88 protein-coding genes and 1 other RNA gene are annotated in these 115,343 nt (G+C 72.6%); 34 read left to right on the plus strand and 55 right to left on the minus strand.

Annotation, left to right across the window (positions count from 1 at the left end; translation table 11 throughout):
- Positions 1–309 precede the first annotated feature (309 nt).
- Positions 310–1,548: a lysylphosphatidylglycerol synthase transmembrane domain-containing protein gene (locus tag WMF42_RS30240; RefSeq protein ID WP_437686291.1), complete on the plus strand. Its 1,239-nt coding sequence runs from the start codon at positions 310–312 to the stop codon at positions 1,546–1,548.
- A gap of 59 nt (positions 1,549–1,607) precedes the next feature.
- Here the strand turns inward: WMF42_RS30240 and WMF42_RS30245 are convergent, their stop codons facing one another.
- On the minus strand, positions 1,608–3,095 hold the full coding sequence (locus tag WMF42_RS30245; RefSeq protein ID WP_437686292.1) for a Do family serine endopeptidase: 1,488 nt from the start codon (positions 3,093–3,095) through the stop codon (positions 1,608–1,610).
- 222 nt (positions 3,096–3,317) lie between these two features.
- On the opposite strand from WMF42_RS30245, the gene proC reads away from it, so the two are divergent.
- Together proC and rnpB are read left to right on the plus strand one after the other, a co-directional pair.
- Complete coding sequence (gene proC / locus WMF42_RS30250) at positions 3,318–4,175, plus strand: pyrroline-5-carboxylate reductase (protein ID WP_061609349.1); 858 nt, start codon at positions 3,318–3,320, stop codon at positions 4,173–4,175.
- Positions 4,176–4,737: 562 nt separating this feature from the next.
- Positions 4,738–5,202: RNase P RNA component class A (rnpB, locus tag WMF42_RS30255), an RNA gene on the plus strand.
- A gap of 66 nt (positions 5,203–5,268) precedes the next feature.
- Here rnpB and WMF42_RS30260 read toward each other — a convergent pair.
- Positions 5,269–6,120, minus strand: a complete 852-nt coding sequence (locus WMF42_RS30260; protein ID WP_061609350.1) for a sigma-70 family RNA polymerase sigma factor — start codon at positions 6,118–6,120, stop codon at positions 5,269–5,271.
- Between the two features lie 424 nt (positions 6,121–6,544).
- Positions 6,545–6,868 (minus strand): iron-sulfur cluster insertion protein ErpA, encoded by a 324-nt coding sequence (gene erpA, locus WMF42_RS30265; protein ID WP_061609351.1) that lies wholly within the window; start codon positions 6,866–6,868, stop codon positions 6,545–6,547.
- A 494-nt stretch (positions 6,869–7,362) separates the two neighbouring features.
- Here erpA and metH point away from each other — a divergent pair, with 494 nt between their 5' ends.
- Both metH and WMF42_RS30275 read left to right on the plus strand, forming a co-directional pair.
- Positions 7,363–11,109, plus strand: a complete 3,747-nt coding sequence (gene metH, locus WMF42_RS30270; protein WP_437686293.1) for a methionine synthase — start codon at positions 7,363–7,365, stop codon at positions 11,107–11,109.
- Between the two features lie 123 nt (positions 11,110–11,232).
- Complete coding sequence (locus tag WMF42_RS30275) at positions 11,233–12,039, plus strand: class I SAM-dependent methyltransferase (RefSeq protein WP_437686294.1); 807 nt, start codon at positions 11,233–11,235, stop codon at positions 12,037–12,039.
- Between the two features lie 16 nt (positions 12,040–12,055).
- Here WMF42_RS30275 and WMF42_RS30280 read toward each other — a convergent pair whose 3' ends face one another.
- The 3 genes from WMF42_RS30280 to WMF42_RS30290 form a co-directional block, all read right to left on the minus strand.
- Complete coding sequence (locus WMF42_RS30280; RefSeq protein WP_437686295.1) at positions 12,056–12,775, minus strand: glutathione S-transferase family protein; 720 nt, start codon at positions 12,773–12,775, stop codon at positions 12,056–12,058.
- Complete coding sequence (locus WMF42_RS30285) at positions 12,772–13,749, minus strand: LysR family transcriptional regulator (RefSeq protein ID WP_437686296.1); 978 nt, start codon at positions 13,747–13,749, stop codon at positions 12,772–12,774. Before WMF42_RS30285 ends, WMF42_RS30280 begins: the two co-directional genes overlap by 4 nt.
- 152 nt (positions 13,750–13,901) lie before the next feature.
- Positions 13,902–14,720: a DUF3025 domain-containing protein gene (locus tag WMF42_RS30290; RefSeq protein WP_437686297.1), complete on the minus strand. Its 819-nt coding sequence runs from the start codon at positions 14,718–14,720 to the stop codon at positions 13,902–13,904.
- Between the two features lie 73 nt (positions 14,721–14,793).
- On the opposite strand from WMF42_RS30290, the gene allB reads away from it, so the two are divergent.
- Together allB and WMF42_RS30300 are read left to right on the plus strand one after the other, a co-directional pair.
- A complete protein-coding gene (allB, locus tag WMF42_RS30295) occupies positions 14,794–16,149 on the plus strand; it encodes an allantoinase AllB (protein ID WP_437686298.1) in 1,356 nt (451 codons plus the stop codon).
- Positions 16,128–17,681, plus strand: a complete 1,554-nt coding sequence (locus WMF42_RS30300) for an allantoicase (RefSeq protein ID WP_437686299.1) — start codon at positions 16,128–16,130, stop codon at positions 17,679–17,681. The genes allB and WMF42_RS30300 overlap by 22 nt, the downstream gene beginning before the upstream one ends.
- 151 nt (positions 17,682–17,832) lie before the next feature.
- Here WMF42_RS30300 and WMF42_RS30305 read toward each other — a convergent pair whose 3' ends face one another.
- Positions 17,833–18,258, minus strand: a complete 426-nt coding sequence (locus WMF42_RS30305; RefSeq protein WP_437686300.1) for a CHRD domain-containing protein — start codon at positions 18,256–18,258, stop codon at positions 17,833–17,835.
- Positions 18,259–18,510: 252 nt separating this feature from the next.
- Here WMF42_RS30305 and WMF42_RS30310 point away from each other — a divergent pair, with 252 nt between their 5' ends.
- On the plus strand, positions 18,511–19,197 hold the full coding sequence (locus WMF42_RS30310; RefSeq protein WP_061609360.1) for a TetR/AcrR family transcriptional regulator: 687 nt from the start codon (positions 18,511–18,513) through the stop codon (positions 19,195–19,197).
- A 312-nt stretch (positions 19,198–19,509) separates the two neighbouring features.
- Here WMF42_RS30310 and uraH read toward each other — a convergent pair whose 3' ends face one another.
- Positions 19,510–19,851: a hydroxyisourate hydrolase gene (gene uraH / locus WMF42_RS30315; RefSeq protein WP_061609362.1), complete on the minus strand. Its 342-nt coding sequence runs from the start codon at positions 19,849–19,851 to the stop codon at positions 19,510–19,512.
- Positions 19,852–19,908: 57 nt separating this feature from the next.
- The gene (locus WMF42_RS30320) at positions 19,909–21,360 is read right to left on the minus strand and encodes a DUF6986 family protein (protein ID WP_437686301.1); all 1,452 of its coding nucleotides are present in this window, start codon (positions 21,358–21,360) and stop codon (positions 19,909–19,911) included.
- A 214-nt stretch (positions 21,361–21,574) separates the two neighbouring features.
- Here WMF42_RS30320 and WMF42_RS30325 point away from each other — a divergent pair, with 214 nt between their 5' ends.
- Positions 21,575–23,797 carry an alkaline phosphatase D family protein gene (locus WMF42_RS30325; protein WP_437686302.1) on the plus strand — a complete coding sequence of 741 codons (2,223 nt, stop codon included), beginning with the start codon at positions 21,575–21,577 and terminating at the stop codon, positions 23,795–23,797.
- 72 nt (positions 23,798–23,869) lie between these two features.
- On the opposite strand, the gene WMF42_RS30330 is transcribed toward WMF42_RS30325, so the two are convergent.
- Together WMF42_RS30330 and WMF42_RS30335 are read right to left on the minus strand one after the other, a co-directional pair.
- Positions 23,870–25,135, minus strand: coding sequence for a hypothetical protein (locus WMF42_RS30330; RefSeq protein ID WP_437686303.1), 1,266 nt, complete (start codon positions 25,133–25,135; stop codon positions 23,870–23,872).
- A complete protein-coding gene (locus WMF42_RS30335; protein WP_437686304.1) occupies positions 25,132–27,081 on the minus strand; it encodes a zinc-ribbon domain-containing protein in 1,950 nt (649 codons plus the stop codon). The genes WMF42_RS30330 and WMF42_RS30335 overlap by 4 nt, the downstream gene beginning before the upstream one ends.
- A gap of 191 nt (positions 27,082–27,272) precedes the next feature.
- Between WMF42_RS30335 and hisF the strand changes: the two genes are divergently transcribed.
- From hisF to WMF42_RS30350, 3 genes are read left to right on the plus strand one after another with little or no spacing between them, the layout of a single operon-like run.
- Positions 27,273–28,085, plus strand: coding sequence for an imidazole glycerol phosphate synthase subunit HisF (gene hisF, locus WMF42_RS30340; protein WP_437686305.1), 813 nt, complete (start codon positions 27,273–27,275; stop codon positions 28,083–28,085).
- Positions 28,082–30,553, plus strand: a complete 2,472-nt coding sequence (locus tag WMF42_RS30345) for a hypothetical protein (protein ID WP_437686306.1) — start codon at positions 28,082–28,084, stop codon at positions 30,551–30,553. The genes hisF and WMF42_RS30345 overlap by 4 nt, the downstream gene beginning before the upstream one ends.
- A gap of 33 nt (positions 30,554–30,586) precedes the next feature.
- Complete coding sequence (locus tag WMF42_RS30350; RefSeq protein ID WP_437686307.1) at positions 30,587–30,970, plus strand: TerB family tellurite resistance protein; 384 nt, start codon at positions 30,587–30,589, stop codon at positions 30,968–30,970.
- 66 nt (positions 30,971–31,036) lie between these two features.
- Here the strand turns inward: WMF42_RS30350 and WMF42_RS30355 are convergent, their stop codons facing one another.
- Positions 31,037–31,201: a hypothetical protein gene (locus tag WMF42_RS30355; protein WP_155798510.1), complete on the minus strand. Its 165-nt coding sequence runs from the start codon at positions 31,199–31,201 to the stop codon at positions 31,037–31,039.
- A gap of 200 nt (positions 31,202–31,401) precedes the next feature.
- On the opposite strand from WMF42_RS30355, the gene WMF42_RS30360 reads away from it, so the two are divergent.
- The 3 genes from WMF42_RS30360 to WMF42_RS30370 are packed head-to-tail and all read left to right on the plus strand — an operon-like array spanning position 31,402 to position 35,977.
- Entirely contained in the window at positions 31,402–33,057 is a 1,656-nt protein-coding gene (locus WMF42_RS30360) for a delta-60 repeat domain-containing protein (RefSeq protein ID WP_437686308.1), read from the plus strand.
- 21 nt (positions 33,058–33,078) lie between these two features.
- Complete coding sequence (locus WMF42_RS30365) at positions 33,079–34,545, plus strand: imelysin family protein (RefSeq protein WP_437686309.1); 1,467 nt, start codon at positions 33,079–33,081, stop codon at positions 34,543–34,545.
- Positions 34,532–35,977, plus strand: a complete 1,446-nt coding sequence (locus WMF42_RS30370) for an HTTM domain-containing protein (protein ID WP_437686310.1) — start codon at positions 34,532–34,534, stop codon at positions 35,975–35,977. The genes WMF42_RS30365 and WMF42_RS30370 overlap by 14 nt, the downstream gene beginning before the upstream one ends.
- A gap of 28 nt (positions 35,978–36,005) precedes the next feature.
- Here the strand turns inward: WMF42_RS30370 and WMF42_RS30375 are convergent, their stop codons facing one another.
- Positions 36,006–38,414 (minus strand): TonB-dependent receptor family protein, encoded by a 2,409-nt coding sequence (locus tag WMF42_RS30375; RefSeq protein ID WP_233562560.1) that lies wholly within the window; start codon positions 38,412–38,414, stop codon positions 36,006–36,008.
- Between the two features lie 248 nt (positions 38,415–38,662).
- Here WMF42_RS30375 and WMF42_RS30380 point away from each other — a divergent pair, with 248 nt between their 5' ends.
- Positions 38,663–38,860 carry a hypothetical protein gene (locus tag WMF42_RS30380; protein ID WP_155799010.1) on the plus strand — a complete coding sequence of 66 codons (198 nt, stop codon included), beginning with the start codon at positions 38,663–38,665 and terminating at the stop codon, positions 38,858–38,860.
- Here WMF42_RS30380 and WMF42_RS30385 read toward each other — a convergent pair whose 3' ends face one another.
- The 5 genes from WMF42_RS30385 to WMF42_RS30405 form a co-directional block, all read right to left on the minus strand.
- Positions 38,861–39,784: an FAD binding domain-containing protein gene (locus tag WMF42_RS30385; RefSeq protein WP_437686311.1), complete on the minus strand. Its 924-nt coding sequence runs from the start codon at positions 39,782–39,784 to the stop codon at positions 38,861–38,863. It abuts the gene before it with no gap.
- On the minus strand, positions 39,781–40,263 hold the full coding sequence (locus WMF42_RS30390) for a (2Fe-2S)-binding protein (RefSeq protein WP_437686312.1): 483 nt from the start codon (positions 40,261–40,263) through the stop codon (positions 39,781–39,783). The genes WMF42_RS30385 and WMF42_RS30390 overlap by 4 nt, the downstream gene beginning before the upstream one ends.
- Positions 40,260–42,608 carry a xanthine dehydrogenase family protein molybdopterin-binding subunit gene (locus WMF42_RS30395; protein WP_437686313.1) on the minus strand — a complete coding sequence of 783 codons (2,349 nt, stop codon included), beginning with the start codon at positions 42,606–42,608 and terminating at the stop codon, positions 40,260–40,262. Before WMF42_RS30395 ends, WMF42_RS30390 begins: the two co-directional genes overlap by 4 nt.
- Positions 42,609–42,698: 90 nt before the next feature.
- Complete coding sequence (locus WMF42_RS30400; RefSeq protein ID WP_061612523.1) at positions 42,699–43,343, minus strand: nucleotidyltransferase family protein; 645 nt, start codon at positions 43,341–43,343, stop codon at positions 42,699–42,701.
- Complete coding sequence (locus tag WMF42_RS30405) at positions 43,340–44,284, minus strand: XdhC family protein (RefSeq protein ID WP_437686314.1); 945 nt, start codon at positions 44,282–44,284, stop codon at positions 43,340–43,342. Before WMF42_RS30405 ends, WMF42_RS30400 begins: the two co-directional genes overlap by 4 nt.
- A 185-nt stretch (positions 44,285–44,469) precedes the next feature.
- Here WMF42_RS30405 and WMF42_RS30410 point away from each other — a divergent pair, with 185 nt between their 5' ends.
- Positions 44,470–46,392: a TRM11 family SAM-dependent methyltransferase gene (locus WMF42_RS30410; RefSeq protein WP_437686315.1), complete on the plus strand. Its 1,923-nt coding sequence runs from the start codon at positions 44,470–44,472 to the stop codon at positions 46,390–46,392.
- 1,691 nt (positions 46,393–48,083) lie between these two features.
- Here WMF42_RS30410 and WMF42_RS30415 read toward each other — a convergent pair.
- From WMF42_RS30415 to WMF42_RS30465, 11 genes are all read right to left on the minus strand, one after another.
- On the minus strand, positions 48,084–49,397 hold the full coding sequence (locus tag WMF42_RS30415; protein WP_061609514.1) for a hemolysin family protein: 1,314 nt from the start codon (positions 49,395–49,397) through the stop codon (positions 48,084–48,086).
- 63 nt (positions 49,398–49,460) lie between these two features.
- Positions 49,461–50,792, minus strand: a complete 1,332-nt coding sequence (locus WMF42_RS30420; RefSeq protein WP_233561870.1) for a glutamate--cysteine ligase — start codon at positions 50,790–50,792, stop codon at positions 49,461–49,463.
- 72 nt (positions 50,793–50,864) lie between these two features.
- Complete coding sequence (locus tag WMF42_RS30425; protein WP_081426647.1) at positions 50,865–51,806, minus strand: homocysteine S-methyltransferase family protein; 942 nt, start codon at positions 51,804–51,806, stop codon at positions 50,865–50,867.
- Positions 51,807–52,060: 254 nt separating this feature from the next.
- A complete protein-coding gene (locus tag WMF42_RS30430) occupies positions 52,061–54,883 on the minus strand; it encodes a VWA domain-containing protein (RefSeq protein ID WP_437686316.1) in 2,823 nt (940 codons plus the stop codon).
- Positions 54,880–56,787: a vWA domain-containing protein gene (locus WMF42_RS30435; RefSeq protein WP_061609511.1), complete on the minus strand. Its 1,908-nt coding sequence runs from the start codon at positions 56,785–56,787 to the stop codon at positions 54,880–54,882. Before WMF42_RS30435 ends, WMF42_RS30430 begins: the two co-directional genes overlap by 4 nt.
- A gap of 2 nt (positions 56,788–56,789) precedes the next feature.
- Positions 56,790–57,752 carry a DUF58 domain-containing protein gene (locus WMF42_RS30440; protein ID WP_061609510.1) on the minus strand — a complete coding sequence of 321 codons (963 nt, stop codon included), beginning with the start codon at positions 57,750–57,752 and terminating at the stop codon, positions 56,790–56,792.
- An 18-nt stretch (positions 57,753–57,770) separates the two neighbouring features.
- Positions 57,771–58,775, minus strand: coding sequence for an AAA family ATPase (locus WMF42_RS30445; protein WP_061609509.1), 1,005 nt, complete (start codon positions 58,773–58,775; stop codon positions 57,771–57,773).
- Positions 58,776–58,847: 72 nt separating this feature from the next.
- Entirely contained in the window at positions 58,848–60,788 is a 1,941-nt protein-coding gene (locus tag WMF42_RS30450) for a hypothetical protein (RefSeq protein ID WP_437686317.1), read from the minus strand.
- A 339-nt stretch (positions 60,789–61,127) separates the two neighbouring features.
- Positions 61,128–61,988, minus strand: a complete 861-nt coding sequence (locus tag WMF42_RS30455) for a response regulator transcription factor (protein WP_437686318.1) — start codon at positions 61,986–61,988, stop codon at positions 61,128–61,130.
- Positions 61,989–62,131: 143 nt separating this feature from the next.
- Positions 62,132–62,797, minus strand: a complete 666-nt coding sequence (locus tag WMF42_RS30460; RefSeq protein WP_061609507.1) for a hypothetical protein — start codon at positions 62,795–62,797, stop codon at positions 62,132–62,134.
- Positions 62,797–63,402: a hypothetical protein gene (locus WMF42_RS30465; RefSeq protein WP_437686319.1), complete on the minus strand. Its 606-nt coding sequence runs from the start codon at positions 63,400–63,402 to the stop codon at positions 62,797–62,799. Before WMF42_RS30465 ends, WMF42_RS30460 begins: the two co-directional genes overlap by 1 nt.
- Before the next feature lie 445 nt (positions 63,403–63,847).
- On the opposite strand from WMF42_RS30465, the gene groES reads away from it, so the two are divergent.
- The 3 genes from groES (at position 63,848) to WMF42_RS30480 (ending at position 66,454) form a co-directional block, all read left to right on the plus strand.
- Positions 63,848–64,138: a co-chaperone GroES gene (gene groES, locus WMF42_RS30470; RefSeq protein WP_061609505.1), complete on the plus strand. Its 291-nt coding sequence runs from the start codon at positions 63,848–63,850 to the stop codon at positions 64,136–64,138.
- Positions 64,139–64,171: 33 nt separating this feature from the next.
- Positions 64,172–65,800 (plus strand): chaperonin GroEL, encoded by a 1,629-nt coding sequence (gene groL / locus WMF42_RS30475; protein ID WP_061609504.1) that lies wholly within the window; start codon positions 64,172–64,174, stop codon positions 65,798–65,800.
- Positions 65,801–65,920: 120 nt separating this feature from the next.
- The gene (locus WMF42_RS30480; RefSeq protein ID WP_061609503.1) at positions 65,921–66,454 is read left to right on the plus strand and encodes a GNAT family N-acetyltransferase; all 534 of its coding nucleotides are present in this window, start codon (positions 65,921–65,923) and stop codon (positions 66,452–66,454) included.
- A gap of 41 nt (positions 66,455–66,495) precedes the next feature.
- On the opposite strand, the gene WMF42_RS30485 is transcribed toward WMF42_RS30480, so the two are convergent.
- Positions 66,496–67,023 carry a TrmH family RNA methyltransferase gene (locus WMF42_RS30485; RefSeq protein WP_061609519.1) on the minus strand — a complete coding sequence of 176 codons (528 nt, stop codon included), beginning with the start codon at positions 67,021–67,023 and terminating at the stop codon, positions 66,496–66,498.
- A gap of 14 nt (positions 67,024–67,037) precedes the next feature.
- Positions 67,038–67,877 (minus strand): PDZ domain-containing protein, encoded by an 840-nt coding sequence (locus tag WMF42_RS30490; protein WP_437686320.1) that lies wholly within the window; start codon positions 67,875–67,877, stop codon positions 67,038–67,040.
- A 64-nt stretch (positions 67,878–67,941) separates the two neighbouring features.
- On the opposite strand from WMF42_RS30490, the gene asnS reads away from it, so the two are divergent.
- The 4 genes from asnS to WMF42_RS30510 all read left to right on the plus strand — a co-directional run bounded on the left by asnS (position 67,942) and on the right by WMF42_RS30510 (position 72,275).
- Positions 67,942–69,282 carry an asparagine--tRNA ligase gene (gene asnS / locus WMF42_RS30495; RefSeq protein WP_061609501.1) on the plus strand — a complete coding sequence of 447 codons (1,341 nt, stop codon included), beginning with the start codon at positions 67,942–67,944 and terminating at the stop codon, positions 69,280–69,282.
- 572 nt (positions 69,283–69,854) lie between these two features.
- Entirely contained in the window at positions 69,855–70,592 is a 738-nt protein-coding gene (locus WMF42_RS30500; protein WP_233561865.1) for a class II glutamine amidotransferase, read from the plus strand.
- A 199-nt stretch (positions 70,593–70,791) separates the two neighbouring features.
- Positions 70,792–71,319, plus strand: coding sequence for a hypothetical protein (locus WMF42_RS30505; RefSeq protein WP_437686321.1), 528 nt, complete (start codon positions 70,792–70,794; stop codon positions 71,317–71,319).
- A 41-nt stretch (positions 71,320–71,360) separates the two neighbouring features.
- Entirely contained in the window at positions 71,361–72,275 is a 915-nt protein-coding gene (locus tag WMF42_RS30510; RefSeq protein WP_437686322.1) for a patatin-like phospholipase family protein, read from the plus strand.
- Between the two features lie 15 nt (positions 72,276–72,290).
- On the opposite strand, the gene WMF42_RS30515 is transcribed toward WMF42_RS30510, so the two are convergent.
- The 5 genes from WMF42_RS30515 to WMF42_RS30535 form a co-directional block, all read right to left on the minus strand.
- The gene (locus tag WMF42_RS30515; RefSeq protein ID WP_437686323.1) at positions 72,291–72,620 is read right to left on the minus strand and encodes a hypothetical protein; all 330 of its coding nucleotides are present in this window, start codon (positions 72,618–72,620) and stop codon (positions 72,291–72,293) included.
- A gap of 281 nt (positions 72,621–72,901) precedes the next feature.
- Complete coding sequence (locus tag WMF42_RS30520; protein ID WP_061609496.1) at positions 72,902–74,815, minus strand: beta-ketoacyl synthase N-terminal-like domain-containing protein; 1,914 nt, start codon at positions 74,813–74,815, stop codon at positions 72,902–72,904.
- A complete protein-coding gene (locus tag WMF42_RS30525) occupies positions 74,812–75,675 on the minus strand; it encodes a hypothetical protein (protein ID WP_437686324.1) in 864 nt (287 codons plus the stop codon). Before WMF42_RS30525 ends, WMF42_RS30520 begins: the two co-directional genes overlap by 4 nt.
- Positions 75,676–75,716: 41 nt before the next feature.
- Complete coding sequence (locus WMF42_RS30530) at positions 75,717–78,035, minus strand: beta-ketoacyl synthase N-terminal-like domain-containing protein (protein ID WP_437686325.1); 2,319 nt, start codon at positions 78,033–78,035, stop codon at positions 75,717–75,719.
- 25 nt (positions 78,036–78,060) lie between these two features.
- Positions 78,061–78,327, minus strand: a complete 267-nt coding sequence (locus WMF42_RS30535) for a phosphopantetheine-binding protein (protein ID WP_061609494.1) — start codon at positions 78,325–78,327, stop codon at positions 78,061–78,063.
- 84 nt (positions 78,328–78,411) lie between these two features.
- Here WMF42_RS30535 and WMF42_RS30540 point away from each other — a divergent pair, with 84 nt between their 5' ends.
- Complete coding sequence (locus tag WMF42_RS30540; RefSeq protein WP_061609493.1) at positions 78,412–79,203, plus strand: enoyl-CoA hydratase/isomerase family protein; 792 nt, start codon at positions 78,412–78,414, stop codon at positions 79,201–79,203.
- A 166-nt stretch (positions 79,204–79,369) separates the two neighbouring features.
- On the opposite strand, the gene WMF42_RS30545 is transcribed toward WMF42_RS30540, so the two are convergent.
- Positions 79,370–79,888: a hypothetical protein gene (locus tag WMF42_RS30545; RefSeq protein WP_338111441.1), complete on the minus strand. Its 519-nt coding sequence runs from the start codon at positions 79,886–79,888 to the stop codon at positions 79,370–79,372.
- Here WMF42_RS30545 and WMF42_RS30550 point away from each other — a divergent pair.
- Positions 79,883–80,224: a sigma-70 region 4 domain-containing protein gene (locus WMF42_RS30550; protein ID WP_233561871.1), complete on the plus strand. Its 342-nt coding sequence runs from the start codon at positions 79,883–79,885 to the stop codon at positions 80,222–80,224. The genes WMF42_RS30545 and WMF42_RS30550 overlap by 6 nt on opposite strands.
- A 57-nt stretch (positions 80,225–80,281) precedes the next feature.
- Here the strand turns inward: WMF42_RS30550 and WMF42_RS30555 are convergent, their stop codons facing one another.
- Complete coding sequence (locus WMF42_RS30555; RefSeq protein ID WP_061609491.1) at positions 80,282–81,823, minus strand: flavohemoglobin expression-modulating QEGLA motif protein; 1,542 nt, start codon at positions 81,821–81,823, stop codon at positions 80,282–80,284.
- 131 nt (positions 81,824–81,954) lie between these two features.
- On the opposite strand from WMF42_RS30555, the gene WMF42_RS30560 reads away from it, so the two are divergent.
- On the plus strand, positions 81,955–82,989 hold the full coding sequence (locus WMF42_RS30560; RefSeq protein ID WP_061609490.1) for an AAA family ATPase: 1,035 nt from the start codon (positions 81,955–81,957) through the stop codon (positions 82,987–82,989).
- A gap of 26 nt (positions 82,990–83,015) precedes the next feature.
- Here WMF42_RS30560 and sixA read toward each other — a convergent pair whose 3' ends face one another.
- Complete coding sequence (sixA, locus tag WMF42_RS30565; protein WP_437686326.1) at positions 83,016–83,537, minus strand: phosphohistidine phosphatase SixA; 522 nt, start codon at positions 83,535–83,537, stop codon at positions 83,016–83,018.
- A 77-nt stretch (positions 83,538–83,614) separates the two neighbouring features.
- Complete coding sequence (locus WMF42_RS30570) at positions 83,615–85,486, minus strand: MopE-related protein (RefSeq protein WP_437686327.1); 1,872 nt, start codon at positions 85,484–85,486, stop codon at positions 83,615–83,617.
- Between the two features lie 742 nt (positions 85,487–86,228).
- On the opposite strand from WMF42_RS30570, the gene WMF42_RS30575 reads away from it, so the two are divergent.
- Together WMF42_RS30575 and WMF42_RS30580 are read left to right on the plus strand one after the other, a co-directional pair.
- Positions 86,229–86,789, plus strand: a complete 561-nt coding sequence (locus WMF42_RS30575) for an SMI1/KNR4 family protein (RefSeq protein ID WP_061609487.1) — start codon at positions 86,229–86,231, stop codon at positions 86,787–86,789.
- A 64-nt stretch (positions 86,790–86,853) separates the two neighbouring features.
- Positions 86,854–87,876 carry an RluA family pseudouridine synthase gene (locus WMF42_RS30580; RefSeq protein ID WP_061609517.1) on the plus strand — a complete coding sequence of 341 codons (1,023 nt, stop codon included), beginning with the start codon at positions 86,854–86,856 and terminating at the stop codon, positions 87,874–87,876.
- Here the strand turns inward: WMF42_RS30580 and WMF42_RS30585 are convergent.
- The 3 genes from WMF42_RS30585 to WMF42_RS30595 all read right to left on the minus strand — a co-directional run bounded on the left by WMF42_RS30585 (position 87,857) and on the right by WMF42_RS30595 (position 90,427).
- Complete coding sequence (locus WMF42_RS30585; RefSeq protein ID WP_012238561.1) at positions 87,857–88,120, minus strand: hypothetical protein; 264 nt, start codon at positions 88,118–88,120, stop codon at positions 87,857–87,859. The two genes, WMF42_RS30580 and WMF42_RS30585, sit on opposite strands and share 20 nt — an antisense overlap.
- Before the next feature lie 88 nt (positions 88,121–88,208).
- Positions 88,209–89,771, minus strand: a complete 1,563-nt coding sequence (locus WMF42_RS30590; protein ID WP_061609486.1) for a hypothetical protein — start codon at positions 89,769–89,771, stop codon at positions 88,209–88,211.
- On the minus strand, positions 89,768–90,427 hold the full coding sequence (locus WMF42_RS30595; protein ID WP_437694374.1) for a Maf family protein: 660 nt from the start codon (positions 90,425–90,427) through the stop codon (positions 89,768–89,770). Before WMF42_RS30595 ends, WMF42_RS30590 begins: the two co-directional genes overlap by 4 nt.
- Before the next feature lie 167 nt (positions 90,428–90,594).
- Here WMF42_RS30595 and WMF42_RS30600 point away from each other — a divergent pair, with 167 nt between their 5' ends.
- Together WMF42_RS30600 and WMF42_RS30605 are read left to right on the plus strand one after the other, a co-directional pair.
- Positions 90,595–92,616: an OmpA family protein gene (locus WMF42_RS30600; protein ID WP_437686328.1), complete on the plus strand. Its 2,022-nt coding sequence runs from the start codon at positions 90,595–90,597 to the stop codon at positions 92,614–92,616.
- Positions 92,613–93,518, plus strand: a complete 906-nt coding sequence (locus WMF42_RS30605; protein ID WP_437686329.1) for a PPC domain-containing DNA-binding protein — start codon at positions 92,613–92,615, stop codon at positions 93,516–93,518. The genes WMF42_RS30600 and WMF42_RS30605 overlap by 4 nt, the downstream gene beginning before the upstream one ends.
- Positions 93,519–93,566: 48 nt before the next feature.
- On the opposite strand, the gene WMF42_RS30610 is transcribed toward WMF42_RS30605, so the two are convergent.
- The 10 genes from WMF42_RS30610 to WMF42_RS30655 form a co-directional block, all read right to left on the minus strand.
- Complete coding sequence (locus WMF42_RS30610; protein ID WP_061605441.1) at positions 93,567–94,160, minus strand: polysaccharide biosynthesis/export family protein; 594 nt, start codon at positions 94,158–94,160, stop codon at positions 93,567–93,569.
- Complete coding sequence (locus WMF42_RS30615) at positions 94,160–95,506, minus strand: hypothetical protein (RefSeq protein WP_233560964.1); 1,347 nt, start codon at positions 95,504–95,506, stop codon at positions 94,160–94,162. The genes WMF42_RS30610 and WMF42_RS30615 overlap by 1 nt, the downstream gene beginning before the upstream one ends.
- Before the next feature lie 95 nt (positions 95,507–95,601).
- Complete coding sequence (locus WMF42_RS30620) at positions 95,602–96,177, minus strand: hypothetical protein (protein WP_061605443.1); 576 nt, start codon at positions 96,175–96,177, stop codon at positions 95,602–95,604.
- 208 nt (positions 96,178–96,385) lie between these two features.
- Positions 96,386–97,834 carry an AgmX/PglI C-terminal domain-containing protein gene (locus WMF42_RS30625; protein WP_061605444.1) on the minus strand — a complete coding sequence of 483 codons (1,449 nt, stop codon included), beginning with the start codon at positions 97,832–97,834 and terminating at the stop codon, positions 96,386–96,388.
- A 191-nt stretch (positions 97,835–98,025) separates the two neighbouring features.
- Positions 98,026–98,607, minus strand: coding sequence for a hypothetical protein (locus tag WMF42_RS30630; RefSeq protein ID WP_437686330.1), 582 nt, complete (start codon positions 98,605–98,607; stop codon positions 98,026–98,028).
- A 78-nt stretch (positions 98,608–98,685) separates the two neighbouring features.
- Entirely contained in the window at positions 98,686–98,940 is a 255-nt protein-coding gene (locus WMF42_RS30635; RefSeq protein ID WP_437686331.1) for a hypothetical protein, read from the minus strand.
- A gap of 8 nt (positions 98,941–98,948) precedes the next feature.
- A complete protein-coding gene (locus tag WMF42_RS30640; protein ID WP_437686332.1) occupies positions 98,949–100,307 on the minus strand; it encodes a tetratricopeptide repeat protein in 1,359 nt (452 codons plus the stop codon).
- Positions 100,304–104,659 carry a tetratricopeptide repeat protein gene (locus WMF42_RS30645; RefSeq protein ID WP_437686333.1) on the minus strand — a complete coding sequence of 1,452 codons (4,356 nt, stop codon included), beginning with the start codon at positions 104,657–104,659 and terminating at the stop codon, positions 100,304–100,306. The genes WMF42_RS30640 and WMF42_RS30645 overlap by 4 nt, the downstream gene beginning before the upstream one ends.
- A complete protein-coding gene (locus WMF42_RS30650) occupies positions 104,656–107,064 on the minus strand; it encodes a tetratricopeptide repeat protein (protein WP_061605400.1) in 2,409 nt (802 codons plus the stop codon). The genes WMF42_RS30645 and WMF42_RS30650 overlap by 4 nt, the downstream gene beginning before the upstream one ends.
- 26 nt (positions 107,065–107,090) lie before the next feature.
- Positions 107,091–107,948, minus strand: a complete 858-nt coding sequence (locus tag WMF42_RS30655) for a hypothetical protein (protein WP_437686334.1) — start codon at positions 107,946–107,948, stop codon at positions 107,091–107,093.
- Between the two features lie 505 nt (positions 107,949–108,453).
- Here WMF42_RS30655 and WMF42_RS30660 point away from each other — a divergent pair.
- Both WMF42_RS30660 and WMF42_RS30665 read left to right on the plus strand, forming a co-directional pair.
- On the plus strand, positions 108,454–109,074 hold the full coding sequence (locus WMF42_RS30660; RefSeq protein ID WP_061612403.1) for an RNA polymerase sigma factor: 621 nt from the start codon (positions 108,454–108,456) through the stop codon (positions 109,072–109,074).
- 19 nt (positions 109,075–109,093) lie between these two features.
- Positions 109,094–110,074, plus strand: coding sequence for a zf-HC2 domain-containing protein (locus WMF42_RS30665; RefSeq protein ID WP_437686335.1), 981 nt, complete (start codon positions 109,094–109,096; stop codon positions 110,072–110,074).
- A gap of 25 nt (positions 110,075–110,099) precedes the next feature.
- On the opposite strand, the gene WMF42_RS30670 is transcribed toward WMF42_RS30665, so the two are convergent.
- Together WMF42_RS30670 and WMF42_RS30675 are read right to left on the minus strand one after the other, a co-directional pair.
- The gene (locus WMF42_RS30670; RefSeq protein WP_437686336.1) at positions 110,100–110,600 is read right to left on the minus strand and encodes a TIGR02266 family protein; all 501 of its coding nucleotides are present in this window, start codon (positions 110,598–110,600) and stop codon (positions 110,100–110,102) included.
- Positions 110,601–110,739: 139 nt separating this feature from the next.
- Entirely contained in the window at positions 110,740–113,460 is a 2,721-nt protein-coding gene (locus WMF42_RS30675) for a glycosyltransferase family 39 protein (protein ID WP_437686337.1), read from the minus strand.
- 93 nt (positions 113,461–113,553) lie between these two features.
- Between WMF42_RS30675 and era the strand changes: the two genes are divergently transcribed.
- Entirely contained in the window at positions 113,554–115,065 is a 1,512-nt protein-coding gene (gene era / locus WMF42_RS30680) for a GTPase Era (RefSeq protein WP_437686338.1), read from the plus strand.
- The last annotated feature ends 278 nt before the right edge of the window (positions 115,066–115,343 follow it).

Genomic DNA, 115,343 nt, shown 5'->3' on the forward strand with positions numbered 1-115,343 from the left:
ATTGCGAGCCCTCCTCGGCGACGCAATAGACATCTCCTCGCCGCGGGCTCTAAAGGCGCGGAAGCGCGCGGCCCCGCGCTGCGCGTCGACGAACAGCGGCCCGCGCTGCGCGCCGGATCGGAGCGACGCATCGCGAGAGAGCGCCGCCGCGAAGCGACCTTCGCACTCGGCCGCAGGACGCGCGCGCGTCCTGCGGCCGGGGCCGCCCCGGGGGCGTCTCGCTCCGGAGGGCTGCCGGCGTTACGGTCACGCGCGCCGCCGCGGGGTATAGGGGCATGCGCTGCGGTCACCCCGTCCGCGCGCCCGTGTATGAACCGCGCCACCCTGATCCGAGGCATCCAGCTCATCGTCACGCTGACGCTCGCGTCGTTCGCGTACGTGCTCTACAGCGAGATCCACGACAAGCAGGCGAGCCTCGCCGCCGGGCTCGCGCACGTGCGGCCGGGCTGGCTGCTCGTCGGCGCCGCGCTGGCGCTGCAGGAGGGCGTGTTCGGGGGGCTCAGGATCTGGGTCCTCGGGCGCGTGCTCTGGCCCGGGCTCCGCGTCCGCACGGCGATCACCTCGGAGTTCGTGCTGATGTTCTGCGCCGGCGTGACCCCCGGGCAGGCCGGCGCGGCGCCCTCGCAGGCCGCGGTGCTCGTGCACGGCGGCATGCGGCTGGTCGACATGGCCACGGCCTCGCTGCTCGCCGCCTCGTGCACGGTCCTTTTCTTCCTGCTCTCCGCCGTGGCCATCTTCGCGCTGCGGCAGGGCGGGATGCTGGTCTTGCAGGGGGGCCAGCAGATCGAGTGGCTGCTCCTGTTCACTGTCGTCATGTTCGGCGCCGGGCTTGTCGCGCTGATCGCCGCGGCGGCGTACCCGCCGCTCCTCAAGGCGATCGTCCGCGCGCTCTCGGTGCCGCTCGGAAGGCTCCTGCGCGCCGTCCTGCTGGTCGCCCGGCGCGTGCCCCGGCTGCGCGCCCGCGCCGACGCCGCGCTCGCCGCGCCCGGCAGCACGACAGCGCGCCTGCTGCGGAGCGTGGACGAGTTCCACCGGGGCTTCCGCATCTACATGCGCCGGGGCAAGCGCGCCTACGCCGCCGCGCTGCTGCTCACGTTCGGCTTCTTCTACTCGCGGTTCGCCGTCGCCTACTTCATCCTGCTCGGGCTCGGCATCCCGACCTCACCCTCGACCTTCGTCTCGGTGGGCCCGCCGATCTTCCAGGTGATCCTGGTCCAGACGCTGCTCAATTTCGCGCTCTACATGACCCCGACGCCCGGCGCGAGCGGCGTCGCCGAGCTCGGCTCGAACGCGCTCATGTCGCCCTGGGTGCAGGGCGCGTTCGTGGTGCCGTACGTCGTGCTCTGGCGGGTGCTCGCCCTGTTCCTCTGCATGTTCGTCGGCGGCGTCTACGTCTTCCGCTACCTCGGCGCCGACGTGCTCGAGGAGCGCGTGAAGCAGACGGAGGCGGAGAAGCGCGCGCTCGAGGAGGCGGCGCGCGCGGCCGAGGCGGCGCGCGCGGCCGAGGGCGCGGAGGAGGCCGCCGGCGGGCGGCGGGGCGTGGGCTGAAGCGGGAGCGCCGGCGCGCGCCGGCCGCGCGGGACCGGCGGCGCAGCGCGGGGGCTGGATCAGCGGGCGGGGAGGGGCACGGCGGCGAACTGGACGACCTTGCCGCGCCGCACCTTGAGGAGCGCGACCGACCCGTCCTTGACCTTGGCGATGGCCGCGCGGAGGCCGGCCACGTCCTTGACCGGGGCGCCGTTGATCTCGAGGATCACGTCGCCCACCTGGATCTCCTGCACGTTGATGCCCGGCGCGAACCCGTCGACCCGCACCCCGCCGCCGGCCGCGTCGGAGACCTGGATGCCGAGCTTCTCGGCGCTCTGCTGTCGATCGGGCCGGGCGCCCTGCGTCGGCCGCGGGCGGCTCGCCGCGTCGCCCTCCTCGTCCTGGAGCGCGTCCAGCCTGGCCACGACCTCGTGCCGCTTCTCGGCGCGCACGACGGTCACCTTGATCTCGGAGCCGGGCGCGTTGCGCGCGACGTTGCGCCGCAGCTCCTCGGCGTGGACGATCGGGACGCCGTTGACCTCGACGATCACGTCGCCCGCCTTGATGCCGGCGCGCGCGGCGGCGCCGCCCGGCTCGAGCTCGGCGACGAGGGCGCCCCGCGGCGAGTCCAGCTTGAGCGCCGCGGCGAGGTCGCGCGTGACGGGCTGGAACAGCAGGCCGAGCTTGCCGCGCTCGACGAACCCCTTCTCGCGGAGCTGCGGGAGCACGTCCTTCAGCGCGTCGATCGGGATCGCGAACCCGATGCCGTTCGCGCCCGCGCGGATCGCTGTGTTGATGCCCACGACCTCGCCCCGCCAGTTGAACAGCGGCCCGCCGCTGTTGCCCGGGTTGATCGAGGCGTCGGTCTGGATGAAGTCGTCGTAGGGCCCCGCGCCGATCGCCCGCGCCTTCGCGCTCACGATGCCGAGCGTGACCGTGTGGCCGAGCCCGAACGGGTTGCCGACCGCGAGCACGTGCTCGCCGACCCGGAGCTGCTCGCTCGTCCCGAGCGGCGCCACGGGCAAGCCGCTCGCCCCCTTCAGGCGCAGGAGCGCGAGGTCGAGCTTGGGATCGCGGCCGACGACCTCGGCCTCGAACTCCCGCTCGTCGGCGAGCCGGACGCGGACGCCGGACGCCTCGTGAATGACGTGCTCGTTCGTCACCACGTAGCCGCTCGGGTCGATGATGAAGCCGGTTCCGAGCGCGGTCTGCGTGGGTCGCGGACCGCCGCGCGGGGCGCCGCGGCCGCCCTGGGGGCCGAAGAAGAACTCGAAGGGATCGAGCCCCTCGCGGCCCGAGGACTCATGGGTCGTCGTGATGTTGACGACCATGGGCCTGACCCGCTCGGAGAGCGCGGCGACGTCGAAGGTGGCCGGCACCGGCGCCGGCGCCGGCGGGAGCGTGACGGTCGACACGGGCGGCGCCGCGTCGGACGCCGCGACGGCCGCGGCCTGGGTGGAGGGAGGCGTGGCGTGAGCCTGTTGACCGCACCCGCCGAGCGAGAGCGCCGCCATCGAGAGCAGCGCGAGGACCGAAGCGCGGGAGCGAGAGGAAACCGCTTGAATCATGGAATCTCCGTCGGGCATTCGAAGGGGTCCCGTACTTGCGTCGGCGAACAGGGGACGCACGGCGTTCATTCCGCCGCAGAAATAACGTCAACCCGCCCGCTGACAAGGTCGGGTGGCGCCGCGCGCCGTCCCTGGCGGCGCGACCGCCGGCGACGGCGCCCGTCGAGATTTGAGCCGCGGGCTCGGCAGGGCTGCTAGGGTGCGCGCTCCTGGAGGCGAGCGATGCAGAGCGACGAGGGCCGATTGCGAGAGCGCAAGATCGGGTTTCTTGGCGGTGGGAACATGGCAGAGGCGCTCATCCGAGGCCTGCTCCAGGGGGGCGCCGTGGGCGCGGGGCAGATCCGGGCGAGCGATCTCAAGGGCCAGCGGCTCGCGTTTCTACACGAGCGCTACGGCATCGAGACAACCGAGGACAACGACGCGCTCTGCCGGTGGGCTGACGTCCTGGTCATCGCCGTCAAGCCGCAGATCGTCGATCGCATCCTCGCCCCCATCTCGGCGGGGCTCGGCGGCAACGACGTCGTCATCTCGATCGCGGCCGGCGTGCCGATCGACGCCCTCGAGGCGCGCCTGCCGCAAGGCGCGCGCGTCATCCGCAGCATGCCGAACACCGCCGCCATCGCGCTCGCCGGCGCCACGGCGATCGCGGCCGGGAGCCACGCGACGAGCGACGACGTCGAGATCGCGCGGATCCTGTTCCAGGCGGTCGGCCGCGTTGTCGTGCTCGACGAGTCGCTGCTCGACGCGGTGACCGGCCTCTCGGGCAGCGGCCCCGCCTACGTCATGCTGATGATCGAGGCGCTCGCCGACGGCGGCGTGAAGGTCGGCCTCGGCCGGGACGCCGCGCTGCTGCTCGCGGCGCAGACGGTGTACGGCGCCGCCAAGCTCCAGCTCGAGACAGGCGAGCACCCCGGCCGCCTGAAGGACATGGTGACGAGCCCCGGCGGTACGGCGATCGCCGGCCTCCACACGCTGGAGGCCGGCGGCCTCCGGCGCACGCTCATCGACGCTGTCGAGGCCGCGTCCAATCGCTCCGCCGAGCTGGGCGCCCAGATGGCGCAGAAGCTCCGCCGTACCTGACGCGAAGAGCGCACCACGCCAGAGGCGCGCCCTCGCCGGGCGTCGAGGACCGCGCCGTCGGATCCGGCGGGGCTGTCTGCGCCCCTACCAGGTGACATGAGCCGACCCGGCGTATGGCACGAAGTCGGTACGCCGGCCTGACGCGGAGGGAAGGAGTGCCCCTCCGCGGTGATGTCGAGTTCCCGGAGCAGCGCCGCCATCTTGCGCTCTGGTTCTGCTCGACTTCCCATCGAGCGCATCACGCGCAGCACCGACATCGAGGAGCGGAGCGCTGTCGCGCGGATCCGCCAGGACGGACAGGGGCGCCTCGCGACGCGCCCGGGGCGTGGCCGGGCGAATTGCCCCAGATGTCACAGAACGCCCCGAGAGAGAGCGACCGGTCCAGCGCAATGAGCCGGCGCGGCCGGCGGGATGTCTCCACCCGGCCGCCGTCTCCGCGGGCCCAGCGTCGCCCCCTGGCGCCGAGCACCGCCAGGCCCGCCCAGCGGCTCCAGCAGCGCCGGCCCCGGCGCCACGCGCAGGTGTTGGCGATCGGCCTGCGCTTCGCTATGTTCGCCGCGTCGCAGCGGGACAGGCGATCGCCGGCGGCCGGGGAAACCCGGGCGCGGGAGGAAAGTCCGAGCTCCGCAGGGCAGGGTGCCGGGTAACGCCCGGTGAGAGCGATCTCGAGGAAAGTGCCACAGAGAACAGACCGCCGCGCCGCGCGCCTCGCGAGGGCGAGGAGCCCCCTGCCCGCAAGGGCAGCGCTCCGAGCCGCCGCCGGCGCGCCGCGCGGCAAGGGTGAAACGGCGGGGTAAGAGCCCACCGCGCCCTTGGCAACAAGGGCGGCACGGCAAACCCCACCTGGAGCAAGGCCGCGTAGGGAGGCGTCCACGACGGCGACAGCCGTCGCGGCAAGGGCTGCCCGCCCCAGGCCTCCGGGTTGGCTGCTTGAGGCGCGCGGCGACGCGCGTCCTAGAGGAATGATCGCCGGCGCGAGGGGGGCGACCCCCCGCGCAACAGAACTCGGCTTACGTCCCCTGCGACCACGGAGCCCCGCCCCGGCGGGGCTCCGTGCTTTTGTGCTCGACGAGCGCTCACGTGTGGCAAGGCGCTACGCGGCCAGCGGCTGGAGCCGGTCGCGCAGCTTCTTCTTGGCGCGCGCCTCGAGCTGCCGAGCCCGCTCGCGCGATACGCCCAGGCGACGCCCGATCTCGGCGAGCGAGAGCTCTTCCTCCGGGTCCGCCATCATCCGGGTCTCGACGATGTACCGCTCGCGCGGGTCGAGGTTCTCCACCGCCTGCGTGAGCCGCTCGCGGAGCAGCGCCCCCTCCTCCGCGCGCGAGAAGCGCTCCTCCTGGTCCTGGTCGTCCGCCGGCAGGGTGTCGACAAGCGACCGGGCGCCGTCCTCGAACACCTTGGTGTCGAGCGAGACGTCCCGGGCTTCCAGCCGGTGGGCCATCTCCAGCACCTTCTCCGCGGGCGCGCCGAACTTCTCGGCCAGCAGGCGATCGCCCTCCTCCCCCTCGCCGACGAGGCCGGCGATACGTGCCCGCTCCCGGCGGAGCCGGAAGAACATCTTCGAGCGGAGCGGGCCCGAGCCCACGCCCACCAGGCTCCAGGAGTGGATGACGTGGTTCAGGATGTACGCCCGGATCCAGTAGGCCGCGTAGGTCACGAAGCGATTTCCGCGATCGGGGTCGTACTTGCGGATCGCATGGACGATCCCGAAGTTCCCCTCGGCGATGAGGTCGGAGAGAGGGATTCCGTAACGCCGGTAGCTGATCGCGATCGAGACAACATGCCTCAGGTTCGCGAGCGCGAGCGCGGCCGCGGCCTGCTCGTCGCCGTGGTCCCGCCACCGTCGAGCGAGCTCGACCTCTTCCTCGCGCGACAGCTCCGGGATCTGCCGAACATGCGTGATGTAGCGCGAAACCGCGCTGGCCTGATCTCGGGACGTTTGCACAGGGTTTCCTTCGAGGTCCGACGACCCCGGTTCGATTGATGAGGCCGGCCTGCGCCGGGCCTCGACTCCTGCTCTCGAGGCCGCCTTGCGGCGGACCTCGATCGCGTTGATCGCTCCGCCGGCACTTGCCGACGGCGCGGTTGGTTCGAGATTCAGAAGGGAGCAGCCCACCAAGGCTGCGATGCAGTTGGCATGCCGCCCCGGGCGGGCAGCTTGTGCACCATGGCGCGAACCCCTGGCGCACGACGGCTCCGGCTCGCCCGCGCGAGCACGGAAGCAAAGAGGATGCGCCAGAGAGTCGGGAAGGTCTGGATGCTCCGGGCGGAAGCGCTCAGGCTGCCCGTGTGCATCTCACGTCACCCGCTCCGGCGAGGGCCGGAGCGAGCCAGGACGGAAGCGAGGTTCCGGGGAGGAGCGAGCCGGATCAGACGGAGAACGACGAGCCGCAACCGCAGGTGCTCTTCACCGTCGGGTTGCTGAACTTGAAGCCCGAGCCGTGGAGGCCTTCCACGTAGTCAATCTCGGTCCCGTCGAGGTACTGGAAGCTCAACGGGTCGATGTAGAGCTTGATTCCACGGTCCTCGAACTCCTCATCGAACTCGGTGGGCTTGTCCTCGAAGTAGAGGTCGTACGAGAAGCCTGCGCATCCGCCTCCCACGACGCGCAAGCGCAACCCCTGCCCCAGCAGCTCCTCCGCTGTCGCGATCTCCATCACCTTCTCGGCTGCCTTCTCTGTGATCGTGATCATCCTGAATCTCCTCTGCGTGCTTTGTCCGGCGGGGGACGGCGGGTTCTTTCCCGAAGGGCGCTCGCCCCGCGGGTCGAAGGTCGACCCTGCGTGAGCCCGGCCGGCCGTGCCCTGGGGTGGGGTGCTCAGGGCTAGCCAAAGATACGCACCTCCAGCGATATCCGCCAGTGCCTCAGCCGCCACGGCGTCCGGCAAGGCCCGGATCAGCGGTCCGGCGTGGCGAAGGCCCGGGTCGGGCGCGGCCAGGCCACCGGCCCGGCGCGACGAGGCCGCCCGATCCGCTCGCCCCCGCGTGGAGCAGCCGCCCCTTGCCCGGCCGACGCCAGTGCTTGACGCGCGGGAGCGGGACCGCCAGTCTCCAATCCTACCATCCGGATTGAGAGATATATTTGCCGCTCGCCGGGGTGGACCCGGATCGCGCAGCCCGCCCCGCAGGACGGCGGCTCCGCGGCCGGAGCCCCCACGGGCAAGAGGCACAGGAGACGAGCAGAGCCATGAACGGAAGCGAACGCCCCGCGCGCATCGAAGAGATCCTCGACACCCGGATCCTGTGCCTCGACGGGGCGATGGGCACGATGATCCAGCGCTACCGCCTGGGCGAGGCCGACTACCGCGGCGAGCGCTTCCGCGACCACGCGATCGACCTCAAGGGCAACAGCGATCTGCTCGTGCTGACGAGGCCGGACGTCATCGCCGAGATCCACGGCGCGTACCTCGAGGCGGGCGCCGACATCATCGAGACGAACACCTTCACCGGCACCTCGATCGCCCAGGCCGACTACCGCCTGGAGTCGCTCGCCTACGAGATCAACCTGACCGCGGCGCAGATCGCGCGGAAGGCGGCCGACGCGTGGACGGCGCGCACGCACGACAAGCCGCGCTTCGTGGCGGGGTCGATCGGGCCGACGCCGAAGACGCTCTCGATCTCGCCGAGCGTGAACGACCCGTCGTTCCGCGCTGTCACGTTCGACGAGCTGGCGCGGGCGTTCGCCGAGCAGGTGCGCGGGCTCGTCGACGGGGGGGTCGACGTGCTCCTCGCCGAGACGTTCCTCGACACGCTCAACCTGAAGGCGTGCCTCGTCGCGATCGAGGAGGTCTTCGCGGAGAAGGGGCGGCGCCTGCCGATCATGCTCAGCGTGACGATCACCGACAGGAGCGGCAGGACGCTCGCAGGCCAGACGATCGACGCGTTCTGGACGAGCGTGGAGCACGCGAGCCCGCTCAGCGTGGGCCTCAACTGCGCCCTCGGCGCGAGCGACATGCGGCCCTACCTCGTGGACCTCGCGAAGCTCGCGCGGGCGCGGGTGAGCTGCTACCCGAACGCGGGCCTGCCCAACGCGTTCGGCGAGTACGACGAGCTCCCGGAGACAACGTCGCGGCTGCTCGCGGAGTTCGCGGAGGGCGGGCTCGTGAACATCGTCGGCGGCTGCTGCGGGACGACGCCGGACCACATCCGCGCGATCGCCCGGGCGACGGCGAGGCTCAGGCCGCGGCAGGTGCCCGCCGAGCGCGACGGCTTCGGGCGCTTCAGCGGCCTGGAGACGCTCGTCATCCGGCCCGACACGAACTTCCTGATGATCGGCGAGCGGACGAACGTGACGGGCTCGGCCCGGTTCATGGAGCTCATCAAGAGGGGCGACTTCACGACCGCGCTGGAGGTGGCGCTCGATCAGGTGCGCGGCGGGGCGAACATCCTCGACGTCAACATGGACGAGGGCATGCTCGACTCCGAGCAGGCGATGACGACGTTCCTGAACCTCATCGCCACCGAGCCCGAGATCGCCCGCATCCCGATCATGGTCGACAGCTCGAAGTGGTCGGTCATCGAGGCGGGGCTCAAGTGCATCCAGGGCAAGGGGATCGTCAACTCGATCAGCCTCAAGGAGGGGCCGGAGGACTTCCTCAAGAAGGCGCGCACCGTCCGGCGCTACGGGGCGGGCGTCGTTGTGATGGCGTTCGACGAGGTCGGCCAGGCCGAGACGGTGGAGCGGAAGGTCTCGATCTGCCAGCGCGCCTACGAGCTCCTCACCGAGGAGGTCGGCTTCGACGCGCAGGACATCATCTTCGACCCGAACATCCTCGCGATCGCGACAGGCATCGAGGAGCACAACGAGTTTGCCAGGAACTTCATCGAGGCGACGCGGATCATCAAGGCGACCTGCCCGGGGGCGCGCGTGAGCGGCGGCGTGTCGAACCTGTCGTTCTCGTTCCGCGGGAACAACGTCGTCCGCGAGGCGATGCACTCGGCCTTCCTCTACCACGCGATCCGCGCCGGCATGGACATGGGCATCGTGAACGCGGGGCAGCTCGCGGTCTACGAGGACATCCCGAAGGACCTGCTCGAGCGGGTCGAGGACGTCATCTTCAACCGGCGCCCGGACGCGACCGAGCGGCTCGTCGAGTTCGCCGAGCAGGTGAAGGGCAAGGGGAAGAAGAAGGAGCTCGACCTCGCCTGGCGCGAGGGCCCGGTCGAGGCGCGGCTGTCGCACGCGCTCGTGAAGGGGCTCGTCGACTTCATCGAGGCGGACGTGGAGGAGGCGCGGAAGAAGTACGACAAGCCGCTCTCCATCATCGAGGGGCCGCTGATGGACGGGATGAAGATCGTCGGCGAGCTGTTCGGCGCCGGGAAGATGTTCCTCCCGCAGGTGGTGAAGAGCGCCCGGGTGATGAAGCGGGCGGTCGCGTACCTCATGCCGTTCATGGAGGCCGAGAGGGCCGCGGGCGCCTCGTCGTCGCACGGGAAGGTCGTGATGGCGACCGTGAAGGGCGACGTCCACGACATCGGCAAGAACATCGTGGGCGTGGTGCTCGGGTGCAACAACTACGAGGTGATCGACCTCGGCGTGATGGTGCCCCAGGACAGGATCCTGGAGACCGCGCTGAGCGAGAAGGCCGACATGATCGGGCTGAGCGGCCTCATCACGCCGTCGCTCGACGAGATGGTCAGCGTGGCGCGCGAGATGGAGCGGCGTGGCGTCCGGCTGCCGCTGCTCATCGGCGGGGCGACGACGAGCCGGCAGCACACGGCCGTGAAGATCGCGCCGGAGTTCAGCGGCACGGTGGTGCACGTGCTCGACGCGTCGCGGGCCGTGGGCGTCGTGTCGAGCCTGCTCGACGAGGCGAACCGGGAGACCTTCGACGCGCAGAACCGGGCGGAGCAGGCCAAGCTGCGCGAGCTCTTCGCGAGGAAGCGGGCGAAGCCGCTGGTGACGCTCGCCGCGGCGGACGAGGGGCGGCTCAAGATCGCGTGGCGGCCCGAGGACATCGCGACGCCGGCGTTCACGGGGCGGCGCGTGGTGGACGACGTCCCGCTCTCGGAGATCGCGAGGTACATCGACTGGACGTTCTTCTTCACCGCCTGGGAGCTCCGGGGGCCGTTCCCGCAGATCCTGGAGCACCCGCAGTACGGCGAGGCGGCGCGCGAGCTGTTCGACAACGCGCAGAAGGTGCTGCAGCGGATCATCGATGGCGCCATGATCCAAGCGCGGGGCGTCTACGGCTTCTGGCCGGCGAGCGGGGAGCAGCGGGACATCGTGCTCTACGAGGACGAGGCGCGCGCGCGCGAGCTCGTCCGGTTCAACATGCTGCGCCAGCAGCAGGTGAAGGCAGCCGGCGCGGGCGCCGCCGAGGAGGACGGCGAGAAGGCCGTGGGCGGCGAGCGGCCGTACCTGTCGCTCGCCGACTTCGTGGCGCCGCGGGAGAGCGGGCTCGCCGATCACGTCGGGGCGTTCGCGGCGACGGCCGGGCTCGGGCTCGATGAGGTGGTGCGCGCGTACGAGAAGGACAGGGACGACTACAGCGCGATCATCGCGAAGGCGCTCGCGGACCGGCTCGCGGAGGCGTTCGCGGAGCTGCTCCACGCGCGGGCGCGCAGGGACTGGGGATACGGCGCGGGAGAGGCGCTGACCCACGAGGAGCTCATCGAGGAGAAGTACCGCGGGATCCGGCCGGCGTTCGGGTATCCGGCGTGCCCGGATCACACAGAGAAGCCCAAGCTGTTCTCGCTGCTCGACGCGCCCTCGGTCGGCATCGAGCTGACCGAGACCCACGCGATGATGCCGGCGGCGAGCGTCAGCGGCATCTACCTGGCGCACCCGCAGGCGCGGTATTTCATGGTGGGGCGCCTCGGCAGGGATCAGGTAGCGGAGTACGCCAAGCGCAAGGGGATGGCGGTCGAGGAGGTGGAACGGTGGCTGTCGCCGAACCTGGGATACGACCCGAAGGCGGCTGCCCCCCAGTGAGCGCCGCCGTGCTGAGTCGGCGATCGGGTGAATGAGGTGATGAGCCCGGGGGCGCGCGGCCCCCGGGCGCGGGCGGCGGCGCTGGCGCAGACAGCGCGGCGGGCGCCGTGATAGGGTGGCGGCATGGCCGAAGCCGACTGGTTCGCGCTGAACCGCGCCGCGTGGAACGAGCGCACCCGGGTACATCTGGCCTCGAAGTTCTATGATCTGGCCTCGTTCCGGGCCGGCGCGAGCTCGCTCAAGACCATCGAGCTCGATCAGGTCGGCGACGTGCGCGACAAGACGCTTTTGCACCTGCAATGCCACTTCGGGCAGGACACGCTCTCCTGGGCGCGCCTCGGCGCGCGCGTCACCGGGCTGGACCTCTCCGACGAGGCCATCAAGGCCGCGCGCGCGCTCGCCGAGGAGCTCTCGCTCGACGCGCGCTTCGTCGAGGCGAATACCTACGATGCCCCCGCGGCGCTCGGCGGGGAGACGTTCGATATCGTCTTCACCTCGTACGGCGTCCTCGGGTGGCTCCCGGACATGGCGCGCTGGGCGCGCGCGGCCGCCGCGTGCCTGAAGCCGGGGGGCGTCCTGCACCTCATCGAGTTCCACCCCGTCGTGTGGATCTTCGACGACACGTTCGAGCGCGTCGCCTATGCGTACGACGGGCAGGGCGAGCCGATCCACACCGAGCAGACGGGCACGTACGCCGACCGCGACGCGCCCGTGTCGCTCCAGGAGGTCGGCTTCAACCACGGGATCGGGACGGTGGTGACGGCGCTGCTCGACGCGGGCCTCACGCTGGAGCGGCTCCGCGAGCTCGACTGGTCGCCTTACGACATCTTCCCGGACATGGAGGAAGGTCCGCCGGGGCAGTTCCGCATGAAGAGGTTCGGGCGCCGCCTGCCGCTCGTCTACGCGCTCTCGGCGCGGCGGCCGCCCTGAGGGGAGCGCCGCTCGCTCAGGGCGCCGCGGCGCTCCCCGGCGCGCCGCCGGCCGCCTTCGTGTACGAGCTGCCGGCCGGCGCGGTGATGTGCGGGTTCCTGGCGACCTCCTCCGCGGCCGCCGCGGCCCAGCGCGCCATCGCGGGGAGCGAGGTGATCGTGGCCGCGTACGCCCGCGCGACCTCGTCGATCTCGACGTCGTACGAGAGCAGGCGCGTCACGACGGGCGCGAACATCGCATCCGCGATCGAGAAGGCGCCGAACAGGAACGGCCCGCCCTGACCGAACCGGGCGCGGCAGTCGCCGAAGATCCCGAGGACGCGGGCGATGTCGCGGGCAGCGCCGTCCGAGACGTCGCGCCGCGGGTGCCGCCGCGCGATGTCCATCGGCAGCTCGCGGCGCAGGTCGGAGAAGCCCGAGTGCATCTCGCTGCTGACCGCGCGCGCGACGGCGCGGGACTCCCGCCCTTCGGGCCACAGCCGCGCTCCGGGGAAGACCTCGGCCACGTACTCGCAGATGGCGAGCGACTCCCACACGACGAGCTCGCCGTGGCGCAGGACAGGCACCTTGCGCGTCGGCGAGCGCTGGGCCACCCGGTCGACCCAGTCGGGGAGCTCGTACGGGATCACGTGCTCCTCGAACGGCACGCCCGCGTGGGACATCGCGAGCCACGGCCGGAGCGACCAGGACGAGAGGTTCTTGCTGCCGATATACAGGTGAAGCGGGGCGGTGGTCATCGTTTCGTCTCCTTGGTTCGTCGGAGCTTGCGGGGCGTGACCCGGGCGCGCCCGTCCTCGATCGGGCCGCTCGGAGGCTGCGGGGGGCGGGCGTCGCCGCCGAGGAGCGCGCGCTCCTCGGCCAGCACGCGCGCGATCGCGTCCAGCACCGCGCGCACGCGGGGGGTGTGCTGGAGGTCGCGGTGCACGGTCAGCCAGACGGCGCGGCGGGGCTCGTCCGGCAGGGCGACGCGCGCGAGGTCCGGCTCGAGATCGCCGATGAAGCACGGCAGGAGCGCGACGCCGATCCCGGCGCGCGCGGCGCCGAGCATGCACGCGGTGCTGTTGCTGCGGAAGACGCAGGGGCCGCCGGCGGCCATGCGCTCGAACCAGACGTGCTCCGGCGGCATGGCGCCGGGCGCCTCGATGCCGATGCGCGCGTGCGCCGGGAGATCGGCCGCGGTGGGCGCGCCGCGCCGCTCGACGTACGCGCGCGCGGCGTAGACAGCCCAGCCGACGACGCCCACCTTGCGGACCACGAGGCCGCCCTCGGCCGAGCGGAAGAAGCGGACCGCGATGTCCGCCTCCCGCCGGGAGAGATCGAGCGCGCGGATCGCCGTCACCAGCTCGACCGAGATCCCCGGGTGCGCCGCGTGGAGCGCGCCCAGCCGGGGCGCGAGGAAGCGGCTGCCGAACGCCTCGGCGACCGTGACGCGCACGGCGCCCGTGAGGCGCTGATCGCGCCCGAGGCTGCCGCGCTCGATGCCGAGGATCGCCTCCTCGACCCGCGCGACGTCGGGGATCAGGCTCAGGCCCTCGCTGGTGAGCGCGTAGCCCGAGGGCGACCGCACGAACAGCCGGACGCCGAGCGACGCCTCGAGCGCCTCGACCCGGCGGCCCACCGTCGTGTGATCGACGCCGAGCGCGCGGCCAGCGCCGGCGAGGGAGCCCGCCCGGGAGAGGGCGAGGAGATACCGCAGGTCGTCCCAGCTCATCACGATGCGATTCTCCCGGCCACGCCGCGCGAGCATGCGCCGCCCGCAGCGTACCGGGGAGGCGGCAAATGCGCGCGCCGGCTGTGCGAAAATGCACAGCACCGCTGCGCACCGGCGCGCTGGCCGCCTCCCCTACCCCGCCGCGGCGCCGCTCACCTGCACAGGGCGCGCTCGTCGAGCGGGAGACGCGCGCTGCGCTCGGGGTGCGCGAAGGTGCCCGGCGACCGCAGCGCCTCGCAGAGGCGCGCGTCGGCCAGCGCGACGAGCGCGTCCGGCGCCTCGGGCAGCGGGGCCTCGCACGGGATCGGCTGCACCATGGCGTGGACCGGCGGGCCGCGCTGGAGGAGGCTCTCGTAGAGCGCGTGGCCGAAGACGAGCGCCGCGGCGTCGCCGCGCTGCACGGCGTCCCGCGCCTCGTCGGCGAAGCGGCGCAGGTCGGAGGCGTCGGCGAGCGGCGCGCGGCGCGCGTCGTAAAGCAGCAGGAGCCCGCCCTCGTCGAGCAGCGCGAGCCCGTCCAGCTCGCGCGTGCGCGCGGGAGGGAGCGCCTCCGCGCCGGGCTCGAGGCGCGCGGCGATCGCGCGGTGCTGGCGGGCGTGGAGCTCCGCTTTGGCGCGCGGGAACGCGGCCCACACGAGCATGTTGAGGAAGTCGTGCCAGTTGCTCGGCCGCGTGGGCACGCGCCCCTCGACGTGGATGCGCGCGTCGTACAGCGCCGCAGGGTCCACGGGCGCGCGTCGCCTGCGCCGCCGCGGACGCGGCGCCTGCTCGGCGAAGCGCACGGGGAAGCCGTCGCCGAGCGCCCGGTTGTAGTCCTCGACGGGCGGCCAGGCGGCGCACCCCGCGAACACCTCGGCCCGGGGACGGATGGGCCAGTAGAGCCGGCTCTTCTCGTAGAAGAGCGGGTCCCAGGGAACGGGGCTGCTCCCGGGCGCGCCGCCCTGGCGCGGCGCAGCTCGATCAGCGGCGCTCACGCGAGCACAGTAGGAGCTGGGCGGCGGGAGCTCAAGCCTGGCATCCCGGCGCCGTGGTACCTTCGAGGCCCTGATGACGCCGGACCTCATCGTTCGCGGGTTGCGGGTGGTCACCGGGGGCGCCGTGCGACCGGCCTCGGTGCACATCCAGGGCGGCACGATCGTCGACGTCGCCGGCCATGACGAGGTGCCGGAGGGCTGTCCCGTCGTGGACGCGCAGGGCGCTGTGGTGATGCCCGGGCTTGTCGACGCGCACGTGCACATCAACGAGCCTGGGCGGACCGAGTGGGAGGGGTTCGAGACGGCGACGCGCGCCGCGGCCGCGGGCGGCGTCACGTCGCTCGTCGACATGCCGCTCAACAGCATCCCGCCCACGACCACCGTCGCGAACCTCGAGGAAAAGGCGCGCGCGGCGGAGGGCCGGTGCCTCGTCGACGTGGGCTTCTGGGGCGGCGCCGTCCCGGGCAACGCGGGAGAGCTGATTCCGCTGCTCGAGGCCGGCGCGCTCGGGTTCAAGTGCTTCATGGTCGACTCGGGCGTGGCGGAGTTCGGCCACGTCGCCGAGGCGGACCTGCGGGCGGCGCTCGAGGTGCTCGCGGGCACGGGGGCGCCGCTGCTCGTGCACGCCGAGCTCCCCGGCCCGATCGACGCGGCGCGCGCGGCGCTCGCCGGCCTCGATCCGCGGACGTACGCCGCCTACCTGCGCTCGCGGCCGCGCGAGGCGGAGGACCAGGCGATCGCCCTGCTCGCGTCGCTCTGCCAGGCGACGGGCGCGGCGGCGCACGTGGTCCACCTCTCGTCGGCGACGGCCCTCGGCATCCTGCGGCGGGCGCGCGACGGCGGCGCCGCGCTGTCCGCCGAGACGACGCCGCACTACCTGCACTTCGCCGCGGAGGAGATCCCGGACGGCGCGACGCCGTTCAAGTGCGCCCCGCCGATCCGGGAGCGCGAGAACCGCGAGGAGCTCTGGGCCGCGCTGCAGGGCGGGCTCATCGATCTCGTTGTCTCCGATCACTCCCCGTGCACCCCCGAGCTCAAGCGGCTGGAGGCCGGCGACTTCGACGCGGCCTGGGGCGGGATCTCGAGCCTGCAGCTCGGCCTGTCGATCGTCTGGACCGACGCCCGGCGCCGGGGCATCCCGCTCGAGCGGCTCGGGGCGTGGCTGTGCCGGGGGCCGGCGCGGCTCGCCGGGCTGCGCCGCAAGGGGGAGATCCAGAGAGGGTTCGACGCGGATCTCGTGATCTGGGATCCCGAGGCGACCTTCCGGGTGGAGCCGCCGCTCATCCAGCACCGGCACAAGGTGACGCCGTACGCCGGGGAGGAGCTGCACGGCGTCGTTCAGGCCACGTACCTCCGCGGCGAGAAGGTCTACGAGCGCGGGGGCTTCGCCAGGGAGGCGAGAGGGAGATGGTTGAAGCGAGAGGCGTGACAGGGGCGGCGTTCGCGGGGGCGCTCGACCTGGCGTCGGAGCGCCTGGGCGGCGCTGTGCTCGCGGCCAACGACGAGTTCTTCGCGCCGAAGGAGAACCTGCTCAGGGCGTCGAAGCCGGTGTTCCTCGAGCACGAGTACACCGATCGCGGCAAATGGATGGACGGCTGGGAGACGCGCAGGCGACGGACTCCCGGGTTCGACTGGTGCCTCGTCCGGCTGGGGATCCCCGGGATCCTCCGCGGGGTCGTCGTCGATACGGCGTTCTTCCGGGGCAATTACCCGGAGCACTGCTCGATCGAGGCGTGCGCCGCGCGGCCCGACGCGCGGGTCGACGAGCTGCTCGATCCGGGGACGCACTGGGTCGAGGTCCTGCCGCGCTCGCCGCTCGCGGGCGACGCGCAGAACGCGTTCGCGGTGAGCTGCTCGTCGCGGTTCACGCACCTTCGCCTGAACATCTATCCGGACGGCGGGGTGGCGCGGCTCCGCGTGTACGGCGACGCCGTCCCCGACTGGCGGCGGCTCGATCGCCCTGGCGCGGAGATCGACCTTGCGGCCGCGGAGAACGGGGCGAGCGTGCTGTCGTGCAGCGACATGTTCTTCGGGGTTCGCCACAACCTGATCATGCCCGGCCGGGCGGCGAACATGGGAGACGGCTGGGAGACGCGCCGCCGGCGCGGGCCCGGGTACGACTGGGCGCTCGTGGCGCTCGCGGCGCAGGGGGAGATCAGCCGGATCGAGGTCGACACGAACCATTTCAAGGGCAATTACCCCGACACCTGCATGATCGAGGGGATCGACGCGGCGGGGCGCGCGGCGGAGGAGCTCGCCGGGGCGAGCGCGTGGCGGGAGATCGTGCCGCGGACGAAGCTGCAGGCGCACACGCGTCACCTCTTCGAAGAAGAGCTCCGCGCGGCGGGGCCGTTCACGCACGTCCGCCTGAACATCTATCCGGACGGCGGCGTGAGCCGGCTCCGCATCCTCGGGAGGGCGACCCGGAGCGGGGCGGCGGTGCAGCGGCTCCGCTGGCTCAACGCGCTCACGGAGCTGGAGGCGGCGGCGGAGCTCCGCGCGGCGTGCGGGTCGCCCGCGTGGTCGTCGCAGATGGCGGCGGCGCGGCCGTTCCGCGACGAGGAGCACCTGCTGGCGGCGGCGGCGCAGGGGTTCGCGCGGCTCGGACCGGAGGACTGGCTGGAGGCGTTCCGCGCGCACCCGCGCATCGGGGAGACCAGGGCGCAGGCGGATGCGGCGGAGACGAGCGCGGCGGCGAGGCGCTTCTCGAGCCAGGAGCAGGCGGGGATGAGCGCGGCGGCGCACGAGACGCGGGAGGAGATGGCGCTGTACAACCGCCTTTACGACGAGAAGTTCGGGTTCATCTACATCGTGTGCGCCACGGGCAAGAGCGCGGACGAGATGCTCACGATGCTGCGGGAGCGGATCGAGCACACGCCGGAGGAGGAGCTGGGCATCGCCGCGGAGGAGCAGCGGAAGATCACGGAGATCCGGCTGAAGAAGCTCCTCTGGGGGGGCTAGCCCCGCCCGCCAGGAGTCCGGCCAGAGATCAGGAGAGAGAGTTCAACGCCAAGGCGCAAAGACGCCAGGGCGCAAAAAAGACAATTACCATGCATCTTTGCGCCTTGGCGCCTTTGCGTCGAGCTCTCTCCTCATCGCCGAATAGTCTATCTCACCGGGAGAGCTGGCCTCGCAGCGCGCCTTCGGGGAAATCCGCGGTGCGGACGGCGACATAATACATCGCCGGATCGGCGAGCAACGCCCTGAGGTCGTCGCGAGGCGCGGGCACGCAGCCGCTGGAGCTGCCGCCCGTCGGGGGCATCAGCGTGATGAAGCCCCGGCCCGCGCGGCCGGCGGGGCCCTCGTGAACGCGCGCCGCGATCGCCGGGGAGATGCCGGTCACGACCAGGTCGAAGCAGACCTCGCCGCGGGCGAGATCGAGGGCGAGACGGGCCGCCCCGCTCCCGTTCGGATCGCCGGGACCGGGCACTTCGTCCCGCCCGCTCAGCGCCGCTGTGAGCGGGCGGACCGGGCGCTCGGGCAACGCCGCGCCTGCAAGCGTCGTCGCGAGGAGGACGGCGCCCAGAGCGGACATCATGAGATGCTGCATGTCTCCCTCCTGCACATCCCGGGGATGCACAACGCGAGAGCGCCACGAGAGCAAAGACGACGCCGACAGCCGCACCGCAAGAAACGCCCCGCGCGACAGGCGATGACGCGCGGCGGCGCACCGACGACGCGCACGGGACGAAGGCGCCAGGAACGCCGCCCGCGCGACGTATGGAGCAGAGTCGCCGCTTCTGCCGAGATTGAACCCGGATCGGCAGGAGCGTAAAGTACCCGCCCGCTCATGATCTCGACACGAAAGCCGTCCCGCGCCGCGACGTCCCGGCGCGGCGAGGGCAAGCCGCCCCGGCAGCGGCTCGACGTCGACGCTCGGCGCGCGCAGCTGCTCGCGCTGGGGCTCGAGCTCTTCAGCCAGCGAGCCTACGACGACGTCGCCATCGACGAGGTGGCGCAGGCCGCGGGCATCTCGAAAGGGCTCCTCTACCATTACTTTCCGACCAAGCGCGAGTTCTACATCGCCGTCCTGCGCGAAGCGGCGCGCGAGCTCGTCGAGCGGTCGCTGGACGTCGACGATGTGCCGGTGCCCGAGCGCCTGCGCACCGGGCTCGACGCCTACCTGGCCTATGTCGAGCGACAGGGGATCTCCTATGCGGCCGTCTTCCGGGGCGGCATCGGCTCGGACGCCGAGGTGCTGGCGATCATCGAGGAGACGCGCAGCCGCTTCCTCGACAAGCTGCTCGCCGAGACGCCGGTGGCCGAGCGACCTCCGGCGCTCCGGGTAGCCCTCCGCGGGTGGATCGGGTTCGTGGAGGCGACCAGCCTCGACTGGGTCGAGCGCCACGAGCTCGACCGGACGTCGCTGCGTGATCTGCTCGCCGATCTGCTGCCGGAGGTGGTGAGGCTCGCCATGATGCACGCGGGCGGACAGGGCGCTGTCGCGGCCGGCGCCACGGCAGAGACGCCGGCGTGAGCGCGCCCGGTCCGTCGCGGCCGGCTCAGGGTTGACGACGAGTCCGCCTTCTGCCAGGAGACGAGCGCGCGAGACGCGCAGAGAGCACCGCGGAGGCACCCGATGAGCACAGACAACCCGAAGACCGAAGACAACTTGACCGTACCCAAGCTCATCGCGATTGCAGCCACGACGCTCGTCGTGGCCTTCTCGGTCATCTACCTCATCTCCCCCTGAACGGCGCCCCCACGGCGCCGGCCGCAGGAAGCTCTCGCTGCGCGCCAACGACGAGCCGGTCACGCGGCCCGGAGACGCGTCCGCGCTGGCGCGCCCTCAACTGCCGCGGTACGTGGTGTAGCCGTAAGGGCTGAGCAGCAGTGGAATGTGGTGGTGCTGCGCCGGGTCCCGGATCTCGAAGAGGATCGACACGGTGGGATAGAAGCTCTCGGAGCCGAGCGCCGCGAAGTAGACGCCGGTGTGAAAGGTGAGCCGGTACGTGCCCTGGACAGGCCGCGCGCCCTGCGGGAGCAAGCCTCTCTGCCGGCCGTCGTCGTCGGTCGTGCCGCGGCCGATCTCCCGGTAACCGCCGCCGTCGCCGACCTCCAGCACCACCAGCACGCCGCTCGCCGGGCGGCCCCGCGACGTGTCCAGCACGTGCGTCGTGATCGCGCTCATCGGTCCTCCCCGCTGCTCGGGCATCCCCGCGATGCCTTCCTCTCCCGGTCGCTCATATCACGCGCTCCGGCGCGCCACGATGGCCTGGAAGGAGCGGGCCCTGAGCTCGTCCGGCGCGAGGCCGGTCCGCTCCGCCGCCTCGCCCTCCGTCATCGCGCCCGCGCTGACCGCGCGCAGGAAGAAGTTCAGGAGCCCCTGCCCCGTCGCGGCGTCGTCGAACACCGTCCCGACGACGGTCGCCCGGGCGGCCCGCTCGATGAAGCTCCGCAGCCGCTCGGCTGTCGCGTCGACGCCCTCGAGGAAGAAGGCATAGACAGCGGCGTAGCGCGCCGGGAGCTCCGCCGGGTGGAGGTCCCATCCCTGGTAGTAGCCGCTCTCGAGCGCGCGCCGGACATGCCCGTACTTGAGCCGCCATGCGCCCACCACCGCGCGGCGGTTGTCATCCATCTGCTGCTGTGTGAGCGGCCCGCCGCCGGGCCGCGCGCGGTGCGGGCCGACGGGCAGGATGTTGCTCGCGCCGTCGGACAGCCAGAGACCCGAGCCGGCCAGCGCGACCTGCATCACGTGTCTCGCGACGTCGCACGCCGGGTGGTCGAGGCGCTGGTGAGCCGCCGTGATGTCGCAGCTCGCCGTGTAATCGTAAGCACCGAAGTGCGCCGCGACGCACCGGCCGCGGGCCGCCTCGACAAGGCCGGGCAAGGCGATCTCGCCGCGGGGGCCGAAGAGCGAGGCGGTTGTCTCGACCATCAGCTCGATCCGGATCGTGCCGCCGGAGAGCCCGAGCGCGCGCTCGAGCGCGTCGAGGGCGTCGGCCAGCGCGGAGACCTGCTCGGGCGCGACGACCTTCGGCAGCGTCACGGCGAAGGCGGGCGGGAGCGCGCCGCCCGACGCGGCGACCAGCGTGGTGAGGAAGATGTCGAGCGTGCGGAGGCTCCGCTCGGCGCACGCCTCGCCCAGCGACTTGACCCGGATCCCGAGGAACGGCGGCAGGCCGCCCGCGGCCATGCCGAGCGCGACCTCGCGCGCCGCCGCCGCGGCGTGCGCGTCCTCCTCGTGGCCGGGGCGCACGCCATATCCATCCTCGAAATCGATGCGCAGGTCCTCCACGGGCTCGCGGCCGAGCTTGTCGAGCACGCGCGCGTGCACCGCGTGCGCGAGCCGCGCCGGCGCGGCGACGCGGCCCGCCGGGGCCTCGCCGGCGCCGAGCGCGGCCGCGAGGGCGGCGGCCTCGGCGCGCCCCTCCGGGAGCTCGTCCGCCCCCGGCAGGCCGAGCGCGCGCGCGAAGGCGGCGAAGTCGGGCGCGTGCTCCGCGAGGGCGGCGAGCGCCACCGCCCCGAGCTTCCGCGCGGTGTCGGCCTTGAACAGGTGGGCGCCGCCGTAGACTGTGTGGACCGGCTGGCGCGCGGCCGCCGCGCCGCGCGCGCCGGCGCGGTCGAACGCAGGATGCCCGGTGCGGAGGCGCGATAGCGCGCCGCGCAGCGCTTCAGGGGAGAGGCTTGTCTGGAACATGGTGTGCCTTCGGCAGGTCGGGCGCCCACGAGATGCCGCCTGACTCGGCACGTCAAGTAGCGCTCGCGCTGCCCGCGAGGCGGCGGCATGCTGCCACCCGCGCCACCCGAGCGAGCGCGACGAGCGCCCGGGCGGCGGCGCGGCAGGCGGCCCCGGCGCACGCCGTTGCGTGCGCAGCGCCCGGGGTGTATCCGTCATTGGAGGACTTCAATCGATGATGAGACGCCGAGACTTTCTTCGCGCCACCCTGGTGACCGCTGGCTCGGTGGTCGTGCCGACTGCCTGCTCCGAGGAAGACGGGTTGCCCGGCGCCTGCGACGTGAACGAGGACGACTCGTTCTTCCCCCAGTCGGTGGCCTCCGGAGACCCGAGGCCCGACAGCGTGGTGCTGTGGACCCGGGTCGTCGACGGCGGCCACAAGACGGATCTCGCCGTGGCGCTCGTCGTCGCGCTCGATGAGGCGTTCACCCAGCTCGTCGAGCTCAAGCTGGGCTCCAGCAACGTGGCCGTGGCGGGGTCGGGCAGCACGCGGGCGTCCGTGTCGGCCCGGGCGGAGCTCGATTACTGCGTCAAGGTCAAGGTGAGCGGCCTGAGCCCCGGGACCACCTATTACTACCGGTTCTACTACACGACGGGAGAGGGCTGCTTCAGCTCGCGGGTCGGGCGGACGCGGACGGCGCCGGCGCCCGACGCGGACGTGCCGGTGCGCTTCGCCTTCGTGTCGTGTCAGGACTACGTCGGTCGCTACTACAACGCCTATGCAGCCCTGGCGAATCAGCAGATCGATTTCGTCGTCCACCTCGGTGACTACATCTATGAGACGACGGGCGACCCGAGCTTCCAGACGCCCTCCGAGCAGCGCAAGGTCGCCCTCTCCGACGTGAACGGCGCCCTCACCCTGACGTCGGCGGAGGGCGTCGCGTACCACGCCGCCAGATCGCTGAACAACTACCGGGAGCTCTACAAGACGTACAGGAGCGACCGGGCGCTGCAGCGGTTGCACGAGCGCTTTCCCATGATCGTCGTCTGGGACGATCACGAGTTCTCCGACGACTGCCACGGCGCGACTGCCACCTATTCCAACGGCCGGGAGCCGGAGACCGACGTGGACCGGCGCAAGGCGGCGAATCAGGCCTGGTTCGAGTACATGCCGGTCGATTACCCGGCGGGCGACGACTTCCGCTACAGCAAGGCGGCCAAGTACCCGGAGGACATCACCATTTACCGGGACTTCACCTTCGGGAAGCACGTCCACCTCGTGATGACGGATCTCCGCTCGTACCGGGCGGATCACCTGATCCCGGAGGACGCCTTCCCGGGGAAGATCGCCGTGAACCAGGCGTGGCTCGTCGCTCAGTTCGGAACCACGCCCCCGTACGCGAGCCCGTACGACGACATCGACACCTTGGAGGAAGGCCGCCTAAGGGACCTGCTCGTGGAGAGCGCGCCCACGTTCGGCTTCGATCCGAGCTTCGGGTACGCGCAGAACGAGGGGCCCCGCCTCATCAGCGTCAACTTCATCAACGCTGTCGTGGCGAAGCTGAACGAGCAGCGGGAAGAGCCGTTGGAGCCCGTCGATGAGCGGCTGCTCCCCTACATGGATCGCGGCGTCTCCTACGCCGACGTCGGGAAGACCGACTATTTCAGCGCGTTCGGGTCGCGTTACCTCGTGATCAAGGACGCCTTCGACGCGCTGTCTCTGTCTACCGGGGACACCCCCGTCATGGGCGAAGCGCAGAAGGCGTGGTTCAAGAAGACAGTCATGGAGTCGAAGAGCACCTGGACTGTGTGGGGGAACGAGCACTGCCTCTCCCAGCTCGCCATCGACATCACGATGTCCACCACGGAGCCGCTCAATCGGCGCTTTTACCTGAGCTGCGACGGCTGGGACGGCTTTCGCGCGGAGCGGAACGAGATCATCGCGGCGCTCGCCGAGCGCGGTAACGCGGTGGCGATCACGGGCGATCTCCGCGCCTTCGTCGCAGGGACGCCGGCCGTGGACACCGCCCCCACGACGAAGATCGTGGAGTTCGTCGGCGCCGCGATCTCGTCGTCCACGCTCCGCTCGACGCTGCAGAAGCGGGTGGCGAGCCACCCGCTGCTGAAGGACGTCCCGAGCGCGGGGAACATCGCCAGCAACATCGAGAAGCACCTCGTCGGCGGCCCGACGAAGGTCAACCCGCACCTCGCCTTCTGCAAGGCCGACACCAACGGGTTCTGCATCGCCGAGGCGAACGCCGACGAGTTCGTGGTGACCATGTACCAGCTCCCCGAGAGCGCGCTCGCGGCGCCCCTGTACGAGGAGGCGGACATGGACGCGCTCGAAGAGCAGATCACGCTCGCGCGGTTCAAGACGATCAAGACGGCCGCGGGGGAGCCGTCAGAGCTGTACATGGAGGACGGGGACACCTGGACGAAGTGGAACCCGGGCGCGTGAGCTCGGACGAGTAGCCCGGCCCGCGCCGGTCAGACCCCCGGCCCCTGTCGGGGGGCGACCGGGGGCGCGGAGCTACCGGGCCAGCATCACAACGGTGCCGTCGCGGCAGGCGATCGCCATGCGCTCCTCGCCGGCCGGGACGACGGCGACGGGCGTCGAGCAGAGGCGCTCGGCGGCGATCGAGACGTTGCCGTCCGCCTCGACGACGCCGGCGCGGCCGCCCGCCCGCGCGAAGCCGACGCGTCCGGTGCGATCGATGACGACCGGCGGGCTCGGCTTCGCGTCCACCGGGCCGAGGAGGCCGGAGAGGCCGGCGTCGGCGGGCGAGGCGGCCGGCGCGCGATCGAGGGCGACGCGGAGCGCCTCGTCGCCCGCGGCGTTGACGCCGAGGAGCAGGCCGGCGGACGAGAGGACCACCGCGACGCCCCCGGCGCCGATCGCGGGCGGCCCGTCGAGCACGCCGAGGGCGCTGCCGGCACGGACCCCGGTCGTCCCGGTGGGCAGATCCAGGGCGACCAGGCGGCGGCCGTCGATGACCGCGAGCAGCGTGCGGGCGTCGGCCAGCGCGGCGCCGCGGCGAGGCAGGCCCCCGAAGGAGCCGAGCCGGCGCGGCGCGCCGGGAGGGCGCCAGGTCAGCACCGCGCCCGACTCGGTGGTCACGAGCGTGCCGTCCGGCCCCGCGAGCAGGGCGCCGGTCGCGCGCTCGGGGAGCTCGGCGCGGGCGCGCACGCTGCCGTCCGCGGTGAGCTCGACGAGGGAGCGCCCCGCGGCCGCCACGAGCCCGCCGTCGTCGAGCGCGAGCGGCGTCACGTCGGCGTCGCGCCCGCGGAGGCCGAGGGGGACCGCGAAGCGCACGCCGCCCGCGGGCGTGAGCCCGACGGCGAGGCCGGACGAGGTGATCAGCGCGAGGGTGCCGTCGCTCGTGATCACGGCGGGCGCGAGCGGCGCGCTGTCGCCGATGCGCACGCGCCATCGCTCCCGGCCGTCCGCGCCCAGCTTGACGACCTCGGGGACCGTCAGCGTGAAGAGGAGATCGCCTTCGGCGTCCGCGAGCGGCGCCGCGTCGATGCCGCCGCGGAGCTGCCTCCGCCAGGCCTCCCGCGCGGGGAAGGGCAGCCTCGCCGCGGAGCGGCCGGTGCGGCGCGCGTCGAGCCGCTCGCTCGGGGCGAAGCCGCGGGGCGCGCCGACAACGATGGTGTGCGGCCGGCTCGTGTCCACCGCGTCGGCGAAGGCGAGCGGCGCCGCGGCGGGGAGCAGGACCGCCGCGGCGGCGAGGCCCGCCCGCCACAGGCGGCGCGGCCGGCGCGGGCTGCGATCGTTCGCGCGGCCGGCGCTCACCGGGCGCCCTTCTGGGTGAACTCGACCCACACCTCGGGGATCGCGACGCCGTCCGGCGCCGCGAACGGGGGGGCGACGGTGCCGTAGGCGGTGAGGACGTCGCCGCGCTGGGCGGGGTTCTCGGCGCCGTGGACGAGCCGGACCTTGCACGCCCCCGGGGCGCGCAGCCCGGCGCCCGCGCTCGCGGCGGTCGCGCCGCCCTCCTTGCAGCCGGACGCGGGCGACACCGAGAGCAGGAGCAGCGTCGAGTACCCCTGCCGGCGCGTCTCGAGGACCTCGCCGCTCAGCGCGATCGGCTTGCCGATGAGGTCCGCGCCGCCCGCGGCGAGCGCGGCGTACCCGAGGGGGCTCCTGGCGGCGAACTCCTTCGCGGCGGTGTCGATCCGGTCGACGCGGCGGACCGCGATCTTCGCGATGCGCGGGGCCATGCCCTGCATCTTCGCGCGGACCTCGAACTGGGTCGCGCCCACGGACGAGACGTTCATCACGTGGGCGAAGGTGCCGTCGGGGCGAACCGCGATCGGGTGCGCGCCGGCGAAGAGCTGCGCCCCGCGCGCCGTGCGCCCGGCCAGCACGAAGCTCTCCTTGTCGATGACCACGCTCGGGCCGGGCGCCTCGACGACGAGCGGGGCGATGCCGACCGCCACGCTCACCATGCCCTGCTCGCGCGGGCCGTCGGGCGGCGTGACGGTGTACGGCACCTGCCGGCTCAGCGTCTTCGTCTCGTCCGACAGCCCCGTGACCGCCTCGGTGACGTCGATCGCCTCGATCGCCCGGCCGCTCGTGAGCGCGACCTCCTTGCCGTCGAGCACCACCTGCGTGCCCTTGCTCGCCTCGATCACGACCTGGATCGAGGGGCGCTCCCCTTGCAGCGTGCCGAGGTCGGGGCGGATGCGGTAGGCGACGTGGATCGAGACGCCGACCGTCTCGTCGCGCCCGCTGCCGGGGCGGTCGATGGCGACCTTCATCTGGTTTTCGCCGACGGAGAGAGGGCTCGCGAGCGGGATGTGCGCGACGCGGCCGGCGATCGTCGCGCGGCCCTCGCCGACGGCGACAGCGGTGCCGTCGGGGCAGGTCTCGCAGCGGAGCTCGATGACCTCGCGGCCGCCGGCGTCGGCGCGGGCGCGCGCGGTGACCGGGGGCGCGCTCGGCCAGAGCAGCGCGAACAGCACCGCGCCGAGCGCGAGCACGCCGCCCGCGGCGACGACGGCGACGGCCCGGCGCGAGGTGCGCGCGCGCTTCCTGGGAGGCGGGAGCGGCCCGAGCCGGTGCTTCAGGTTCAGGCGCTGCGGGTGCATGAGCGCCGGGTTCCGCAGCGCCGGGACGCGGGCGCGGATCGGCGCCATCGTGGCGCCGAGCTCGGCGGCCGGCTGGTAGCGCGCCTCGAGGTCGGGATCGGGGGCGCTGTCGAACACGGCCGGCGCGCCGGGCGCGAGCGGGGCGATGCCGGGCCGGGCGACGCCGACCAGGGTGCGGGAGGCGGCCGGCGGCGGCGCCGGGGCGCGCCCGGGGGCGATGCTCGGCGCGAGCGGGACGGTGTGGTCGAGGGGCGGCGCTCCCTGCGCCGCGGCCGCGTCGAGGCGCGCTCCCGGGCCGGTCATGGGCGGGGTCCCGACGACGAGCGTGCCCCCGGCGAGGCGCGGGTCCGGCGGCGCTGGCGCCGGACCGAAGACAGCGGCGGGCATGCCGACGATGGTGCGCGAGGCGGCGCCAGGCGCGCCGGCCATGGGCGGCAGCGCGGCCCCGCCGTGGACCGCGCCGCGCGGGTCGGCCGCGGTGGGCGGCGATTGCCGGAGCAGATCGGGGAGCGCGACGCCGACCATGGTGCGGGCCGCGGGCCTCGGGCCGTGAGGGCCCGATCCGGCCGGCGGCGCGAGCGCGGCGCCGCAGTGGGGGCACGCGACCGAGCCCTCGGGGATGGGTTTCCCGCAGTGCGGGCAGTGCATGGGCGCCATCGTAGCGAGGAACCGCGGCGCGGTCAGGCTCCGGGCGCCGCGTTCCACGCGGCGGGGCCGGCCCAGCCGCTGGAAAGCGCGGCAGGCGCGCGGGAGAGCGCGCCCCGCAGCCCTGGGGCCGGGGCCGCCGGGGCGCCGCGCAACAGTTGGCCCGGGCGCGGCAGGTACGGTAACGCGGACGTATGCTCGCGAAGCGCATCATCCCGTGCCTCGACGTCAAGGACGGCCGCGTCGTGAAGGGCGTCCGCTTCGTGGGGCTGCGGGACGCCGGCGATCCCGTGGAGGCCGCCCGGCGCTACGACGCCGAGGGCGCGGACGAGATCACGTTCCTCGACATCACCGCGTCGCACGAGAAGCGCGGCATCATCCTCGACGTCGTGGCGCGCACGGCGGACGTGCTGTTCACGCCGCTCACGGTCGGCGGCGGCGTCAAGTCCGAGCAGGACATCGAGGCGCTCCTCCACGCGGGGGCCGACAAGGTGGCGATCAACACGGCCGCGGTCAACGATCCCGACCTCGTGCGGCGCGCCGCGGACCGGTGGGGCACGCAGGCGATCGTGGTGGCGATCGACGCGCGCCGGATCGCGGATCCCTCGCGCGTGGCCTGGACGGTGGTGACCCACGGCGGCCGGCGCGACACCGGGCGCGACGCTGTCGCGTGGGCGGAGGAGATCGCGCGCGCAGGCGCCGGGGAGCTGCTCGTCACGAGCATGGACCGCGACGGCACGCGGGACGGGTACGACCTCCTGCTGACCTCGGCCATCGCGCGGGCGGTGCCGGTCCCTGTGATCGCGTCGGGCGGCGTCGGGACGCTGGATCACCTGCGCGCCGGCCTCGTGGAGGGCGGCGCCGACGCCGCGCTCGCCGCGTCGATCTTCCACGACGCCGAGTACACGATCGGCGAGGCGAAGGCGTACCTCGAGGCGGCGGGCGTGCCGGTCAGGCCGGCGCGCGCGGGCGGGTCGGGCGCGGCGGCGGCGCGGGGGCGCTCGTGAGCGCCTGCGTCACGCTGGATGAGGTCCTCGCGGCGGCGCACGCGCGGTGCGCCTCGCTGGTGCCGGAGACGTCGGGCTACCTCGCGCTGGCGGTGAGCGACGCGACGTCGCGGCTGCCGCTGCGGCTCGACGATCGCGCGGTGCTGCTCACGACGGAGGGCACGGTCACCGTGCGCACGCGCGGCGAGCCGGTGGCGCCCGCCGAGGCGGCGCGGCTCCTGCGCGACCTGCTCGCGCGGCTGCTCGCCGCGTCCGCCGGGAGCATGCCGAACCTCGCGACGACGGCGCGCCCGCGGCCCGCGTCGGAGCAGGACCCGGACGCTGTCGCGCGGGAGCTCGAGGCCGCGCTGATCCCGGTGAACCGCAACGCGGCCCGGCGCGCGCTGGCGCGGCTCGCGCGCGAGACGCTGCGCGCCAAGGAGGCCGGCCGGCTGAAGCGCGCGCGCTCGGCGGCGCAGGCGAGGCCGGCGGCGCTGGAGGCGAGCGAGGAGGCTACGTCGGCCGCGAGCGCGGCGCGCGCGCCGGCGCCCGGAGCTCATGACGAGGTCGCGGCGCGCGGCGCGGTGGTCGGCCCGCGGGCCGACGAGGCCGCGGGCGCGACGCGCGGTCAGGAGGCGAGCGCGGCGCGCGCCGCGGTCGCCGACGCGCCGCTCGCGCCCGCGGCCGTGGGGCTGACCCTCAGCCCTGGGCCAGTCGCGCCTGCCGTCGTGGAGCTGACCCTCAGCCCCGGGCTGGTCGCGATCGCGACCGCCGGGCAGGCGGCCCCTGCGCCGGCGATCGCGGGCGATGTCGCCGGTGCCGCAGCCGAGGCCAGCGGGCTGCCTTCCGAGATCGCGCCGGAGTCCGGGCACGCCACGCACATCGACGCGCAGGTCGAGGTGATGCCGGAGCCGACGCCCACCGTCGTGCAGGCGGTGGTCGAGATCGAGATGGCGGGGGTGCCCGCGGAGATCCCGGCGATCCCGGAGCTCATCGAGCCTGCGCGCTCGATCGCGCCCGTGGCCCCGATCGCCCTCGCGGCGACGCCCGCGCCGGCGGTGGCGACCGTCGCTCCTGCCGAGGAGCGCGCCGCGCCGGCGTCGTCGTCGCTCGCGCGCGACGCTGCGTCGTGCGGCCATGCGCTGACGAGCCCCGAGGGGATCGAGGTGTTCCTCGTCGAGCTCTCCCCGGAGCCCGCCCGCGTCGTGCCGCCTTCCCAGGAGCCTACGCCGACCCAGTCGATCCTCGTCGAGTTCTCCCCGGAGCCCGCCGGCGTCGCGCCGCTTTCGCAGGAGCCGACGCCGACCGTGGCCACCGCCGTCTGGGCCGAGATGATGGCGCCCGCGAACGCCGCGGTCGCCAGCGGCGCCGACGCTCCCGAGGCAGCCGCCGACGCTCCCGAGGCAGCCGCCGACGCCCCCACCGCCGTCACCGAGGCGGCCGCGGATGTTTTCGACGCAGCCGCCGGCGCTCCCGTCGACGTCGCCGATGTCGCCGCCGACGCTCCCGTCGTCGCCACCGATGTCCCAGCCGACGCTCCCGTCGTCGCCGCCGATGTCCCAGCCGACGCTCCCGTCGTCGCCACCGATGTCCCAGCCGACGCTCCCGTCGTCGCCGCCGATGTCCCAGCCGACGCCATCGAGACCGCGCGCGCCCCCGCCATCCATGTCCTGCTCGAGGCAGCGCCAGCGCTCCAGGTCACCCCGGCCTACGGCGGCTGGCCCCTCGTCCAGCGGAGCGACGTCGCCGCCGCGTCCGCCCATCCGCGAGCGAGCGTCGCGCCGGTCGAGGAGACGCCGGCCGCGCGGCACACGCTGCCCTGGCCCATCCCAGCGCACCGCGCCGACGACGCTCCGGACGCGCCCGCCCCCGCGGCCCTGACAGCGCCGCCGCAGCCCTCCGAGGCCCCGGTGTCCGCGCGCGCCGGCGCGCCGCCCACGGACGCGGCGCCGGTCGAGGAGCCGTGCCCCGCGGGCCTCGATCCCGTCGACGCGATCGTGTGGAGCGCCTCGCGCCGCTCCCGGAGCGCGCGCCCGCCGGCGGACGGCGCTGGCCCGTCCCGGGTCGACGAGCTCGTCGCGCGCTTCGTCGCGCAGTCGGAGCACAGCGCGCAGCGCCGCGCCGCGCGCAGCATGAAGGCGCTCGCCGGCCTCGACCCCACGCTCACGCCGCCTCCGGTCACCGCGATCTCCGCGCTGGCGGCCCTCAAGCAGCGCTCGCCGCTCACCGCGACGAGGCCTCCCGTTCCGTCCGAGAGCGCCGCGCTCGGCGCGCTCGACGAGAGCAGCAGGCCGCCTGCGCCCCTCGTGGCGCCGCGCCGGAGGGGTCTGTCCTTGTGGCTCGCGCTCGTCGCGCTCGCCCTGCTCTGCGCCGTGCTCGTCGGGACGCTGCGACCGGAGCTCTTCGCCTCGCTGGCGGAGCCGCTCGCGCGCGGAGCGCTCCACGCCGTGCCGCGCGCGGAGGCGAGGACGCCGCCCCCTCACGATTGACGTTTCCCTGTGGGAGCGACGAAACTCGTCGTCATGCAAGACATGAACATGGCGATCGTGAAGTCGCTCGTGAGCGTGGCGTGGGCGGACGGCGAGTTCCACGACGCCGAGCGCGAGATGGTGGAGGGGCTGATCGCGGCGTTCGAGGCGAGCGAGGAGCAGGCGAAGGAGATCCGCGCCTACGCCGCCGACAAGAAGACCCTGGAGGACGTGCCCCTCGCCGAGCTCGGCGGCGACGACCGCCGCGCGCTGCTCCAGCACGCCGTGCTGCTCAGCTTCGTCGACGGCGAGCAGCACGACGCGGAGAAGCAGTACATCACCGCGCTGTGCAAGAAGCTCGAGCTGCCCGAGCTCGAGTCCGAGCAGCTCATCCAGGCGGCCGAGGCGCGCGCCCGTCGCCTCCTCACCTTGCTCTGACCCGGCGGCATCGCGGCCCGCGCGCTGCCGGCCTCGCCGCCGCCGGCGCTCCTGCGGCGCGGCGGTTCAGAGATCGCGTAGCCCCCCGCCGAGCGACTTGCCGATGGCCGAGGGCCACCGGGCGTAGCTCTGGATGACCACCTCGATGCGCTCGCGAACGCGCGCGCCGATGCGCCGGAGCACAGCGCCGAGCCCGGGCGCGCAGAACCAGCCCCAGTAGAAGAAATTCACGCCGCGGGGCGCACGGGCGATCGCCGCTCAGCGCAGACAACACGAAGGCGACGCCGGGATCCGTTCCAGCAGGATCCCCGCGGGAACGGACCTCGACCGGGCGGGTGTAGCGGAATGTCTTGACAGGACGGTCACCTTGGCAGAAAACAGCCCCTCCGTAAACGACTTTCATTATCAACATCATGAGGGAGCCGTCGATCATGTCTGCGAAGAGAACCTGGCTGTCCACACCGCGGACGGCGCTCGCCACGTTCGGATTCTCCTGGTGCGTGCTGCTCGGCGGAGTGGCCGCATGCGGTGACGACACGAACGACACGACGGGCGCCGGGGGCGCCGGGGGCGCCGGGGGAGCAGCCGGCGCGACCTCGACGAGCAGCAGCGCGGGCACCGGCGGTGAGGGCGGCACCGGCGGTGAAGGCGGCGCTGGCGGTGGCGACGGCGGCGCAGGCGTCGGTACCGGCGGCGCAGGCGGCGCTGGCGGTGGCGACGGCGGTGCAGGCGTCGGTACCGGCGGCGCGGGCGGCGGCACCGGCGGCGCGGGCACCGGCGGTGACGGCGGCGCAGGCGGCGGCGGCACCGGTGAGGAGCCCTGGTCGAACGGCTTCGCCGGCGTCGTGGCGCTCGATGAGGCCGCGGACGACCGCTTCTGGGCCGTGGCGTTCGACGCCGAGTCCAGGGCCTACGCCGCAGGGCACGTGGCCGTCGAGGGCGACACCCACATGACGGTGGCGCGCTTCAAGACCGACGGCACGCTCGACACGACCTTCGGCACGAACGGGATCGCCAAGGTCAACGTCGTCGCTGGCAGGACCGCAGAGACAGCGCGCGGCGTCGTCGTGCAGTCCGACGGCAAGGTCGTGCTCGCGGGCAACGTCGAGCACGACCCGAGCGCCACGCCGTCCGACGCGGACATCGCTGTCGTCCGGTTCAACGCCGACGGCACGCTCGACACGACCTTCGGCACCGACGGCGTCGCCGTCGTCGACCTCGGCGCCGGCGAGGGCAACACGGGCGACCTGCTCTGGGGCGTCGACCGCGACGCCGACGACGGGCTGATCCTGTTCGCCAGCAAGAAGGCGGCGGACCGCGCCGACCGCGACCGCGCGATCGTGCGGCTCACAGCGGACGGCGATCTCGACACCACCTTCGCGACCGAGGGCGTCCACACGCTCGACGTCGATGGGCTGAACCTGGGCGACAACCCGCGCAACGGCTTCGTGCAGGCCGACGGCAAGATCCTCTCCTCCGGCTACACGAGCGTCGCGGGCAGGAATCAGATCGTGCTGCTGCGGCTGAACGCCGACGGGACCCCCGACACGACCTTCTCCTCCGACGGCGTCGTGAGGCTCTCGCCGTTCCCGGTCGGCATGGCCGAGGCCTACGGCGTGGCGCGCCAGTCCGACGGGAAGTACGTGACAACCGGCTACGGGCGCGCCGAGGAGAGCGGCGCCGTGGATCTCGTGTCCTTCCGCGTCACGGCCACGGGCGGGTTCGACGCCTCCTGGGGCGTGGGCGGCGGCATCGTGCTCGACGTGGCGGGCGACAACGACCGCGGGCGCAACCTCCTCGCCCTCCCCGACGATCGCGTCGTGATGGTCGGCAGCGCCACCCCCGCGACCGGGAACGTCGACGCGATGATCGCCGTGTTCGAGCGCAACGGCGCCCCGGACACGCGCTTCGATCCGAGCGGGCACCGGCTCTACAGCTTCGAGCGCTCCGACGACTCGCTCTTCGGCGTCGCTGTGTCGCCGGACGGCGCCTGGCTCGCGGCCGTCGGGTACCGGTCCGACGGCGACGGGCCCGAGGACGACGACGCGACGCTGGTCCTGCTGCCGATCCCGGCCTCGCGGGACTGACGCGGCCGATCCATGAGCACCGTGAGGCCGAGAATGAACCGCGCCTGGAACGAGCGGGCGGCCCGCCGCCTCCCGACGGCGCTCCTGCTGTCGCTCCTCGGCCTCACCACGGCCGTCGCGTGCCGCAAGCCGCCCCCGGACGAGCTTGTCTACACGGGCCGTGGCGCCGGCCCCGGCGGCGCGCAGCCGCCGGGCAGCGGCGGGCTGCCGCCGGACACCGGCGGGTCGCAGCCGTCGGGCAGCAGCGGCGGCGGCGGCGCGCCGCCCGCGACCTCGACCGGCAGCGGCGCCACGGGCGACGCGACGGTCGCCTCGACGACAGCGGCGACCACCGGCGCGGGGGGCGGCGAGCCTGTCGGCGGCGACGTGTGCGCCCCGGTCCCCGTCGACGGGGGCCCCTTCAGCAAGGCAAAGCTGCTCACGGCGGCCGCCGACTGCGCGCTGAACCGCGCCTGCGAGTTCGAGGCGCAGGCGCGCGCGCTGAACGACAGCGCGTCGGCCCTCGCCCGCGACAGGGGCGAGCCGAGCGCCGCCGCCGCGCGCGGCGCCTGGCTCGCGGCCATGCGCGTGTGGCAGGAGGCGGAGCTCTTCCGCTTCGGCCCTGCGGCGAGCTCCACGCAGCCCGGCGGGCAGGACCTCCGGGATCAGATCTACGCCTGGCCGCTCGTCAGCCGGTGCAAGATCGAGGAGCAGATCGTGAGCCGGGCCTACGCGCAGCCGAGCTTTTCCTCGTCGCTCATCAACGCCCGCGGCCTCGCGGCGTTCGAGTACCTGGTCTTCTACGGCGGCGCCGACAACGGGTGCTCGCAGTTCTCGCCCATCAACGCGAACGGCACCTGGGCGGCGCTCGGCGCCGGCGATCTCGCGCAGCGCAAGGCCGACTACGCCGCCGCGGCGGCCGCGGACGTGCTCGCCCGCGCTGGCGCGCTCGCGCGCGCCTGGGCGCCCGAGGCGGGGAGCTTCCGGGAGAAGCTCACCCAGGCCGGCCGCGGGAGCCCCGTCTACGCGACCGAGCAGGACGCGCTCAACGCGGTGAGCGACGCGATGTTCTACATCGAGAAGGAGCTCAAGGACTGGAAGCTCGGCCGGCCGCTCGGCTTCACCGAGGACTGCACAACGCCCACCTGCCCGGAAGCGCTGGAGTCCCGCTTCGCCCAGGCCTCGACCGCGCACCTCCGGGCCAACCTGAGCGGCTTCCGGCGCCTGTTCCAGGGCTGCGGCGAGGGCGGCCAGGGCGTCGGGTTCGACGACTGGCTGCGCGAGGTCGGCTCGGCCGATCTCGCCGATCGCATGCTGGCCGCGCTGTCGGGGGCCCAGGCGGCCGTCGACTCGCTCGACGTGCCGCTCGATCAGGCCCTCGCGACCGACCGGGCGAGGGTCGAGGCCGTCTACAGCGCCGTGAAGGCCCTGACGGACCTGCTCAAGACGGAGCTCGTCACCACGCTGAACCTCGAGCTGCCCCGGTCGTCGGAAGGTGACAACGACTGAGCCCCCCGGCGCCGCGCGCCCCCGCGGGCTCGCGGCCGCGCTGTCGCGCGCCGCCGCGGCGCTGTCTCGCCCTGTCGACATCGCCTGGCTCGCCGCGTTCCGCGCCCTGTTCGGGCTCGCGATGTGCGTGAGCATGGCGCGCTTCATCGCCTACGGCTGGATCGACGAGCTCTTCGTCAAGCCGAGCTTTCACTTCAAGTACTGGGGCCTCGCCTGGGTCGAGCCGCTCCCGCCGGCCGGGATGCACGCGCTGTTCTGGGCGCTCGCGGGGCTCGCCCTGGCGATCGCCCTCGGCCTCGCGTTCCGCGTCGCGGCGCCCCTGTTCGTCGTCGGCTTCACCTACCTCCAGGTCATCGACGTCACGACGTACCTCAACCACTACTACCTCGCGAGCCTGCTCGGCCTCCTGCTCGCGGCGTCGCCCGCGCACCGCGCGTGGTCGCTCGACGCGCTGCTCGCGCGGCGCCACGAGCGCTCCATCCAGGCCGCGTGGCTCTACCTGCTCCGCTTCCAGGTCGGCGTCGTCTACACGTTCGCGGGGCTCGCCAAGGCCCACGCCGACTGGCTCCTGCACGCGCAGCCGCTCCGGATCTGGCTCGGCTCGCGCACGGACATGCCCGTCCTCGGCCCGCTCTTCACGCACCCGTGGGCCGCGCCGCTCATGAGCTGGGCGGGGTTCCTTTTCGACACGAGCATCGTCTGGCTGCTCCTCGTCCCGCGGCTCCGCCCGTTCGCCTACGCCGCGGTGATCCTGTTCCACGCCGTCACGCGCGCGCTGTTTCCGATCGGCATGTTCCCGGTGATCATGGTCCTGTCCGCGCTCGTGTTCTTCCCCCCGTCGTGGCCCCGGGATCTCCTCGCCCGGGCGCGCGCGCTCCTCGGCCGCCGCGGCGCCGACGCGCCGCCCGCGCCCGCGCCGGCCCTCGCGCCGGCGGCGCCGCCCTCGCCGCGGCTGCGCGCTGTCGGCCTCGCGGTCGGCGCCGCGTACTGCGCTGTCCAGCTCGCGCTGCCGCTCCGCTTCCTCGCCTACGGCGGCGATGTGCGCTGGCACGAGCAGGGGATGCGCTTCTCCTGGCGCGTGATGGTCCGCGAGAAGAACGGCAGCATCACCTTCCTCGTCCGCAACCGGCAGACCGGCCGGACGTGGCACGTGAGCCCGCGCGAGTACCTGACGCGCCTCCAGGAGCGCGAGATGGCGGGCCAGCCCGATCTCATCCTGCAGCTCTCTCGCCACATCCGGGACGACTTCGAGCGCCGCGGCCGCGGGCCGGTCGAGGTGCGCGCCGACGCCCTCGTCTCGCTCAACGGCCGCCGCATCGCGCGCCTCATCGATCCCGGCGTCGATCTCGCCTCGGTGCGCGACGGCATCGGCCCCGCTTCCTACATCCTCCCGGGCCCGCAGGAGCCTCCCCCCCACATCCGGCCGCTCTGATCGGCGCAGCGCCGCGCCGGACGCCGCGTCAGAACGACGCCTTCATCCCGACCTGGATCCAGCGCGGCGCGTTCGGCCGGGCGCCGAACGGGCGGCGCGACACGATGAACTGCGAGCCGAGGACGTTGCGCGCGTTCGCGTAGAGCACGAGCGGCCCGACGACGCGCACCCTGGCGCTCGCGTCGATCAGGAGCTGCTCGTCGGTCGCGAGCGCCCTCGACATCGGCTCGCCGCCCGCCCTCTCGCGCATGGCCGACACGTAGCTGGCGCCCACGTTGAGGCCGGCGCGCTCGTGCTCGACCCCGACCGAGAGGCTCACCTGGTGCCGCGGGACGTAGGGCATCTCGTCCCCCTTCGCCACGCGGCCGAAGATGGGGTCGTCCGAGGTGAAGCTCGTGAGGAACTCGGTCCGGGTGAGCGTGTACGCCGCGTTGATCGGCAGCTTGAGCTGACCGACAGGGATCTCGTGCTCGGCGTAGGCCTCGAGGCCGTAGATCCGGGCCTCGCCCGCGTCGTACTGGCGGTCGAGGTCCGCGTCGAGGCAGCCGCTCGACAGCGTGCACACGTCCGTGATGTTCGCGTAATCGTTGTAGTAGCCGATGACCTCCGCGCGCAGCGGCCCGTCGGCGAAGCGGGCGCCGCCCTCGTAGTTGACGCTGAGCTCGGGCTTGACGTGCGCGTCGCTCCCCGGCGCCGGCGGGCTGAAGCCGCGGTAGACGCCGGCCAGGATCCCGAGCGCCTCGGTGAGCGCGTAGTAGGCGCCGACGCCGGGCAGGAGCGCCTGCGCGACCCGCGTCTGCTCGGTGCCGGCCGCGCGATCCACGAACGCGGAGCGCATCAGCTCGACCCGGACGCCGGGGGTCACCGTGAGCGCCCGCCACGTCACGGCGTCGCTCGCGTGGAGCGCGAGCGCCTCGGTCCACGCCTCGTTGAGCTGGGTCACGACGGTCGGCCCGCCGTCCGGCACGAGCGCGCCCCCGAGCACGAGGAACCCGTTCTCGCTGTGGCGGCGCTCGACGCGGTCGTAGTGCAGGCGCAGGCCGTACTCGACGCGGTGCGAGACGGGCCCCGTGGCGGTGTTCCAGCGGACGCGGGTCTCGACGCCGTGGGCGACGAACTCGCGCTCGTTGGGGCCGATGAGCAGCGTCTCCCCCGGCGTCGAGCTGTCGAGCTGCCCGGTCAGCACGGCGTTGTACACCGCGTTCTGCGGCGAGTCGGGGGCGGTGAGCACGTCGAACAGGTTGGCCCCGCGGAAGCCGTTCACCTTGCGCCACACGCGCGAGAAGTCGTTCCGGTACACGGTCGTCGTCACGGACATGTCGCGGGACGGCTCGATCACGTGGGTCAGGGCGACCGCGGTGCGGTGGTTGCGCATGCGGTCGAGCGCGCTCACGCCGTAGCGGCGGAGCGGGTTCTGCTCGAAGTCCGCGTCGGTGATGCCGAGGTACGTCTCGTTGGAGAGCTCCTCCGAGTACGTGAGCTTGAGGCGGAGCTCGTTCTTGATCCGGGCGGTCGGGTCGACGACGTAGCCGCCCTTGAGCATCACCTCGTTGCGGTAGAACCCTGTGTCGGCGCCGCTCGGGAGCTCCTTGAAGCCGTCGCTCCGGAGGTGCACGCCCTCGAGGAGGACGTCCATCTGGCCGTCGCTCGTCCCGACGTAGCCGTGCGCCTTGCCGTAGCCGTACTGGCCGAAGGCGAGGTCGAGCGCGCCCGAGGCGAGCGACGGGGCGGACCGGGTGAGGAGATCCACCGTGCCGCCCACGGTCTGCGGGCCGTAGGCGATGGCGCCCGGCCCCTTGATCACCCGCACGTTCGACATGCGCGTGATCAGGGGGAAGTAGTAGGCGGCCGGCGCGGAGTACGGCGCGGGCGAGATGGGGACGCCGTCCTCCATGAGCGTCACCTTCTTGCTGCGATCGGGGTTGACGCCGCGCACGCCGATGTTCGGCCGCAGGCCCAGCCCGTCCTCGCCCCGCACGTACACGCCCGGGACGCTGCCCAGCACGGCGTGCGGGTCGTCGTGCTCGAAGCGCTCGAGCTGGCGCCCCTTGATCACATGGGCAGAGCCCGCGGTCCTCGTCACGCGCGTGCCCGCGACAGTGACCTCCACCGGGGCGTCGGCGCGGGGCGCCGCCTGCTCCGGCGCGGCGGCGTCCTGGCCCGCGCCCGGCGCATCGCCGCCGGGGGCTGCCTGCTCCGGCGGGGCGGCGTCCTGGCCCGCGGCCGGCGCCTCGCCGCCGGGGGCCGCTTGCTCTGGCGCGGCAGGAGCGTCCCGGCCCTCCGGCGCGGATCCCGCGGCAGGAGGGGCCTCCGGAGCGGCTGGATCCGCAGCGGGCTCCGAGCGCGGCTCGGGAGACTGCGCACGGGCCTGGGCGAGGGTGAGCAGCAGCGCAGGCGCCGCCAGGCCGAGCCGGCACAGGGGGGTACGGAGCAGCATTGAAATGTATTGATTATTACAAACGATGGAAGATCACCGCGCCACGCGCTCGGCGGGGCTGCAGCATTTCAAGCGGCGACTATCACGTAGCTGCATGACATGAAAGTCAAAATCAATTAGGCGCCGGGCCGAGGGGACGCGTCCTCGCTTCCACGCGATGTTGCAGCGCCGTCGCCTTCGCGTCGCCCTTCCAGCGCATCCTCCCGCCGCTCGGGTCGTCCCGGAGCGTTCGTCGTCGAGGAGTGCTCATGAACCACGACATCGGCATGATCTGCCCAGCCTGCGGCTGCATCACCATCTTCCAGGCCGGGACCGACACCCCGCGCCAGTGCTCTCGTTGCCACGACGAGGATCCCCCACCCCCGCTGCCGCCGCGCGAGCGGCCGACGCGGCCGGGGGGGCGCGGACGCCGCCCCGAAGCCATGCAGCTCGACTGGATGGAGTGATCAGACCGGCGCGCCGAGCTGCCGGAGGAGCTCGCGCACGACGCCGCGCGCGCAGTGCTCCCGGTAGGCCCGCGTCGAGCGCACGTCGTCGATGGGCGAGATGTCCTGCGCCACAGCGGCGTCCACCTCGTCCGGGGTGAGCTCGGCGATCGGGCGCGACAGGCAGAGGGCGCGCACGCTCGGCAAGAGCGCCGTCGTGGGCGCGACCGACGCCATCCCCAGCCCGAGCCGCGCGAGCCGCCCGGACCGCACCTCGGCCACGCCCGCGAGCGCGACCTTCGAGATCGCCTGGGCCCGGCGCGCGCCGACCTTCCGCCAGTACCAGGGAGATCCGGGCGCCGGCAGCGCGATCTCCACGGCGACGATCACCTCGTCGGGCGCGCGCGACGTGCGCTTGTAGCCCGTCTGCAGCGCGCTCATCGGGATGCGCCGCTCCCCCCGGACGCTCTGCACCACGATCGTCGCGTCGTACGCGGCGAGCGCGGCGACGCCGTCCGCGGCCGGCGACGCCGTGGCCAGGTTGCCGCCGAGCGTGCCGCGCGCCTGGATCTGCACCGCGCCGACGTCGCGGCTCATCCGGGCGAGCAGCGGCGCCCGCTCGACGATCACGTCGCTCCGGCACATCTCGAGGTAGGTCGTCGCGGCGCCCACGCGGAGCGTGTCGCCGGAGAGCGAGACGCCGCGCAGGTCCGCGAGCCGCGACACGTCGACCACGAGCGGCGGCGCGGCCGGCGCGGCGCCCGCCGGGCCCGCGGTGGAAATTTTCATCGGAGGTCCGAGCTCCCGCTCGACGATCCAGTCGGTGCCGCCGGCCAGGAGCGCGACAGGCGCGCCGAGCGCCGCCTGCTCCGCCACGAGCTCGCACAGCGGGCCGAGCCCGGCGACGCGCCGCATCTCGAACAGGCGGAGATCGGTGATGCTCACGGCGCCGTCCCTCCCCCGCCCCGGCGCAGCGACGCCGCGGCGCGGACGCTCTCGACGATGCGCTGGTAGCCGGTGCAGCGGCACAGGTTGCCGGCGAGCGCCTCGCGCACGTCGCGCTCCGAGGGATCCGGGTTCCGCACGAGCAGCGCCTCGGCGGCGAGGAGCATGCCGGGCGTGCAGATGCCGCACTGCGCGCCGCCCTCCTCGACGAAGCAGCGCTGGAGCGGCGACAGGTGCCCGGCGCCGGCGAGGCCCTCGACCGTCGTCACGCGCCGCCCCTCGCACTGCCCGATCGCGACGAGGCACGCGTTCACGGGATCGCCGTCGATCAGCACCGTGCACGCGCCGCACTCGCCCTCCGCGCACCCCTCCTTCGTGCCCGTGAGCCCGAGCGGCCCCCGGAGCGCGTCGAGCAGCCGCGAGAGCGGCGGCATGTCGACCTCGCGCGGCGAGCCGTTGACGACGAGCGACACCTTCATGCGCGATCCCCCCTCCCCGCCGCCGGCCGCGGCGCTGCGGCGGCGCGCGCCGCCTCGAACAGGCGCTCCGGCGTGAGCGGCAGCGCGCGCGCGGCGATCCCCGTCGCGTGCTCCACCGCCGCGGCGATCGCGGGCGCGCCGCCGTCCATCGGCATCTCGCCGATGCCCTTGGCCCCGCCGCCCGGCCCGAACGGGAACGGCTCCTCGACCAGGACGACGTGGAACGGCGGCGCGTCGAGCGACGTCGGGATGATGTAGTTGGTCATCCGCGGGTTCCTGATCTTGCCGCCCTGCCAGACGATCTCCTCGGAGAGCGCCCAGCCGATCGCCTGGAGGCTGCCGCCCTCGATCTGGCCCTTGCACATGACCGGGTGGATCGCCTTGCCCACGTCGGTGGCCGACCAGAAGTCGACGACCGTCACCTCGAAGGTGTCGAGGTCGACCTCGACCTCGGCCACGTCGCACGCCCAGCCGAAGCACGGGTACGCGTCGCCCTTGTACGCGGCGTCGTCCCACTGCACGTAGCCCGGCGGCTCGTAGTGCTTCAGCGACGTCACCTGCCCCTCGCGCGCGAGCAGCCGGTCGGCCGCCTCCTCGAAGGAGAGCGCCGGCGGGGCCCCCGCCGCGCCGCCCTGCGCGGCGCTCGCCTGCCACGCCGCCCGCGCCGCCTCCTGCTCCGCGCGCACGCGGCCGGCCAGATCGCGCGCCGCGGCCTCGAGGATCGAGCCGACCACCATCACCGTGCGCGACGCCACGGTGGGCCCCGAGTCGGGCACCGTCGTCGTGCACGGCACCGCGAACTCGACGCGGTCGATCGGCAGCCCCGCGGCATCCGCGGCGATCTGCCGGAACACCGTCTCCGTCCCCTGGCCGATGTCCGTCGACGCGGTGCGGATGCGGAGGCGACCGCCGGGCGCGAGATCCAGGGCGACCTTGCCCTTGAGGAAGCGCTCGCCCGACCCGGTGAAGCCCGCGCCGTGCATGAACACGGACAGCCCGACCCCGCGCGCCACGCGCCCGCGCACGACCGGCCCCGCCGCGCGCTTCTGCCGGTAGCCGCTCGCCTCGATCGCCCTCGCGATGCACTCCTCGCCCGCGACGCTCGCGCGGAGCACCTGCCCGGTCGCTGTCGAGTCGCCGGGGCGCAGCACGTTCTTCGCCTTCAGGTCGAGCGGATCGCAGCCGAGCTCCCGCGCGACGCGGTCGAGGTGCCGCTCGATCGCCCAGATCGTCTGCGGCGCGCCGAAGCCCCGGAAGGCGCCGTTCGGCGGCGTGTTCGTCGCCACCGCGGTCGCCTCGATCCAGACGTCGTCCCAGCGGTAGGCGCCCGACGCGTGGAGGGCGCCGCGCGACAGGACGACCTGCGACAGCGTCGCGTACGCGCCGCCGTCCATGAGGATCCGGATCTTCAGCGCGCGGAGCGCCCCGTCGCGATCGCAGCCGCTCGTGATCTCGCAGGACGCCGGGTGGCGCTTCGTCGTCGCCTCGATGTCCTCGGTCCGGTCGTAGATCATCCGCACCGGGCGGCCGCTCTTCTTCGCGAGGAGCGCCGCGTGGAGCGCGATGATCGACGGGTACTCCTCCTTGCCCCCGAAGCCGCCCCCGGTCACCGACTGCGTGACGTGGATCCGGTCGGGCGGGAGCCCGAACGCCTTCAGGAACGCCTTCTGCACGTAGAACGGGCACTGGATCGAGCCGGTCGCGTGCGCGCCGGCCTCGTCCCACCACGCCACGACCCCCTGCGGCTCGATGTAGAGCTGCTCCTGGTGGTGCGTGGCGTACGTCCCGGAGACGACCACGTCGCAGCGCGCGAGCGCCGCGTCGATGGCGGCCTCGCCGCGCTCCCGCTCGACGTCGGCGCAGCCCTTCGCGATGAGGTACCGCTTGAGGACGTTGTCCGTGCCCCAGAGGATCTCCTCGCCCTCGAGCGCGGCGCGCGCGTCGAGCACCGGTGGCAGCGGATCGATGTCGAGCGCGACGGCCTGGACCGCCCGCGCGAGCTTGAGCCGGTCCGCGCAGCCGAGCAGGGCGATCGGCTCGTAGGCGTGGTTCACCTTGCCGGTGCCGAGGATCGGCTGATCGTCCAGGATCAGCGCGACAACGTTGACCGGGACGTCCTCGGCGAGCACCACCGTGACGTCGCTCCAGTCGAACGCAGGGTCGAGCCGCACCCCGCGGAGGATCCCGCGCGGCACGGGGCTCCGCACGGTGCGCCCGAAGATCTCTCCCGGCATCGCCGGGAGGTCGTCGACGTAGCGCGACGCCCCCGTGACCTTGGGGGGGCCATCGGTCCGGGGCACGCTGATCCCCACGGCGCTCGCTGAAGCAGGAGGGCTCGTCGACATTCGTGTGCTCCTCCTTGTTGACGATAGCCCTGTCCCCCGGGCCACGTCGACACCGGGCGCGCCGCGCGGCGCCGACGGACCCGGCCGCCTTCAGGCCAGGAAGCGCGGCGGGCCCCCGAGGACGCGGATCACGTCGACCGGGACATTCAGGTCGTGCAGCACCCCCGGATCGTCCACCTCCTCGTCCACGCACCGGTCGCCGAGCGCCCTCAGGTGATCCCGGAGCGGCGGCGGGTCGGCCTCGAGGTAACGCTGGAGCGCCTCGGCGCGCAGCACCACCGGATGTCCGCCGCGGCCGAGGTGCCGCGGCCGCACCGCGAGCGGCGGCGCCGGGCTCGCGGAGGTCGCGCCCGCCTCCAGCCGGGCGAGCAGCCGCGCCACCGTGGCGGCGCTCGCGGGGGGCACGTCGACCGGCGTGACGATGACGGCGTCGGCGTCGCCGATGCGCGGCGCGGCGACGGCCAGCGACCCCGCCGGGCCGAGGTCGTCCCGCGCGGTCCAGGCGACAAGGTCGACGCCCGGCCGCACGTGGGCCAGCAGCGCGTGGAAGACCGAGCTGCGCACCACAACGAGCACCCGCGCGCTCTCGGCCGCGAGGCGCGCCTCGGCGTGCGCGAGCGCCAGCGGCCGCTCGACGCCTCCCTTCGTCGCCGGGGGCCAGGCCAGGAGGGCCTTCGGCCCCCCGAGCCGCTTGCCCGCGCCTGCGGCGAGCACGATCGTGATCACGCTCTTCATCCGGCCTGCTCCTGCCCCGCCTGCGCCGCGACGACCGGCGACCATCGAGCGCGCTGCCGCCCCGCGCGCCAGGCGACCAGCTCCGCGGCGAGGGCGACGCTGATCTCCGCCGGCGTGCGCGCCCCGATGTCGACGCCGACCGGCATCCTGACCCGGGCGACGTCGCTCTCCGGCACCCCCTTCGCCTCGAGCCGCGCCCGCGTGCGCGCCGCCTTCGCCCGGCTCCCGACCCCGCCCACGTAGCCGAAGCCGCGCGCGAGTGCCCACTCGATCGCCGCCTGATCGAGGCCGTGGTCGTGCGTCATGACGAGCGCGGCCGCCTCGCCGAGGTCCCTCGGCATGCCCGCCATCACCTCGGGGTCGTCGTGATCGGCGAGCACGAGCCGCACCTGCCCCCCGGGCGCCGTCGCCGCCTCGCGCGGCGCGCCGTGGTGCGCGGGCAACGCGCCGGCGAGCGGCAGAGGCGGCGGCACGCGGGCCGGGTCGGCGGCGGCGGCGCGCGCGTCGCAGAGGGTGACCCGGAAGCCGAGCGACGCCAGCAGGGGCGCGGCGAACGCGCCCACGTGCCCGGCGCCGATCACCAGGGCGTGCACGGCGGGCATCATCGGCTCGATGAGGATCTCGACCGAGCCGCCGCAGCACATGCCCAGGCTCGGGCCCAGGCGGAACGTCTCGAGCCGGGGCGCGCTGGCGAGCTCGTCGAGCGCGCGCGCCATCATGCCGAGCGCCGCCCCCTCGACGGCGCCGCCGCCGATCGTGCCGATCGCGGTGAGGTCGTCGAAGAGGCAGAGCTTCTGCCCGGGCGTCGACGGCGCCGAGCCGTGCCGCGCCACCACGGAGGCGAGCACAACGCGCCGCCCCGCCTCGAGCGCGCCCAGCGCCGCGCGCAGCACGTCGTGCGGCAACGCCGTTCGCGGGATGACCTGGCTCGGATCCGGCATGGTGGAACTCTAGCGACCCGGGGACCGAAAACGAGAGCGCCGAGAGGCCCGGCGATGAAAGAGCTTGCCGGAGCGCTTCGCTTGTCGCGAAAGTCGCCCGCGCGCGGCGACCGGCGCAGGAGTCCTGGATCCCGGCCGGCTGGACCTGCCGGGATCCCCATGAGAACGCGGAGATCCCAGACCCGATGAGCCCCACCGCCACGCCCGATCCCGACCTCCAGCGCGCCCTCTCCGATCCGGGCTTCACGCCGGGCCGCCGCCACTTCGCCGCCCTGATGGATCTGCTCGAGACAGCCGGCGAGCCGTCCGAGCTGGCCGAGCGGGCGCTGCGCCGCGCCGGCGCGGCCGCGCTGCCCGCCGCGCTCGATCGCGCCGCCGGCGCGGCGCCGTCGCTTCGCGCGCCGCTCACCCGGCTCGTCGGCAAGCTGATGGCCGCCGCGCCGCTCGACGCCGAGCTCGCCGAGCGCGCGCGCGGCTACCTGCTCGCCTGCCTGCGCGACGACGATCGCCGCACGCGCCGCATGGCGGCGGTGGCGCTCGGCAAGCTGCCCGCGGCGGACGCCGGGCGGCCGCTCGTCGCCGAGGCGCTCGCCGAGGCCGCGCGCGGCGAGGGCTCGCCCGACGTCCGCCGCGCGCTGGTCGACGCGCTCGGCAAGGTCGGCGGCGGCGCCGCGATCGAGGCGCTGGCCGGGCTCGGCGGCGACGACGCGATCGCCGGCGTGCGCGCGCGCGCCGAGCTCCTGGCCCGGCGGACCCTGTCGCGCGGCGAGCGGTCGGAGATCGCCGGCGATCGCGCGCCGGAGCGCCCCGTGCGCGTGGCGGTGCGGTGCCGGCGCGGGCTCGAGGCGATCCTCGCCGAGGAGCTCGCGACGCTCGACAAGGGGTCTCCCGGCGGGGGGCTCGTGCCCGAGCTCCGGAGCGACCCGTGCGGCGGCGCGCGCGTCGAGGCGACGCTGAGCGGGCCGCTCGACGTCCTGTTCGGGGCGCGCACGATGCTGTCGTTCGCGTTCCCGCTGCCGCTGCGGAAGCTCGACGCGGGCGCCGACCTCGCCGCGGCCGTCGCCGAGCGGCTGCTCTCGCGGGAGTCGCGCGAGATCCTGCGCCGCTTCACCGTCGGCGCGATCCGCTACCGCATCGACTGGGCCGGCGGCGGCAAGCGCCGCGCCGCGGTGTTCCGCGTGGCCGCGGCGGTGGAGGCCGAGGCCCCGGAGCTCGTGAACGATCCGACCCAGAGCACGTGGGACGTGGTCGTCTACGAGGGCGCTGGCCGGGTCCGGGTCGAGCTCGCGCCGCGCCTGCCCGACCCGCGGTTCGCGTACCGCCGGGGCGACGTGCCCGCGGCGTCGCACCCGACCATCGCGGCGGCGCTCGCGCGCATCGCCGGGGTGCGCGGCGACGACGTGATCTGGGATCCGTTCGTCGGCTCGGGCCTGGAGCTCTGCGAGCGCGCCTTGCTCGGGCCGTACCGGCGGCTCGTGGGGTCGGATCGCGATCCCCGCGCCCTGGAGATCGCGCGCGAGAACCTCGACGCCGCGGGCGCGCGCGGCGCGGAGCTCCTCCAGCGCGACGCGTGCGGCGCGCCGCCCCCGGGCGACGCGCCCACGCTGATCCTGACGAACCCGCCCCTCGGGCGGCGCGTGGAGCGCACGGGGGATCTCGACGCGATGCTCGACCGCTTCGTCGAGGGCGCCGCGCGCGCCCTCGCGCCCGGCGGCAGGCTGGTGTGGATCTCGCCGTTCCCCGAGCGGACCGAGGCGATCGCGCGCCGCTCAGGCCTGCGGCCCGAGGCGGTGCAGCGCGTGGACATGGGCGGCTTCGACGCCCAGATCCAGAGCTTCCACAAGGAGGCGCTCCGACCGCAGGCCATCGACGATCGAGGCGACCGCCGGCGCGGGGACCGGATCGACCACCCCCCTGCCGGGCGCGCTGGGCGCGGCCCCCAGCAGGCCGAGCTGCGCGGCGAACAGCATCGCCCCCGCCGCCAGGAGGAGCGCCACGATCACCGCGATCACCATCCCGAGCCGCCCCGAGCGGTCGGGCGGCGCCTCGGTGTCAAAGCCCCCGTCGTCGGGCCGCCCGACGGGCGCGGGCGACGGCGCGGCGGATGAGACCTGCGCCGCCCGCTGCGCTGGCGCCGCGCTCGGCGGCGCGGCGAGGGCGCTCTGCGGGGGCGGCGAGGCTTGCTGCGGCGGGATGAGCGCGCCGGCGGCCGCGGAGCTCGGCCCGGGGACCCTGCCGCTCCCGTCGTCGGCGCTCCCGGACACGGCGGCCGCAGGCGCGCCCGCCGCGCGATCGGGCGGCGCTGCGGGGGCGCGGCCCCTCGACGTCCCCTCGGCGAGCGCCTGCGGCGCGCTGAACGGCGCCACCGCCGCGACCTGACGCGGCACGACGGGCGTCAACGGCGGCGCCTCCCGGCTCCGCGTGGGGACGTCGTCTTCGTCGTCCTCGTCGTCGACGACGGTGGGCGCATCCAGCGTCGGCTCGTCGTGGATGCCGTCATCGTCGGTATCGCCGAGGAACGGCATGGAGTCTTGCTGCGGGTGCAGCCCCGCCAGCGCGTCGCGCCCCGCGCCCAGGCGATCGCGCCCGGCGAACGGCGGCGCTGGCACCCCGAGGGCGGATTGCTCTCGATGGCCGCCGGCCGGCGGCGCCGCGCCCGATCCCGGCAGCACGGCGCCGCTCACCCGATGCGCGACCGACACCGTCTCTGCGGAGCGCGGCGCCGCCAGGGCCGACCCCTCCCGCATGACGGCCAAGGCCTCCTCGCCGCGATCGGCGCCGAACGACTGCGTCAGCGGGACCGCCCCCACGCCCGGGAGGCGCCCCCGCGGGACGGGCGCGCGGGCGCGCGCGGCGGGAGCGTCCACGGCTGCCCGCGGGCTCGGGGCAGCGCCCGGTCGCGGGGCTGACCCGCCGGCGAGCGCCGTCGGCGGCTGCGGGCGCTCGGGCAGGATGGGCGGCGGAGGCTGGCCTGCCGACGCGGCCGCCGCGCGCTGCGCGATGATCTCGTCGAGCTGCGCGGAGCTCAGCGGCGCGACCCGCATCAGCGTGCGCACCTCGTCGTCGTCCTCGTCGCTCGTCGAGTCCTCGTCGTCGAGCGGAAGCAGCGTGCGCGCCGCGGGATCGGGGTGCCACTCCTCGAGGGCGCGCCGGAAGGCGGCGGCGTTCGTCGTGCGGGCGGCGCGATCGCGCTGGAACGCGTCGTCGAGGACCCGCTGGAGATCGTCGTCGCCCACGTCGAAGACGGCGAGCGGCGCCGGCGACGAGCCCGCGATCCGCTGCCGCGTCTCCACGTCGCTCCCGCCCCCGAAGGCGCTCGTCCCGGTGAGGACCTCATAGAGCGTCGCCGCGATCGCCCACACGTCGTCGCCGGGCGACAGCGTCCCGCCCGCGACGCGCTCGGGCGACTGGTAGGCGACGCGGCTCGGCGTCTGGCGCAGATCGGCCAGGATCGCCTTCGATGTGCGATCGACAGCGGCCGTCAGCACGCATTCGGGCGAGATGGCGCCGTGCGCGACGCCGAGCGCGTGCAGCGCCTCGATCCGCTTCGCGAGACGGATGGCCCAGCCAACGGCGTCGAGCTCGTTTAGCGGGCCATCGCGCAAGATCCGAGTTGCAAGCGTTTCCACTTACGAAGCCAGGGTAGTACCGGTCCGCCAAACTTTGTACCGGGATCCGCGTGCAGCTCGCCGCCGGGACGACCGGTTGTGGGAGACGCGCCTCGCCGCGAACCTCCCGGGGCGGCGCCCCCGACGGACGGCACGGTTTCGTCGATCCGCGCCCCGGGGGGCGGCGCTGGTCACGACCGCTCGCCCCCGGCGACCTCGGTCGGGACGATGCGGACGCGCCGCACCCTCCGGCCAGCGACGTCCATGGCCACGAGCGTGTAGCCCTCGCACTCCACCCGCTCGCCCGCCTCGGGCGGGTGCTCGAGCCGGCCGAGCATGTAGCCGCCGACCGTCTCGACGGTCTTCACCTCGGGCAGCAGCACGATGTGCGCGTCGCGCTCCAGGTCCGCGAGCAGCACGCGGCCGTCGACGTCGACGATGCCGCCGCCGCGCCGGTGGATCGGCGGCACCTCCTCGTCGTTCTCGTCGCGGATCTCGCCGACGATCTCCTCGATGAGGTCCTCCATCGTGACGAGCCCGATGAACTCGCCCGAGGCGGAGGTGATGATCGCGACCGGCACCTGGCGCGCCTGCATCTCGAGGCGGAGGCGCTCGACCGACGTGTTCTCGCGCGCGAAGATCGGCTTGCGGAGCAGCTCGGCCACGCGCGTCGCGCGGCGGCGCTGGCTCAGGACGTCGAACAGGTCGCGCAGGTGCAGGTAGCCGAGCACGTTCTTGCCGTGCTCGTCGAGCACCGGATACCGGGAGTACCCGGCGTCGGCGACGGTCCGCACCGCCTCGTCGATCGTCATGTTCGCGCGCAGGGTCGCCGCGTCGGAGCGGAGCGACATCACGTGCCGCGCCGTGCGCCGGCGCAGGTCGAAGATGCGCACGAGCATGCTGCGCAGCGCCGGGTCGAGGCCCGCGGGGCTCCTTGTCAAGAGCAGCCGGAGCTCCTCCGAGGTGTGCGCGATCTCCTCCTCGCCGGCCGGCCGGAGCCCGAACAGCCGGATGAACCCGTTCGCCATCGAGTTCAGCGCCCAGATCACCGGCCACATCAGGACGAAGAACCCGTGCAGCGGCCGCGCCGCCCAGAGCGTGACCTTCTCGGTGCGCTGGATGGCGAGCGACTTCGGCGCGAGCTCGCCGATCACCGTGTGGAGCGACGTGATCACGATGAAGGCGATGCCGACCGCGATGGCGTGCGCGCTGATCCCCGCCCACGCGCCGAGCGGCGCGAGCGCCGGCTCGATGAGATGAGCGATCGCCGGCTCGCCGATCCAGCCGAGCCCGAGGGACGCGAGCGTGATGCCGAGCTGGTTGGCGGAGAGGTACGCGTCGAGCCGCTGCGACATCTGGAGCGCGAGCCGCGCGCGCGCGTCGCCCTCGCGCACGAGCTGCTCCAGGCGCGTCGGCCGCATCTTGACGATGGCGAACTCGGAAGCGACGAAGAACGCGTTCAGGAGCACCAGAAGCAAGGTGCCTAGGAGATAAACAACCGTCATGCAGGTCGACGTCCTCTGCCCGGTGCGCCAGGCCCCCCGCGCCCCCGCGGCGGCGAGCCGCGCTCAGATCCTCGCACGATCGAGGATCTTGCTCCGCAGATCCGGGTCGTCGTTGCTGAGCCCATCCACGAGGGCATCGGCCGGGGATTGCCCCCTGGCGATGAGCGCGCTGATCCGCTCGAGGTGGACGCGCTCGTCCTTGCCGTTCTTGTTCAGGCGCGCGCGCCGCTCGAGGCCGCCCGAGGCGATCGAGACGAGCTGCTCGGCCACCGCCGCGAGCGGCTTGCCGCGGAACGTGGCGCGGAGCGCGCGCTCGGCGATCATCGGGCGCACGGCCTCGAGCTCGTCGAAGCGGAAGCTCTCGGAGAGGGCGTCGGCCTCGTCGAGCGCGCGCGCGTCGTACAGGATGCCCGCCCACAGCGCCGGGAGCGCGCAGATCAAGTTGGCCGGCAGCGAGTCGGCGCCGCGGACCTCGATGGTGCGCTTCAGCCGGACCTCGGGGAACAGCGTGTTGAGGTGCATCTCCCAGTCGGCGCGGGTGGCCCGGTGCCCCTGGCAGCCGTGCTCGAGGAAGTCGCGGAACGTCTGTCCGGTGTTCTCGATCACCTCGCCGTCGCGCTTGATGAGGAACATCGGCGCCTCGACAGCCCACGCGACGTAGTCCGAGAAGCGGCGGCCGCGCTCGAGCACGCCGCGGACGAGCCCTTGCCGCGAGGGGTCGACGTCGAGCCAGACCCTGGCGCGGTAGCTCCGCCCGCCGAACATCGACCCCTCGTAGAACGGAGAGTTCGCGAAGATGGCCGTCACGAGCGGGGACAGCCGGAGCGCCACGCGGAGCGCGCGCATCGCGCCCTCCTCGCTCGCGTAGTCGAAGTTCGCCTGAACGGTGGCGGTGCGGCGCATCATGTCGAGGCCGTGCGCGCCGCGCGTCGGCAGGTAGCGCCGCATGATCGCATAGCGGGCCTTGGGCACCCACGAGAGCTCGGCCTGCGACGCGAACGGGTGGAACCCGATGCCGAGCCAGGCGAAGTTGAGCTCGCTGGAGATGTCGCGCAGCTCCGCGAGGTGCCCGGACATCTCCGAGCAGATCTGGTGGATTGTCTCGAGGGGCGCCCCGGACAGCTCGAGCTGCCCTCCCGGCTCCAGCGTCACCGAGGCGCCGGCCCGGACGAGCGCGATCAGCGGACCGTCGGGCGTCTCGTGCTCGGGCGTCCAGCCGTGCCGCTCGACGAGCGCCTGGAGCACGGAGAGGATGCTCCGCTCGCCCTCGTACGGGATGGCGGCGCCCGTCCTGGCGTCGACCCCGAACTTCTCCGCCTCGGCGCCGATCCGATGGTCGGACTCGGGCTTCACGGCCTCGTGGAAGGGAAACAGCAGGTCGTCGAACGTCTTCAACGGTTGAGACTTCGACTCACTCGCGTGGCTTGCGTCGGCCATCATCACGTTTCCGGTTTGTATCGTTCTCGCCTAGAGCGCACGCCTCAGCAGGGGCGCGCGCTGCGCCGTGCGGAGCATCTTCGCGAGCGCACCGAGGTGCGCCAGCGTTGTCCCCGTTCCTCCCCCGAGCATCCGCGCGCCCGCCTCGATGAGCCGCATCGCGGATGCGGCCCAGGCGTCGCATACCTCGGCGGGCGCGAGGCGGTCGGCCCCGCCCGCCTGAGCCGCGTCGGCGCTGAGCAGCACGCCGACCTGGGCTTCGTCGGCGACGCCCTCGAGGCGCCGCAGGATGTTGAGCCCGAGGTCGACCGACGCGATCTCGAAGAGCAGCGCGTCGGCGCCGCTGTCGAGCGCTACCCGGGCGACCTCCTCGAAGCCCTCGCCGTCGACGGTGCGCCCGGCGCCGTCGAGCTCCACGAGCGACCACGTCGCGAGCTGCGTCGAGCTGGCGCTGACAACCGCGGCGCGGCGCGCGAGCCGCGCGACCGCGGGGGCGACGCACGCCGCCTGGGCTGGCTCGAAGCCGCACGCGACGAGGATCTCGCAGCCGGCCGCCGCGAGCCTGGCCGCATGGACCGCGTAATCTTCCGCAATCCGGTCGGCCATGGGCGCGGCGGCAGTGTGGCCCAGGATACCGGCCACCGCCACGCGGCGCGAGGCGGCGCCCGCCGCCTCGCTCGCGAGCTCGACGGCGGTCCCTGTCAGCGCGGCGGCGCGGAACGCCATGCCGATGGGCGCCAGCGCGCGCGTCGTCGTCGCGGACGTGAGCGCCCGGACGACGTCGATCCCGAGCGCGATCTCCTGCTCGTGGAGCTCCGCGATCGCCCTGGGCGACTCACGGAGCAGCCGGCCGAGGGCGGTGTTGGACGAGATCGCTGCGCCCCGGTAGCGGAGCGATGCGAGCGGATCGCCGCTGATGATGAGCGGACGACCTACCGGAGGCCGGGAGGTGGAGGCCTCGAGCGCGTTCACGTCCTTCGCTGCTTTCCAGGGCTCCTCTACCACCGGTCTATAAGGGGAAACTAGCCCAAGACGGCCCTTCCGCGTCGCGAAATGGTGCAGACCGGCGGGCTGGGGCACAGCGATCCATGCAGCGAAGTCGGGGACTACCTGACGAAAGCTCGCCTGCGCCGGGCGCGAGCTCGGGGCGGAGCGGGGGATCGGAGGTCATGAGGGCTCGGCTGTGCTACCGGGCCCTCCCACGGCGGGGAGGCTCCGGCCCGATGTCATACGACGGGGAGCCTCTGTCCCCCGGGCCCGCGGCCCCGACGCGCGACGAACTTCCGGTCGAAGAGCCGCACCCGCCGGACGAGCAGGTCGAGCAGGAAGACGGCCATGGCGGCGTAGATGAACCGCGGCCAGAGCTCCTCGTGGAAGGTCACCTTCTCCCCTGCCGGATCGAAGATGGCCGCCACGCCGTCCGGATCGACAGCGCCGCCGGTCGACACCGCAGCCTTCTCGAGGGTCGCGAGCTCGGGCTCGAAGCTCGCGTACTCCCGGGGGTACGGGTTCGAGACGTGGCCGTAGCTGACCGCGACAGCGCGCAGGGAGCCGTCCTCGCCCTCGCGCAGGTGCTCCGCCCGCAGCAGGAAGGAGCCGTACCGGTCCAGCGGGAGCGCCGTCTCGTACCGCCCTGGCGCGGTCTGCCGCATGTCGACGACCCGCGTCGTGCCGCCCGGCTCGGGCCCGATGATGCTGAGCCGGGAGGTCAGGTTGTTCTCGAACCGGTCGTCGGCCCCGAACGCGTCGACGGACGCGCGCAGCTCTCCGTCCACGATCTCGGCCTTCATGTCGAGCTCGCGGCGGTGCTTCTGGCGCATGTGCTCGTGGATGAGCTGCCCCCAGAACTTCTCGAAGCCCGGCCACCTCAGCCACTCCACGGCCCAGCGCGCCTTCACGTCGCTCGTCCAGGCCAGCGTCCACCCGAGGCCGACCCGCCACCGCGCGAGGATCGGCTCCTCGGTGTCGCTCGTGAGCAGCTCCTGGGCCGGCGGTGGCTTCAGCTTGGTCGAAACATAGCCGTGCAGGTTCGGCGCTGTGCGGATGTCGATGCCGCGGAGGAACGCTGCGTCGCCGACCTGGGTGACCGGGAACCACTCCTCGACGGCCGCGGCGCGCGCGACCATCTCGGTCTCCCTGGTGAAGATCCGCGGCAGGTTGTTCGGGTCTGGCACCGCGTGGAAGCGCCCTCCGCCCACGTCGGCGATCATCTTGAGGAGCTGCTCGTCCAGATCGTTGCCCAGCCCCACGGTGGTCACGGTGATGGACTCGGCGATCATGGCGGACACGAGATCGCGGATGCCGCCCGTCGACGCCTTGCCGTCGGTGAGCAGGATGACGTGCTTCTTGCGCGCCTGCGTCACCGTCATGTCCTGGTACGCGGCGTCGAGGGCACCGAAGATCTCGGTCCCGCCGCCCGGCTGGATGCGCGCGATCTCACCGGCGATGCGCGAGCGGTTGCGCGCGGGCTGCATCTTCACGTAGCGGGTCGGCGCCGAGTCGAACGCGATGACCTCGATCAGGTCGTCCGATCCCAGGACCCCCGCTGTCGCCTTGGCCGCGGCCTTGGCCATCTCGATCGGCAGCCCGGTCATCGACCCCGAGCGATCCATGACGAGCGCCATCGCGATGCTCGGCATGTCCTTCTTGCGCTCGTTGTCCATCCGTACCGGCAGGATCCGCTCGATGGTCGTGCGGTACCAGCCGCCGAGGCCGTACCCCGACTCGCCGCCGGCGAAGAGGAACCCGCCGCCGAGATCGCGCACGTAGCTCTCGATGATCTCCTGCCCCTGCAGGCTGAGCGCTTCCTTCGGGGTGTCGGACACGATCAGGAAGTCGTAGCGCTCCATCTCCTTGAGGGAGCCGGGGAAGCCGGCCGGCGGCCTGACGTCGACGTCGAGCTGCTGCGCGGTGAGCGCGCTCGAGAGCGGGCCAGCGTGCTGCGGCGTCCCCTCGATGTAGAGCACGGACGGGCGTCCGGGCACGTCGATGGTGGTCGCGTACCGGTTGTTCTCCTTGAACTTGTCGTCCGCGATCTGGTCGAGCTCGAGCGCGTAGGTCACCTGCCCCGCGATGCGCACGACGCTCTTGAACATGACGTCGTTCGGCCCCGCGTTGAGCTCGAGATCCCGGATGCCCTCGAGGCCGTTGAGCGCCTCGCCCTGGAACAGCCGCGCGCGCGCCTTCGTGGCGCGGCTGGCGTAGATGTCGGCGTGGATCTCGAACGTCTCGCCGACCTTGACCCGGTCCGGCATCCTGAGCTCCCGCACCGCGACCTCGGGCGGCGCGGGCCGCCGGTACGGGATCGAGAACAGCCGCACCCCGAAGTCGCGCGCCCGGTTGGCCTCGGCGAGCACGTCGCCGTCGGTCTGCACGCCGTCCGACATCAGCACGGCGCGCTTGAGGTGGCCGGGCGGATACAGGCCGTAGGCGAGCTGCAGCGCCGCCTGCAGGTTCGATCCCGCGCCGAGATCGCCGCGCTGCCCCTTCTCGTCGAGGTGGCGGCCGATCGCCGGCGCGCGCCGCTCGGCGTCGCCCCCTGCCGGCTCGCCGGCCGCGCGCTCGACGAGCCGCGGCCGCCGCGCGAAGGTGATCACCTTGATGACGCCGTCCTCCGGCTTCTCGACGAAGGCCTTGTCGAGCGTCGCGCGCGCGTCGTCGAGCGCCTCGTCCGTGACGGACTCGGAGACGTCGATGAGGTAGATGGTGGCGACCTTCTCCGTGGTCGCGGTCCTCGCGAGCCGCGACAGCCCGAGCGCGATCAGCGCGACGAAGGCGATGCGCAGCAGCACGGAGAGCACGCGCTGCGGGAGGGGAAGGTCGGCGAGCGACCCCGCGAGCACCCCGACGAACCAGGGCGCGAGCAGGAGCGCACCGAGCATCTTCGGGTTGAGGAGCTCGTATTTCACCCCCTCGCGCACCCACGTGAGCGTCGGATCCGGATGGAGGAGGACGTACCTCCGGTACGCCCAGAACAGGATCCCGCCGAGGGCGACGCAGGTGATGGCCCACGCGACGACGCGGAGCTTGCGGCCACGGAACGCGCTCACACCGTCACCCTCCTGTGGTACGTGAACCACTCGATCGCGGTCACGAGGAGCACCGCCGCGAGCAGGTAGACCCAGAGCTCGCGGCGAACGCCGATCTTGAACTCGCTCACGGCGCCCGCGCCGCGGCCGTCGACCTTGAGCTCGGCGGCGGGGGCGATCGCGCTCTCCTGCGGCGCGGAGAGGTTCGCGGCGAACATGCTCTCCTCCTGCGCGCCAGCGCCGCCGACGCGCAGCGTGTAGAAGCCGGCGTGCTGCCCCAGGAACACGGCGCGCCCGTCCTGGATCGGGACCATGCGCTTCGTCCCGTCGGGCTGCTCCAGGCTCGCCGTCTCCGCGGACGAGGACGCCGGGATGTGCCAGACGGCGCCCGTGCGGAACGAGGAGATGTAGCTCGTGTCCTCCTCGACGAAGTTGTTGATCGCGTTGAGCAGGAAGAGCGGCCAGGCGATCCGCAGGGGAAAGTCGCTCTCGCGGACGTCGAACCCGAGCGCGACGAACTTCACGCCGCCGCGCCGCCCCTCGATGAGCAGCGGGCCCTTGTAGCTCCGTCCGACGACCCGGTCTTCCTTGCTGCCCTTGAGCGTGTGGGCGCGCGCGATGTTCACGTCGCTGAGCGCCGTGTAGCGCAGGAGCGGGTGCTTCGCCTCGAGCTCGTCGAAGCCCAGGCGGTAGTTCGGATCGTCGTCCAGGATCTCCTTGCCCACCTCGAACGGGAGGCCCGTCCCGGTCGGGTTGAGGTAGAGCAGGCTGCCGCTGCCCGCCGCGACGGTCGGCGCCACGCCGTCGAAGATGGTCACGTCGAACGAGGCGGCCGCCGGGTAGCGCTGCGGCTCGACGAACGTCACGTCGAGGTACTCGTCGAGGAGCAGCGCCGCCTCGAGGAACATGTTCCCCGCCGTGACGACCTGGACGCGCGCGCGGCGCCGCTCGGGGAGCAGCGCGTAGGCGTGGTTGTCCGCGGGCAGGTCGTCGGAGCTGCCGTCGGCCAGCGCGAGCTTCGCCTCGAGCGTCTTCGAGGCGCCGGAGAGGTTCGGGTAGAAGCGGGGCAGCTTCTCCTTGGGCTGGAGCCGGATGCGCGTCAGGTCGGTGAGCTGGCCGTCGCCGAGCAGCGACAGCTCGAGATCGAGCGGCTCGTCGCTCGTGTTCGTGACCTCGAGCATCACCTCGTAGCGGCTCTTGTCGAGCGGGTAGCGCCGCACCGAGAACTCGGTGATCGCGGCGTTCCGCGAGCCCTTGCCGATGGGCAGGAACGACAGCTTGACGTCGCCGAGGCGCACGGCCCCCCCGGGATCTGCCGGCTCGCCCAGCGCGCCGTCGCTCACGACGATGATCTCGGGCGACGGCAGCCCGCTCAGGGTGTCACCCGCGAAGCGGAGCGCGCGCGCGAAGTCGGCGGTCGCGTCGGTCGGCTTCACCGCGGCGACGGCCGCCTCCAGGTCGGCGATCTCCCCGGTGAGCGTGGACAGGGGCGTGACGGCCGCGTCCATCTGGGCCAGCAGCATGCGGTCGCTGCCGGACAGGCCGCGGACCATCTTCCTGACCTCTTCCTTCGCGAGCTCGATGCGCGAGGGCGCGACGTCGATGGCTTGCATGCTCGCGCTCGCGTCGATGAGCACGACGATGTTGCGCCCCTCGACGAGGTTCGCCTGCGGGCGCGGATCCCCGAGCGCGAGCAGCAGCAGCGCGAGCAGCGCGAGCTGCAGGAGCAGCGAGAGCAGCCGCTTGAGCTGCGAGAACAGGCTCGTCGCCTCCTTGTCCCGGAGGACGCGCTCCCAGATCTTCGAGAAGGGGACGGCGACGGGCCGCCGGCGCAGCTTGAGGATGTAGAAGACGACGACAACTGCCCCGGCGAGGGCGCCGATCTGGAGCAGGGTCTGCAGCGGGACGCCGGTGAAGTGCAGCATGGCTACCGGAGGAAGCCGCCTCTGCGGAACACGCGCAGGATCAGCTCGTCGAAGGGGACGGACACGTCGGCGCGGAAGTAGCTCACCTGCCGCGACGTGCAGAAGCGGCGGATCTCGTCGAGGTACTGCTCGTGCGCCGCGGCGTAGCGCTCGAGCACCTTCGCGGTCACCGTGACCTCGCGCTCCTCCCCGGTCTCGCAGTCGTAGACGCGCACGTCGCCGCGCAGCGCGGGCCGCGCCTCGCGCGGGTCGGCGATGTGGAGCACGAACGGCTCGAAGCGGTTGTACCGGAGCACGTTGATGCCGCGCTCGAAGCCCACCGGGTCGTAGAGATCGCTGAGGATGACCGCGAGCCCGCGCCGCTTGTGCTGCGCCACGAAGGTCTTCATCGCCTCCCCGAGGTCGGTCGCGCCGTCCGCGCGCGCCTGCCCGAGGAAGCGGAAGATCCTGAAGATGCGCGCCTTGCCGCGGGTCGACTGCATGCGCCCGCTGATCTCGTCGGTCGCGGTGACGATCGCGATGCGGTCGAGGTTGGCGAGCCCCACGTACGCCAGCGCGGCGCAGAGGCGCTTCGCGTGCCGCAGCTTCGCGCCGTCGCCGAACGCCATCGACGCCGACGTGTCGAGGATGAAGTAGATCGAGAGGTCTTCCTCCTCCTCGTAGAGCCGGATGAGGAGCCGGTCGAAGCGCTGGTACGCGGCCCAGTCGAGGTACCGGAAATCGTCGCCGGGAGCGTAGTCGCGGTGATCGGCGAACTCGACCCCGGAGCCCGTCTTCTTGGTCCGCCGCTCCGCGCGCATCGCGCCGGAGAAGACGCGGCGGCTCACCATCGCGAGGTAGTCGAGCTTGCGCTGGAACTCGTCGTCGAAGAGATCCTCGTCGGAGGCGCTCGCGGAGAGCGGGGAGAGCGCGGAGAGCCGTCGGAGCGGCGCAGCGGCCCTCTTGAAGGCGTCGAAGAGCCCCATGCTACCTTCGACGTTCCCTCATTTGCTCTCCGGCAGGTGCTTGAGGATCGCCTGCAGCACCTCGTCCGTCTTCACGCCCTCGGCCTCTCCCTCGAAGTTGAGGAGCACGCGGTGGCGCAGCGCGGGGAGCGCGCACGCCCGCACGTCGTCGACCGACGCCGCGAACCGCCCCTCGAAGAGCGCCCGGATCTTCGCGGCGAGCAGCAGCGCCTGCGCCCCGCGCGGCGACGCGCCGAACTTCACGAACCGCTTCACCTCGTCGAGGCTCTCGCCCTCGGTCGGGTGCGTGGCCTGGAGGAGCCGCACCGCGTAGTCCTGGACGTGCTTCGCCACGGGCACCTCGCGCACGAGCCGCTGCATGGCGGTGATCCGCTCCCTGCTCAGGACCGGCCGCACCGCGATCGCCTCGGTCCCGGTGGTCCGCTCCAGGATCGAGTTCAGCTCGTCGCGGCTCGGGAACGGCACGTGAAGCTTGAAGAAGAACCGGTCGAGCTGCGCCTCGGGGAGCGGGTACGTCCCCTCGCTCTCGAGGGGGTTCTGCGTCGCCAGGACGAAGAACGGCTCTTCGAGCGTGTAGCTCTGGCGCGAGACAGTGACCCGGTGCTCCTGCATGGCCTCGAGGAGCGCGCTCTGCGTCTTCGGCGTCGCGCGGTTGATCTCGTCGGCGAGGACGATGTTCGCGAAGATCGGCCCCTTGCGGAACGAGAACGACCGCTGTCCGCCCGCGCTCTCGTCGATGACCGTGGTGCCGATGATGTCCGCCGGCATCATGTCGGGCGTGAACTGGATGCGCGAGAACTGGAGGTCGAGCGCCTCGGCCATCGTGCGGACGAGCATCGTCTTGCCGAGCCCCGGCACGCCCTCGAGCAGCGCGTGCGAGCCCGCGAGCATGCACGTGAGCACGCCGTCGACCACCTCGCGGTTGCCGACGATGACCTTTCCCACCTCCTCGCGCAGCTCTCCGATGCTCGCGCGGAACTCGTCCACCTCAGCGCGCGCTGCTTCCTTCGTCTTGTCGGCCATAGCTTCCTGCTTCGATCCCGCTGTCGCGGAGCGTCCGTGGAGGCGCGGTCGCGTTCGAGCCGCCGGCTCGACTCACTCGCGCGGCCTGATCAGCTGGAAATACCGGTTCACGTAGAACCGGTATCCATCGGGGATCTGGTCCTTGTTGATCTGCTGCTCTGCGACGGTGTGATAGTCGGTGAAGACCTTCTTGTAGCCGGTCCCCTTGAAGCCCCGCTCGGCGGCGCTGAGGATGACCTCGCTGTTCGACGGCCCCTCCTGGGTATCGAGCCCCTGCGCCTGGACGTCCTGCGTCCCCATCTTCGGGTCCGTGCGCTTGCCCGCGACCTCGCCGCCACGGCCGGAGCCGGCGCCGTCGCCGCCCGGCTTGTTGCCGCCGTTGCTGTTGCCCTGGCCGCTCCCCTGCCCGTCCTGCCCCTGGCCTTGCCCGCCCGGCATCAGGATCTTCTTGCCGCCGGGCCCGATCACCAGCTCTTGCCCCTGGCCCTGCCCGCCCTTGCCCTGGCCTTGCTGGCCGTCCTGCCCTTGCTGCTCGCCCTGGCCCTCCTGGCCCTGCTGACCCTGCTGACCCTGCCCCTGCTGCTCTTCGCCGCCGCCCTGGCTTCCGCGGGCGCGCTTGCCGAAGCGGAGCATCCTGGCCATCCGCTGCTTGCCGCCCTGCCCCTGCTGGCGCACGAGCTCCCGCAGCTCCTCGAGCCTCTGGCGCAGCTCTTCCTTCTCCTGCTCGGACATCTCCTCTTGCTGCATCCGGTTGATGTCCTCGGCGGCCTGATCGAGATCGTCCGCCGACATCCCGAGATCCCGCATCAGATCCTCGGCGGCCTTGGCGAGCTCCCGGTCGAGGCGGTCGAGCTGACGTCCGGTCCGCTCCTTCTGCTCGGCGTCGCGGTCGAGCCGCTCCAGCTCGCGCTCCTTCTTCTTGAGCAGCCGCTCCTCCTCGGGCTTCCGCTGGTCGCTCGTGGAGGCCTTCTGCTTCTGCTTGAGGAGCTGCTCGCGCACCTCGGCCCGCTTCTCGTTGATCGCGGCGAGGGCCTCCTTGCGGCGTGAGGCTGCCTCGGCGAGCGCCTTGCGCAGCCGCTCGATCTCGGCCTTGTCGAACTTCTGCTTCTTGTCGCGGAGCCTCTCGGCGAGCTCCTTCAGGTCCTTCTTCGCCTTCTCGAGGTCCTTCTTCTCGAGAGACTCGCCGACGCCCTTCGCCAGGTCGCTCTTCTTGAGGTCGAGCCCGGTCTCCTTCAGCGCTTCCTCGAGCGCCTTCAGGTCGGCCTCGGCCCCCTTGAGGAGCTCGCGCTCGAGCGCCTCCATGCGGCGGAACGCCTCGGTCCGATCGAGGCGTTTGTTGGCGATGTCCTCGATGAGCTGGTTGAACCGCTCGACCGCGGACTTCATCTCCGGGCTCTGGTCCGGCCGGTCGAGCGCCCTCGCCGCGTCCTTGAAGAGCTCGATGTCATCGGGCGACATGGCGAGCGCGTCGATTGTCTGCGCGACGGGCGCCGTCTTGCGCGGGGTCCGCACCTCGAGCAGCGCCACCGCGAGCACGCCGAGGCCGACAGCGGCCGAGGCCAGGAGCTCGCGCGGGACGGCCAGCGGCGCGGCGCCGGCGGGGCGCAGCCCTGCGGCGCGCTCGCAGGCGTCGTCGATCGCCGCCTCCATGAGCGGGGTCCGCTGCGCGGCCGGCAGCGCGTCGAAGGCGAGGGCGTTCGTGAGCCGGTCGTGGAGGCCATGGTGCCGGTCGAGCGCCATCGTCCCCGCGCGCGGAGGCAGCCGGCGCAGCATGGCGACGACGAGGGTGGCAAGAACGAGCAGCCCGGCGCCGAGGAGGAGCTGCCGCGCGCGCTGCTCGCCCAGGTGCGCAGGAAGCGCCTTGTGGGCCGCGAGCGTGCCGGCGGCGATCGCCAGCGCGATGGTCAGCGCGCTCGGCAGGGCGCGGAGCGCGCGTCTGAACCGGAGCCTCAGCTCGACAGCGAGCGCGGCGCTGCGGATGCGGTCCAGGTGCTTCGTGCGAGAGTCGCTCACGGTGCTCAGCGCTCCGGACGCCCCCCGCGGGGGCCCTCGAAGTGGAAACGTCGCAGCATTGTACCCGCTGACGGGTCACGCGCCCGAAAGTTCCTGGGAGACGCGGCGCGCGGCGCGCGAGGCATGACGCGCGGCAAACCCCGACAATTCCCGCGCAGGGTAGCTTCGACGTCGGCGGACAGGCGGCATCGGTGCGCGATGACGACCGGCGCGTGAGGGCCCTCGCCCGAGGTCTGTCCGGGCGGCGTCCCTCTCCCTACTCGGCCTGGCGGCCGAGCGCGTGCGTGGCGTGAGAACAACGTGACCGAGCGCCGCGCGCAGCGCGGGCCCCGGGTTGGATCACTTCGCCGTCTTCTTCTTGGGTGCTGCCTTGGTGGCGGCCGGCCTTTTCGCCGCGCCCGGCTTTGCAGACGATTTCTGCGAGGCAGCCGTCTTCTTCGCCGCCCCCGGCTTCGCGGCCGACTTCTTCGCCGCGGCCTTCTTGGGCGCCGCCTTCTTCGCCGCGGCCTTCTTGGGCGCCGCCTTCTTCGCCGCGGCCTTCTTGGGCGCCGCCTTCTTCGCCGCAGCCGCCTTCTTCGCCGCGGCCTTCTTGGGCGCCGCCTTCTTCGCCGCAGCCGTCTTCTTCGCCGCGGTCTTCCTGGGCGCCGCCTTCTTCGCGGCCGCCTTGTCAGTCGCGGCGCCGTTCGCCCCCGACGTTTGCTGCGCGCGCGGCGCCGGCGCTGACACGGGCTCTTCGTGCTCCTCGCCTTCGCCGCTCGCCTGGGCGTTGCTGCCGTTCGATCCGGGCAGCGCCTTGGCGTAACGCGCGAGCGTCTCGCGCACGCGCGCGTCGAGCTCCCCGAAGTCGAACGGCTTGTTCAGCCAGGCGTCCGCCGCGAAGAGCGGCGACGTCATCTCGTTCAGGTTCTCACCGATCCCGGTGAGCATGATGACGCCGGTGTTCGCGAAGGGCCGACCGTCGGACGTGTCGCCCTTCAGCCGCTTGCAGATCTCCCAGCCGCTCATGCCGGGCATCATCACGTCCAGGATCACCAGATCCGGCGTGTGCTCGCGCGCGAGGTCCCAGGCGGCGTCGCCCTCGGAGGCCTCGATCACGGCGAAGCCGAGGCTCCTCAGATGACGCGCAACAAGGCTCAACATCGCCGGTTCGTCTTCAGCCACCAGCACGCGGGGCGGCGGCTTCATGCTCGCGGAAGGCATCGTAGATGCGGATGAGAGTACGTGCGCGCGAACCGGTCAAGAGGGAACGATCCTCACGCCGCGCGTCGAGCCCGCGCGGCCGCGGCGCGCGCTCGGCGCCGCCCCGCGCCCCCGGACGGCGACGCCGAGCGCCTTCGACGCGGTCACGCGGCGCGCGCGAGGGCGATCTTCTCCGTCTGCCCCGCCGCGTAGAAGCGCCGCAGCGCAGCGAGCAGCTCGGCGTGCCGACCGCGGCGAGCAAACTCGACCTCGAGCCGGCCAGCGAAGCGCGCCGCCAGGTCGTTCGCGATCCGGTAGCGGTCACCGGTCTCCGTGCCGGGGGGGTCCATGAAGGTCACCCGCTCGAAGAGGCGAGCGCGGATCCGCGCGGCGCGCTCGGGCTCGAAGCGCCGCGGCCCGGGCGGAGCACCCTCGCCGCGATGCCCGAGCGGCGGGCCCGGGAGCTCGACCTTTTCGGCCAGGCCGCCGTGGACGAGCAGCACGTACTTGTCGACCTCGGCCTGGAGCTCGAGCTCGAGCTGGGTCGCCGGGAGCTCCCGGCGCGCCCGCTCGGCCACATAGAGGAAATGGCTCACCCCCTCGACGATCTGGCAGATCTCGTCGAACGTCCCCGCTCCGCCCCGCGAGATCGCGCGGCGGGGCAGGTGCAGGGCCACCTCGATGTCCCCGTCCGCGTGCCGGATCAGCAGCGCCTCGCGGGCGCCGCCGTCCGTCGGCCGGATGAAGTCGTCGACGGCGGGCGCGTCATCGAGCGCGTAGGTCCACGCGAGGTGCTGCTGGATCCGGGCGGTGAAGGTCGCGCCTAGCATCAGTTGAGCCCGCCAGTCCCGCGGCTCGGCACGAGCCCGCGCGCCCCCAGCTCCTCGGCGAGGCGGCTGGAGCCGGTGCGGACCCAGCGCTCGTACAGCCGGAGCACCGAGCGCTCGTCCCGGGCGCCGGACGCGAGCGTACCGTCGGCCACGTCGTTCAGGACGGCCGCGAAGCGCTCGAACTTCTCCGCCATCTCCGAAAGAACATCGGGGCCCTGGCCGACGCCCGCGTTGAGGCGCAGCATAGCGGCGGCATGGTGGTAGGCGGTCGAGCCGACCCCGACCACATAGCCGCGGTCTACCCCCTTGAGCTCGATATGGCCGCCGAAGAAGCCGACCGCGTAGAGCACGCCGTCACCGAGGTTGCGCAGCCGCCGGAAACGCTCGGCCCCGGAGGCCTCCAGGGCGTCGCGCAGCAGAAAGGTCAGGGGCTGGTTGAAGGCAGACTCGGCGTGCTCGTCCGGGTGAGCGAAAGCACAAAGCAGACCGACGAGGTAACTCGAGGCCGCCTCGGTCGCGGCGACGTTCCGAACTCGGAGCGCCTCGTCCACAACCTCCTGGAAATAGCGGGTCATGCTCGGGGACACAGAGATCGCTTGGCTCACGGGGGCACCTCACTTGCGCGGGTGCCCTGGATACCGACGTAGCCCGGGCTACCGCGCGCTCAGGTCAACCAGACACGTCCTGTCGGCCTCCATCGGGCCGGAGACCGTGAGGACGTCGCGTCGCTGTGCTGCCGCATTTCCGCCCTCATACGGTCACTCTAGCCGACGGACCGCGCCGAGCCCAGCCTCACGCCCCGCACTTCTCTTGCGATCTCCGGGACTTACAGCCACCCCAGCGCCTGGCTGCTAACGCGCGAAGTACCGGGCGGAGCCGCGCTTGACACCCTCCGGGGGGTGACTATCTTGCGCGCCGCCCGCTAGCACTCGTCGGAAGCGAGTGCTAGCAAAGTGCCCAGGCTGCAAACGTACGGGACCTCGCTGCCGCTCAGGCCGCGGGTCCTGCCGTCTCGAGGGACGCGGCGCTCGTCCCCGGAGGATTCGCAAGATGAAGATTCGACCGCTCCAGGACCGCGTGATCGTTCAGCGCGTGAAGGAAGAAGAGAAGACCAAGGGAGGTCTCTACATCCCTGACACGGCCAAGGAGAAGCCGATCGAAGGCACGGTCGTCGCCGTCGGCAACGGCAAGGTCGGCGAGGACGGTACCGTGCGGAAGCTCGACGTCAAGGAGGGCGATCGCGTCCTCTTCGGCAAGTACTCGGGCACCGAGGTCAAGATCGACGGCGAGGAGCACCTCATCCTCCGCGAGGACGACATCCTCGGCGTGATCGAGAAGTGACGCGGGCGACAGCAGGAACTTAGGAGAGACACCATGGCAGCCAAAGAAATCATCTACAACGAGTCCGCCCGCAGCATGATCCTCGCGGGCGTCAACGCCCTCGCCGACGCGGTGAAGGTCACGCTCGGCCCGAAGGGGCGCAACGTTGTCATCGAGAAGAGCTTCGGCTCCCCGACGGTCACCAAGGACGGCGTGACCGTCGCCAAGGAGATCGAGCTCGAGAACCGCTTCGAGAACATGGGCGCCCAGATGGTCCGCGAGGTCGCCTCGAAGACGAGCGACATCGCCGGCGACGGGACGACCACCGCGACCGTGCTCGCGCAGGCGATCTACCGCGAGGGCTCCAAGCTCGTCGCGGCGGGCCACAACCCGATGGAGATCAAGCGCGGCATCGACAAGGCGGTCGAGGCGATCGTGGGGCACCTCCACAGCTCGGCCAAGCAGACCAAGGACGCGAAGGAGATCGCGCAGGTCGGCACGATCAGCGCGAACGGCGACGAGACGATCGGCAAGCTCCTCGCCGACGCGATGGAGAAGGTCGGCAAGGAGGGCGTGATCACGGTCGAGGAGGCGAAGAGCGCCGACACGACGCTCGACGTGGTCGAGGGCATGCAGTTCGACCGCGGCTACCTCTCGCCGTACTTCGTGACCGATCCCGAGGCGATGAAGGCGAACCTCGAGGACTGCTACATCCTCATCTCGGAGAAGAAGATCTCCAACATGAAGGACCTGCTCCCCGTGCTCGAGGCGATCGCCAAGAGCCAGAAGCAGCTCCTCATCATCGCCGAGGACGTCGAGGGCGAGGCGCTCGCGACGCTCGTCGTGAACAAGCTCCGCGGCACGCTGCACTGCGCGGCCGTGAAGGCGCCGGGCTTCGGCGATCGCCGCAAGGAGATGCTGAAGGACATCGCGACCCTGACGGACGGCCAGGTGATCGCGGAGGAGCTCGGCCTCAAGCTCGAGAACGTCACGATCAGCGATCTCGGCCGCGCCAAGACGGTGATCATCGACAAGGACAACACGACGATCGTCGGCGGCCAGGGCAAGAAGGACAAGATCAAGGCCCGGCAGCAGGAGATCCGCGCGCAGATCGAGAACACGACGAGCGACTACGACCGCGAGAAGCTCCAGGAGCGGCTCGCGAAGCTCGTGGGCGGCGTCGCGGTGGTCAAGGTCGGCGCTGCGACCGAGACCGAGATGAAGGAGAAGAAGGCCCGCGTCGAGGACGCGCTCCACGCGACCCGCGCGGCCGTCGAGGAGGGCATCGTCCCGGGCGGCGGCGTCGCGCTCATCCGTGCGCAGAGCGCGCTCGAGAAGATCCAGGTCAACGACGAGCAGCGGTTCGGCGTGAACATCATCCGCCGCGCCATCGAGGAGCCCCTCCGCCAGATCTCGGCCAACGCCGGGGAAGAGGGCTCGATCGTCGTGCAGAAGGTGCGCGAGGGCAAGGACTCGTACGGCTACAACGCGGCCTCGGGCACCTACGGCAACCTGCTCGAGATGGGCGTCATCGATCCGGTCAAGGTCGTCCGGTCGGCGCTCCAGAACGCGGCCAGCGTCGCCAGCCTGATGCTCACCACGGAGGCGCTCATCGCCGAGCGGCCGAAGGAGGAGAAGGCGTCGGCCGGCGGGGCCCACGCGGGTCACGGCCACGACTTCTGATCGCGGCCCAGGCAGATAAGCCTGGCCGGCGAGGGCCGACTTCCTCCCGGGGAAGTCGGCCCTTCGCCATTTCGACTTCCGGCAGGCCGCGACGCGTGATCTGATCGCCGCAGGTTCGCGATGAGCACCCTGACTACCGAGCGCCTAGATCTCACCCCGGTCTCGCTGCCCCTGCTCGAGGCGGTCATCCGCGGAGATCGCCTGGAAGCCGAGGCCCTGTCCGGCGCGCACTTCCCCGACGCGTGGCCTGGGCGCGCGCTCGTCGAGCGCGCCTTCAGCTCGCCGCTCGACCGGCTGCGCGACGATCCCGAGGCCTTCCTGTGGGGGACGCGGCTGATGGTGACGCGCGGCCAGGCGGCGCGCGTCGTCGTCGGCAGCGTGGTGCTGAACGGCCGGCCCGACGCCACGGGGACGGTGGAGATCGGCTACGGCGTCGAGGGCAAGTCCCAGGGGCAGGGCTACGCGACCGAGGGGTCGCGCGCCGTCCTGCACTGGGCGCTGCAGCAGGCAGCCGTCAGGCGCGTGATCGCCACCACGCCGGCCTGGCACCGCGCGTCGCTCCGGGTGATCGAGAAGCTCGGGATGCGCGCTGCCGGGACGCTCGATCACGATTTCCTCGGCGAGCTGCTCGTCTTCGAGCGCTTCCGCGAGTAGCGACGCCGCGTCCGCCGGCAGGCGGCCCGCGGCGGCGCGGCTCACCCGCCCTCGCGGATCCCGCCGCCGCGCGGGTCGCGCCGCCGCGCCCACTCGCACATCGTCATGCCCGCCGCGATCGCCACCGGGTACGAGTGGTTGATCCCGTACATGGGGATCGCGATCACGTCCTCGCAGGCGTCGAGCAGCGCCTGCGGCAGCCCGTCGTCCTCGCTGCCGAAGAGGAAGACGAGCCCGTGCGGCAGCGGCGCTTCCCAGAGGGTCCGCCGCGCGTGGTCGCGCTCCACGCCGATAAGCGGGCGGCCGCGCGCCGCCTCCAGGAAGGCTGCCTCGTCGGGGCACTCGATGATTGTCTCGTACTTCTGCATGCCCATCGAGGCGCGCTCGTAATAAGGCTCGGTCCCGATCAGGAAGATCTCCCGGACCAGGAACGAGTGGGCGACGCGGATGATGGCCCCGATGTTGAACGGGTTCTTCGCGCGGCACACCGCGACCGAGAAGTCGTTCCGCAGGGGCGCGAGCTCTTCGCGGATCTCCCGGGTCGTGAGCCCGAACGGCGGGATCTTCACGGCGCGCCGGCCCCTCACTCGACGGCGCCGAAGCGCTCGAACAGCGGGTAGATGGGCCCGGCGTGGACCCGGAGCCGCTCGGTCGCGCCCGTGGCGTGCTTGACCAGGAGCACGAGCCCTGTGCGCGGCACGGCGTCGAGCGCGCCCCGGATCTGGGCGACGGTCAGGCTCCGCACGGCCCGCCCCGCGATCTCGAGCACCTCGTCGCCCTTGCGGAGCCCGGCGCGCTCGGCGGGCCCCCCCTCCACGGTCCGTGAGATGAACGCGGAGCCCGAGTAGAGCTGGTACCAGAGGCCAAGGCCGATCCTGGCGTGAGCCGGCTGGAAGGCCAGCGTGAGCGAGCCGCCACCCTCCAGATCGACCTGGATCTCGCCGGCGGCGCGCTGCGCCTCGGTGGGGCGGCCGATGTCGCGCACGCCGATCGGTTTGTCGACGAGCGGATCCGACTCCCAGACCTCGACGCGGAGCCAGTCCTCGGGTGCGACGCGGAAATTTCCGCTGGGGCCATCCGGCCAGGTCGGCTCCACGGTGTCCGACTGCACGGCGGTCCGGAAGAGCTCCACGCCGTTGACCAGGACGCGGGCGTAGGGGTCCGGGAGGCTGCCGTCACCGGGGGGATCCCAGGCTCGACCGTCCCGAGTGCGCTCCGGGACGCGCGCCTCGACGATCCGGAGCCACCGGACGTCCTCGGGCGGCAGAGGATGGAGCTCCTGCCCCGGAGGCGGCGCGTGGAGCCGGGACTCGAGCTCCGGGTACAGGGCCGAGCAGCCGCCTGCGCCGAGCAGCACGCCCGCCGCGGCGAGCAGCTTGAGGAACGCAGGCAGGCAGAGCGCGCGACGCTTTCGGCGGGCCAAGATGGCGCCATTTTTGGCCGGAGCCGGCGTCAGCCGCAACTAAACCGTGCTATTTCCGGCGCCCATGCAGGACTTGCCCGTCATCGCTACCAGCGACCTCAGCGCGCACGTCGGCAGCACTGTCGCGCTCCGTGGATGGCTCTACAACAAGCGCTCGAGCGGGAAGCTCCACTTCCTCGAGCTGCGCGACGGCCTCGGCACCGTCCAGTGCGTGATGGCGAAGAGCGACGTCGGCGACGAGGTCTTCGCGGCCGCCGACAAGGTCACGCAGGAGAGCGTGATCGAGGTTACCGGCGAGGTGAAGGCGCACCCGAAGCGGGCCGGGGTCTTCGAGGTCGTCGCGGCCGGCTTCCGCCTGATCGCCCCGACCGCGGGCGAGTACCCGATCTCCCCGAAGGAGCACGGGACCGACTTCCTCATGGATCACCGCCACCTCTGGCTGCGCTCGAGGCGGCAGCACGCGATCTTGCGCGTGCGCCACACCATCATCCAGGCCATCCGCGACTTCTTCGACGGGCGCGGGTTCACGCTCGTCGACGCGCCCATCTTCACGCCGAACGCGTGCGAGGGGACGAGCACGCTGTTCCAGACCGACTACCACGGCGACAAGGCGTACCTCACCCAGTCGGGGCAGCTCTACATGGAGGCGGCGGCGGCCGCGTTCGGGAAGGCGTACTGCTTCGGGCCGACGTTCCGCGCGGAGAAGTCGAAGACGCGCCGCCACCTGGCCGAGTTCTGGATGGTCGAGCCCGAGGTGGCGTTCATGGACCTCGACGGCGACATGGACCTGGCCGAGGACTTCCTCTGCTTCATCGTCGAGCGCGTCCTCGAGCGGCGCCGCCCCGATCTCGCCGTGCTCGAGCGCGACGTGACGAAGCTCGAGGCCGTCAAGAAGCCGTTCCCCCGCATCCGTTACGACGAGGCCGTCGCCATCCTGAACGAGGCGCGCGCGGAGAAGCGTAAAACCGCTGGAGAAGCTGGAGTCCCGGACTTCCCCTGGGGCGAGGACCTCGGGGGCGAGGACGAGACGATCATCTCCAGCCGGTACGATCGCCCCGTCATGATCCACCGCTATCCGGCCGAGGTGAAAGCCTTCTACATGAAGCGCGATCCGACGGACGCCCGGCTCGCCCTCTGCGTCGATGTCCTGGCGCCAGAGGGCTATGGTGAGGTGATCGGCGGCGGGCAGCGCGAGGATGATCTCGCCACGCTCGAGCGCGCAATTGAGGCGCACAAGCTGCCCCCCGAGGCGTTCAGCTGGTACCTGGATCTGCGCCGGTATGGCACCTTCCCGCATGCGGGCTTCGGGCTCGGTGTCGAGCGGAGCGTCGCCTGGATCTGCGGCCTGCCCCACGTGCGCGAGACGATCCCGTTCCCGCGCATGCTGAACCGGCTCGCGCCGTAGTGCCGCGCGTCAGGGATCACGCCAGGACTGCCGGCGCTGTTTCGAGCGGCTTGGCCCACGGCGCGATGCGCCACGACGTCGACGCGATGGGCTGACGCGAGAAAGCAGACGAGGTTAGCCGCGCCTCGCACATACCCGTGCGTACCCGTGCGTGAGAGATCTCGCCGCGCGGGTAGCGCCAAGGGGACGGTCGGGGAAGCGGTGAGCGCGAAGAGTGAGAGGTCACGCGACCGGCGCGACGCGCGGCAGGCAGTGTGGTCAGGCCGTGCCCGCGGCCAGCCTCGCCGCTGGGGATCCGTTTTTGCTCCGCTTGCACGGCGACTCTGTCGTATCAAGAAAGCATAGGGCGCAACCCGCGACCCACGCTCACGCGGCCGACCGACGGAGCCACCCCTGCTTGCAGATGAGGGAGCGCTCTACCGGCGAGCCGGACACGGCCCCCGGCCCCCGACCCAACTCGCGAGGACAAAGCTATGGCTCGTCTCGTCGGCTTTATCGGTAACCGTCCGGATCTCGGCGCGCGTGCGATCGAGCTTGAAGATCGTGCCCTCGTCGTCCGCCGAAGGGAGGGCGTGATCCCTGGCTGGGGTGTCGGCTTCTACCAGGGAGGAGAGATTCTCCTCAAGCGCCGGCCGATCGACGACCGGCCCGAGATCAGCCTGGTCGACATGACCAAGGACGTGCGCGCCGACATCCTCGTGGCGCATGTCCGGGCTGCGACCGTCGGCAGCCTGCGTACGGAGAACACGCACCCGTTCCGTTACCGGCAGTGGCTGTTCGCCCATACCGGCACTGTCGAAGGGTTCGCCCGGCTGCGGAGCCAGCTCAGCGACTCGCTGCCGCAGTTTCTCCAGCGGGACGTCCGCGGCGAGACGGACAGCGAGATCCTCTTCCACCTGTTCCTGTCCTTCCTCCACGACAGCAACCAGCTCGATCGGCCCACCGTGGACGCGGCGAGCGCGCGGGCAGCCCTCCGGTCCTCCATCGCGCTCGTCGATCGGCTCTGCGCAGAGGAAGGGGCCGGGCCGAGCGCGATGAACATCGTGGTCACGAACCCGGAGTACCTGCTCGTGGCCCACGGCGGCACGCCGATGGCGTACCGCATCTACCAGGGCAACGAGGACATGGAGCGGCTGCTGAGCGACGGCGGCCTGGGTCGCATGCGCATGCCCGACTATGCGGCGAGCCGGCTGACGCTCGTCGCGTCGGACTTCGACGACGAGCAGGCCCCCGCGGGGTGGACCCCCGTCGGTGAGCGTGCGATCGTGACGTTCACGCGCGCCGATGAGCCAGCGGTCGAGCCGATCTGAACGCCGCCACGCCCCGCAGAGGCGCCGGGCGCACCCATCGCCGGCCGGCGTCCCTGACGTCGCGCAAGCTCCGCCGGGGCCCCCCTCGCTGTTCATCGTCGCGCTCCTCGGCTCGTCCCTCCTCGGGTGCGGGCTGGGCGGAGCGGCCTCGTTCCCCGCGGCCTCCGAGCTGCCCGAGGAGCGTCGCCGCCCCGACGGCGTGGCGATCGATCCGGCGAGCGCGCCTCCGCGACCGGTGAATGAAGCCGATGCCCGCGACGGCGTCGTGACCCTTCGAACGCCGCTCGGCATCGGCCTGGCGCTGGACGTCGTGGCCGAGTTCTTCCAGCGGGTGACCGCCGAGGACAGCGAGGCGCTGAGCGAGCTGCTGACGCGCGACGCCCTCGCGATCCAGACCGGGTCCGGCGGACAAGGGCAGCCGCCGAGCGCTGGGCTCTGGTGGGAGCAGCGCTTCCGGCGGCTCGAGTACGGCAAGCTCGCCGGAGAGCCTGTCTACCGGGAGTCGGAGCTCCAGATCTTCCGGGCGGAGGACGTGCTCGCGACGCCGCAGCACCCCGCGATCCAGCCGGAGACGCTCGACGACCAGGACGTCGTGATCCGGGTGCCGATCACGACCGCCCGGATCGCGGCCGATCGGCTGCTCGGCGACGAGATCGTCGTGTGGTTACGGCGAGACGGACCGCGATTCAGGATCTATCGGCTGCTCGAGGACTTCCAGCTACAGTAGGCTTTGCGCTCGTGCCGCATCTCCGGCAAGATCGACGCTCGATGAGCCGCCTCAAGATCGCGTTCGTTGGCTCCGGGGGGGCGGCGCGAGGCCTGGCGCACCTCGGCGTGCTGAAGGCCTGCGAAGAGCTGGGGATCCATCCAGAGATCTACGTGGGCGCGGGCGCAGGCGCGCTTGTCAGCGCGACGTACGGACAGGACATCCCGCTCGACGTGCTGCTCGACGCCTACCGCCTGCCGTGGCGGCGCCGGCACCGCGGGCCTCGCCTCCACGTGTCGAGCTTCTTCGGTGCGCCCGCCCTGCGCGATCTGCTCGACCCGGGGTACCTCTGCTCGGGGATGTTCTCGATCGATCGGCTCGAGCGCTACGTGCGTCGGACGCTGCCGATCAACGATTTCCGGCAGCTCCCGCACGCTGTCTACGTGACCGCTGTCGACGTCGACAGCGCCAAGCGCGTCGTCTTTGGCCCGGGCTACGACGAGGCGACGCCGATCAGCCAGGCCGTGGCCGCGAGCTGCTGCGTGCCCGGCCTGTTCCGGCCCTACCGCATCAACGGCCGCTATCACCTGAGCGGCGAGGTGATCCGGACGCTCTCCGCCGACGTGGCCGTGAACGCCGGCGCGAACATCGTGATCATCTCCAACATCTACCGCCCCGAGGAGCGCGACGGGTCGCAGCGCTCGATCGCGAGGAGCGGCGCGCCCGGCGTGGTCCGGCAGTCGCTCAGCATCCTGCTGGCCGAGAAGGAGCGTCGCGGCGTCGAGCTCCTCTCGAAGCTCTACCCGAACGTCACCTTCCTCGACGTGGCGCCCGCGGTCGGCCGGTACAGCTACATGAACCGGTTCGCCGCGAAGCCGCTCGTCCTGCGCGGCTATCGGACGGCGCTCCGCGTGCTCGCCGCCGCGAAGGAGAAGGGCGTCTTCGATGCCCCCTCCTCGAAGAGCGCGCTCAACTAGAGCCGCGGCCGAGCGCTACATCCCCGCGACGATGCGGTACTCGTCCTGGTGCTCGACAAGCTCGAGGCGGTTGTCCTCCACCTTGCGGCGCCACTCTTCGCCCTTGCGACCCGGGATGCGGTAGCTGGCGCTGTAGGTGTAGTCGACGAAGATGACGTCGTCCTCCCTGAGGACCCGCCGGTAACGGATCTCGTAACGAATGGCGCGCGCTTCCTGGAACTTGCCGTTGAGGTACTCGCGCAGGCCGGCGTAGTCGAGGTCGTCCGCCGCATCGATGTTGCCGCCGTCCTCGTAGTACTTGGGCGAGGCGAGCTGGAGGAGGGCGCCGACGTTCTTGCTCTCCACCGCGTTGCGGTACTTCTCGCAGAACGAGATGATCTTGCGGTTGTCGTCGTTGTCCTCGACATCCGTGTTCGGGATGTAGTGGGTCGCGCAGCCGGCGAGGACGGTGGAAGCAACGACGAGTAGTGAAGCGACAGCGTTTGTTTTGCGGCAGAGCATACGCGGGCAGGACAACGCTCAGGGGAAGCTGCTGATTCCGGCCCGGGACCTTGCCAGATCGGGGTGCAGATCGGCAAGCGAAGCGAACAAGAACGCCGCGGATGGCGCGGACGGGTGTACCGGCGCTATCCGCGGTCTTCGAGCCAGCGAAGGAGGGCGAGGTGGCCGACCGGGCCCTCGTGGTCCACCGGGAGGTCGAGATCGACCTCGCGCAGGCGCGCCGCGTCGCCGGGGTCCGCCTGGAGGAGGAGCGCGACGGCGCCGCAGGTGAACGCCCGCGACCGCGCGCCGATGAGGCCGAGGAGCTCGCGCGCGACCGGACCCGCGTCGTCGGCCGCGAGGACGACCATGCGATCGGCATCGGACGACGCGACGAGCTCGGCCGCGGCGCGGAGCGCCTCCAGCGCGCCGCCGAGCCCGGCGCCGACCGCGAAGCTCGGCCCGGTGAGCTGGTACGCGATGGCGCACTCGCCCGCGATCGCGTTCGGCGACGTGGCGGGAAAGAGGCGCGGATCGACGAAGCGGGCGCCGCGCGCGCGGCGGCGGGCGTCGTAGATCTCGTTGGTGTCGAGCGTCGCAAGCGCGTGGCCCGCGACGATGCCGGCGCCGCGCAGGCCGTCGGCGCCGACGGCCGCGGCGAGGGCCGCCACCGCGGACAGCCCGAGCCGGCAGAGCGCGTCGAGGCGCGCGAGGCGGTCGCGCGCGACGCCGGTCGCCTCGGCGAGGCGCACGAGATCGGAGCCGGTCACGCGCGCATGCGCGCGGAGATAGACGGGGCGGGCGGTCCGCGGCCTGCGCCCGCTCGGGGAAGACGTGAGCAGGAGCGCGGCGTTGGCGCCCCCGAACGCCGCCGAGAGCTTGAGGGCCGCAGAGAGCGGGCGGGGCTCGGCGCGCTCGAGCAGGAGCGCCGGGGCGTCGGGGTCGAGCTCGCCCTCGGACGCCGCCGGGGGGGCGATGCGCGCGGTGAGGGCGGCGGCGGCCGCGAGCGACTCGAGCGCGCCCGCGGCGCCGAGCGTGTGCCCGATCTGCGCCTTGAACGGGTGGACCACCGGCGGAGAGACCGGAGCGCCGCCAGGCAGCCCGCCCGTGCCGTCGGCAGGGCGGGGCGCCGCGAGCAGCGCAGCGATCGCGCGCGACTCCATCGCGTCGTTGTAGGGCGTCGCCGTGGCGTGGGCGCTGACGAGGCCGACGCGCGCGGCAGGCCACCCGGCGTCGGCGAGCGCCGCGGCGCCGGCGCGCATGAGCCCCGAGCCCGTGCGATCCGGGGCGGTGATGTGCACCGCGTCCGTCGATGCGCCGAAGCCGGCGACGCGCGCCGTCACCGGGGCGCCGCGGCGACGATCCTCGCGGACGAGGGCGATCACGGCGGCGCCCTCGCCGAGCGCCATGCCGTCGCGGCCGACACGAAAGGGGCGCGATCTGGACGCCGTTGTCGCGCGGAGCGCCTCGAAGCCGGCGGCGACGAAGACGCTGAGCGCGTCGTAGCCGCCGGCGAGCACGAGATCGCAGGCGTCGCGATCGAGCCAGCGAAGGCCGAGGCCGATCGCCAGGGTGCTCGCCGCGCAGGCCGCGAGCAGGTGCGTGCGCAACGGGGTCCGCTCCAGCCCGAACGCGGCGAGCGCGTCGTTGAACGGCGCGAAGTAGGTCGCGCCCGGGGCCAGCGCGGCGAGCGCGCCGGCGTCGGCGCCCTCTGCGCGCGCGGCGAAGAGCCGCTCCGCCGTGAGCATGCCGCCGCTGGAGGTGCCGAGGGCGATGCCGATCCGCTCGCCGCGCCAGCCCGGGCGCACGACCTCCAGGGTCGCGAGCGCCTGGGAGAGCGCCGCCTTCAGGAGATCCGTCGCGCGATCGGGGCCGGAGGCGACGCCGAGCTCCGCGGGGGCGCGCGCGGCGAAGGGCCGCTGGAGACCGGCGCGCGCGAGCTCCGCGTCGTGCGCGATGGCGACGGGCGCAGGCTCGCCGGCGTCAGGGACCTGGTAGGCGAGCGGGCCGAGGCCGAGCGCAGAGACGGCGCCCGAGGCGATCACGCACGCGTCGCTCATGAGCCGTCCCCCGGCCGGATCGCGTCGGGATCGACGAAGGCGCGCGGATCCGGGGCGCGATCGCGCTCCTCGGCCTCGCAGATCACCGTGACGAGCAGCCCGGTCGAGGCCTGCGCGTAGCGGACGTTGCCGCAGCCCATGCGCTCGGCGATCACGACCTCCTCGTCGAGCTGGCGCCGGCGCGCGTCACCGGCGGCCGACCACGTCGTGCGGCGCGCGCCGATCGAGCCGCGATCGTCGATCCGCAGCTCGATCACGGCGTCGCCGTCGCGCAGGACGAACGCGTCCACGCTCGCGGCGCGCTCGTACCAGAGCAGCGTCCCCGCCGCGGGGTGGAGCATCCACCAGCGGAGGAAGTCCACCGGCAGGCCGCGGAGCGACGCGCGCGGCGTCGACGCGTCGCCGCGCTTCAGGAGATCGAGCGCGGGGACGGCGAAGCGGAAGCGGTCGCCGCGCGTCCACAGATCGAGCGCGGTGGTGCCGCCCGGACCGAGGAGGATCATCCGGAGCGCGCCCTCCGGCTCGATGGCCGCGCTCCCCGCCCCGCGCGCGCGCCCATCGACGGCGACGGCCGGCGGGGCGATCGCGATCGCGCCGCGCGCCTCGATCACCTGGCCCGTGCGCGGCTCCCGGAGCGACAGGCGGACGCGGAGCGTGCGCGGGCCAGCCCCCGCGACCTCGCGGCGGAGGTCGGCGAGGCGCTGGCGCCCCTCGCGCCACGCGGGCGCGGCGGGCGCGTCAGGCGCGGGGCGAGGCAGGAGCTGCGCGAACTCGGCGTCGAGCGCGCCGCCTCGCCGCGGTCCCTGGACGGCGCACGCGGGAGCGCACGCGAGCGAGAGCAGGAGGCAGGCGGCGCTCACCGGGCGGCGCATACGATGGTCGGCCCCACGCAGCGGTGTCGTCACGCGTCGCCGGGAGCGACCAGCAGGATCGCGTATCCGCGGTCGGGTGCGCCGCCCAGGATGAGCACGCTCGCGAGGGCGCCGCTCGCGAGCGCAGCGACAGCCGCTGCGGCGGCGAACCCGCCGGCGCCCTCGTGATCACCCGAGCGCGACGCCAGCGTGGACCGCGGCACCTCGGCCCACGGCGAACCGCGCAGGCACGCGACGAGGCGATCTTCCTGCCGCCCGACGAACACAGCGGCCGGCGTCGGGGCGCCGGGCTGCGCTCGCTGCGCGCCATCGGTCGACAGATCGAGGGGAAGCGGCGCTGGTGCTCCCGCGAGCATCCCCACGCCGTCGCCGCGCCAGGAGTTCCACCAGGCCACCATCGCGATGGGGCGTGCCCCGCGCTCGCGCACGCGCGCGGCGCTCTCGAAGAGCAGCACGGCGGCGCCCTCGCTCCGCACACCGCAATCGACGACCTCCGAGCAGATCGGGCCGAGGCATCGCTCGATCATGGGGCTCGCCTCCTCGACGCTGCCGGCGACGAGCGCCTCGCCCTCCCCGGCCGTGATGAGCTCGATGGCCGTGACCATGGCCGACTCCGCCGTCGCACCGAGATCGGCCATGGCGAACACCGGCCCGCGGAGGCCCAGATAGATGGAGGCGTGCCCGACCGGCGACGACGGAACGAGGTTCGGGAAATCGGCGGGGCTCGCGTACTTCGCCCCCTTGTCGTAGATGCGCCGCATGTACGCGGTCGAGGCGTCGACGCTGCCGAAGGAGGCGCCGACGATGGCGCCGGGCAGCGTGCGGCTCGGCGCGGCGTCGGCCGCCGGATCGCCCGCGCTCGCGCCGGCGTCGAGCTGCGTCGCGCCCCTGAGCCCGGCGTCCTCGATCGCCGTGAGGACCGCGGCCGTCGTCAGCCGGCCAGCGCGATCGAGCCGCCTCGCGCGCGCGAGATCGAGGTGCGCACCCGTGTTGAACGCGATGGGCCCCTCGGCCGGCGGAGGGCCAGGCTCGAGGTAGGCGGCGCCGCCGCGGGACGAGAGGACGCCGAGCGGGCCGATCGTCGCGGCCGCGGTGACGGCGACCGAGCGCCGCCGCGGCGCGCTGCCGGCGCCGAGCGGCGGCGGGAACCGATCGGGCTGAGCGAACACGAGCACGCTGTCCGTGCCGCCGAAGCCGAACGAGTTCGACATCGCCGAGCGGATCGGCGCCTCGCGCGCTTCCTTGAGGTGCAGGAGCTGGCACTCCGGGTCGACCTCCTCGAGGCCGCCGGTCGGCGGCATCACGCCGCGCGCGATGGCGAGGGCGGTGATCGCTGCCTCGATCGCGCCGGCCGCGCCGAGCGTGTGCCCGATCTGCCCCTTCGACGACGAGACGGCGATGCGGCTCACCTCGGCGCCGAGGCAGGCGCGCAGGGCCGCGCTCTCCATGACGTCGTTCAGCGGCGTCGCCGTGCCGTGCGCGTTGACGTAGTCGAGATCCGAGGGCGCGAGCGCCGCGCACCGGAGCGCGTCGCGCATGACGCGGGCGGCGGTGCGCCCCTCGCGCTCGGGGTTCGTGATGTGGTGCGCCTCGGCGCCGGTGGCCCAGCCGCGGAGCTCCACGATCGGCTCTGCCCCGCGCGCGCGCGCGGCGTCCTCGGACTCGAGGAGCAGAAACGCCGCGGCTTCGCCGAGGTTCAGCCCTGCGCGCCGCCGGTCGAACGGGCGGCACGGCTCGGGATCGACGGCCGCGAGCGCGCCGAAGCCGGTGTACGTCAGCCGACACAGACCGTCGGCGCCGCCCGCGAGGACGCGGGTGGACAGGCCGGCCCGGAGCCAGGCCGCGCCCAGCAAGATGGCGTTCGCGCCGCTCGAGCAGGCGCTGCAGACGCTCCTCGCCCGCCGGAACGGCCCCACCGCGGAGCGGACGTGATCGGCCGTCGACGAGAGCGGGTGCGAGAGCATCCGCTTCAACGGAGCGATCGCGCTGGGATCATGCGACAGCCAGGCGAGCAGCTCCTCTGTCTCGAACATGCCGGCCGTCGTCCCGCCGACCACCAGGTCGACCGGCATCGCCCCGGGGTCGATGCCCGCGTGCGCGAGCGCCTCGCGGGCCGAGAGGACGGCCATCGCGTCGGTGCGTGACCACCCTTCCGCCTCGCCCGGAGGAGCGACCTCCTCGGCGGAGAGACCGCGGACCTCGGCGGCGACACGCGCGCGTGTGCCCGGGATCTCGAACAGGGAGAGCGGAGCGAAGGCCCGCTCTCCTGCGATGAGCCGGTCCATCGTCGCCCTCGCCCCGCGCGCCAGCGGCGAGACGATCCCGACGCCCGTCACCCAGATTCGCACGCTCGGACGGCTCTCTGCGGCTCGATCACGCCGCCGCGGTCGACCTGAGGATGTGGGCCACGAGCGCGTCCACCGACGCGAAGATCGGCCGCGCCTCGTCGCCCTCCGGAATGCGCACGCCGAAGCGCTCCTCCACGCTCATGGCGAGCTGGAGCGCATCCAGCGAGTCGAGGCCCAGCCCCTCGCCGAACAGCGGCGCGGCGTCGTCGATGTCGGCCGGCGTCTTCCCCTCGAGGTTCAGCTCCTCGACCATGAGCTCTTTTAACTTCTGCCGCACGTCCTGCGCGTTCATGAGTACTTCCCTGCGGGGTAGCACAATTCCGCGCCTTTCTACCAGGGGGCAGCGCTTTTTCTGTCGGTTTGGTAAAGAGCGCCCATGGCTCTCGTCGACTACGCCACCTCTGCCGGCGTCGCGCTGCTTACCCTCAATGATCCGCCCGTCAACGGCTACACGCACGAGATGATGAAGGACCTCGATGCGGCCATCCTGGAGGCCCGCTTCGACAACGATGTACATGTCATCGTCGTCACCGGGCATGGCGAAAAGTTCTTCTGCGCCGGAGCGAACATCAACATGCTCCGCGAATCGGACCCGACGTTCAAATACTACTTCTGTCTGCACGCGAACGAGACGTTGAGCCGCCTCGAGCACACGCCAAAGCTCTGCATCGCGGCGCTGAACGGCCACACTGTAGGCGGCGGCCTCGAGATCGCGATGGCCTGCGACCTCCGCATCGCCCGCAAGGGCGCCGGCAAGATCGGGCTCCCGGAGATCGCGCTCGGCGTCCTTCCTGGCACGGGCGGCACCCAGCGCCTCGCCAGGCTCATCGGCAAGTCGCGGGCGATCCAGCTCATGTGCGAGGGGCAGACGTTCGATTTCGATACGGCGCTCGCGGTTGGCCTGGTCAACGACGTCTGGGAGACGGCCTCCCATGACGAGTTCATGGACCGGATCCTCGCGTACAGTCACACATTCACGCTTCCGGACCGCGCGGCTCTGGCGGTCGGACGCATCAAGCGCGCGGTGCAGACAGGCTTCGAGGTTGGTCTTGAACAGGGGCTCGCCCTCGAGCGCGAGCTCCAGGCGGAGCTGTTCGCGTCGGAGGACGCCCGCGAGGGGCTCGCCGCGTACATGGAGAAGCGCAAGCCGATGTTCCAGGGCAAGTGAGGGCGCCACGCACGGGCCATATTTCTTCAACCACCCCGTAAGCCGCGTCCAGGTTGCCCCTGTTCTCTGGACCGGGGTGCCATGCCGTAAGAAAATTCACGGTCGAAACAGCGTCGTCCGGGTGGCGTGACGATTTTCAAATCAGCGGGGGCTGCTGCACGTAAGTTCAGGCATGCAACAGCCTCTTGAGCACGTGCCGCTGCCAGAGCGGCCCAGCTTCGAGACCGTGTACGCTGTGGGCCTCTCCTTCCTTCGGCAAGCGCTCCGCTGGCTCGGGGTGGCAGAGCGCGACGTCGACGACGTCCTGCAAGACGTCATGATCGCCGCGTACCACGCGCTCGACGGCTTCGATCCTGGGCGCAGTCCCCACGAGGCGCGCGCCGGCCATCCCCCGCGCGACGATGGACCGGGCCCGGGCCGCAGCGCGCCGCACGCCGCGAGCCCGCTCCGCGACCCCCTCAGGCGCTGGCTGTTCGGCATCGCCTGGCGACAGGTTGGCCACTACCGTGAGCGCGCCCACCGTCGTCGAGAGGTCGCGGTTGGCGCTGGGACGAGCTGGCCGTTCGATCTCGCCGACCCGGGGTTGAGCTCGGAGCAGCTGCTTGCCCGTGAGCAGAGCGGCCAGCTCGTCGGCCGGCTGCTCGGAGCGATCGATATTGACCGGCGGCTCGTCTTGATCATGCATGACCTGCTCGAGCTCACGGCCGCCGACATCGCGCGCGACCTGGACGTGAACGAGAACACGGTGCGCAACCGCCTCAGGCTCGCCCGCGAGGACTTCCGCGTGGCCGTGAAGCGCATGAACGCCGAGGACCGCCGCGCGCTGCGCGACCCCCTGAGGCTCCCGGTCGCCGAACGCTCCCGAGCCGTCGAGGACGAGTCGCTCATGAACGCGGCCCGGCTCATCCCCGAGGTGCCAGTCGCCATCCGGCACAGGATCTGGGTCGCCGTGACACGCGCGATCACCAGCGCGAAGGCGGCCGGCGCCGATGCGCTGGCCCTCGCGGCACCACCCTTCTGAGCTGCTCGCCGGACGCGCTGCACGGAGCCCCGCCGCCCGAGGCTGGGTCGGCCGTGCTCAGTGTTCCAGCATCCTGCCGTAGTGCTCGGCGATCGCCGTTCCCCCGAGGCGGGAGAAGAAGGAAGAGTAGCAGATCCAGATCGCCAGCCCGCTCATGTCGTCGAACATCGGCGGGAGATAGGGCGGCGGGCGGACGATCCCATCGGTCACGTGCGCATGGAGGACGGGGACGTCCTCGTGCGCGACCTTCCCGGCGAACAGGAAGGGAATGAGCATCGCGCGATCATGCTGAATGGCCGCGCGCATGAAGGCGTAGTTGAGGACGATCCCCTTGCAGTAGCAGGCGTCCTTGGTGAAGGGCGCCCCCCCCGCAAGCACGCCGCCGCGGAAGACGCGCCGGGCATTCTGGAAACACTCTTCCTCCTCGTACCCCTCGGTGCGGTACCACTCGAACACGTCGAGGAATGACGCCCCGTCCTCCGCCTTGTCCACCGCAAGGATGCGGTCGTTCAGCTTCTTCGCCCGACGCGGCGTGCTCCGGAAGGTGAGGATCTCGACAAGCACCGCGAGCCCCTCCTGAACTGCCGTGGTGCGCGGGGGCCCCTTCGCGAGCCAGCGCGCCACCGGCTGGGCCTGCCCGTTCAAGCTTGTCGCGACGTGCACCCACCCCTCGTGCGCCTCGAGGATGTCGACATCGCTCCTGGAGAACATCGCGCCGCTCCGGATCTTCACGTAGTCGCTCCCGGCAGCGGCATCGGCGAGGAGCGAGTCGTCCACCTGCACGCGGATCGACGCGCCGCCGAAGAAGCGATCGAAGCGGGCGTTCAGCTCGAGCGCCGCCATCTCCGCCGTGATCTCACGCTGCTGCGGCGGGCCGAGCCGCTCGCCGCCGATCGCCGTCAGGAGGTCGTAGAGCACGAAGCCCATGTCCCGCACGCTCGTCTTCCCGTCCGGCAGCTTGTCCTTGGGCGAGCCGTAGAGCTCGCGGGACAGGGTGTAGAACGCCTTCGTTCCCCGCCCCATGAGCATGCTCACGACCTTCCTGTACTCGTCCGCGGTCGCGCGGAGGATCTGCCCGAGCCGATCGCGCTTGCCGAGCTCCCGCTCGGCGTCGCGGAGGATCTCCTCGATCTCGCGCAGCTTGGCCGCGGGATCGAAGCCGAGGTCGTCCGAGTAGGTCACCCTGGGCAGCTCGCGCTGCTTCGAGCGGAGAAATTGCTCCTCGACCTCCGCTTCCCACCGGAGCGCCTGAAGGATGCGGAGCGGTCGCTGCGCCTCGAGGACGCGCTGGCCCAGCGTGGCGAGGATCTCCTTGTAAGAGCGCCACGGCCCCCCGACCGGCGGGAGCGGCGCGTGCGGGATCGGCCCGTCGCGCAGGTTCAGCGACTCGAGCGGGGCCGACGGCGCCTCTCCGCTCTCCCCGCCGCCGTCATGGCCGTCCTCCCCCACCGAGCCGGACGCGACCACGCCTCCCTCGGCCGCGCCCGTGCCATTGCTCTGCGGCTCGTTCGCCGGCTCGCTCGCTTCGAGCTCGCGCGGCGCCTCCCCGTCCGGGTCGCGCGCCCCCCTCCTCTCCCGGGCCTCAGAGCTCTGCGCCATGACAACCGATTGCTAACACCGGCGCACCTGTCGGAGCAAACCTCCACGGGAGCCGAACCTCCGCCGCGATGAGGACGGGCGGCGCCCGGTCCTTGTCGGCATCGCAACCTCAGGGTACGAGCCCTGCCCCCATGAGCGATCCCGAGCACAGGAATGACGACGCGATGACCGCCGACGAGGAGTCGAGCTCCCTGTCGGACGCCGCGCTCCTCGAGCGCACCGCGGACGGGGCCAGGCGGCTCCGCGCGGCGATCGCCGAGGCGGTGGTCGGGCAGGACGACGTCATCGAGGGCATGCTGATCACGCTCGCCGCGCGCGGTCACGCGCTGCTCGTCGGCGTCCCAGGGCTCGCCAAGACGCTGCTCGTGGCGTCGCTCGCCAGAGCGCTGGACCTCAGCTTCGGGCGCGTCCAGTTCACGCCGGATCTGCTGCCCGCCGACATCACAGGGACCGACGTGCTGCACGAGCAGCACGGCTCCCGGAGCCTGCGCTTCCAGCCCGGACCCATCTTCCACAACCTCGTCCTCGCGGACGAGGTGAACCGGACGCCGCCGAAGACGCAGGCCGCGCTGCTCGAGGCGATGCAGGAGCGCAAGGTGACCGTCGGGACCGCCACGCACGCCCTCCCCGACCCGTTCCAGGTCTTCGCGACGCGAAACCCGATCGAGCAGGAAGGGACGTACCCGCTACCAGAGGCGCAGCTCGATCGGTTCCTGCTCGAGATTCACGTCACGTACCCGAGCGAGGCCGAGGAGCGCGAGGTGGCGCGGCGGACGACCTCGGGGAAGCCGCCGGCGATCGCGGCGGTGCTCAAGGCGAGCGAGGTGCGGGCCATCGGCCGCCTCATCCCGAGGATCCCGGTGACCGACGAGGCCGTCGACCTCGCCGTGCGCCTCACCAGGGCGACGCGGCCGGGCACGGAGCGCGCCGCGCAGGAGGTCCGAGACTACGTGCGCTACGGCGCCGGGCCTCGCGGGAGCCAGGCGCTCGTCATCGCGGCCAAGGCGCGCGCGGCGCTCCGCGGCGAGGCCGCTGCAGACGTGGATGACGTGAGGGCGCTGCTGATCCCGGCGCTCCGGCACCGGATCGTGCTCTCGTACCGCGCCGAGGCGGACGGCGTCCGCGACGTCGACGTGCTGAGCGCCGTGGAGCGATCGGTGCGCTGAGAGCGGCGCCCGGGCGCGGACGCCGTTCACCGGGACCGGGGCGCCTGTTGCTGCGCTTCCTTCACCGGGTTGACCGTCTTCATGGCCTTCAGGTCCAGGGAGAAGCGCACGACCCCGGGCCCGCGCCCGTCCCAGCTCACCGCGACGACGCCGCTCTTCTTCAGGCCTGTCCAGCCGATGTCGCCGACCAGCGACGTCACCAGCGCCGACAAGGAGGGCTCGTGCCCGACGAGCGCCAGCGGCTGAGCGCCCTGGTGTTGCGCGAGCAAGCGAAGGATCTCGGCGGTGTCGCGTGAAGGAGACAGCTCGGCGACCACAGAGACCTCGTCCGTCAGCTCGGCGGCCTCGGCGAGGATCTCCGCTGTCTGCACGGAGCGCACGAGTGGGCTCGTCCAGATCGCCGCAGGACAGCGGTCCTTCTGCTTCGCGAGCCACCTCGCGACGCGCCGGGTGACCTTGCGGCCCTTGCCCGTCAACCAGCGACCGGCGTCGCCGAGGTCGGGTGCGTCGTCCACGGCCTGTCCGTGGCGAATGATGAGGATCTCCATGGCGTGACCTTAGCCCGGGTGACCGCTGGCAGGGGAGCGCCGGGCGCCGCAGGACGGGAGCGCCGACCCGCGGCGCATCAGAACTCGCACTGGTTCGTCGCGGCGTTGCAGTGCGACCCCGACGCGACGAAGGGACAGACGCTCCCGAAGAAGGCGCTGCACGGGATGCCGCACGTGGACGACGTGTGCGTGTAGCAGATCTGCCCCCCGTCGCAATCCGCGTCGGAGGCGCATCGGCAGTTGAAATCGTCGGGGATCCCGTTGCCGTTTTCATCAAGGCCGTCGCAGCACTCCGTCACGTAAAAGTCGCTTGCGCTGCAGTCCTCGTCGGCGCAGTCGAGCTTGCCGTCGCAGTCGTTGTCGATCCCGTCCGTGCACGCCGCGGTCCCGAACTCGGGGCCCGGCGCGGCGCCGCGCGCGCAGTTGCGGCACGGACCGAAGGTGGCGCAGCCGGGATCGGCGCAGTCGACGTAGCGGTCGCCATCGTTGTCGATGTCGTCGTCGCAGACCTCGCTCGGGTTCGGGACGATCTCGACGTTGAGCGTGAAGCGGCCCTCGTTGGCCCCGCTCGCGGGATCGATCGTGTAGCCGTCGAGGAAGACGAAGTACGTGCCCGGGTACAGGATGCTGAACTCGAGCAGGGAGGACCAGGACTCGCCGCCGCTGTCGTCGTCGCACCCGATCTCGCGGCCGGAGTTGCAGACGCCGGTGCGCACGTAGAGCACGGAGTCGAAGCTCGATCCGCGGGAGTCGAGGTGCACGCGAGACGGCTCGGTGAGCACGAAGTAGAAGACCGCCTCGCCGGCGTCGCCGCCGCACGCGCCTCGCGTCTCGCTCACGTGGCCCGCGGTGTCGCCCGTGTAGGTGCCGGTCCCGGGGATGAGCTTCGGCGACAGGCAGTTGGCCTGCGCGAGCACGCAGAACGGGTTGCTCGCGCAGTCGGGATCCCTGCAGTCGACCAGGGTGTCATGGTCGTCGTCGAGGCGGTTGTTGCACTGCTCCGGCGTCGGCTCGCAGCTCGGCGCGAAGATGCACGCGCTGTCCGCGCAGTCGATGCGCTCGTCGCAGTTGTTGTCGAGGCCGTCGTCGCAGACCTCGGGCACGCACACCTCGCAGGACGGCGCGGAGATGCACTGGGGATCCGCGCAGTCGACGCGCCCGTCGCAGTCGTTGTCCAGGCCGTCGTCGCACCGCTCCGGCGAGCCGGGCGGCTCGCACGCGCAGGGGAAGAAGCCGCGGCAGTCCGGATCGCCGCAGTCGACCAGGAGGTCGCAGTCATCGTCCGCGCGGTTGTCGCAGACCTCTACCCGGGAGCTGCAGGCGCACTGCGGGTCGGCGCGGCAGTCGACGTCATCGCAGTCGAAGGCGCCGTCGCAGTCATCGTCGAAGCCGTCGCCGCAGCTGCCGGTCTCGGAGGCGGAGCAGCCGCAGGCCGCGGTCCCCGCGCAGTCCGCGTCGAAGCAGTCGACGATGGTGTCGCAGTCGTCGTCGACGCCGTTCTGGCAGTCCTCGCCGCCGGGCCTCGGGGTGCAGCCGCAGGTCTCCGCCGTCGCGCACGCGGGGTCGAAGCAGTCGGCGACGCCGTTGCAGTCGTTGTCCGCCGCGTCGGTGCAGCGCTCAGGCATGCCCGGGAAGACGGCAGGATTGAGGTCGTTGCAGTCGATCCCGCCGCACACGATCGGACGAAGGCCGTCGCCGTCGTCGTCGCGGGGGGCGTGCTCGCAGCGCCCACCCTCGCAGTCGTCGCTCGTGCACTCGTCTCCGTCGTCGCAATCCGCAGGACTGAGGCACGCCTCGAAGCCGCCGGCGCCGCCGATGCCGCCACCGCCGACGCCGACGCCTCCCCCGGCGCCCGCGTCGGAGAGCGCGAGGAGGCTCGTCCGACCACACGCCCCCGCCGACGCGCCGAGGGCCACGCACGCCGCCAGCGCGACGAAGATCCGTCGCATCCCTGGGGACCGCGGACGCGCTGCCCCGACCCCTGCTGAAGAGCCCGGCTTCATCTATTACCCTCTCGCACCGGCCGCATGGCCACGCGTTCGGTCCACTCTACACACCCGGCTTTCCATGGAAGCAAGTTTTGAGCCCTTGACGCGGCGGCGTCTTGCTCGACCTTGCTGGGCTGAATCGAGCGCTGCAGCGGCGCGTGAAGGCGCCGGGCAAGCGGGCTGTGCTGCATCAATCCGGCCGGGCCGCGCCTTGATTGGTTGCGGGTCGGCGCTTGCGCGTGTAACGAGGCTCGGTGGCCGCGCAGCTCCAGATAGAGTACGAGCGGCCGCCTCCCGGTTTACAGCGCGGCCGTTACCCTGCGCCACAATGGGTCATCCTGGCGGTCGGCGCCGCCGTGGTGCTCGGCGCCGTCGCTCTCCTGCTCTGGCGGGCGCGGCGCGCCCTCAGCGAACGAACGAGAAGCGGGCCGCGATCTTCGGCGCGCCGATGATGTGGCGCAGCCCGGGCGGACGATCCTCGACCCTCGGTGCGATCGCGGGTTGACACCGAGCGGACGGGACCGGTAGGCACCATAGAGGGACGCGTTCCCGGTCGGCTGATGTAGAGTGCCGCCCGAGCGCGCGACAACCGGGGCCAGAATGCGGCCCCAGTGAGGCCCATCTGGGCCCTGAAGAGCGCCGCGCAACTGCGGCCCGTGGATACATGGCACCGATCGAACGTGGCGTTGAGCTTGTACAGCGCGTGATCGCGCATCTGAAGAAGCGCCCTTCCAGCGATGCCGCCGTGGGAGCGAGCTCGGCGGCGCTCGATGCGCTCGAGTCGAAGCTGATGGTCGAGCTGCCGCCCACGCTGCGGGCGTTTCTAGGGTTCGATTTCACGCTCGATAGCCTGGGTCCGCGGTTCAAGGGGCGGCATCGCTTCGGGCACGATCCTTCGGCGCCTCGACCGAAGCTCACCTCGGTCCGCAAGCTCGCCGAAGCGAAGACCGACCTCGGCTGGACCGAGTCGCGGCTCCGGGGCAAGGTCGTGCGGCTGCCCAACCTCCCCGGTAAGCCGTGGAACGCGCTCTACCTCGGCGAGGCCAGGCGAGACGGTGAGCTCGTCATCCTCGGCCTCGACAACGAGGACACGAACGTCCGGGTCTTCCCGCGCTACACGGCGTTCGACCTGTACCTCGTCGAGCAGTGCGGCCTCGCCAGGCTTTCCGAAGCGCAGCGCCTCGAGGATCTCGAGTCGCACATCGCGCTCAACCCCGAGCTCGGGACCGCCGAAGAGGACGACGAGGGCGACACGGAGTATTGATCGGGTGCAGCGACGCCCGCGCGCTGGCGCCGCTCGGCTGCGGACGAGGCTCGTGACGAACGCGATGGCTGCCGGTGCGGAAGCGCTCCACTTCCAGGTGGGCGACGGCGACCCCCGCGACCGGCTCGACAAGCTGGTCGTCCTCCTGCTCGAGCGCGCCGGCCGATCGACCTCGCGCGCGGCGGTGCAACGGTGGATCGGCGCCGGCCGGGTCCTCGTCGACGGGGAGCCCGCGCGCGCGTCGGTGGCCGTGCGATCGGGCGCCCTCCTGGAGATCCGGCCGGAGCCGCCGCCGCCGTCCTCCGCCGCCGCCGAGCCCGACGTCGTCATCCCGGTGGTGTACGAGGACGAGCACCTTCTCGTGATCGACAAACCCGCGGGGCTCGTCGTGCACCCGGCGCGCGGGCACGAGTCGGGCACGCTGGTCAACGGGCTGCTCGCCCTGCCCGGGTTCGCCCTGGCGCCGGCCGATCCGCGCGATCCGATGGGCCATGTCCGCCCCGGGATCGTGCACAGGCTCGATCGAGGTACGAGCGGCCTGCTCGTCGTCGCCAAGGACGAGGTCACCCGCGAGGCGCTGAAGGAGCGGTTCGCGAGGCACGCGATCGAGCGCGAGTACGCCGCGATCGTGGCGGGCGAGGCGCGAGACGCGACGTACGACACGCTCCACGCCCGCCACCCGACCGACAGGCTCCGCTTCACGTCGTGGATCCGCGGCGGCGCCGGCGCGCACGCCGCGGCGCCGCGCCGCGCGGTGACGCACGTCCGCGTGCTCGAGAGGCTCGGCGACGCGGCGACAGTCGTCGCGTGCTCGCTCGAGACAGGGCGCACCCACCAGATCCGGGTGCACCTGGCCGAGCGCGGCAGGACGCCGGTCCTCGGAGACCCCCTCTACGGCAAGCCGCCGAAGAAGCCGGCGGTGCGGGCGATCGCCGAGGAGCTGGGGCGGCAGGCCCTGCACGCGCGCGTGCTCGGGTTCATCCACCCCGCCACGCAGAAGCCGGTGCGCTGGGAGAGCGCGCTGCCAGCGGACATGCGCAGGGCGCTCGACCAGCTCCGGGGGCTCGCTACCAGATCTTCGATTTGATGTGGCCCTTGGACTTGATGAGGATGTCCACGAGGGCGCGGTCGTAGAAATTCTTCTGGTAGAGGTCCGGCGAGACGCGGCTCTTGTACAGGGCGCGCCCCTCCTCGATCTCCTCGGACAGGACCGTGAAGAGGTCATCCTGCTGGATGCCCTGCACGATCTTCTCCTCGTTGTAGAGCGAGAGATCGCTTGCGATGGCGCGCGCGAGGCGGCGCGCCGCCTCTTCCGTTTCAATCAAGGGCATCCGTCTCTCCTCCAGGGTTCATCGCCAGCCGGGGGCACGCGCTCCCGAGCCGAGGGGCGCCTAGGATGCAGCAGCGCAGGCGGCGCTGTCAAAGTAGCTCGTCGCCTGACCCGCGCGAGGGCCTGGAGGCCGCCTCGCTCGGCTCGCCCGGGGCACCACCCATCGCGCGCGGCGCGCCGGGGCGAGGCAGCTCCGGGCTCTGCCGCGCCGCGGCGAGGGCGGCGAGCCCCGTGAGGAGCGGGAAGGCGACGAGCGCGTAGCGCCCCGCGCCGAAGAACACGGCGTGCGTCGCCGCGGTCGCGGCGAGGACGGCGAGCGCGGCGCCCGCGAGCACCGGCCCCCGGAGGAGCGCGCGTCCCTGGAGCAGCGCGAGGCCGAGGAGCGCCATGTAGCCCACCCACGCATGAACGTGCAGCGCGGCGACGATCCCCAGCGCGAGCAGCGCCAGCCGGGCCAGCCCGAGCGCGCGCTGGGCGGGCGAGGGACCGCGGGCGCGGCCATGCAGGGCGCCGGGCGCCCGCGCGGGACCGCGCGCCGCCCAGGCGAGGGCGAGAAGGAGGACGGCGCGCTCGAAGACTGTCTCGACCGCGCCGAGCGCGACCTTGTCGGCCTCGTCGAACGCCGCCGGGCTCGAGTCGTGCAGGTACCACCCAGCCGCGCCGCAGTAGTCGAACGTCGCCGCGAGCTTCCGGGGCACGAGCCCGAGCCACGCGCCGGGGTGCTCGGCGATGTAGCGGCGCGCCTCGCGGCCGAAGCAGGCGTCCTTGCCGGCCTCGTCGAAGACCTCGCGGCACGCCTCGGGCACCTGGATGGGCGCCCAGGCGCCGGTGGAGGCCGGGTCCGCGCCGATGAGGAGGTTCCAGCCGCCGTTCACGCTGACCAGCGCGCACTGGTTCATCCGCGCGCAATTGCGCGCCGTCCAGGGCGCGCACACGAGGAGCGCGACGATGACCGTGAGCAGGACGGGCGCCGCGCGCTGCGCTGCCCGCGCCGCGAAGGATGCAGAAGGGCGGGGGCTGCCGCCCGGCGCGGTGCCCGACAGGGCGAGGCCGGCGAACACGGGCGCGAGCAGGAGCGCCTGCGGGCGGACGAGGGTGGCGGCGCCGACGAGCAGCCCGATGACGGCGAACGGGGCCAGCGCGGGGCGGCGATCGCGCGCCCACGCCGACGCCCACGCGGCGCAGGCGAGGAGCGAGCCGGTGACGCCCTCGGTCATGAGGGCCGGCGTGTACGCGACGAGCCCGGGGTGGAGGGCGACGAGCACGCCCGCGAGCGCCGGCACGACGCGCGATCGCGGCGCAGCGCGGGACGCCAGGCCGTGGACGGCGAGCGCGCCGAGCGCGCCGAGGACGGCGTTCAGCAGCATCGCGACCGCGGCGTGCGCGCCGAGCAGCGCGTACAGCGCGCCGACCGCGCCCGGATAGCCGACCGGATAGTGCGCGGCGTACGTCACCACGCCGTCCGGCCAGAGCCACGTGTAACCGAGCCCCGCGGCGATCCGCTCGGCGATGCGGTGGTAGTAGGCGCCGTCGGCGGCGGGCGGGAAGCGCCCGGCCGCCCACGCGACGACGACGACGCGCGCGGCGAGCGCGAGGCCGAAGATCGCGGCCCCGTCGCGCCGACCCGCGGCGGCCGGTGCGTCCGCGCTCATGACGAGCGCGCGGACGACAGCGGAAAGCGCGCGAGCAATCCGGTAGCCCGCAGCGCTGCGACGACCTCGCACGCGGGCAGGCCGACGACGTTGGAGTAAGAGCCGTCGATGCGCGCGACGGCGAACGCGCCGATGCCCTGGATCGCATAGGCGCCGGCCTTGTCGAGCCCCTCGCCTGTCGCCGCGTACGACGCGACCTCGTCGTCGTCGAGCTCGCGGAAGCGCACCCGGGTCATGACCGTCTCGGCGTGGAGCGCCTCGGCGCGTCCTGGGTCGGCGTCGTGGGCGCGCTCAGCCTGGCCGCCGTCGGCGATCGCGAATCGCGTCCAGACCTGGTGCTCGCGACCCGAGAGGGCGCGGAGCATGGCGCGCGCGTCAGCCTCGTCCCGCGGCTTGCCGAGGATGGCGTCGCCGAGGATGACCGAGGTGTCCGCGGCGAGGATCGCGCCGGCCCCGGCCGCCTGGTCGAGGCGCCGCGCGGCCGCGAGCTTCGCCAGGGTGACCCGCTCCAGGTACGCCGCGGGCCCTTCATCGGCGCGCCCCGCCTCGTCGACCTCGGCCGCCGCGACGCGGAGAGGCAGGCCGAGCGTGGTCAGGATCTCTCGCCGGCGCGGCGAGCCGGAGCCGAGCAGGAGCGGATGCGCGTGGTCGATCATGTTCGTGCGGACGCCGGCGGCGCCGGCCCCGGCCGGGCGTGGTCCTAGCACGGCGCGGGAGCGACAGCGGAACGCGGAGCGCGCCCGAGCCCCGGGCCCCTCCCGGATCGTGCCGAGACGATTGCTGTTTTGACTCTCACCCCGGCAGTAGTAGAGGGTCGGGCGCGATGCGCGCCAACTGGAGGGTGCCGGCACGATCAAGCCTCCCGCTGCTGGCGGCCGCTGGCGCCTCCATGGCGATCTCCCTCCCGGCGCCGGCGCGCGCGGACGAGTGCGCGCCGGCGCGCGGGCTGTCGGGCTGCATCGACGCCGACAACCTCTGGCCTCACGCGGGCGCCGGCCCCTTCTTCGCCGTGGGCAGCACGGCGACGGCCCCGAGCGCGAGGGCGTCGTTCGGGGTCGTGGCGAGCTACCTGTCGCGGCCGGTGGGCCTGCGCGTCGCGTCGCCCGACCCCGACGGGACGATCGTCCATCTGCTGGACAACATGCTCGACGCGACCTTCCTGTGGTCGCTCGGGCTCACGGATCGTCTCGAGGTCACGATCGCCGCGCCCGTCACCCTGTACCAGGATGGCTCTGGCTTCTCCGATGTCCTCGGCACCGACACGGAGCTGCAGCGCAGCGTCCTGCGCGACGCGCGCGTCGGCGCCGCGGTCGCGATCGTGCCGCCGCCGCGGAGCGGTCCGCTCGGCGGATTCTCGCTCGCCGCGCGCCTGGAGCTCGGCCTCCCGACCGGCGACGAGACCGTCTTCGCCAGCGCCGGGACCGCGACGTTCGCGCCGAGCGTCGCCGCGGCGTACCAGCTCGGCAAGCTCAAGGTCGCGACAGAGATCGGGGCCCGGCTCCGCGGATCGAGCGCGCTGGTGAGCACCGAGGTCGGCTCGCAGCTCCTCGGCGCGCTCGGCGCCGCGGTCGACGTGCTGCCGGGCCGCTGGCTCACGGCCTCCGCGGAGGCGTTCGCCCTCTACACGCTCGCCGACCAGCCAGCCGGCGGCGCGGCGCTGGTGCCGGCGGAGTGGATCCTCTCGGCCACGAGCGCCCCGCTGCTCGCCGGCGACGTATCGCTGACGGTGGGCGGCGGGGGATCCATCCCGTTCGCTTCGGAGCCCGCGCTCACCTCGCCGCGCTTCCGGTTCAACCTGGGGCTCCGCTACGCGCCGACGGGGCGCGACGAGGACGCGGACGGGGTCGAGGATCGCGACGACCAGTGCCCGCTCGTGCCCGAGGATCGCGACGGCTTTCAGGACGGCGACGGCTGCCCCGATCCCGACAACGACGGCGACGGGATCCCCGACGCGCGCGACAGGTGCCGGGACGAGGCCGAGACGATCGACGGCTTCCAGGACGACGACGGCTGCCCCGACCTCGACGACGACGGCGACGGCGTGCCGGACGACGACGACGCCTGCCGGAACGCCGCGGAGGATCGCGACGGCTTCCAGGACAGCGACGGCTGCCCCGATCCCGACAACGACGGCGACGGGATCCCCGACGCGCGTGACACGTGCCCGAACGGCGCGGAAGACGCCGACGGCTTCAAGGACGACGACGGCTGCCCCGATCCCGACAACGACATCGATCAGGTCCCCGACAGCAGCGACAGGTGTCCGGATGAGGCCGAGGATCGCGACGGCTTCCAGGACGACGACGGCTGCCCCGATCCCGACAACGACGAGGACGGCGTGGCCGACGCGGCCGACGCGTGCCCGGCGACCGCCGAGACGATCGACGGAACGAGCGACGCCGACGGTTGCCCTGAGCCGACCGGCAGGTCCCTGCCGCGGTGGTCCGGCGACCGCGTCGTCCTCGATGGCCTGGCCCGCTTCCCTGCGGGGAGCGCGCGCGTGCCGCCAGCGCTGGCCGCGCAGCTCGGCATGATCGCCCAGCTCCTGCGCGGGCGCATGCCGCTCGACGTCATCATCGTGGAGGCGTATCCCGACCGTCAGGGCGATCAGTCGACGCGCGGGATCGAGCTCGCCGGCGCGCGCGCGAGCGCGGTCAAGGACCTCCTCGCAAGCGCAGGGTTCCCGGCGGACCGGATCACGGCCGCCGCTGGCGACACATCGGCTCAGCGCGCGCCTGGCGCGCCCCAGATCGAGGTGACGGCGACCCGTGCTCGGCGTGCGGAAAAGGACCCCCGTGCTCCGGGCGCAGCCTCCTCGACGACCGGAGAGAAGAAACTGCGATGAATGTTCTCGAGGCACGCCGTGCCCGTCAGTTGATCATCCGCCTCGATCGAGGCGAAGAGCTCCCCGCCGCGCTGGTGCGCGCCCTCGACGAGGCCGAGGCGCGCGCCGGCTGGATCGAAGGGGTAGGCTCGCTCGAGCAGGCGGAGATCGCGCTGTTCGATCAAGCCTCCCGCTCCTACGCAAAGACGCGCGTCCTCGAGGGTCCCTGCGACGTCGCGGCGCTCACGGGGAGCATCGCGCTCCAGCAGGGCGAGACGTCGCTGCGCCTGTCGGCCACGCTCACGCGTGAATCGGGCGTCGGTCTCCAGCTCGCCGCCGGCGAGCTCGTGTGGGCGCGGGTCTACGGGCTCGAGCTCCGCGTCACGGTGTTCGACGACCTGCCCCTCGTGCGGACCTTCGACGAGCGGACGGGCCTCATGCAGCTCGCAGCCCAGACGACCACCATCCCCACGACCGTGGGCGAGGCTCCCCGCATGGCGCCGCCGACGCAGGCCCCGGAGCCGGCCCGCGCCGCGCCGCAGGCGCCAGCCCCGGAGCCGATCCGCGCCGCGCCGCAGGCGCCGGCCCCGGAGCCGATCCGCGCCGCGCCGCAGGCGCCAGCCCCGGAGCCGATCCGCGCCGCGCCGCAGGCGGCCTCCGTTGAGCCCGCCGCGATGCCGCTGCCGCAGCGCCCCGTCCGCCGTCGCCAAGAGGAGGAGGCCTATCCGGAAGTGGGCGACAGCGTGACCCACTTCCACTTCGGCGAGTGCACCGTGATCAGCTCGGACGGCGAGCGGATCCGCCTCCGCCAGGAGCGCGACGGCCGCGTGCGCGAGGTCTCGCTGACGATGCTCCGCATCGAGCCTCCCACCGTGGATCCGGCCACCGGCAAGAAGCAGTTCCGCCTCGCGCGGAAAAACTGAGCGCGCCGCGCGCCACCTCGGCGGAGGTGGCGGACGGCGCGCGGCCGCTCAGAAGACGCGCTGGGCGACGTTGATCGAGTCCCCGGCCTGGAGCGGCACGTCGGGGATCTTGTTATCGATGATGTCCTCGACCGAGACCGTGGCGAACACGGTCTTGCCCTGGGACTTCCTGCGGATCGTGACGCGATCCTTGTTCGCGATGCTGTTGAAGCCTCCCGCCATCGAGATGGCGCGGAGCAGCGTCATGCCAGGCTGAAGCGGCAGGGACCCGGGTTTCTGCACCTCGCCGAGCACCTCGACGCGCTTCGAGTTGTACTCCCGGATGCTCACGCTCACGCTGGGATCGGTGAGGACCTGCCCCTCCATGAGCTTGGCGCGCACGAGCTCCGCGACCTCCTGCGGCTCCAGGCCTGCGACCTTGAGCCGCTTCACGTAGGGGAAGTCGACGGTGCCGTCCGGGGCGACGGTGAACGTCGAGGGCAGCTTGTCTTCCCCCACGATGCGGAGCTCGAAGACGTCCCCGACCCCGATGGTCGTCGCCTCCACGGGCGGGGGGAGGTTCACCGGCTCGGGCTGGCGCGATGAGCACGCCGCGATCGCCAGCGCGAGCAAGGTGGCAATCCACGGACGAGAACGCCGCATCACATGAACCAGCGCACGCCCAGGTAGGCCTCGAACTGCTGCCACCCGAGATAGTTCTCCACGGCGCCCGCGCCAGCCGCTCCGAGCGGCGCCACGGCGGTGCTGCTGATGTTGTTGCCGTACCGAAGGGTCGAGTTGATCCCCAGGGAGTCCCCGATCCGGTACTCGCCGAACAGCGAGGCGTCGATGCGAACATCGGTCCACGGAGCCTCGAGCGCGGGGAGGCCCCCCGATTCCGCCGGGATCCCTGGATACACGTGGGCCGCCACGCCGCCGTCGGCGATCAGCAGAAAACGCCCGCCGAAGAAGTAGGTCAGCTTGAGATAACCGCGGTCGCGCTCGTAATAGGTCCCGAGAAAGCTGTCGTGGAAATCGCGCGTGAAGCCCGCCGACAGCGAGGACAGCGCGAGAGTCGCCGCCGCAGGATCGGTCCCCGGGTTCGGCGTCAGGAACCACTTCAGCTCGAGCTGGCCGATGACGCTGTCGAAATCGTGGACCACGGCCGTGTCGCTCTCTGGCGTGTAGAAGCTCGCACCCCAGCCGGCCATCGCGAGGAGACCGAACGACGATGTCACGAGACCGTTGATCCCGATCTGCGCACGCAGCGGATGCGAGGAGTGCTGAGAGCTCGGGTTCGGGTAATCGACGAACCCCAGCGACGCGTCGTAGATGAGCGCGGTGCGCGGCAGGAAGCGCCAGCGGCCGCGCGTCCGGACCACATGCTGCAAGTTCGTCAGGCCCTCGTACTCGTCGACCTCGAAGAACGTGCCCAGGAAGCGGTAACCGAGCCGCCAGTCGAACAGCCCCCCTCCCGGCGTCCATACGAGCTCTGCTCCCGCGTCGGCATGGATGCGCCGGAAGCTCTGATTGGAGATCCCCAGATCGGAGGACGCGATGGTCCGGCCGAGCGACGCGTCGAGGATCGCGGACCACGGGCGGCGGGGCAGGATCGTCAGGCTGGCGTCGAGCAGGCCGCCGACGTTCCGTTGAGCGCTCAGCCGTTCCTGCCCCGTCTCGGTGCCGGAGACCGGGAAGAACTCGTCGTACGTCGCGGAGATGCCGCCGCGGAACTCGACGTCCGGCGGCGGCGCGTCGGGCGTCACCTCCAGGCGCTGCTGGCTCAGCGTCGAGAGCGAGAAAGACGGCGTGATCCGGAGCCGCAACGAGCCCACAGGACCGATGTCATTCGCGCCGGCACTGTCCTCCTCGGCCCTGCGGAAGAAGTTGGAGTCATAGCCGAACTCCGCCGCGATCCCCGGGTGCAGCTCGAGATCGCCGGCCCGGATCCCGATGCCCTCGGTGTACCGGCGATCTTTGAGCCAGGGCTGGTCTTGCGCCAGGGCCAACGCCGGGGACAGGGTGAGTGTGATTACGGCCGCGGCTATGGTTTCACGAAGTTTCATCGCCTATTGGGCAGTGGCAATCCGAGAGAGGCGGTCGCCTACCGAAAACAGCTACTGCACGCAGGCGGCTCGATGATGATCTGGCTGACGGGATACTCGGAAGGATCGTCCTTGGGGAGGTTCGGATCGATCGTCGCGGTGACGGCGCTGTCGCCGATGAATCCCGCTTCCTGGCCGATGCACTGGTTCGCCTCGGCCGTCAACTGCTCGGTGCGCTGCCGCAGCACCGTCAGGATCGTGAACTCATGGTTGGAGAGGTCGGCGTCACGCCGGTTCACCGCGAGCTCCAACCCCTGCCGCCGCTCGCGGGCGGAGCGGATGGCGACGTCGATCTGATTCAGCTTGTCGTTGAGGCAGAGCGTCTTCACGACGTCACGCTGCGACCGGGCCGTCTCGAGCTGGCGACGAACCGACGTGCGGGCCCCGTCCATCCGGGCGAGGAAGGTCTCGCTCTGGGCGAGCTGCTCCGCCGGCGAGAGGGTCACCTGCCGCGCAAGTCCCGCGGACGCGTCCGGCGGCGGCGCCGTCTGCGCCTGCGCAGCAGCGATGCCATGGCCGATGACGACCGAGATCAGCGCTACTGCTGCAAAGCCGGGGATCTGTTCGCGCTTCATCGAAGCCTCCGAAAGTCAGGCCCGCGGAGTATAAATGCGGGCAGACGTAATTGTCAAAACGCAATGAGCGTGCCGAGAGGCCGTAACTCGTCGTCAGGTGAACCCGTACGAGGTTCTTCCCCATTGGATGCGCGACGTCGGCGCGCCATTCATCTTCGGGTGAGGAGACAGGATTGCGCTTTGTCCAAGGATTCAGGAGCGATCGGGGCTATTGGCTCACGAACGTGACAGGGATCACGACGGTCGCACCGCCACCCTCGGGCGGCGCGAACTGCGCGCTCTGGACGCGCGCGACCACGCAGGAGATCACCGTCCCGGAGAGGCCGGAGCCGCCCGACGGGGTGGCTGACATCACCTCGCCGTTGGGGCCGATCTTCGCCGTGACCCTCACCGAGCCCTTCATGCCCGGGTCCTCCTGGAGCCCTTTGTTATAGCAACGACGGAATCCCGCGGTCATTCCGGCCACGACGGAAGGCGCATTGGAGACGCTCCCGCCCGAGACCGCTGCGCCGCCGACCTGCGCGTTGCCGACCGGCCCCTTGACCGTCTGCGCCGAGCCGGCGGTCGCAGGACCGCTGGTCCCCGTGTTGCCGATGCTCGCGAGGCCGCCGCCGCCGGCCGCGCCCGGGCGCACGGTGCCCGCGCCGGCGCCGCCCATGTTCAACCCGGCGACCCCGCCCTTGCCGACGCCGGAGCCGGAGGCAGCCGCGTTTTCGAGGAGGCCGGTCGGCACGTCGCCCGAGCTCAGGACGCTGGAGGTCGCGTTCCCGCTCGAGTTGAGCGCGCCCAGCATCTGCATGTCGAGCTGCGCGAGCTCGTTGGTGAGCGCCGCTGCGCGGGCGTCGCTGATCGCGCCGGAGCCCTTCGCCGGGCCGGCAGCCGCGCCCTTGTTCCCGCCGCCGCTCGCCGCCTTCGGCGCCTCCGCGGCGGGCGCCGCTGTCGCGGCCGGCGCGTCGGCGTTCTCCTTTGGCTGCTCGATCGCCGGCGGCGGGGGGAGCTGCTTCACGGACTCGAGGAGCTGCGCGACGTCGACCTCGTCGTCGACCACCGGGTCCATCCAGTCGGAGTAGATCGAGCCCACCGCGCCGAAGTGGAACAGGAACGAGAACGCCGCGATGATCGTGGTCGTCCAGTCGATGTCGCTCGCGATCCCCGTCCTCACCGAGACGGGTAGCTGCGGCTTGGGCTGCACCGGCGGCGGCGCGACGAACTGGAAGAGGAACGTCGTCTCGCCGACGACGATCTTGCCGCGCGCCTCCTCGCTGAGCTGGATCTGGTAGGCTTGGGCGTTGCCCGCCGGCGCGCGCTTGGCGGAGCCCTTGAGCGCAGAGAGCTCCGAGACGCCGGACTTGAAGGCGACCCGGCCCGTCATCCCGTCGAGAAAATTGAGGAAGTACTCGCCCCCCACGAGCTCGAACAGCCGAAAGCTCGGCGGGATGCTCTTGCTCGGGATGACGAACATGCTCTTTTCGCTGGGGCCGATGGTGACGTGGGTGCGCTGCTTGATGACGCGCTCCTCGATCACCTTCCCTCCCTGAACCAGGCCGATCCTGAGGACCTTCGGGCCGGTCACCGGTGCGACCGCCCGCATGACCGCGGTCATCTGCCCGGGTTGCCCGGGGCGCGACGGGGTGGGGAGCGGGTGCTGCTGGGTCATTCCAAGGGACTCCGGGCGAGAGGGGACGACGCAGGGATCGACGCCGCGCGCGCCCGGCGGCCGGAGCCGCGCCCCGGGGCCCGCCAGGCCCCGGGCCTCGGACCGCGGGAGGAGCGCTGCGCGGCGAAGGACACCACAGCCCGCGAGGGTACACGCGCGCGCACGGGCGGTCCAGGAGAGCGAGCCCGCGCTCAGCGGGACGCGCGGCGCGGACGCCGAGATGGTGCGGGAGGTTTCCTGACGGATCCGTCGAGCGGTCCCAGGACGACGTCGACGAGCGCGTCGATCGCCTCGCGCTTGCGCGCGGCGGCGGCGCGGCCGGCGCGCCCCGCCGCCGCGGAGGCGATCGCGCCGGCGGCGCCCGCGCCGAGCACGAGCGCGAGGATGGACGGGCCGGCCTGCGCGAGGAAGGAGACCGTGGCGAGGAGCAGCGCGACGAGCGCCGACAGGCGCGCCGCCGCGCGCGGCCACCCCGCGCCGACGTCGAGCCGCTGCTCGATCTCGGCGAGGAGATCGTTCGCCGCCGCGACCCTCGCGCGCGGGCCGGCGGCGGACAGGAGCTCGTCCGCGAGCCGGCGCTCCCAGCTCTCTGGCGGCGACCGCCTCGCCAGCTCGGCCAGCCGCGCGTCGACGGGGAGCGCGCGGAGCGCGCGCGCGAGCGCCGTCAGGTCCGCGCCCGTCGCGGCCGCGACCTGCGCCGGGTGGCGCCACGAGACAGCGGCGCAGGCGCCGCTCGCCGCGATCGACAGCGCGATGAAGAGCACGGCGGACACGGCGACAGGTCGAGCGCGCGCGGGGATCCCGGGGCGAGGCGGCAGCCGGAGATCGGGCAGGATCTCCGGCGCGCGGCGCTAGAACGGCTCCTTGAAGATCGCCTGCTCGATGCGGTCGAGGAACGGCTGGCGCAGCTCGGCGAGCGTGAGCTTCGGCTGGATCCGGCTCACGTCGACGGCCGCGATCGGCTTCTGGATGCGGCCGGTGATCGTGACCTCCGCGAGCGTGATGACCCCGCGCTGCTTGCCCGTCTCCTGCGCGTCCGCGCGCTCGACATGGCAGAGGGTCGCGAGCAGGACCGAACCCAGCGCAAGTGCCTTGTAGATGCTCATGGTCTCCCTCACGTGTCGGTCGCGGCGTCGGCGACGCCCCCGTCGGTCTGGGCAGCAGGAGGAGGCGGGGCCGCGGGCTGCGCTGCGGCGGCAGCCGCGTTGAGCTCGCCCTCCTTGAGCTTGGCGCGGTTCAGGAGCTCCTCCGAGTCGTCGCGCTGGCCCTTGTTGCGCAGCTCCTGGAACCTCGTCAGCGATTTGATGGCCTCCGCCACCTGCTGCTTCGGCGTCATGCCGGGAATGCTGGGGGCGAAGAGGTAGAGCAGGCCGAGGTCGTAGTGGATCTGCGGCAGGTTCGGGTTGCGGGCGAGGACCCAGTCGAACTCGCGCTTCGCGTCCGTGTAGCGCTCGAGCAGGCGGTAAGCGTCCCCGAGGTTGAGGTGCGCGGCGAGGTGCTCGGAGTCGAACCGGACGGCGCCCTCCAGGAGCGGCAGCGCCTCCTGGGCGTTGCCCGCCTCGAGCAGGTAGGTCGCGAGCTGCACCCGCGCCTCGACGAGATCGGGGCGGCGCGCGACCGCCTTGCGGAACTCCTCCAGCGCCGCTGCGCGTTGCCCCTGCTCCCGGTAGATGAGGCCACGGAGCAGCAGCGCCTCGGCGTTGTCCCGGTCGCGCGGCGGGTTCTCGCTGACCGGCTCGAACCCGTCCAGGATCGCCTGGAGCGCGTACAGGGCCAGGTCGAGGCGCCGGTTCCTGTAGTGATCGCGGGCGATGATGACCATCGCCGGCCGGTAGTCCGGGTTGATCTTCAGCGCCTCCTGCGCGAGCCGCTGCGCCGAGCCGGTGTCCCTCTGGAGCGACTTGATCTCCGCGAGCGTCGCCGCGACGGCCGCCGACTTCGGCATCTGGCCGCGCTTCTCGTTGAGCAGGCGCTCGGCCTCGCCGAGCTGGTCCTTCCTGGCGAGGAGCATCGCGTACGCGATGATCGCGGGCTCGTAGTCGGGCACGAGCGTGAACGCCTGGCGGTAGCTCGCGCCAGCGCCCGGGTCGCGCAGCCGCTCCTGCACCACGCCGAGCGAGTAAAACGCCTGGTGGGCGCGCGGGTCGGCCTGCGTCGCCTGCGCGAACAGCGCCCGCGCGTTGGCGAGGTCGCCGTTCGCGAACGCCTGCAGGCCGGTTTGATAGACCGCCGCCGCGCGGGCGTTCATCGCCGGGTGCGCGGGCTGCGCGGGCTGATCGTACGGCCGCGCCGAGCTCGGGGCGTCGGTGATGCCGTACGGCGCCTGGACGGGCGGGGTCGCGCCGGCAGGGCCCACCGGGCGGGTGGGCGCCTTCGGCGGAGGCGTCGCCTCCTCGCCGCAAGACGCGAGGACGAACGGCGACAGGGCCGCGAGCAGGCAGGCGAGGAGCGTGACAGGGAGGCGGCGCTTCATGGGACGACCGGCAGGGGAAGGGGGAGGCCGTCGGGCGCGAGCGGCGGGGTCATGCCGGGCCGCGTCCGGAGGAAGAGGCCATCCTTGTACTCGAACGGGCGCTTCGTCTCGGGATCGATGACCCCCTGGCTCCACTCGCGGAGCTTGGCGTCGCCGAGGATGTCCGTGAAGAACGCGAGCCGCTGGATCGCGTGATCCACGGCCGGATTCCGGACCTTCCACGCCTTCGCCCAGACGACGGACTCGACGTAGAACTTGACCATCGCCTGGTCGGCGTCGGCGAGGAGCCGCTCGCGCGCAGCGCGCCATTGCTCGCGCCGGTTCTGGCGGAGCGCGTCGGCGGTCTCCTGGAGGTCCTCGCGATCGCTCGTCTCGGCGAGCTTGAGGAGCTTCTCCTCCTTGTCCGTGTAGAGCCGGAGACCCGGCGGGCGCGCGTTATAAAGGCCGGTTCGGCAGGAGTCGTAGAGCGAGCCCTGCCGCGCGCGCGCGGCGGCGGACCACTGCCTCGACTCGTACGCGGTGATGACCTCCTGGAGATCCTTCCAGTACCTGTCGTTGGCCTTCTTGATGTCGGCCTCGAAGGCGCGCTTCACCTGGTCGATGACGCCCTCGTAGCGGTGGTGCCCGGTGTCGTAGTCGAACTCGGCCTTGATGCGGTCGTCGATGGCCCTGTAGGCGCACTCGGCCGCCATGTCGGCCTGCAGCGACCCGAGCGGCTTCACCTTGTCGCCGGTCGCCGAGCTCCGGAACGACGTGAACGCCGTCATGGTGTTCTTGCACCACTCCCGCGCCCGCGGGTCGGCGGCGGCGGCGCGCATCTTCGACGCGTGGTACGCCGCCTGGACGACGTACGCGCTCGCGGCCGGGTTGTTCTTGTTGGCCGTGTAGTAGGCCTCCATCGACTGCATCGCCTTGGTGCGCGCGGCGCGGTTCGGGCCCTCGTCGGAGCCCTGCTCGTCCCACGCCTTCAGGTCCGCCGACGCGACGAGGAAGTCGATGTCGGCCTTCTGCTCGGGGGGCGGGTTCAGGCCCATGAAGGTGGCGCGCGCGGCGGTCATCTTGTCGCGCTCGCCGATGTTCGCGTAGAGCAGCACCGAGTTGCGGGCCGCGTCCCGGCGCGCCGCCTGCTCGAACCGCGGGTTGCGCGCGATCGTGTCATACGTCTCGGCCGCGCTGCGGTAGTTGAAGAAGAGGACGTACGCGGCGGAGAGCGCGTCGTACGCCTGCTTCAGGTACTTCACCCGCTCGACGTAGCGCTTCGGATCGGGGTTCTTCGGAGGGTTCGCCTCCGGGTCGCCCTTCTCGAGCTTCGCCAGGTTCGCCTCGTTTCCGTACTCCTTGATGAACAGGGAGTACATCTCGATGGCCTGGTCGTAGTCGCCGACCTGCTTGTAGCAATAGGCGCCGTTCATGGCGGCCTCCGGCGCCTCGTCGCGGGCCGGCGCCTTCTCGAGCGCGACCCGGTAGAGCGCGGCGGCCTCGCGCCAGGCGGCGACGCGCGCCGGGCCGTCCGGCATCTTCTCGGCCTTCTCGAAGGCCCGTGCGGCGTCGAGGTAGTAGCCGCGGGAGATCGTCGGGCGGGCGATGTCGCCCTCCTTCAGCTTCTGCTCCTCGCTGACCGCGCAGCTCCGCGTGAGCGCCGCCTCGGCGAGCTTGCGGCTCTGCTCGACGTTGTTCTCGAGGTTCGACATCGTCGTGAGCCGCTCCCACGCCTTGTAGCCGAACTCCGTCTTGCCGCACTGCGTGTTGTAGATGGGCTCGAGCCGCCTGCGCGCCTCGGCGAACTGGCCGTACAGGAAGTAGTAGTCGGCCGCCTGGAACGCGTAGAGGTCGATGTTCTTGGGGGCGTCGAGCGCGGGAGGGACGCGCTGGATGTACTCGTCCCGCGCGGTGACGGCCGCCTGGGCCTCGGCGGGCAGCGGCTCGGCGATCACGCGCTGCTCGTCGCCCTCGCCGACGATCTTGAGCTTCTCGCGCGGCTCGAGGCCCTCGGCGCCGTTCGTCCGCTGGAAGAGCTTGTGTCGATCCAGGAGCGCCTGGTGGGCGGTGTCGACGACCATGTACGCCGCCGGCTGCAGGTACTTGTCGTCCTCGTTCGAGTCCCGCACGCCGACCGCGGAGCTCCTCGCCAGCTCGACCTCCTGACGCGTGGGCGAGCGATCCATCGCCACCGTGATCACGACGACCATGTGGTGCGCGTCGGCCAGCCAGTACCGGCTCTCGTACGCGTCGGGGGCGTTCTCGTCCTGGGCCAGGTAGCCGGCCCAGCCCTGCGCGGCGAGGCGGTACTCGCCGAGCGCGCGCTCGAAGATCGGGTCGCGCGTCTCCTTCTCGCCCACGGTGAGCGCCTGCTGCACGAGGGCGCTGCCGGCGTTCGTGTGATCGGCGGCGGCCCGGCGGAGCCCGCCGCGCACCAGCCGCTCGGCGGTCTGGATCGCCTCGGGATCGTCCTTGTTGGCCTCGACCCACGGGGTCGTCCCCACGTACTGGGCGAGCTTCGTGCGCGCCTCGAGCGCCTTCGCCGAGTTCAGCGCCCGCTCGGCCGTGCCCTCACGGGACTGCGACGTGAGCGTGTCGTAGATGTCCGCTATCTGGTTCTGGACGACGGGCGCGTCGCGGTGCATCGGCCACTTCTGGAGGATGATCTCGCTCACCTCGATCGTGTTCCGATACTGGTTGAGCTCCTTGAACTCCATCGCGAGCGCCTTGTAGACCTCGACAGTCCACTTCTGATCCTGCGGGATCAGCTTGGGATCCTGGACGCGCTCGATGGCCACCCGCATCTTCTGCTCGGCCATGCGCGGGTCGGTCTCGACGTCGAGGACGTCGTTGCGCGGGATGTACGGCTCGTCCGGTCCGGGGCCGACGAAGTCGAGGTACGTGAGCGAGCCGGCGATGTAGGTGTACGCCTCCGCCCGGAAATCCGCGCCAGGATCGCCGGTCAGCTTCTCCTGCTCGTCGGTGTAGCGCAGGAGCTCGATGAACTGGCGGACCGACGTCTCGTAGCGCTGCTGCTTGAAGTACGTCCAGGCGAGCTTGTACATCGCGACGCCGTGGACCGGCGGCTTCTTGTACTTGATGGACTGCCGGTACGCGGACTCGGCCCTGTTGTAGTTGAACGGCCCGCCAGCGCGATCGATCTCGTTGAAGTGGTAGTCGCCGATCTGCCACCAGATCTCGGCGATGTAGCGGGGCTCGGCGCCGAGCGCCGTCTTCTGTGGGATCGGCTGGCAATCGTCCGCGTACGGGTTGCTGTAGGTCGTCTCGTCCTCGACGACGGGCGCCTGCCCCCTCCCGGCCCTGCGGGCGGGCTGGAACGCCCGGCCGCCCGGCGTCGCGCCGATCGGCGTCGGGTGGCGCGCCTCCCAGCCGGTCCAGTAGTCGTCGTCGTGGTCCTGAGGGAGCCCGCCGACGGTGTCGCGCGTCGGATCCTTCGGATCGGGCTCGACCGGGTACGGGTACCTGTTGTGGCACACGAGCGAGCGCCACACCTGCTGCGCCTCGGGGAATCGCACGGAGTCGTTCAGCGCGTGACCGAGGTAGTAGTAGATGCCGGCGAGCTCGCGGTACTGCGGGAACTCGCTGATCACGCGCTTGTAGAGCGCGATGGCCGGGAGCAGCGCGGCGCTGAGGTCCTCGCTCGCGTCGGAGTCCGTGCGGGCGCGCTCCTCGTAGAGCGCGGCCAGGCGGAACATCGCGTCGGGGGTGTTCTCCGGGTGGGCGTTCGGGCCGCTGTAGCGCTGGACGAACACCTCGAGCCGGCGGATCGCCTCTTCTCGGGCGTCGCGGAGCCCCTTCCGCTCCGTCTCGATCTCGCGGTCGAGCGCCGAGAGGATGCGGCGGCGCCGGTCCTCGTAGTGGTGCTGCACGATGCGCGTGATGGCGCCCCGGTAGTCGCGGGCCGCCTTCTCGTAGGCGGACGCCTCCTTCTCGAGCTCGGCGAGCGCGGCGAGCTGGGCGGGCGTCGGAGGAGGAGGCGGCGGCGCCTGCTTGCGCCCGGCGGACATCGGGGGCGCGAAGGGCTGCACCGGCGGAAGCGCAGGGGGCGCAGGGGAGGCCGCAGGCTGCGCGGCGGGCGGCGGGGCGCCCGGCGTCGTCGGCGCCGTCGCAGGGACGGCGGAGGTCGCAGGCGCGGGCTGGCCGCCCGGCTGGGAGAGCGCGAGCGGCGCGACCGCCAGCACCAGGGCAAGGCTGGCGAACCCGAGCGCGCCGCGCGGGCGGCGGCGCCCCGCGCGCGCGACGCCGCCGAGCCGGGCGCGCGCGGCCCCGGGCCCGAGGATCTGCGCCCCTGCTTCTGCGCGCGGCGCGTCAGGGATCTGCGGCGCGCTCGCGCCGCCATGCTCCTTGCTCACTTCTCGTCCTCCGGATCGCCGCTGTCGTCGAGGACCTCGTTGAGCTCCTCCTTGAGGACCCGATCCTCCCGGGCGCGCTCGACCTGCAGGCTGCGGACACGCGTCATCTGCTCCTCGCGGACCTCCCACGCCTCCTCGGTGATACCCACGTCGGCGCGGAGGATGATGTTCTTCAGCCGGTCGCGGACGAGGCCGAAGTTCCTCATCGCGACCTCGCCGACGACGAGGCGCGCCTCGCGGTCGAGCGCCTCGAGCTGCACCGAGTAGTGCACGACGCTCGCCGTCTCCCGGCCGACGATCTGCCGGAGCCCCGCGGACCTCTGGGCGACCTCGCCCTCGATCTCGCGGAGCGCCGCCTCGAGCCTGGCGTCCGCCGCGTCGCCGGAGCGGAGCACCGGCGCGATCCGCTGCGCGTACGCCGCGAGATCCCGGCCGCCGGCGCCCGCCGCGGCCAGCTCGACCTCGCGCGTCAGCGCGTCGCGGTGGGCCTTGCGCACCTGCGCGTCCTCGATGAAGCGCTGATCGCCGAAGCCGACCTGGACCCGGCCCGCGCTGATCTGCCGGCGGAGCACGTCCGACTGCTGGCGGTAGAGCGCGAGGTCGCGCTCGTTCTGCGCGAGCTCGTGCTCGAACCGCGCGACGCTCGCGGGATCGCGGACGACCCCGGCCTGGGGCCCCTCGCGGAGCACCCGCCGGAGGCCGTTGATCGTCGCCTGGAGCGTGTCCATCTGCAGCGTGAGCTGCTGCAGGCGCTGCGACTGGGTGTTCCACTGTCGGAGCGCCTGCGTCTCGCGCTCCTGGAAGTCGGCGTCGGTGACGGGCACGCGCGAGAGGCGCTTCTCCAGCGCGCGTCGCCTCGCGCGCACGCTGCCGATCTCGCCCGAGAGCGAGCCGTCCTCCACGTCGTCCATGCCCTGGCCGAGCGCGAGGCGCGCCAGCGCGACCCGGTTGAGCAGCGCGAGCGCCTTCTCCTCGCCCGCCCTGAGCGCCGGGAACGCGCGCACCCGGTTGGGCGAGCTGAGCACGGCGTTCAGCTTCTCGATGAGCTCGTTCGACTGCTTGATCAGCTCGCGGCACTGGTTGATGTCGTCGATCACCGCGAACGCCGCCGGGCCGTCCTCGGCCTCGCGCGCCCACTGCACCGCGAGCGGCGGGAGCGCGGAGCTCGTGTCGAGCGTCTCGATCTGCTCCTGGCTCAGCTTGTCGTAGTAGACAGCGGGATCGCTCGTCGAGCCGAGGAAGGCGTCCACGCGCGCGCGCATCGGGTCGTAGGTGGCCCGGACCCCCTCGTACACCTTCAGCGCCTTCTCGAAGCGGCCGGCGCGGAGCATCAGGTCGCCGCGGAGGAGCGAGCCGTCCGCAATGTTCTGGCTGTCCGGCTCGGCGATCGCGAGGATCTCGAGCGACCGCTGGGCGCGGTCGACGTCGCCGAGGCGCACATACACCCAGGCGAGCTCGTAGAGCATCGTCCCGAACTCGGGCGAGACGCGATCGATGTGGCCGTACGCTTGCACGGCCTGGGCCCACTGGTCGGCCTCGTAGAAGAGCCGCCCGATCGCGAGCCACGCGAGGTCGATGACGCGCCGGTGCTCCGGCGTGTCGGCGGGGAGCTGCGTCACCCGCTGGAACAGGTCGATCGCGGCGACGTAGCGGGTCTTGGGCGCCGCCGCGGGCGCCTCGTCCTCCTTGAGGGGCTCCGGCGGGGGTGTCGCTTCCTTCACCGCGATCAGGCCGAGCAGGTACCTCGCCTGGTGGAAGTACTCGCTCTGCGGGTCGACCGCGCCGAGCGCTGCCTTCGCGCCGCCGAAGTCCTTCTTCACGTAGAGGCCCTTGCCGCGGGCGTACGAGAGGGCGCTCCCCGCCGCGCCGGACGGGACGTTGTTCATCGACGCGAAGACGGCGTCGAGGGCGTCGTAGTCCTTGATCCGCAGGCAGATGTCCACGAGCCGGCCGAGCGCCTTCGCCTGGTAGGCGGCGAAGCGCGGCTCGGCGCCGCTCGACACGATCCGCTGGAAGACCCGGCGCGCCGAGAGGTACTGCTTCGAGCGGAAGTACGTCTCGCCGAGCAGCGACAGCGCGTCCGGGAACGCCGTCGGATGGTCAGGGTACTTCTCGACCACCTGGTTCAGCACGTTGGCCGCGCGCTCGTAGTCCCGGGAGCCCATCAGCAGGACGGCGTCCGCGATGCGCTGCGCCGGGGTGCGCTCCTCGCCGCGAGACTTCTGGATCGCCGCCTGGATGGCGCCCAGCCCGGAGGAGACGGCGCTGATCTGCTGAGACGCGCTCGAGTAGGCGCGCTCGGAGTCCAGGGCCCACGCTGCGGAAGGGGCCGCGGTGGTCGCCGCGCCGAGCGTGAGCAGGCCAAGCAAGGCAGGGATTACCCGCGATCCGGAGTCCCAGGTCATGGCGACTTGTCCTAACGAGCTCGATGCTACTTGCCACCCGCGGCGGCGGCCGGCTGCCCAGGGGCATCCGCGAGGCCGCTCACGATCTTCTCGACGAAACGCACGGCTGGCCGCTCTTCGAGCGGGGTCGTCACCCCGCCCTTCTCGAACGCGACCGCCTGGAGGTTGATCGTCTTGCCCTCGACGGCCGTGAAGGAGTGGCTCGATCGCACCTCGAAGCGGTAGCCGCGGAGGTAGGAGAACACCCCGTACCCGTTGCCTTGCAGGTTCACGAGCACCTGGAGGGTGTGATCCCCCGGCGGGACCGAGCCGTTGAAGATCGGGATCTCGGCCTGCTCCGCGAGGGCTCCGGACTGATCGGTCTTGTTGTACTGGACGGCGCCATCCAGGACGATCAGCACGCGCGTCACGCGGAACGCGGTCGAGAGCTCGTTGTTGAACTTGATCGCGGCGCGCGAGCCGGCGCCCCCCCCGGAGAGGATCGTGTCGCTGAGGAGCGAGAGCCGCGTGTGGCTGCGGCGGATCTGCTCCTTGAGCTCATCGATGCGCTGCTCCAGGTCGCGCAGCCGCACCGAGTACGTGGGGCCATCCATCGCCGGCGCGGCGGCGCCGCCAGCCGGCCCGGCCGCGGTGACCGGTGACGCCGGCGTGCCCGCGGACGGCGCGCCCGCCGCGGCGGCGGGCGCAGGGGCGGGCTGCGCTCCGCTCGCTGTCGAGGCGGCCGGCGCCGTCGGGGCAGCCGGCGGCGTCGAGGCGGCCGGCGCCACAGAGGCGGCGGGAGCAGCGGTCGTGCCCGTCGCGCCGCCCGGGCTCTGGGCAAGGGCGGGCATGGCCATCAAGAACGAGGCCCCCACCCCCACAGCCAGCATCCTGATAAGTCGCATCGAAAGGTAACCTCGTGGTTTTACCCTCGTCAGCAGAGGGGGGCGACCTCACGCCCGGTGCCGGCGAGTCTAGTGGCGGCAGGCTTCCGAGCGCAACGACCTGGACAGCTTCCTCTCTCCCGCGGGGCGTCCGTCGCCTGCGGCGTGACGACGCCGCCACACGAGGCAACCGGAATCGTTCCGGAACCCTCTTTCCGTTCCGCGCGCGGACGGCGCGGCCGGCAAGCTCCCCGGCAAGCGAGCGACGCGGCTGCGGCGGGCGCCGCGCGCCGGGGACGCCGTCCGGCGCGCGCCCCGGCGCGAGCCGCCCTGTTGACGGGCGAAGGGGGCTCGCTCGCTCGGGGGCGGATCCGCTAAGGTGCGCTTGTGTCAGGGGAAGGAGAGCGCCTCAGATCTTCGAGCCGCGCTGCGCGTCCGATCCGACGCCGCGGTCGTCGCCACGAACACCCCGCCGCTCGGGCCGCCGAAGGAGCGCCGCAGAGGCTCGGCCGCTCCGGGAGCTAGGATGGTCCCGATTTCTCGAGAGGAGGTCACGGACGAAGCGCTGATGATGCGCTTTCAGGGCGGGGACCGCGCCGCGTTTGCCGGGCTCGTCCGGCGGCACAAGACGTCCATCTACAACTTCATCCTGCGGCAGGTCCGCGGACCTGCCGTCGCCGAGGATCTGGTGCAGGATGTGTTCGTGAAGATCGTGCAGAGCGCCTCCGATTTCAAGCACGAGGCGAGGTTCACCACCTGGGCCTACGCGATCGCGCGCAACGTCTGCATCGATCACCTGCGCAAGATGGCGCTCCGGCGCCACCCGTCGCTCGACCAGGGCTCCGGCGACGGCGGCGACGGGCCCACGCTCGGCGAGCGGACCGCGGACCCGGCGCCTCAAGCCTCGGTGGACCGGGTCGCGATCGGGACCGAGATGGGGCAGCTCATCCTCCGGGCGGTGGAGGGGCTGCCGCACGAGCAACGGGAGGTCTTCCTCCTCCGGGAGATCGGGCGCGTGCCCTTCAAGGACATCGCCCAGATCGTAGGGGTGCCCGAGAACACGGTGAAGAGCCGCATGCGCTACGCCCTCGAGCGGCTCCAGGAGGCCCTCTCGGAGTACGAGGACTACGCGAGGGCGCTGCGCTAGCGCACCGGAAGAGCTGCCTATGGACTGCGAGAAGTTCGATCAGCACGTGATGGACGCGCTCTACGACGAGCTCGACGAGCTGACAGTTGCGGCCATGAAGCGGCACATGGACGGCTGCGCCCGGTGCGCCTCGGCGTTCTCGGGGCTGCGCGCGGCCCGCGACGTCGGCTCCTTGCCGCTCGAGGAGCCGAGCGAGGAGCTCGAGGCGCGGATCCTCGAGGCGGTCGAGGTCGCGCAGAAGAAGACGCCGTTCCGGCGCAAGGCGCTCCGCGCGCTCGCCTGGGCCGGCAGCCACGCGATGCGGCCGCAGCTCGCGATGGCGGCGCTGTTCGTGCTCGTCATCGGATCGAGCCTGCTGCTGCTGCGGCCGAAGACGGGCGTGGCGCCCGTGCGGGTCACCGAGTGGGGCCAGCCTGTGTCGGATCAGCACGAGCCGCCCAGCGTCGCCGCGCCCGTCGCCGCGCCCGCCGCAGAGGAGGACGGCCGGCGCCTGGCCGAGGCCAAGGCGAGCGAGCCGCCCAGGGCGGTGGAGGCGACGAAGGAGAAGAGCGCGCGCGGGGCCGGGGCCCCCGAGGACAGCGCGAGCGTCGCGCTCCGGGATGCGCAGGCGCTGCAGCGCAAGTCGGGCTGCGCGGCCGCCGTCGGCAAGCTCGATGAGATCGGCGCGCGGTACCCGGGCACGCCGGCCGCGCACGCGGCGATGTGGGACGCGGCCAGGTGCTATCAGGCCTCCGGGGACGCCGAGAAGGCGCGCGAGCTGCTGCTCGCGCTCCGCTCCGCCAAGGGCTATGGCGATCGCGCCGAGCAAATGCTCGCGGGCCTCGACGCGACAGCCGGGAGCGCGAAGCAGCAGAACGCGGCCCCGGCGGGCGCCTCGGCGGCGCGGCGCGCTGCGGCGAAGGCGGCGGCGCCCGCCGCGCCTCCGCCTGCGGCCGAGGGCGACGAGAAGGGCGCCTCGCAGCCCGCGCAGGCGGCGCCTCCCGCCACGACGTCGCGCTGACGGCGCCGCCGGGCGGGCGCCCGCGTCAGTTCGAGGCCACCGGAGCGTCGCGGATGTAGGCGATCGTCCTGATCGTGTCCACGATGCGCTCGCGATCGTCCGGCGTGAGATCGACGAAGCGGATCCCCATGCCCGGGTTCGGGTTGTCGTGGAGGGGGCGCACCTCATTGACCCACTGCACCGTCCCCTCGAGCACGTACGAGCCGTCGGACCCCGGCGGCGAGAAGCGGAGCGTCAGCCGCGTGCCGATCGAGAGGGGCTGCGTCGTGCGGACGAAGATGCCCATCTCCGAGATGTTCGTGATCGATGCGTAGAGAAACGTGTCGTCGGTCTCGCAGTCGACGAGCCACGTGACGTCGAGGCGCTCGGACGAGCGGCGGTCGAGCGAGTCCGGTGCGAGGCTCTCGCGCTCGGCCTCCTCGTCGGCGTGATTCGCGTCACCATGGGCGCTGGCCTGCGCGCGGGAGCCCGATGTACCGCCAGGCGCCTCGGGTGGATGGTTCGAATCACCACGGCCCCCGGTCATGTTTCTGCGACTAGCCGCTTTCCGCACGCGCGTCGAGGGCGCTCGACGCCGGGCCCCGCGCATCGACGACGCTCGATACCGGGCATCGCGGCGAGAGGCCGCGCGGCGCGCCAGGCGTCGGGAATCCCACAACGGCGGCTCACCGCACGCGGATGACGCCGCCGCGGACGCGGTTCTCGTGGTCGGGCCCGCGCGTCACCTGGAAGCGCGTCTCGCCGACGAAGAAGCCGAAGTAGAGCGTGTAATCGCCCGGGGTGAAGTTGGGTTCGAGCTGGAGCTCGTGGTCGTCCACGAGGATGTCGCCCGGTTGCCACAGGCTCAGCGGGTAGCGGCCCTCGAGCACCGGATGGTCGCCGTTGTAGCGGCGCTGAAACCCATCGATGTGAACGAACATCTTCCAGTTGCCTGTGATCGGCTGGTGGACGCGGAAGTAGGTCCGCAGGTGGTAGCTCTTCTGGGGGATCACGCTCGAGACCGCCCGGCCCTCGTCGTCGGTCAGCTCCCAGCCGAGCACCTCGAGCTCATCCTCGAACATCGCCTCGACCGGGTTGGCGGGAGCGACGGGCTCGTCGAGCACGACGCGGCTGAGCCAGCTCTCGTTCGGTTTGCCGCCGAGCTCGTTCGATGCGAGGAGGATCTGGCTCGAGCGCCCGTCGAGCACGGGTAGGTTGCGCTTGTGGTGCTTGCGGAAGAGGCTGTTCAGCCTCGGTAGCTCGTCGGATTTCACGACGAGCCAGCGGCGCGCGGCGGAAGCGCCGTCCGCGGAGCCCGCCGGGGCGGGGGCGGTGAGCCAGGTGAACGCCTGCTGGGCATCGCTGAACGAGGTGATCTCGCCGCCCTGGTAATAGGCCGCGGCGCGGCTCCGGACGCCGAGCGTCGCGAGCGGCTCGCCGGGTCTGCGCAGCGTCTCGTACGACTCGAAGACCTCCTTCGGCGAGAGCTGGGCCGCGAGCGCCGGGTAGTACCAGAAGCTCAGCAGGAAGCCGGCGATGAGGCCGGCGAGCGGCGTACCGAGGGCGCGGGGGACGGAGGTGCGCGCGACGACGAAGCGAAACGCGTCGCGGATCGCGACCAGCACCACGGGGCCCGCCCCGAGCAGCAGGGGGAGCGCCCACCAGGCGTTCATCCCGACAGCGGCGAGGTGGTTCGGCATCCTCGCGACGGTCCCCCACCCGATGCGCTTGCCGACGAAGAGCATCGCGCCGACGCCGATGAGCGCCGCCTCGAGGACGATCATCAGGAACAGCAGGTTGCCGTTCCAGATGCGGGCGAGCTCCGCGGCGCAGGCGTTGCCGTCGTCGGCGAGGCGCCGCGCCCACGCCCTGAGGCCGCGACCGTGGGCGCGGGGTTGCTCCTCGAACCAGGTGAGCGCCACGAGGCCGGCGAACACGAGCAGCACGAGGCGCATCGCCGAGGCCGCCTCGTCCTCGAAGCTCTTCGGGAAGACGGGCTTGTCGACGGAGAAGACGCCGAGGGCCCTGTCGGGCGAGAGGACGAGGTCCCGGTAGAGGACGAAGGCGAGCACGGAGCAGCCGACGGCGAGCGCCCGGGAAGAGGGCGCGCCGCGCTCGAGATCGCGGATGGCGAGCGCGGCGATCGCGGCGAGGAGCGCGGGGGCGCTGAACGGGAGCGCCCCGGCGTGCGGCGCGAGCAGCGCGAAGGCGCCGTAGGCGAGCGCCGACGTGACGACGAGCGCGATGCGGACGCCCGCCTCCGGATCGAGGCCGGGCGCGGCCGCCGCGGCGCGAGGGGCCGACGCCGCCGCGGCAGGGGCGCGGAAGATCCGGCCGATGGCGAACGGCAGGAACGCGCTCCACGGGAAGAGGGCGTGTCCGAGCTGGCGCAGCGTGAGATCGAACGTGGACTCGACCGGCGGCTTCCTGAGGAGCGCCACGCCGAGGGCGCGCGGGAGCGGCTCGCCGGCGCTCGCGCTCGCGAGCACGGCGACGCCCTTCACTGTCGCGGCGACGCCGAGCAGCAGCGCGGCGCCGCCCACGAGGTCGCCCAGCGTGGCGCGCGGGCCCTCCGGCGCGGACCACACGCCGGACGTGCGGAGCAGGAGCCAGGTGAGGCCCGCGCCGAGCGCGGGGACGGCGACGCCGATCAGCAGGCCGCGGCTGAGGTATCCCGCGGCGAGGCCGAGGAGCCCGACCGCGATCCACGCGGCGGGCGCGATCGGGGCGGCCCGCGGCGCGGGTCGCGCGCCCTCGATCAGCGCGCCGGTCAGCCCGCAGAAGGCCATCGTGAGCGCGGCCATCGTGACGATGTCGCCGAGCATGGTGCGGGCCTGGATCACGTAGAGCGGCATCGTCACGAGCACCGCGACGCCGTACAGGCCGGCCTTACGGTCGACGAGGCGCGCGAGGAACTCGTACAGGACGAGCGCGCCGGCGAGCCCCCACAGCGCGAGCGGGAGGCGCCCGGCCCAGTCGTGCAGGCCGAACAGCCGGAAGCCGAGCGCCATCGAGGTGAACCCGAGCTCGCCCGTCCCGAGGTCGGTCAGGGTCGGCATCTGCCCGGCGGAACCCGCGAGATCCAGGCCGCGCGCGCCGAAGGCGTGGATGGCGATGCGGCGGGCGAGGTCGGCCCGGTCGAGCTCGTACGGGTCCCAGATGCCGCTCTTGCCGAGGAGGGGCAGCAGCGCGAGGGCCGCGAGCGCGAGGGCCACGAGCCGGGCAGGGCCGCCTGGCCGGGCGCCGACGACCGCGCCGGACCGGCCCGTGGCCGGCGCGCCGCCGATCTCCGCCGAGCGCTCCTCGAGGGGTGGCGCCTCGGCGGGGGGCGGGGCTTCGCGCTCGTGCGGCTCGGGGGCGGCGGGCGGGGCCCCGCTGCGTGGGTCCCCTCGGTGGGCGCTCGACATGCGAGGCAACCCCTTACCGCCTTCGCGCGCGCTTGACCACGGATCGCAGGGAATGGTTTGTGGCCCCCCTGGGCGTCTGCTATCGCGCGCGGCGTGGTGAAAGGCCGTCTCAAGAGCACGCCCCGGGACGCGAAAGCGCGCCCGCAGGCGCCGAAGCCCTCCCGGGTCGCCCCTGGCTCCCGCCCTGCCAGGAACGATGGCCGAGGTAGCCGCCGCGGCGCGCCCTCCGGCCAGGAGCCGCGGGCCGGCGATGCGGCGCCGCCGCCGGGGCGCGCGCCCCGGCGCGACAGCGAGGCGCACGCCGAAGGCGGGCCGCCACGCGCGGGCAAGCAGGGCAGCGCGGAGCGCGCTGGCAAGCGGGGCGGCGCGGAGCGGGCCGGCGCGGAGCGCGCTGGCAAGCGGGGCGGCGCTGAAGGAGCGGCCAGGCGGGCCGGCGCGGAGCAGAGCGGCGCGGAGCGGACGGCGCAGCAGCGGCGCTCCGCGGGGCGCTCGCCCGACGCAGCCCGCAGCCCGGCCGGACGTGGGCCGCGCCCTGGCGGCGGCGCGAAGGGGCGCCCTCCCCCGGAGCGCGCGGCGGGCGCGCGGGGCGGCGCGCAGCCGCAGCGGAAGAAGGGCGACGGACCGAGGCCGACGGAGCAGGCGGACGCCTCCTTGCCGAGGCGGTCCGGGCGCGTGGCCCTGGTCGGGCGGCCCAACGTGGGCAAGTCGACGCTGCTCAACGCGGCGCTCGGTCATCCGCTCGCGATCGTCTCGCCGACGCCGCAGACGACGCGCGACGCGATCCTCGGGGTCGTGCACCACGGGCCGGCGGAGATCGCGCTGCTCGACACGCCGGGGCTCCACCGGCCGCGCACGGAGCTCGGGCGGGTCATGAACCAGGCGGCGCGCGAGGCGGCGCGGAGCGCCGACGTCATCGTGTTCGTGACGGAAGCGCCGGATCCGGCGCGCCTTCCGCGGCGCGTGAAGGAAGACGAGGAAGGCCCGCCGCTCGCGCCGCACCCGGGCGACCTGACGCTGCTCGCGGACCTCGGGAGCGAGGCGCCGGTGGTGTTCGTGCTCAACAAGGTCGACCGGATGCGGGACAAGGCGCTGCTGCTGCCGCTCCTCGACGCGTTCGCCAAGATCCGTGATTTCGCGGCGATCGTGCCCATCTCGGCGCTGCGCGAGGACGGCGTTCAGCGCGTGCTCGACGAGGTGGGGAAGCTTTGCCCCGAGAAGGACTGGAGCTTCGCGCCCGACGAGCTCACCGACAGGCCGACGCGCTTCTTCGCCGCCGAGTACGTCCGCGAGCAGATCCTCCGCGCGACGAAGGCCGAGGTGCCGCACGCGAGCGCCGTGCAGATCGAGCGCTACGTCGAGCCGACGGGCGACGGCGCGCTGCACATCGACGCGACGATCCACGTGGAGCGGCCGGGGCAGAAGAAGATCCTGATCGGCGCCGGCGCGGAGCAGCTCAAGCGGATCGGCACGGAGGCCCGGCTGCGCATCGAGGAGCTCGTCGGACGGCAGGTGAACCTCAAGCTCTGGGTACGGGTGACGCCGGAGTGGCGCGAGTCGCTGCAGCGACTGGAAGAGCTCGGCTACAACAAGGGAGACGCCTCGTGAGCGCGGCAAAATCAGCTCTTTCCAGATTGTCCAAGCGTGGCCCGGGCGCCGCCGGAGGCGGCCGGGCGGTGAAGAAGGGTGACGCCCCCGAGACGAGGGGCGGTGTCGGTCCCCGGAAGGGCGCTGGCGCCTCGAGAACGGGCGCAGGCGCTTCGAAGACCGGCGCCCGCGCTTCGAAGACCGGCGCAGGCGCTTCGAAGACCGGCGCCAGCGGTTCGAGAACGGGCGCCGGCGCTTCGAAGACCGGCGCCCGCGGTTCTAAAACGGGCGCCAGCGCC

Origin of the sequence: Sorangium sp. So ce176 (assembly GCF_051519835.1) — a bacterium.
In the GTDB taxonomy this organism is placed as follows: domain Bacteria; phylum Myxococcota_A; class Polyangia; order Polyangiales; family Polyangiaceae; genus Sorangium; species Sorangium cellulosum_G.

Bases quoted from the DNA above. Each gene is read 5' to 3' on its own strand.
- WMF42_RS30545 (WP_338111441.1), bottom strand. From the start codon at position 79,888: ATGCATGATCAAGACGAGCCGCCGGTCAATATCGATCGCTCCGAGCAG.
- WMF42_RS30660 (WP_061612403.1), top strand. From the start codon at position 108,454: ATGGTCCCGATTTCTCGAGAGGAGGTCACGGACGAAGCGCTGATGATG.
- WMF42_RS30445 (WP_061609509.1), bottom strand. From the start codon at position 58,775: ATGGCCGACAAGACGAAGGAAGCAGCGCGCGCTGAGGTGGACGAGTTC.
- WMF42_RS30590 (WP_061609486.1), bottom strand. From the start codon at position 89,771: ATGAGCGCGGACGCACCGGCCGCCGCGGGTCGGCGCGACGGGGCCGCG.
- WMF42_RS30540 (WP_061609493.1), top strand. From the start codon at position 78,412: ATGGCTCTCGTCGACTACGCCACCTCTGCCGGCGTCGCGCTGCTTACC.
- WMF42_RS30655 (WP_437686334.1), bottom strand. From the start codon at position 107,948: ATGCGACTTATCAGGATGCTGGCTGTGGGGGTGGGGGCCTCGTTCTTG.
- WMF42_RS30335 (WP_437686304.1), bottom strand. From the start codon at position 27,081: ATGCACTGCCCGCACTGCGGGAAACCCATCCCCGAGGGCTCGGTCGCG.
- WMF42_RS30640 (WP_437686332.1), bottom strand. From the start codon at position 100,307: ATGAAGCGCCGCCTCCCTGTCACGCTCCTCGCCTGCCTGCTCGCGGCC.
- groES (WP_061609505.1), top strand. From the start codon at position 63,848: ATGAAGATTCGACCGCTCCAGGACCGCGTGATCGTTCAGCGCGTGAAG.
- WMF42_RS30245 (WP_437686292.1), bottom strand. From the start codon at position 3,095: ATGATTCAAGCGGTTTCCTCTCGCTCCCGCGCTTCGGTCCTCGCGCTG.
- erpA (WP_061609351.1), bottom strand. From the start codon at position 6,868: ATGATCACGATCACAGAGAAGGCAGCCGAGAAGGTGATGGAGATCGCG.
- asnS (WP_061609501.1), top strand. From the start codon at position 67,942: ATGCAGGACTTGCCCGTCATCGCTACCAGCGACCTCAGCGCGCACGTC.
- WMF42_RS30275 (WP_437686294.1), top strand. From the start codon at position 11,233: ATGGCCGAAGCCGACTGGTTCGCGCTGAACCGCGCCGCGTGGAACGAG.
- WMF42_RS30350 (WP_437686307.1), top strand. From the start codon at position 30,587: ATGCAAGACATGAACATGGCGATCGTGAAGTCGCTCGTGAGCGTGGCG.
- WMF42_RS30610 (WP_061605441.1), bottom strand. From the start codon at position 94,160: ATGCGGCGTTCTCGTCCGTGGATTGCCACCTTGCTCGCGCTGGCGATC.
- WMF42_RS30395 (WP_437686313.1), bottom strand. From the start codon at position 42,608: ATGTCGACGAGCCCTCCTGCTTCAGCGAGCGCCGTGGGGATCAGCGTG.
- WMF42_RS30585 (WP_012238561.1), bottom strand. From the start codon at position 88,120: ATGCCCTTGATTGAAACGGAAGAGGCGGCGCGCCGCCTCGCGCGCGCC.
- WMF42_RS30675 (WP_437686337.1), bottom strand. From the start codon at position 113,460: ATGTCGAGCGCCCACCGAGGGGACCCACGCAGCGGGGCCCCGCCCGCC.
- WMF42_RS30520 (WP_061609496.1), bottom strand. From the start codon at position 74,815: ATGAGCGACGCGTGCGTGATCGCCTCGGGCGCCGTCTCTGCGCTCGGC.
- WMF42_RS30410 (WP_437686315.1), top strand. From the start codon at position 44,470: ATGAGCCCCACCGCCACGCCCGATCCCGACCTCCAGCGCGCCCTCTCC.
- WMF42_RS30360 (WP_437686308.1), top strand. From the start codon at position 31,402: ATGTCTGCGAAGAGAACCTGGCTGTCCACACCGCGGACGGCGCTCGCC.
- WMF42_RS30375 (WP_233562560.1), bottom strand. From the start codon at position 38,414: ATGCTGCTCCGTACCCCCCTGTGCCGGCTCGGCCTGGCGGCGCCTGCG.
- WMF42_RS30560 (WP_061609490.1), top strand. From the start codon at position 81,955: ATGAGCGATCCCGAGCACAGGAATGACGACGCGATGACCGCCGACGAG.
- WMF42_RS30480 (WP_061609503.1), top strand. From the start codon at position 65,921: ATGAGCACCCTGACTACCGAGCGCCTAGATCTCACCCCGGTCTCGCTG.
- WMF42_RS30300 (WP_437686299.1), top strand. From the start codon at position 16,128: ATGGTTGAAGCGAGAGGCGTGACAGGGGCGGCGTTCGCGGGGGCGCTC.
- WMF42_RS30285 (WP_437686296.1), bottom strand. From the start codon at position 13,749: ATGAGCTGGGACGACCTGCGGTATCTCCTCGCCCTCTCCCGGGCGGGC.
- WMF42_RS30600 (WP_437686328.1), top strand. From the start codon at position 90,595: ATGCGCGCCAACTGGAGGGTGCCGGCACGATCAAGCCTCCCGCTGCTG.
- WMF42_RS30605 (WP_437686329.1), top strand. From the start codon at position 92,613: ATGAATGTTCTCGAGGCACGCCGTGCCCGTCAGTTGATCATCCGCCTC.
- allB (WP_437686298.1), top strand. From the start codon at position 14,794: ATGACGCCGGACCTCATCGTTCGCGGGTTGCGGGTGGTCACCGGGGGC.
- WMF42_RS30380 (WP_155799010.1), top strand. From the start codon at position 38,663: ATGAACCACGACATCGGCATGATCTGCCCAGCCTGCGGCTGCATCACC.
- hisF (WP_437686305.1), top strand. From the start codon at position 27,273: ATGCTCGCGAAGCGCATCATCCCGTGCCTCGACGTCAAGGACGGCCGC.
- WMF42_RS30440 (WP_061609510.1), bottom strand. From the start codon at position 57,752: ATGGGGCTCTTCGACGCCTTCAAGAGGGCCGCTGCGCCGCTCCGACGG.
- WMF42_RS30625 (WP_061605444.1), bottom strand. From the start codon at position 97,834: ATGACCCAGCAGCACCCGCTCCCCACCCCGTCGCGCCCCGGGCAACCC.
- groL (WP_061609504.1), top strand. From the start codon at position 64,172: ATGGCAGCCAAAGAAATCATCTACAACGAGTCCGCCCGCAGCATGATC.
- WMF42_RS30555 (WP_061609491.1), bottom strand. From the start codon at position 81,823: ATGGCGCAGAGCTCTGAGGCCCGGGAGAGGAGGGGGGCGCGCGACCCG.
- WMF42_RS30325 (WP_437686302.1), top strand. From the start codon at position 21,575: ATGATGAGACGCCGAGACTTTCTTCGCGCCACCCTGGTGACCGCTGGC.
- WMF42_RS30280 (WP_437686295.1), bottom strand. From the start codon at position 12,775: ATGACCACCGCCCCGCTTCACCTGTATATCGGCAGCAAGAACCTCTCG.
- WMF42_RS30455 (WP_437686318.1), bottom strand. From the start codon at position 61,988: ATGCCTTCCGCGAGCATGAAGCCGCCGCCCCGCGTGCTGGTGGCTGAA.
- WMF42_RS30620 (WP_061605443.1), bottom strand. From the start codon at position 96,177: ATGAAGCGCGAACAGATCCCCGGCTTTGCAGCAGTAGCGCTGATCTCG.
- WMF42_RS30435 (WP_061609511.1), bottom strand. From the start codon at position 56,787: ATGCTGCACTTCACCGGCGTCCCGCTGCAGACCCTGCTCCAGATCGGC.
- WMF42_RS30665 (WP_437686335.1), top strand. From the start codon at position 109,094: ATGGACTGCGAGAAGTTCGATCAGCACGTGATGGACGCGCTCTACGAC.
- WMF42_RS30415 (WP_061609514.1), bottom strand. From the start codon at position 49,397: ATGACGGTTGTTTATCTCCTAGGCACCTTGCTTCTGGTGCTCCTGAAC.
- WMF42_RS30650 (WP_061605400.1), bottom strand. From the start codon at position 107,064: ATGACCTGGGACTCCGGATCGCGGGTAATCCCTGCCTTGCTTGGCCTG.
- WMF42_RS30405 (WP_437686314.1), bottom strand. From the start codon at position 44,284: ATGCCGGATCCGAGCCAGGTCATCCCGCGAACGGCGTTGCCGCACGAC.
- WMF42_RS30510 (WP_437686322.1), top strand. From the start codon at position 71,361: ATGAGCCGCCTCAAGATCGCGTTCGTTGGCTCCGGGGGGGCGGCGCGA.
- metH (WP_437686293.1), top strand. From the start codon at position 7,363: ATGAACGGAAGCGAACGCCCCGCGCGCATCGAAGAGATCCTCGACACC.
- WMF42_RS30595 (WP_437694374.1), bottom strand. From the start codon at position 90,427: ATGATCGACCACGCGCATCCGCTCCTGCTCGGCTCCGGCTCGCCGCGC.
- WMF42_RS30400 (WP_061612523.1), bottom strand. From the start codon at position 43,343: ATGAAGAGCGTGATCACGATCGTGCTCGCCGCAGGCGCGGGCAAGCGG.
- WMF42_RS30390 (WP_437686312.1), bottom strand. From the start codon at position 40,263: ATGAAGGTGTCGCTCGTCGTCAACGGCTCGCCGCGCGAGGTCGACATG.
- WMF42_RS30670 (WP_437686336.1), bottom strand. From the start codon at position 110,600: ATGACCGGGGGCCGTGGTGATTCGAACCATCCACCCGAGGCGCCTGGC.
- WMF42_RS30320 (WP_437686301.1), bottom strand. From the start codon at position 21,360: ATGTTCCAGACAAGCCTCTCCCCTGAAGCGCTGCGCGGCGCGCTATCG.
- sixA (WP_437686326.1), bottom strand. From the start codon at position 83,537: ATGGAGATCCTCATCATTCGCCACGGACAGGCCGTGGACGACGCACCC.
- WMF42_RS30550 (WP_233561871.1), top strand. From the start codon at position 79,883: ATGCATGACCTGCTCGAGCTCACGGCCGCCGACATCGCGCGCGACCTG.
- WMF42_RS30240 (WP_437686291.1), top strand. From the start codon at position 310: ATGAACCGCGCCACCCTGATCCGAGGCATCCAGCTCATCGTCACGCTG.
- WMF42_RS30635 (WP_437686331.1), bottom strand. From the start codon at position 98,940: ATGAGCATCTACAAGGCACTTGCGCTGGGTTCGGTCCTGCTCGCGACC.
- WMF42_RS30310 (WP_061609360.1), top strand. From the start codon at position 18,511: ATGATCTCGACACGAAAGCCGTCCCGCGCCGCGACGTCCCGGCGCGGC.
- uraH (WP_061609362.1), bottom strand. From the start codon at position 19,851: ATGAGCGCGATCACGACGCACGTGCTGGACACGTCGCGGGGCCGCCCG.
- WMF42_RS30305 (WP_437686300.1), bottom strand. From the start codon at position 18,258: ATGATGTCCGCTCTGGGCGCCGTCCTCCTCGCGACGACGCTTGCAGGC.
- WMF42_RS30460 (WP_061609507.1), bottom strand. From the start codon at position 62,797: ATGCTAGGCGCGACCTTCACCGCCCGGATCCAGCAGCACCTCGCGTGG.
- WMF42_RS30535 (WP_061609494.1), bottom strand. From the start codon at position 78,327: ATGAACGCGCAGGACGTGCGGCAGAAGTTAAAAGAGCTCATGGTCGAG.
- proC (WP_061609349.1), top strand. From the start codon at position 3,318: ATGCAGAGCGACGAGGGCCGATTGCGAGAGCGCAAGATCGGGTTTCTT.
- WMF42_RS30580 (WP_061609517.1), top strand. From the start codon at position 86,854: ATGGCTGCCGGTGCGGAAGCGCTCCACTTCCAGGTGGGCGACGGCGAC.
- WMF42_RS30570 (WP_437686327.1), bottom strand. From the start codon at position 85,486: ATGCGACGGATCTTCGTCGCGCTGGCGGCGTGCGTGGCCCTCGGCGCG.